This is a genomic window from Actinoplanes sp. DH11, from assembly GCF_020873875.1.
Taxonomy (GTDB): domain Bacteria; phylum Actinomycetota; class Actinomycetes; order Mycobacteriales; family Micromonosporaceae; genus Actinoplanes.
The window spans coordinates 1-115343 of record NZ_JAHWGU010000010.1; the positions used below are offsets into that span (position 1 = coordinate 1).

At 71.8% G+C, this 115343-nt stretch carries 96 protein-coding genes and 1 pseudogene (1 of these 97 running past the window's edge); 36 read left to right on the forward strand and 61 right to left on the reverse strand.

From position 1 onward, the window contains the following. Positions 1 to 206 precede the first annotated feature (206 nt). Together LPA41_RS16190 and LPA41_RS16195 are read right to left on the reverse strand one after the other, a co-directional pair. Positions 207 to 1304 (reverse strand): branched-chain amino acid aminotransferase, encoded by a 1098-nt coding sequence (locus LPA41_RS16190; protein ID WP_229071218.1) that lies wholly within the window; start codon positions 1302 to 1304, stop codon positions 207 to 209. Positions 1305 to 1458: 154 nt separating this feature from the next. Beyond that, positions 1459 to 2484 (reverse strand): 3-isopropylmalate dehydrogenase, encoded by a 1026-nt coding sequence (locus tag LPA41_RS16195; protein WP_229071552.1) that lies wholly within the window; start codon positions 2482 to 2484, stop codon positions 1459 to 1461. Between the two features lie 368 nt (positions 2485 to 2852). Between LPA41_RS16195 and LPA41_RS16200 the strand changes: the two genes are divergently transcribed. Further along, positions 2853 to 3191 (forward strand): hypothetical protein, encoded by a 339-nt coding sequence (locus tag LPA41_RS16200; RefSeq protein WP_255689808.1) that lies wholly within the window; start codon positions 2853 to 2855, stop codon positions 3189 to 3191. Between the two features lie 37 nt (positions 3192 to 3228). Here the strand turns inward: LPA41_RS16200 and serA are convergent, their stop codons facing one another. The 5 genes from serA to LPA41_RS16225 form a co-directional block, all read right to left on the reverse strand. Further along, the gene (gene serA, locus LPA41_RS16205) at positions 3229 to 4809 is read right to left on the reverse strand and encodes a phosphoglycerate dehydrogenase (protein ID WP_229071220.1); all 1581 of its coding nucleotides are present in this window, start codon (positions 4807 to 4809) and stop codon (positions 3229 to 3231) included. A 135-nt stretch (positions 4810 to 4944) separates the two neighbouring features. Further along, positions 4945 to 5958, reverse strand: a complete 1014-nt coding sequence (gene ilvC / locus LPA41_RS16210; RefSeq protein WP_229071221.1) for a ketol-acid reductoisomerase — start codon at positions 5956 to 5958, stop codon at positions 4945 to 4947. Positions 5959 to 6025: 67 nt separating this feature from the next. Beyond that, entirely contained in the window at positions 6026 to 6544 is a 519-nt protein-coding gene (gene ilvN / locus LPA41_RS16215) for an acetolactate synthase small subunit (RefSeq protein WP_229071222.1), read from the reverse strand. Next, complete coding sequence (locus LPA41_RS16220) at positions 6544 to 8373, reverse strand: acetolactate synthase large subunit (RefSeq protein WP_229071223.1); 1830 nt, start codon at positions 8371 to 8373, stop codon at positions 6544 to 6546. Before LPA41_RS16220 ends, ilvN begins: the two co-directional genes overlap by 1 nt. 139 nt (positions 8374 to 8512) lie before the next feature. Beyond that, positions 8513 to 10861, reverse strand: coding sequence for a bifunctional diguanylate cyclase/phosphodiesterase (locus LPA41_RS16225; protein ID WP_229071554.1), 2349 nt, complete (start codon positions 10859 to 10861; stop codon positions 8513 to 8515). A 120-nt stretch (positions 10862 to 10981) separates the two neighbouring features. Between LPA41_RS16225 and ilvD the strand changes: the two genes are divergently transcribed. Next, complete coding sequence (gene ilvD / locus LPA41_RS16230) at positions 10982 to 12829, forward strand: dihydroxy-acid dehydratase (protein WP_229071224.1); 1848 nt, start codon at positions 10982 to 10984, stop codon at positions 12827 to 12829. Between the two features lie 64 nt (positions 12830 to 12893). Here the strand turns inward: ilvD and LPA41_RS16235 are convergent, their stop codons facing one another. From LPA41_RS16235 to LPA41_RS16250, 4 genes are all read right to left on the reverse strand, one after another. Then, positions 12894 to 13364 (reverse strand): NUDIX domain-containing protein, encoded by a 471-nt coding sequence (locus LPA41_RS16235; RefSeq protein WP_229071225.1) that lies wholly within the window; start codon positions 13362 to 13364, stop codon positions 12894 to 12896. Between the two features lie 66 nt (positions 13365 to 13430). Then, on the reverse strand, positions 13431 to 14282 hold the full coding sequence (locus LPA41_RS16240) for a carbohydrate ABC transporter permease (RefSeq protein WP_229071226.1): 852 nt from the start codon (positions 14280 to 14282) through the stop codon (positions 13431 to 13433). Next, on the reverse strand, positions 14279 to 15262 hold the full coding sequence (locus tag LPA41_RS16245; RefSeq protein ID WP_229071227.1) for a carbohydrate ABC transporter permease: 984 nt from the start codon (positions 15260 to 15262) through the stop codon (positions 14279 to 14281). Before LPA41_RS16245 ends, LPA41_RS16240 begins: the two co-directional genes overlap by 4 nt. A gap of 61 nt (positions 15263 to 15323) precedes the next feature. Continuing rightward, positions 15324 to 16610: an ABC transporter substrate-binding protein gene (locus LPA41_RS16250; RefSeq protein ID WP_229071228.1), complete on the reverse strand. Its 1287-nt coding sequence runs from the start codon at positions 16608 to 16610 to the stop codon at positions 15324 to 15326. A 285-nt stretch (positions 16611 to 16895) separates the two neighbouring features. Between LPA41_RS16250 and LPA41_RS16255 the strand changes: the two genes are divergently transcribed. Further along, positions 16896 to 17909, forward strand: coding sequence for a LacI family DNA-binding transcriptional regulator (locus LPA41_RS16255; RefSeq protein WP_229071229.1), 1014 nt, complete (start codon positions 16896 to 16898; stop codon positions 17907 to 17909). A 6-nt stretch (positions 17910 to 17915) separates the two neighbouring features. Here the strand turns inward: LPA41_RS16255 and LPA41_RS16260 are convergent, their stop codons facing one another. Further along, positions 17916 to 20516, reverse strand: a complete 2601-nt coding sequence (locus tag LPA41_RS16260) for an EAL domain-containing protein (RefSeq protein ID WP_229071230.1) — start codon at positions 20514 to 20516, stop codon at positions 17916 to 17918. A 221-nt stretch (positions 20517 to 20737) separates the two neighbouring features. Here LPA41_RS16260 and LPA41_RS16265 point away from each other — a divergent pair, with 221 nt between their 5' ends. The 3 genes from LPA41_RS16265 (at position 20738) to LPA41_RS16275 (ending at position 24045) form a co-directional block, all read left to right on the forward strand. Then, positions 20738 to 21124: a PH domain-containing protein gene (locus LPA41_RS16265; RefSeq protein WP_229071231.1), complete on the forward strand. Its 387-nt coding sequence runs from the start codon at positions 20738 to 20740 to the stop codon at positions 21122 to 21124. Between the two features lie 65 nt (positions 21125 to 21189). Then, positions 21190 to 22350, forward strand: a complete 1161-nt coding sequence (locus LPA41_RS16270) for a sorbosone dehydrogenase family protein (RefSeq protein WP_229071232.1) — start codon at positions 21190 to 21192, stop codon at positions 22348 to 22350. Between the two features lie 51 nt (positions 22351 to 22401). Continuing rightward, a complete protein-coding gene (locus tag LPA41_RS16275; protein WP_229071233.1) occupies positions 22402 to 24045 on the forward strand; it encodes a metallophosphoesterase in 1644 nt (547 codons plus the stop codon). A gap of 397 nt (positions 24046 to 24442) precedes the next feature. Here LPA41_RS16275 and gatB read toward each other — a convergent pair whose 3' ends face one another. The 10 genes from gatB to LPA41_RS16325 form a co-directional block, all read right to left on the reverse strand. Beyond that, the gene (gatB, locus tag LPA41_RS16280) at positions 24443 to 25924 is read right to left on the reverse strand and encodes an Asp-tRNA(Asn)/Glu-tRNA(Gln) amidotransferase subunit GatB (RefSeq protein ID WP_229071234.1); all 1482 of its coding nucleotides are present in this window, start codon (positions 25922 to 25924) and stop codon (positions 24443 to 24445) included. Between the two features lies 1 nt (position 25925). Next, on the reverse strand, positions 25926 to 27389 hold the full coding sequence (gatA, locus tag LPA41_RS16285; protein WP_229071235.1) for an Asp-tRNA(Asn)/Glu-tRNA(Gln) amidotransferase subunit GatA: 1464 nt from the start codon (positions 27387 to 27389) through the stop codon (positions 25926 to 25928). Between the two features lie 3 nt (positions 27390 to 27392). Next, on the reverse strand, positions 27393 to 27692 hold the full coding sequence (gatC, locus tag LPA41_RS16290; RefSeq protein WP_229071236.1) for an Asp-tRNA(Asn)/Glu-tRNA(Gln) amidotransferase subunit GatC: 300 nt from the start codon (positions 27690 to 27692) through the stop codon (positions 27393 to 27395). Next, positions 27665 to 29683 (reverse strand): putative bifunctional diguanylate cyclase/phosphodiesterase, encoded by a 2019-nt coding sequence (locus tag LPA41_RS16295; RefSeq protein WP_374238169.1) that lies wholly within the window; start codon positions 29681 to 29683, stop codon positions 27665 to 27667. The genes gatC and LPA41_RS16295 overlap by 28 nt, the downstream gene beginning before the upstream one ends. 837 nt (positions 29684 to 30520) lie before the next feature. After that, a complete protein-coding gene (gene ligA / locus LPA41_RS16300) occupies positions 30521 to 33058 on the reverse strand; it encodes an NAD-dependent DNA ligase LigA (protein ID WP_229071238.1) in 2538 nt (845 codons plus the stop codon). A 61-nt stretch (positions 33059 to 33119) separates the two neighbouring features. Beyond that, complete coding sequence (locus LPA41_RS16305; RefSeq protein ID WP_229071239.1) at positions 33120 to 34109, reverse strand: methionine synthase; 990 nt, start codon at positions 34107 to 34109, stop codon at positions 33120 to 33122. A 35-nt stretch (positions 34110 to 34144) separates the two neighbouring features. After that, the gene (gene mnmA, locus LPA41_RS16310; protein ID WP_229071240.1) at positions 34145 to 35233 is read right to left on the reverse strand and encodes a tRNA 2-thiouridine(34) synthase MnmA; all 1089 of its coding nucleotides are present in this window, start codon (positions 35231 to 35233) and stop codon (positions 34145 to 34147) included. 9 nt (positions 35234 to 35242) lie between these two features. After that, complete coding sequence (locus tag LPA41_RS16315) at positions 35243 to 36418, reverse strand: cysteine desulfurase family protein (protein WP_229071241.1); 1176 nt, start codon at positions 36416 to 36418, stop codon at positions 35243 to 35245. 142 nt (positions 36419 to 36560) lie between these two features. After that, entirely contained in the window at positions 36561 to 37511 is a 951-nt protein-coding gene (locus tag LPA41_RS16320) for an electron transfer flavoprotein subunit alpha/FixB family protein (RefSeq protein ID WP_229071242.1), read from the reverse strand. Between the two features lie 14 nt (positions 37512 to 37525). Further along, a complete protein-coding gene (locus tag LPA41_RS16325) occupies positions 37526 to 38305 on the reverse strand; it encodes an electron transfer flavoprotein subunit beta/FixA family protein (protein ID WP_229071243.1) in 780 nt (259 codons plus the stop codon). A 404-nt stretch (positions 38306 to 38709) separates the two neighbouring features. Between LPA41_RS16325 and LPA41_RS16330 the strand changes: the two genes are divergently transcribed. The 3 genes from LPA41_RS16330 to LPA41_RS16340 are packed head-to-tail and all read left to right on the forward strand — an operon-like array spanning position 38710 to position 39934. Next, positions 38710 to 39093 carry a DUF202 domain-containing protein gene (locus LPA41_RS16330; RefSeq protein WP_229071244.1) on the forward strand — a complete coding sequence of 128 codons (384 nt, stop codon included), beginning with the start codon at positions 38710 to 38712 and terminating at the stop codon, positions 39091 to 39093. Then, complete coding sequence (locus LPA41_RS16335) at positions 39093 to 39461, forward strand: DUF202 domain-containing protein (protein ID WP_229071245.1); 369 nt, start codon at positions 39093 to 39095, stop codon at positions 39459 to 39461. Before LPA41_RS16330 ends, LPA41_RS16335 begins: the two co-directional genes overlap by 1 nt. Positions 39462 to 39499: 38 nt before the next feature. Continuing rightward, entirely contained in the window at positions 39500 to 39934 is a 435-nt protein-coding gene (locus LPA41_RS16340) for a PLD nuclease N-terminal domain-containing protein (protein ID WP_229071246.1), read from the forward strand. Here LPA41_RS16340 and LPA41_RS16345 read toward each other — a convergent pair. The 3 genes from LPA41_RS16345 to LPA41_RS16355 form a co-directional block, all read right to left on the reverse strand. Then, the gene (locus LPA41_RS16345) at positions 39931 to 41553 is read right to left on the reverse strand and encodes an acetolactate synthase (protein WP_229071247.1); all 1623 of its coding nucleotides are present in this window, start codon (positions 41551 to 41553) and stop codon (positions 39931 to 39933) included. The genes LPA41_RS16340 and LPA41_RS16345 overlap by 4 nt on opposite strands. 105 nt (positions 41554 to 41658) lie before the next feature. Next, the gene (locus LPA41_RS16350) at positions 41659 to 43734 is read right to left on the reverse strand and encodes an Hsp70 family protein (protein ID WP_229071248.1); all 2076 of its coding nucleotides are present in this window, start codon (positions 43732 to 43734) and stop codon (positions 41659 to 41661) included. 42 nt (positions 43735 to 43776) lie between these two features. Continuing rightward, positions 43777 to 44550, reverse strand: a complete 774-nt coding sequence (locus LPA41_RS16355; protein WP_229071249.1) for an enoyl-CoA hydratase/isomerase family protein — start codon at positions 44548 to 44550, stop codon at positions 43777 to 43779. A 78-nt stretch (positions 44551 to 44628) separates the two neighbouring features. Here LPA41_RS16355 and LPA41_RS16360 point away from each other — a divergent pair, with 78 nt between their 5' ends. The 4 genes from LPA41_RS16360 to LPA41_RS16375 are packed head-to-tail and all read left to right on the forward strand — an operon-like array spanning position 44629 to position 46952. Next, on the forward strand, positions 44629 to 45090 hold the full coding sequence (locus tag LPA41_RS16360) for a DUF6232 family protein (RefSeq protein WP_229071250.1): 462 nt from the start codon (positions 44629 to 44631) through the stop codon (positions 45088 to 45090). Beyond that, entirely contained in the window at positions 45087 to 45440 is a 354-nt protein-coding gene (locus tag LPA41_RS16365) for a hypothetical protein (protein ID WP_229071251.1), read from the forward strand. The genes LPA41_RS16360 and LPA41_RS16365 overlap by 4 nt, the downstream gene beginning before the upstream one ends. A gap of 55 nt (positions 45441 to 45495) precedes the next feature. After that, positions 45496 to 46410 (forward strand): methyl-accepting chemotaxis protein, encoded by a 915-nt coding sequence (locus LPA41_RS16370; protein ID WP_229071252.1) that lies wholly within the window; start codon positions 45496 to 45498, stop codon positions 46408 to 46410. An 8-nt stretch (positions 46411 to 46418) separates the two neighbouring features. Next, on the forward strand, positions 46419 to 46952 hold the full coding sequence (locus LPA41_RS16375) for a PAS domain-containing protein (RefSeq protein WP_229071253.1): 534 nt from the start codon (positions 46419 to 46421) through the stop codon (positions 46950 to 46952). 21 nt (positions 46953 to 46973) lie between these two features. On the opposite strand, the gene LPA41_RS16380 is transcribed toward LPA41_RS16375, so the two are convergent. The 3 genes from LPA41_RS16380 to LPA41_RS16390 are packed head-to-tail and all read right to left on the reverse strand — an operon-like array spanning position 46974 to position 49915. Further along, positions 46974 to 47867, reverse strand: a complete 894-nt coding sequence (locus LPA41_RS16380; protein WP_229071556.1) for a ribokinase — start codon at positions 47865 to 47867, stop codon at positions 46974 to 46976. Continuing rightward, positions 47864 to 48718, reverse strand: a complete 855-nt coding sequence (locus LPA41_RS16385) for an ABC transporter ATP-binding protein (RefSeq protein WP_374238165.1) — start codon at positions 48716 to 48718, stop codon at positions 47864 to 47866. Before LPA41_RS16385 ends, LPA41_RS16380 begins: the two co-directional genes overlap by 4 nt. 21 nt (positions 48719 to 48739) lie before the next feature. Next, positions 48740 to 49915 (reverse strand): ROK family transcriptional regulator, encoded by a 1176-nt coding sequence (locus tag LPA41_RS16390; protein WP_229071255.1) that lies wholly within the window; start codon positions 49913 to 49915, stop codon positions 48740 to 48742. A gap of 172 nt (positions 49916 to 50087) precedes the next feature. Between LPA41_RS16390 and LPA41_RS16395 the strand changes: the two genes are divergently transcribed. Beyond that, positions 50088 to 51539 carry a glycoside hydrolase family 3 N-terminal domain-containing protein gene (locus tag LPA41_RS16395; RefSeq protein WP_229071256.1) on the forward strand — a complete coding sequence of 484 codons (1452 nt, stop codon included), beginning with the start codon at positions 50088 to 50090 and terminating at the stop codon, positions 51537 to 51539. Positions 51540 to 51790: 251 nt separating this feature from the next. On the opposite strand, the gene LPA41_RS16400 is transcribed toward LPA41_RS16395, so the two are convergent. Then, the gene (locus tag LPA41_RS16400; RefSeq protein WP_229071257.1) at positions 51791 to 52969 is read right to left on the reverse strand and encodes a type IV toxin-antitoxin system AbiEi family antitoxin domain-containing protein; all 1179 of its coding nucleotides are present in this window, start codon (positions 52967 to 52969) and stop codon (positions 51791 to 51793) included. A gap of 423 nt (positions 52970 to 53392) precedes the next feature. Next, on the reverse strand, positions 53393 to 58330 hold the full coding sequence (locus LPA41_RS16405; protein ID WP_229071258.1) for an NAD-glutamate dehydrogenase: 4938 nt from the start codon (positions 58328 to 58330) through the stop codon (positions 53393 to 53395). Between the two features lie 200 nt (positions 58331 to 58530). Between LPA41_RS16405 and LPA41_RS16410 the strand changes: the two genes are divergently transcribed. Further along, positions 58531 to 60438 (forward strand): penicillin-binding transpeptidase domain-containing protein, encoded by a 1908-nt coding sequence (locus tag LPA41_RS16410; RefSeq protein WP_229071259.1) that lies wholly within the window; start codon positions 58531 to 58533, stop codon positions 60436 to 60438. Positions 60439 to 63422: 2984 nt separating this feature from the next. On the opposite strand, the pseudogene LPA41_RS43285 reads toward LPA41_RS16410, so the two are convergent. From LPA41_RS43285 to LPA41_RS16430, 4 genes and pseudogenes are all read right to left on the reverse strand, one after another. Beyond that, a pseudogene (locus LPA41_RS43285) lies at positions 63423 to 64326 on the reverse strand (arginase family protein); the annotation flags it as partial. Positions 64327 to 64358: 32 nt separating this feature from the next. Further along, a complete protein-coding gene (locus LPA41_RS16420; protein WP_229071261.1) occupies positions 64359 to 65300 on the reverse strand; it encodes a tetratricopeptide repeat protein in 942 nt (313 codons plus the stop codon). Between the two features lie 74 nt (positions 65301 to 65374). Further along, positions 65375 to 67048 (reverse strand): methylmalonyl-CoA mutase, encoded by a 1674-nt coding sequence (locus tag LPA41_RS16425; protein ID WP_229071262.1) that lies wholly within the window; start codon positions 67046 to 67048, stop codon positions 65375 to 65377. A 51-nt stretch (positions 67049 to 67099) separates the two neighbouring features. Beyond that, a complete protein-coding gene (locus LPA41_RS16430) occupies positions 67100 to 68338 on the reverse strand; it encodes an NAD(P)/FAD-dependent oxidoreductase (RefSeq protein WP_229071263.1) in 1239 nt (412 codons plus the stop codon). Between the two features lie 53 nt (positions 68339 to 68391). Here LPA41_RS16430 and LPA41_RS16435 point away from each other — a divergent pair, with 53 nt between their 5' ends. Further along, positions 68392 to 68985: a PadR family transcriptional regulator gene (locus LPA41_RS16435; RefSeq protein ID WP_229071264.1), complete on the forward strand. Its 594-nt coding sequence runs from the start codon at positions 68392 to 68394 to the stop codon at positions 68983 to 68985. A 103-nt stretch (positions 68986 to 69088) separates the two neighbouring features. Here the strand turns inward: LPA41_RS16435 and meaB are convergent, their stop codons facing one another. Together meaB and LPA41_RS16445 are read right to left on the reverse strand one after the other, a co-directional pair. Further along, positions 69089 to 70045, reverse strand: a complete 957-nt coding sequence (gene meaB / locus LPA41_RS16440) for a methylmalonyl Co-A mutase-associated GTPase MeaB (RefSeq protein WP_229071265.1) — start codon at positions 70043 to 70045, stop codon at positions 69089 to 69091. After that, positions 70042 to 71268 carry an acetyl-CoA C-acetyltransferase gene (locus tag LPA41_RS16445; RefSeq protein ID WP_308036565.1) on the reverse strand — a complete coding sequence of 409 codons (1227 nt, stop codon included), beginning with the start codon at positions 71266 to 71268 and terminating at the stop codon, positions 70042 to 70044. The genes meaB and LPA41_RS16445 overlap by 4 nt, the downstream gene beginning before the upstream one ends. A gap of 85 nt (positions 71269 to 71353) precedes the next feature. Between LPA41_RS16445 and mce the strand changes: the two genes are divergently transcribed. The 4 genes from mce (at position 71354) to LPA41_RS16465 (ending at position 76548) form a co-directional block, all read left to right on the forward strand. Beyond that, complete coding sequence (gene mce / locus LPA41_RS16450; protein ID WP_229071266.1) at positions 71354 to 71842, forward strand: methylmalonyl-CoA epimerase; 489 nt, start codon at positions 71354 to 71356, stop codon at positions 71840 to 71842. Between the two features lie 260 nt (positions 71843 to 72102). Further along, entirely contained in the window at positions 72103 to 73470 is a 1368-nt protein-coding gene (locus LPA41_RS16455; RefSeq protein ID WP_229071267.1) for a cell division protein DivIVA, read from the forward strand. A gap of 236 nt (positions 73471 to 73706) precedes the next feature. Beyond that, on the forward strand, positions 73707 to 75242 hold the full coding sequence (locus LPA41_RS16460) for a Laminin subunit beta-1 (RefSeq protein WP_229071560.1): 1536 nt from the start codon (positions 73707 to 73709) through the stop codon (positions 75240 to 75242). A gap of 151 nt (positions 75243 to 75393) precedes the next feature. Beyond that, entirely contained in the window at positions 75394 to 76548 is a 1155-nt protein-coding gene (locus LPA41_RS16465; RefSeq protein WP_229071268.1) for an AI-2E family transporter, read from the forward strand. Here the strand turns inward: LPA41_RS16465 and LPA41_RS16470 are convergent. Next, the gene (locus tag LPA41_RS16470; RefSeq protein ID WP_229071269.1) at positions 76545 to 77363 is read right to left on the reverse strand and encodes an alpha/beta hydrolase; all 819 of its coding nucleotides are present in this window, start codon (positions 77361 to 77363) and stop codon (positions 76545 to 76547) included. The genes LPA41_RS16465 and LPA41_RS16470 overlap by 4 nt on opposite strands. Positions 77364 to 77378: 15 nt before the next feature. Further along, positions 77379 to 77702, reverse strand: a complete 324-nt coding sequence (locus LPA41_RS16475; RefSeq protein ID WP_229071270.1) for a hypothetical protein — start codon at positions 77700 to 77702, stop codon at positions 77379 to 77381. 53 nt (positions 77703 to 77755) lie between these two features. On the opposite strand from LPA41_RS16475, the gene LPA41_RS16480 reads away from it, so the two are divergent. Genes LPA41_RS16480 through LPA41_RS16490 form a run of 3 tightly spaced genes read left to right on the forward strand, consistent with a single transcriptional unit; the run spans position 77756 to position 81398 of the window. Next, positions 77756 to 79249 (forward strand): aldehyde dehydrogenase family protein, encoded by a 1494-nt coding sequence (locus LPA41_RS16480; RefSeq protein WP_229071271.1) that lies wholly within the window; start codon positions 77756 to 77758, stop codon positions 79247 to 79249. 17 nt (positions 79250 to 79266) lie between these two features. Further along, on the forward strand, positions 79267 to 79908 hold the full coding sequence (locus LPA41_RS16485; RefSeq protein WP_229071272.1) for an ATP-binding cassette domain-containing protein: 642 nt from the start codon (positions 79267 to 79269) through the stop codon (positions 79906 to 79908). Continuing rightward, positions 79905 to 81398, forward strand: coding sequence for a DUF6297 family protein (locus LPA41_RS16490; RefSeq protein WP_229071273.1), 1494 nt, complete (start codon positions 79905 to 79907; stop codon positions 81396 to 81398). Before LPA41_RS16485 ends, LPA41_RS16490 begins: the two co-directional genes overlap by 4 nt. A gap of 62 nt (positions 81399 to 81460) precedes the next feature. Here the strand turns inward: LPA41_RS16490 and nucS are convergent, their stop codons facing one another. Then, positions 81461 to 82120: an endonuclease NucS gene (nucS, locus tag LPA41_RS16495; RefSeq protein WP_229071274.1), complete on the reverse strand. Its 660-nt coding sequence runs from the start codon at positions 82118 to 82120 to the stop codon at positions 81461 to 81463. A 102-nt stretch (positions 82121 to 82222) separates the two neighbouring features. Between nucS and LPA41_RS16500 the strand changes: the two genes are divergently transcribed. Genes LPA41_RS16500 through LPA41_RS16515 form a run of 4 tightly spaced genes read left to right on the forward strand, consistent with a single transcriptional unit; the run spans position 82223 to position 87513 of the window. Next, positions 82223 to 82837: a DUF4126 domain-containing protein gene (locus LPA41_RS16500; protein ID WP_229071275.1), complete on the forward strand. Its 615-nt coding sequence runs from the start codon at positions 82223 to 82225 to the stop codon at positions 82835 to 82837. An 8-nt stretch (positions 82838 to 82845) separates the two neighbouring features. Beyond that, positions 82846 to 84153: a hypothetical protein gene (locus tag LPA41_RS16505; RefSeq protein WP_229071276.1), complete on the forward strand. Its 1308-nt coding sequence runs from the start codon at positions 82846 to 82848 to the stop codon at positions 84151 to 84153. Between the two features lie 56 nt (positions 84154 to 84209). Beyond that, positions 84210 to 86759: an FtsK/SpoIIIE domain-containing protein gene (locus tag LPA41_RS16510; protein WP_229071562.1), complete on the forward strand. Its 2550-nt coding sequence runs from the start codon at positions 84210 to 84212 to the stop codon at positions 86757 to 86759. Further along, the gene (locus LPA41_RS16515; protein ID WP_229071277.1) at positions 86746 to 87513 is read left to right on the forward strand and encodes a hypothetical protein; all 768 of its coding nucleotides are present in this window, start codon (positions 86746 to 86748) and stop codon (positions 87511 to 87513) included. Before LPA41_RS16510 ends, LPA41_RS16515 begins: the two co-directional genes overlap by 14 nt. A 53-nt stretch (positions 87514 to 87566) precedes the next feature. Here LPA41_RS16515 and LPA41_RS16520 read toward each other — a convergent pair whose 3' ends face one another. Continuing rightward, positions 87567 to 88415 carry a 3-hydroxyacyl-CoA dehydrogenase family protein gene (locus LPA41_RS16520; protein ID WP_229071278.1) on the reverse strand — a complete coding sequence of 283 codons (849 nt, stop codon included), beginning with the start codon at positions 88413 to 88415 and terminating at the stop codon, positions 87567 to 87569. Between the two features lie 125 nt (positions 88416 to 88540). Between LPA41_RS16520 and LPA41_RS16525 the strand changes: the two genes are divergently transcribed. Beyond that, entirely contained in the window at positions 88541 to 88891 is a 351-nt protein-coding gene (locus tag LPA41_RS16525; RefSeq protein WP_229071279.1) for a hypothetical protein, read from the forward strand. Between the two features lie 20 nt (positions 88892 to 88911). Here LPA41_RS16525 and murA read toward each other — a convergent pair whose 3' ends face one another. Next, positions 88912 to 90201, reverse strand: coding sequence for a UDP-N-acetylglucosamine 1-carboxyvinyltransferase (gene murA, locus LPA41_RS16530; protein ID WP_229071280.1), 1290 nt, complete (start codon positions 90199 to 90201; stop codon positions 88912 to 88914). Positions 90202 to 90243: 42 nt separating this feature from the next. Here murA and LPA41_RS16535 point away from each other — a divergent pair, with 42 nt between their 5' ends. After that, on the forward strand, positions 90244 to 90822 hold the full coding sequence (locus tag LPA41_RS16535; protein WP_229071281.1) for a cob(I)yrinic acid a,c-diamide adenosyltransferase: 579 nt from the start codon (positions 90244 to 90246) through the stop codon (positions 90820 to 90822). Continuing rightward, the gene (locus tag LPA41_RS16540) at positions 90819 to 91208 is read left to right on the forward strand and encodes a VOC family protein (RefSeq protein WP_229071282.1); all 390 of its coding nucleotides are present in this window, start codon (positions 90819 to 90821) and stop codon (positions 91206 to 91208) included. Before LPA41_RS16535 ends, LPA41_RS16540 begins: the two co-directional genes overlap by 4 nt. A 7-nt stretch (positions 91209 to 91215) precedes the next feature. On the opposite strand, the gene LPA41_RS16545 is transcribed toward LPA41_RS16540, so the two are convergent. The 14 genes from LPA41_RS16545 to glyA all read right to left on the reverse strand — a co-directional run bounded on the left by LPA41_RS16545 (position 91216) and on the right by glyA (position 103103). After that, the gene (locus tag LPA41_RS16545) at positions 91216 to 92163 is read right to left on the reverse strand and encodes a PhzF family phenazine biosynthesis protein (RefSeq protein ID WP_229071283.1); all 948 of its coding nucleotides are present in this window, start codon (positions 92161 to 92163) and stop codon (positions 91216 to 91218) included. A gap of 28 nt (positions 92164 to 92191) precedes the next feature. After that, entirely contained in the window at positions 92192 to 92659 is a 468-nt protein-coding gene (locus tag LPA41_RS16550) for a DUF2550 domain-containing protein (RefSeq protein WP_229071284.1), read from the reverse strand. Between the two features lie 8 nt (positions 92660 to 92667). Continuing rightward, positions 92668 to 92949 (reverse strand): F0F1 ATP synthase subunit epsilon, encoded by a 282-nt coding sequence (locus LPA41_RS16555; protein ID WP_229071285.1) that lies wholly within the window; start codon positions 92947 to 92949, stop codon positions 92668 to 92670. 71 nt (positions 92950 to 93020) lie between these two features. Continuing rightward, on the reverse strand, positions 93021 to 94103 hold the full coding sequence (locus LPA41_RS16560) for an LCP family protein (protein WP_229071286.1): 1083 nt from the start codon (positions 94101 to 94103) through the stop codon (positions 93021 to 93023). 242 nt (positions 94104 to 94345) lie between these two features. Further along, positions 94346 to 95788 carry a F0F1 ATP synthase subunit beta gene (atpD, locus tag LPA41_RS16565; protein ID WP_229071287.1) on the reverse strand — a complete coding sequence of 481 codons (1443 nt, stop codon included), beginning with the start codon at positions 95786 to 95788 and terminating at the stop codon, positions 94346 to 94348. Beyond that, complete coding sequence (locus LPA41_RS16570) at positions 95788 to 96717, reverse strand: F0F1 ATP synthase subunit gamma (protein WP_229071288.1); 930 nt, start codon at positions 96715 to 96717, stop codon at positions 95788 to 95790. Before LPA41_RS16570 ends, atpD begins: the two co-directional genes overlap by 1 nt. A 2-nt stretch (positions 96718 to 96719) precedes the next feature. Continuing rightward, positions 96720 to 98288, reverse strand: a complete 1569-nt coding sequence (atpA, locus tag LPA41_RS16575) for a F0F1 ATP synthase subunit alpha (RefSeq protein WP_229071289.1) — start codon at positions 98286 to 98288, stop codon at positions 96720 to 96722. Positions 98289 to 98363: 75 nt separating this feature from the next. Beyond that, positions 98364 to 99185 carry a F0F1 ATP synthase subunit delta gene (locus LPA41_RS16580; RefSeq protein ID WP_229071290.1) on the reverse strand — a complete coding sequence of 274 codons (822 nt, stop codon included), beginning with the start codon at positions 99183 to 99185 and terminating at the stop codon, positions 98364 to 98366. Further along, the gene (locus tag LPA41_RS16585) at positions 99185 to 99736 is read right to left on the reverse strand and encodes a F0F1 ATP synthase subunit B (protein ID WP_229071291.1); all 552 of its coding nucleotides are present in this window, start codon (positions 99734 to 99736) and stop codon (positions 99185 to 99187) included. Before LPA41_RS16585 ends, LPA41_RS16580 begins: the two co-directional genes overlap by 1 nt. Positions 99737 to 99761: 25 nt before the next feature. Then, positions 99762 to 99998: an ATP synthase F0 subunit C gene (locus LPA41_RS16590; protein WP_111654357.1), complete on the reverse strand. Its 237-nt coding sequence runs from the start codon at positions 99996 to 99998 to the stop codon at positions 99762 to 99764. 74 nt (positions 99999 to 100072) lie between these two features. Next, positions 100073 to 100861, reverse strand: coding sequence for a F0F1 ATP synthase subunit A (gene atpB / locus LPA41_RS16595; RefSeq protein WP_229071563.1), 789 nt, complete (start codon positions 100859 to 100861; stop codon positions 100073 to 100075). A 15-nt stretch (positions 100862 to 100876) separates the two neighbouring features. Beyond that, positions 100877 to 101038 carry an AtpZ/AtpI family protein gene (locus LPA41_RS16600; protein WP_229071292.1) on the reverse strand — a complete coding sequence of 54 codons (162 nt, stop codon included), beginning with the start codon at positions 101036 to 101038 and terminating at the stop codon, positions 100877 to 100879. A 284-nt stretch (positions 101039 to 101322) separates the two neighbouring features. Further along, positions 101323 to 101817 carry a hypothetical protein gene (locus tag LPA41_RS16605; RefSeq protein ID WP_374238166.1) on the reverse strand — a complete coding sequence of 165 codons (495 nt, stop codon included), beginning with the start codon at positions 101815 to 101817 and terminating at the stop codon, positions 101323 to 101325. Next, on the reverse strand, positions 101814 to 103103 hold the full coding sequence (gene glyA / locus LPA41_RS16610; RefSeq protein ID WP_229071293.1) for a serine hydroxymethyltransferase: 1290 nt from the start codon (positions 103101 to 103103) through the stop codon (positions 101814 to 101816). Before glyA ends, LPA41_RS16605 begins: the two co-directional genes overlap by 4 nt. A 113-nt stretch (positions 103104 to 103216) precedes the next feature. On the opposite strand from glyA, the gene LPA41_RS16615 reads away from it, so the two are divergent. Beyond that, positions 103217 to 104701, forward strand: a complete 1485-nt coding sequence (locus LPA41_RS16615; RefSeq protein WP_229071294.1) for an SDR family oxidoreductase — start codon at positions 103217 to 103219, stop codon at positions 104699 to 104701. Between the two features lie 56 nt (positions 104702 to 104757). On the opposite strand, the gene LPA41_RS42990 is transcribed toward LPA41_RS16615, so the two are convergent. The 4 genes from LPA41_RS42990 to prmC are packed head-to-tail and all read right to left on the reverse strand — an operon-like array spanning position 104758 to position 107857. Continuing rightward, a complete protein-coding gene (locus LPA41_RS42990; RefSeq protein ID WP_229071295.1) occupies positions 104758 to 105723 on the reverse strand; it encodes an L-threonylcarbamoyladenylate synthase in 966 nt (321 codons plus the stop codon). Then, complete coding sequence (locus LPA41_RS16625; protein ID WP_308036569.1) at positions 105720 to 106313, reverse strand: phosphotyrosine protein phosphatase; 594 nt, start codon at positions 106311 to 106313, stop codon at positions 105720 to 105722. The genes LPA41_RS42990 and LPA41_RS16625 overlap by 4 nt, the downstream gene beginning before the upstream one ends. A gap of 1 nt (position 106314) precedes the next feature. Beyond that, positions 106315 to 106959 carry an L-threonylcarbamoyladenylate synthase gene (locus LPA41_RS16630; protein WP_229071569.1) on the reverse strand — a complete coding sequence of 215 codons (645 nt, stop codon included), beginning with the start codon at positions 106957 to 106959 and terminating at the stop codon, positions 106315 to 106317. Positions 106960 to 106984: 25 nt separating this feature from the next. Then, positions 106985 to 107857: a peptide chain release factor N(5)-glutamine methyltransferase gene (gene prmC / locus LPA41_RS16635; RefSeq protein WP_229071296.1), complete on the reverse strand. Its 873-nt coding sequence runs from the start codon at positions 107855 to 107857 to the stop codon at positions 106985 to 106987. 82 nt (positions 107858 to 107939) lie between these two features. On the opposite strand from prmC, the gene LPA41_RS16640 reads away from it, so the two are divergent. The 3 genes from LPA41_RS16640 to LPA41_RS16650 are packed head-to-tail and all read left to right on the forward strand — an operon-like array spanning position 107940 to position 112094. Beyond that, positions 107940 to 109436 carry a diguanylate cyclase gene (locus LPA41_RS16640; protein ID WP_229071297.1) on the forward strand — a complete coding sequence of 499 codons (1497 nt, stop codon included), beginning with the start codon at positions 107940 to 107942 and terminating at the stop codon, positions 109434 to 109436. Between the two features lies 1 nt (position 109437). Continuing rightward, complete coding sequence (locus LPA41_RS16645) at positions 109438 to 110733, forward strand: PQQ-binding-like beta-propeller repeat protein (RefSeq protein ID WP_229071298.1); 1296 nt, start codon at positions 109438 to 109440, stop codon at positions 110731 to 110733. Beyond that, positions 110733 to 112094: a PQQ-binding-like beta-propeller repeat protein gene (locus LPA41_RS16650; protein ID WP_229071299.1), complete on the forward strand. Its 1362-nt coding sequence runs from the start codon at positions 110733 to 110735 to the stop codon at positions 112092 to 112094. Before LPA41_RS16645 ends, LPA41_RS16650 begins: the two co-directional genes overlap by 1 nt. Here the strand turns inward: LPA41_RS16650 and prfA are convergent. Together prfA and rpmE are read right to left on the reverse strand one after the other, a co-directional pair. Continuing rightward, positions 112081 to 113169 (reverse strand): peptide chain release factor 1, encoded by a 1089-nt coding sequence (gene prfA, locus LPA41_RS16655; RefSeq protein WP_229071300.1) that lies wholly within the window; start codon positions 113167 to 113169, stop codon positions 112081 to 112083. The genes LPA41_RS16650 and prfA overlap by 14 nt on opposite strands. An 81-nt stretch (positions 113170 to 113250) precedes the next feature. Further along, complete coding sequence (gene rpmE / locus LPA41_RS16660; RefSeq protein ID WP_229071301.1) at positions 113251 to 113475, reverse strand: 50S ribosomal protein L31; 225 nt, start codon at positions 113473 to 113475, stop codon at positions 113251 to 113253. Between the two features lie 196 nt (positions 113476 to 113671). Between rpmE and LPA41_RS16665 the strand changes: the two genes are divergently transcribed. Next, the gene (locus LPA41_RS16665; RefSeq protein ID WP_229071302.1) at positions 113672 to 114712 is read left to right on the forward strand and encodes an RNA ligase; all 1041 of its coding nucleotides are present in this window, start codon (positions 113672 to 113674) and stop codon (positions 114710 to 114712) included. Between the two features lie 10 nt (positions 114713 to 114722). Beyond that, positions 114723 to 115343: the 5' portion of an AAA family ATPase gene (locus LPA41_RS16670; RefSeq protein WP_229071303.1), read on the forward strand. Its footprint extends 276 nt past the window's final position; only the first 621 of its 897 coding nucleotides appear in the window; it begins with the start codon at positions 114723 to 114725; the stop codon falls past the right edge of the window.

Here is a 115343-nt window from a genome sequence, read left to right on the forward strand (position 1 = left end):
TCGCGGTCGAACTCAACGGCCGCCCACGCAAAACGCTCGGCTGGGACACCCCAGCCGAGCGCTTCGCTAAACTCCTGGCCGAAACCAGTTAATCAACCTGTGTTGCAACGACCCCTGGAATCCGCCCCCTGCGGGGCCCGGGCCGGCTCGTGCGACGGCGACGCCGACTCGCCCGACGGCAACGCCGGCTCGTGCGACGGCAGCGATCAGAGGACGCGGTGGACCCAGCCGAACGGGTCCTCGGCGCGGCCCCGCTGGATGTCCACCAGCTGCTTGCGGATCGACATGGTGACCTCACCCGACCCGCCGTCGGCGACGGTGAACTCGCCGTCCTCGCTCTTGATCACTCCGATCGGGGTGATCACGGCCGCGGTGCCGCAGGCGAACGCCTCGCGGACCCGGCCGGACGCCGCGCCCTCGCGCCACTCGTCCAGGCTGATCGGCCGCTCCTCGACCCGGCGGCCGGCGCGCTCGGCCAGCTTGATCACCGAGTCGCGGGTGATGCCGGGCAGGATCGTGCCGGTCAGCGGCGGGGTGACCAGGCTGCCGTCGTCCAGCACGAGGAAGACGTTCATGCCGCCCAGCTCGTCGATGTACTTCCGCTCGACCGCGTCCAGGTAGACGACCTGGTCGCAACCGTGCTCGGCGGCCTCGGCCTGCGCGGAGAGGCCGGCGGCGTAGTTGCCACCGCACTTGGCGGCGCCGGTGCCACCGGGCGCCGCGCGGGTGTAGTCCGGCGAGACCCAGATCGTGACCGGCTTGACGCCACCGGAGAAGTACGGCCCGACGGGGGACGCGATGACCAGGTAGAGGTACTCGGTGGCGGGGCGAACGCCGAGGAAGACCTCACTGGCGTACGCGAACGGGCGCAGGTAGAGGCTGCCCTCCTCGCCGCCGGGGATCCACTGCCGGTCGATCGAAATGATCTCGTGCAGGGAGCGGAGGAACGTCTCCACCGGGAGCTGCGGCATCGCCATCCGCTGGGCGGACTGGTTGAACCGGGCCGCGTTCGCGTCCGGGCGGAACATGGCGACACCACCGTCGGGCAGCGTGTACGCCTTGAGACCCTCGAAGATCTCCTGGGCGTAGTGCAGCACCGCGCTGGCCGGGTCCATCGGGATGGGGGCGCGGGCCTCGACGCGAGGCTCGTACCACCCCTTGCCGTCCGCATACCGGATGGTGACCATGTGGTCGGTGAAGATGCGGCCGAATCCGGGGTTGGCCAGCAGGGCGGCGCGGTCGCCGTCTCCTACGGGTGCCGGGTTCGGACGGATCTCGAATTCGAGGTTGTCACCACCACTCATGACAAGAAGACCTGCTTTCGCTGAAAAAGATCAAGGCATGCGAGGGCACCCGTAGTGCCGCATGAAATCTACCCCGAACGGTCGTTAAAACAATGACCGCACGGGTGTGGAAGCCCGGCCGGCTCCGGGGAGCCGCGGGGCTGGGATCATGGCGTCAGACGGCTGCGGCGACCCGGTCGCCGACTTCGGCGGTACGCAGCGGCGCGCCCGGAGTCCGGGACGCGACCTCGGCCGCGACCGCCTCGGTTACTCGGCGGGCCTCGTCGGCAGATCCCAGGTGCTCCAGCAGCAGAGCCGCGGAGAGGATGGCGGCGGCCGGGTCGGCGATGCCCTGCCCGGCGATGTCGGGCGCGGAGCCGTGCACCGGCTCGAAGGTCGACGGGTACGCCCGCTCGGGGTTCACGGAGCCGCTGGCCGCCATGCCGATGCCGCCGGTCACCGCCGCGGCGATGTCGGTGAGGATGTCACCGAAGAGGTTGTCGGTCACGATCACGTCGTAGCGCTGCGGGTTCGACACCATGAACATGCTGGCGGCGTCGATGTGCTGGTACTCCGTGGTGACCTCGGGGAACTCCGCCGCGACGGCGGCGAAGGTGCGCGCCCACAGGCTGCCGGCCTTGGTCAGCACGTTGGTCTTGTGGACGAGCGTGAGGTGCCGGCGGTCGCGGCGCTGAGCGCGGTCGAACGCGTCCCGGACGACCCGCTCGACACCGTGCCGGGTGTTCAGGCTCTCCTCGGTGGCGATCTCGGCCGGGGTGTCCCGGTGCAGGACGCCACCGGCGCCGACGTAGAGGCCCTCGGTGCCCTCGCGGACCACCACCATGTCGATCTCGCCGGGCTTGACGCCGGCCAGCGGACTCGTGGTGCCGGGCCACAGCTTGGAGGGACGCAGGTTCACGTACTGATCGAAGTCGAAGCGGAGTTTCAGCAGCAGGCCGCGCTCGAGGATGCCGGGCGGGACGCTCGGGTCACCGACCGCGCCGAGCAGGATGCCGTCGTGGCCGGCCAGCTCGTCCTGGACCGACGAGGGCAGCACTTCGCCCGTGCGGTGGTAGAGGCGGGCGCCCAGGTCGTACTCGTTGTACTCCACGCCGGGGAGGACGGCGTCGATCACCTTGCGGGCCTGCGCGGTCACCTCGGTCCCGATGCCGTCGCCGGCGACCACCGCGATCCGCGCCACGCTCACGTCGAACTCCCCTATGTCGAGCAACCCTGACACCGTAACGCTCAGTCCCGAACAACGGAACGGCAGTCCCAGGAAATGAACACCCGCGGACAGCGAACAGCCCCCGCGCCGCGGCAAACGGCACGGGGGCTGATGCGACGAGTACACGTGGGTCGGTCCCGCCGGGAACACACACGGCCCTGCGGCGGACGTCGTCACCCGAAGACGGGCCCACCTTCACGGTCGTGCGGCAGGGACAACGCTAGCGATGCGGACCAAAAACGCGCAAGACGCCGCCCCGCGTGTCGGCCCGCGGTTTCCCGGTTCGTGGCCACTCGTGGTGGCACCATGCGCCGGTGAGTTTCGACCTAGTGGTGTGGGCCATGGCCCAGTCGGCCGCCCCGGAAGCGGTACGGGACGCCAATGCCCGCTGCGCCCGCGGCGAACACGCGCAGCGGCCCGCCGACCCGCGCGTCGTCGCGTTCTACGACGCCCTGACCAGCACGTACCCGGACCGCGGGCCGCGGGCCACGGCACCTGGATCGCCCTGGGCGAGCGCGCCGCTGCACGCCGCCGCCGACCACATCCAGATGCGGCTCGACGAGAACTGCCCGGACGTGGTGCTGGAGACCATCGAACGGCTGGCCGGCGAGCTCAATCTTGATCTGCTTGACCTCCAGGACGGAACCGTCTACCCACCACCCGCACGGGTTACCGTCTGACACCGGCACCGGCTCGGAAAAGCCGGCACGATCCGCCTCAGTCGGCGCGCAGGTCCACCATCGCGGCCCGCGCCGACCCGATCTCCGCGGCCACCTCGGCGAGCAGGTCCGGTGCGATCGGCGAGTCCACGGTGAGTGCCATCAGCGCCTCACCGCCGGCCGCACGCCGGGCCACCTGCATCGCGGCGATGTTCACCCCGGCCCGGCCCAGAGTGGTGCCGATCGTGCCGACCACACCGGGCCGGTCGCGGTACCTGACGAGGAGCAGCACGCCGTCGGGCGCGACGTCGAGTGCGAAGCCGTCCACCTCGACCAGCTTGGCGGCGCCGGCGTACGCACCGGCCACCGCGAGGGTGTCGCCGTCCGGCATCGCGCCACGCACGGTGATCAGGGTGGGCTCGGCGAGATCCTCCTCGGTCGTCAGCTCGACCTCGACCCCGCGGTCCGCGGCCACGTGCGGCGCGTTCACATAGGTGACCGCCTGAGCCGCCACCGGCGCGAACAGGCCTTTCATCGTGGCCAGCTCGAGCACCGAGACGTCGTGGGCGACGACGGCACCGCGCACCTCGACGGTCATCCGGGCGGCGACGCCACCGGCCACCGCGGTGAAGACCCGGCCGAGGCGTTCGGCGAGCGGCAGGAGCGGGCGTACGTCCTCGTCGACCGCGCCGCCGGCCCGGATGTTCACCGCGTCCGGCACGAACTCGCCGCGCAGCGCGAGCCGCACGCTGCGGGCCACCGCGAGACCCGCCTTGTCCTGCGCCTCCACGGTCGAGGCGCCCAGGTGCGGGGTGACCACCACGGTGTCGAACGCGAACAGCGGTGACGAGGTCAGCGGCTCGGTCTCGAAGACGTCCAGCCCGGCGCCGGCGACGCGTCCGTCGGCGAGCGCGTCGGCGAGCGCCCGCTCGTCGACGAGGCCACCGCGGGCGGCGTTGACGATGCGCACGCCGGGTTTCACCACGGCGAGCTCCTTCTCCCCGATCAGGCCCAGGGTCTCCGGCGTACGGGGCAGGTGCACCGAGACGAAGTCGCTCTGCCGGAGCAGTTCCTCCAGCGAGACCAGGTGCACACCGAGCTGGGCGGCCCGGGCGGGCTGCACATAGGGGTCGTACGCGATGAGCCGTACCCCGAAAGCCGCCATGCGCTGCGCGAAGAGGACGCCGATGCGGCCCAGCCCGACCACTCCCACGGTCTTGCCGTGCACCTCGACGCCGGTGAACGCGGAGCGCCGCCAGGCGCCCGCCCGCAGGGTCGCGCTGGCCACCGCGGTGTGCCGGGCCACCGCCAGCAGCAGGGCCACGGCCTGTTCGGCGGCGGAGATGATGTTGCTGGTCGGCGCGTTGACCACGAGGACGCCCCGGGCGGTGGCCGCCGGCACGTCGACGTTGTCCAGACCGACCCCGGCGCGGGCGACGACCCGCAGCCGGGTCGCGGCCGCCAGCGCCTCGGCGTCGATCCGGGTGACGCTGCGGACGATCACCGCGTCGGCCTCGGCCAGCGCGGCCAGCAGGGCCGGCCGATCGGCGCCGTCGACGGTGCGGACCTCGCAGTCGGCGGCGAGTACTTCGAGCGCGGCGGCCGCAAGTTCCTCGGTCACCAGGACCACAGAAGCCATGGTTCCTCCATCCGGACCTCGTCACATCGACGATGCCGAATGGTACGGAGGGGCGCCACCGGGGAGTTCAGTTCACTCACGAAACGGCGGATGCCCGGCCGGGGAGGGCCGGGCATCCGCCGCCGGTGCTGAAGATCAGGCGGTCTCGGTGATCGGCCGGTCCACCCAGCTCATCATGCCGCGCAGCTTCGCGCCGGTGACCTCGATCGGGTGCTGGGCGCCCTGCTCGCGGTACTTCTTGAGCTCCGGACCGCCGGCCTCGTCGTCCGCGATCAGGTGACGGGTGAACTCGCCGGACTGGATGTCGGCGAGGATCTTCTTCATTTCCTCCTTGACCGACGCGTTGATCACGCGCGGGCCGGAGACGTAGTCACCGAACTCGGCGGTGTCCGACACGCTGTAGCGCATCCGGGAGATGCCGCCCTCGTACATCAGGTCGACGATCAGCTTGAGCTCGTGCAGGCACTCGAAGTACGCGATCTCCGGGGCGTAGCCGGCCTCGGTGAGCACCTCGAAACCGGTCTGCACCAGCGCCGCCGTACCGCCGCAGAGGACGGCCTGCTCGCCGAAGAGGTCGGTCTCGGTCTCCTCCTTGAACGTCGTGCGGATGACGCCGGCGCGGCTGCCGCCGATCGCCTTCGCGTACGACAGGGCGAGCGCGAGGCCCTCACCGGTCGGGTCCTGCTCCACGGCGACCAGGGCCGGGACGCCCTTGCCGTCGACGTACTGGCGGCGCACCAGGTGGCCCGGGCCCTTCGGCGCGACCATCGCGACGGTGACGTCCGCCGGCGGCTTGATCAGCTCGAAGCGGATGTTCAGGCCGTGCCCGAAGAAGAGCGCCTTGCCCGCGGTCAGGTTCGGCTCGATCGACTCGGTGTAGATCTTGCGCTGGGCGGTGTCCGGCGCGAGCACCATGATCACATCGGCCCAGGCGGCCGCCTCGGCCGGAGCCTTGACCGTGAGACCCTGCTCCTCAGCCTTCGGGCGGCTCTTGGAGCCCTCCTTCAGGCCGACCACCACGTCGACGCCCGAGTCGCGCAGCGACAGCGAGTGCGCGTGACCCTGGCTGCCGTAACCGATCACGGCGACCTTCTTGCCCTGGATGATCGACAGGTCGGCGTCGTCGTCGTAGAAAACTTCCGCGGTCATGACTTCCTTCTTTGTTGGTGGAGCCTTCAGGCCGGTTCGAGGCGGCGGGTCGGGCGGTTGGACGGGGTCAGGCGGCGCGCAGTGCGGGGCCCGTGGTGATGGACCGGGATCCGCGGCCGATGGCCACGAGACCCGACTGGACCATCTCCTTGATGCCGTACGGCTCGAGGTCGCGCAGCAACGCATCCAGTTTGTCGGGGTTACCGGTGGCCTCGATCGTCAGGGTGTCCGGAGCGACGTCGATCACGCGCGCCCGGAACAGCTCGACGGTCTCGAGCACCTGGCTGCGCTGCGCCCGGTCGGCACGCACCTTGACCAGCAGGAGCTCACGCTGGACCGACTGCGCCGGGTCCAGCTCCACGATCTTCAGGACGTTTACCAGCTTGTTGAGCTGCTTCGTGACCTGCTCGAGCGGAGACGAGTCCGCGTTGACGACGATCGTGATGCGGGAGACGTCCGGGTTCTCCGTCTCGCCCACCGCAAGGGAGTCGATGTTGAAGCTGCGGCGGGAGAACAGGCCACTCACCCGGGCGAGCACACCGGGCTTGTTCTCGACCAGCACGCTCAGCGTGTGCTTGTTGCTCATCAGAGGTCGTCCTCTTCGAACGTCGGGCGGATGTCCCGGGCGAACATGATCTCGTCGTTGCTGGTGCCGGCCGCGACCATCGGCCAGACCATCGCGTCCTTGCCGACCGTGAAGTCGATGACCACCGGAGCGTCGTTGATCTCCATGGCCTGCTTGATCACCTTGTCGACGTCGTCCTTCGACTCGCAGCGCAGGCCGATGCAGCCGAGCGCCTCGGCCAGCTTCACGAAGTCCGGGATGCGGTGCTTGTGGGTGCCCAGCTCGGTGTTGGAGTACCGGCCGTCGTAGAAGAGGGTCTGCCACTGCCGGACCATGCCCAGGTTGCCGTTGTTGATCACGGCGATCTTGACCGGGATGCCCTCCAGGGCACAGGTGGCCAGCTCCTGGTTCGTCATCTGGAAGCAGCCGTCGCCGTCGATCGCCCAGACCTGGACATCCGGCCGGCCGACCTTGGCGCCCATCGCGGCCGGGACGGCGTAGCCCATCGTGCCGGCGCCGCCCGAGTTGAGCCAGGTGCCGGGCTTCTCGTACTTGATGAACTGCGACGCCCACATCTGGTGCTGGCCGACGCCCGCGCAGTAGACCGCGTCCGGGCCGACCAGCTCGCCGATCCGTTCGATCACGTACTGCGGGGAGAGGCTGCCGTCCGTCGGCTCGTCGTAGCCCAGCGGGTAACGCTCCCGGATGTCGTTCAGCGTGCGCCACCACGACTCGTACTGCGCGGTGCCGGCGGCGTTCGCCGAGACCGCCGCGATCAGCTCGTCGATGACGTGCCGGGCGTCGCCGACGATCGGGACGTCGGCGTGCCGGTTCTTGCCGATCTCGGCCGGGTCGATGTCGGCGTGGACCACCTTGGCGTCCGGGGCGAACGAGTCCAGGTTGCCGGTGACCCGGTCGTCGAAGCGGGCGCCCAGGGTGACCAGCAGGTCGGACTTCTGCATCGCGTAGACCGCGGGGACCGTGCCGTGCATGCCGGGCATGCCCAGGTGCTGCGGGTGCGAGTCGGGGAAGGCGCCGAGGCCCATCAGCGTGGTGACCACCGGGATGCCGGTCAGTTCGGCGAGCTTGCGCAGCCCGTCGGTGGCGCCGGCCTTGTGGACGCCGCCGCCCACGTACAGCACCGGGCGCTTGGCCGCCGCGATCAGCCGGGCCGCCTCGCGGATCTGCTTGCCGTGCGGGTGCAGGGTCGGCCGGTAACCGGGCAGGTCCAGGACCGGCGGCCACTGGAACGTGGTCTGCGCCTGCAGCACGTCCTTGGGGATGTCGACCAGGACCGGGCCGGGCCGGCCGGTGGCCGCCAGGTGGAACGCCTCGGCGACGATCCGGGGCAGCTCCTCCGGGCTCTGCACCAGGAAGTTGTGCTTGGTGATCGGCAGGGTGATGCCCTGGATGTCGGCCTCCTGGAAGGCGTCCGTCCCGATGTAGGGCCGGCCGACCTGCCCGGTGATGGCGACGATCGGCACCGAGTCCATGTAGGCGTCGGCGATCGGCGTGACCAGGTTGGTGGCGCCCGGCCCGCTCGTCGCGATGCAGACGCCGACCTTGCCGGTGGCCTGGGCGTAACCGGTCGCCGCGTGACCGGCGCCCTGCTCGTGACGGACCAGGATGTGCCGGACCTTGGAGTCGAACAGCGGGTCGTACGCCGGGAGGATCGCACCGCCCGGGATGCCGAACGCGACCTCGACCCCGAGCGCCTCGAGCGACCGGACGAGCGCGCCGGCGCCGGTGGTGGCTACCGGTGCCACGGCGGCGGGAGCGGTGTTCGCGGCCGCCGCCACGGTGGCCGGGGTGACTCGTTGGGCGAGGGATTCGGGAGTGGGTCTCGTCATGGCAATTCAGACCTTTACAAGTCGGCGTCCGGTACTTGAGCAACAAAAAAGGCCCTCGTGCCAATGCACGGGACCTAGCGCACCCTCCTGCTGTGGAGAGTGCGCTCAGATAAGTACTCGGGACGCGAAGCACATGCGGCTAACCTTGCCCCATCTCACGGCCTGAGTCAACTGATCCCACATTTTGATCACCGCGCGGGTCACCGTGGGCTCCGACGAAGTCCGGATCGCTCGGCAGCAACGCTCTGACCTGCCGCATTCCCGGTCCGAGGCGGACCACCTGGCTCCGCGCCGGCGCATCACTCGGCGGCGCGGAACGCGGCGCCGGGAGCGGTCGCCGGCCCACCGGGATGAGCGTCCGGAGGCGGGTCTCGAAGTGCTCCGCCGGCACGCCCCAGCCGAACAGCGAGCCCTGACCGAGCCGGCAGCCGGCCTCCTCCACCACCTCGCGCTGCGCGGTGGTGCCGATCCCCTCGGCCAGCACCTCCAGGCCCAGCCGGTGCCCGAGCCGGACCACCACGTCGACGAGCGGAGCCGCCGTGCCGGTCCGCGACTCCGGTTCCGCCACCAGCGCGTGGTCGATCTTCAGGATGTCGACCGGGAGGGTGCGCAGCTGGGTCAGTGAGGAGTAGCCGGCGCCGAAGTCGTCAAGCGCGATCCGGACCCCCGTCTCGCGCACCTCGGCCAGCCGCCGGACGAGTTCCTCCATGTCGGTGGCGACCGCGTGCTCGGTGACCTCCAGGACCAGCCGCTGCGGGGGCACGTCGTGCTCGGCGAGCACGTCGGCGACCTGGGCCGCGTAGTCGGCGGCGTGCAGTTCCTTGGGCGACAGGTTCACCGACACCCAGACGTCGTGTCCTTTCGCCAGCCACGCCGCGAGCTGCACGACGGCCTGCTCCAGGACCCAGGCGCCGATCCGGTTGATCAGGCCGGACTCCTCGGCGACGGGGATGAACTCGTCGGGGCGTACCGCACCCAGCTCCGGATGCGTCCAGCGCAGCAGCGCCTCCGCGCCCACCGGGCGCATCGACGGCAGCGCGACCACCGGCTGGAAGACCAGGCGAAGCTGGCCGCGGTCGATCGCGTGCCGCAACTCGCCCTGCAGGGTGCCGCGGCGGCGCAGCAACTCGTCGTACCCCGCCTGGTAGCGCTCCACCCGGTTCTTGCCGCGCTGCTTGGCGTACCGCAGGGCCAGGTCGGCATCGTGCAGCAGTTCACCGGTGTCGGCCACGCCGAGACTGGCGGACAGGAAGATCGAACCGCCGTCCACCTCGTACGGCTCGCCCAGCACCGCGAGCAGCCGGTGCGCCGCCAGCATCGCCTCGTCGGCGTCACCGTGCATCAGCACCGCGAACTCGTCGCCGCCGAGCCGGGCCGCCACGTCACCGGCCAGCAGGTTGCGCCGCAGCCGGGCGGCCACCTCGGTGAGCACGCTGTCGCCGATGTCGTGGCCGCGCATGTCGTTGACCGTCTTGAAGCCGTCCAGGTCGATCCCGATCAGCACCGCGTTGTCGGTCGAGTCCCGCAGGGCCCGCTGCAGGCCGCGCCGGTTGGCCAGCCCGGTCAGCGGGTCGGTGTGCGCCAGCTCGCGGAAGTGCGCCTCCCGGTGACGCAGCTGGGAGGTGTACCGCCGGACGTCGTCGAGCGCCAGGTACTGCCGGGCGACCAGGGCCAGCCCGACCACGCTGATCCCGAAGTAGCCGAGCGCGTCCACCGACCCGCCCCGGGTCAGGTGATAACCGAGCGCGCCGATCACGGCAAGCATCGGCACCACCGCGTACGCCCCGCCGCGTTCCAGCACGTCGCCGCTCACCTCGAACGGCCGGTCGGCGGCCTTCACCGCGAGCGCCACCGTGATCAGGCCGGCGGCGAGCAGCAGCACACCGGCCAGCGCCAGCGCGTTGCGGTCCCGGCAGATCGCGGAGGAGATCGCCGTCGCCGCGATCGCGACCACACTCACCCCGGCCGCCACCAGGATGCTGTTGCGCCGGGGCCGGTGCGCGTGCAGCGCCATCACCGCGGTCAGACCGAGCGCGACAGCGGCCAGGACCGCCGGGAGCAGCACGGCGACACAGCGGTACGGGGTGAGGTCGCCGAGGATCCGGGTCGGCCGCGAGATCAGCGCCCAGCCGACGAACCAGATGGCCGACGCGATCACCAGGCCGTCCAGCACGTGCCGCAGCGCGGCGGCCGGCCCGCGGGTGGCGCCGGGCAGCGCCACCGTCCCGGCCAGCAGCACGAGCGCGCCGACGCCCATGCCGATCGCGACCATCGTGGCCAGCGTCCGGGAGTGATCAGGGTCATGATGATGGCCGCCGAGCAGGGCGGTGGCCAGCCCGGCCAGGGCAGCGGCGGTGACCAGCGCGCCGCCGAGCGCGAGGAGAAGGTGCGCGCGCCTGGCCGCTCCGGTGTGCCGGCGCCCTGACTGACCGAGATAGGCGACCGCCGGCACCGCGGCGAGCAGGCCGGCGAGACCCGCCAGCTCCATACCGGACGGTGAGTGCACGGACACACTGTGCCCGATCTTTGTCGATTCGAACAGCCCCCGGCGTCCCGCGCTGTGGACGTCCTTGGCATTTCCCCGAGATGCCGGTGGCAGTATGGGGACATGCCTGAGCTGCGCTCCCGGACCTCGACCCACGGTCGCACCATGGCCGGCGCGCGCGCCCTGTGGCGCGCCACCGGCATGACCGACGACGACTTCGGCAAGCCGATCGTCGCGATCGCCAACAGTTACACCCAGTTCGTACCCGGGCATGTGCACCTGAAGGACCTCGGTGGTCTCGTGGCCGAGTCGATCGCCGCCGCCGGTGGCGTCGGGCGCGAGTTCAGCACGATCGCCGTCGACGACGGCATCGCGATGGGTCACGGCGGCATGCTCTACTCGCTGCCCAGCCGCGAGCTGATCGCCGACGCGGTGGAGTACATGGTGAACGCGCACTGCGCCGACGCCCTGGTCTGCATCTCGAACTGCGACAAGATCACGCCCGGCATGCTGATCGCCGCGCTGCGGCTCAACATCCCGACGGTCTTCGTCTCCGGCGGCCCGATGGAGGCCGGCAAGACGGTCGCCATCGAGGGCATCGTGCACGAGAAGCTCGACCTGGTCGACGCGATGAGCGCCGCCGCCAACGACAACGTCACCGACGCCCAGCTCGACACCATCGAGCGGTCCGCGTGCCCGACCTGCGGTTCCTGCTCCGGCATGTTCACCGCCAACTCGATGAACTGCCTGACCGAGGCGATCGGCCTGTCGCTGCCCGGCAACGGCTCGACGCTCGCCACGCACGCCTCCCGCAAGGCCCTCTTCACCGAGGCCGGCCGGTTGATCGTGGAGATCGCCAAGGACTACTACGAGAAGAACGACGAGTCGGTCCTGCCGCGCTCGATCGCCAACCGGAGCGCCTTCGAGAACGCGGTCGCCCTCGACGTGGCGATGGGCGGCTCGACCAACACGGTGCTGCACCTGCTGGCGGCGGCCCGCGAGGCCGGGCTCGACTTCAGCGTCTCGGACATCGACGCCATCTCGCGCCGAGTGCCCTGCCTGGCGAAGGTCGCGCCGAACAGCCCGAAATACCACATGGAGGACGTGCACCGCGCCGGTGGCATCCCGGCCCTGCTCGGCTCGCTCCACCGGGGCGGCCTGCTCAAGACCGACGTCCGCGCCGTGCACGCGCCCGACCTGCCGACCTGGTTGGACAAGTGGGACATCCGCGGCGGATCGGCCTCGCCGGAGGCTCTCGAGCTGTTCCACGCGGCACCCGGCGGCGTGCGCACCACCCAGCCGTTCAGCACCGAGAACCGCTGGGCGAAACTGGACACCGACGAGGTCGAGGGCTGCATCCGGTCAGTCGAGCACGCGTACACGGTCGACGGCGGCCTCGCGATCCTCTTCGGCAACCTCGCCCCGGACGGCTGCGTCGTCAAGACCGCCGGCGTCGACGAGTCGATCTGGAAGTTCACCGGCCCGGCCCGCGTCTACGAGTCGCAGGACGACGCGGTCACCGGCATCCTCGGCAAAGAGGTCGTCGAGGGCGACGTCGTGATCATCCGCTACGAGGGCCCGCGCGGCGGCCCCGGCATGCAGGAGATGCTCTACCCCACGTCGTTCCTCAAGGGCCGCGGCCTCGGCAAGGCGTGCGCCCTGATCACCGACGGCCGGTTCTCCGGCGGCACGTCCGGCCTGTCGATCGGGCACGTCTCGCCCGAGGCGGCCGGTGGTGGCCTGATCGCGCTCGTCGAGACCGGCGACGAGATCACCATCGACATCCCGGGCCGCAGCATCACGCTCAACGTCCACGACGACGTGCTGGCCCAGCGCCGGCACGAGCAGGAGCGGCGGCCGAAGCCGTACACCCCGGCCGACCGGCAGCGCCCGGTCTCGGCGGCGCTGCGCGCCTACGCCTCGATGGCGACGAGCGCGAGCGACGGCGCCTACCGCCGCGTGCCGGAATAGCTCGATCCGAGTGCCCGGTCACCCATCCCTGAAGGGGTACGGGTGACCGGGTCCCCGCCCGCGGTCAGCGGACGAAGTACGGCGGGGCGGATTCGTCGCGGGCCGCCTTGAGGTAACGGCTCTGCCGCTCGTTCAGCTCCGGCATCGCGTCCGGCTCGAACCAGGCCACGGCGAGCGACTCGTCGTCGTTGACCCGGGCCTCGCCGCCGACCGCCCGGCACGCGAGCACCACCTCGAACCAGTAGACCTGGTCCCCGTTGGCGATCACCCGCAACGGCAGCGCCTCGACCGCGACGATCCGCTCCACGACGATGTCGACAGCCGTCTCCTCCTGGACCTCGCGGATCGCGCCGGCGGCCGGCTGCTCCCCCGGTTCGAGCACGCCGGCGAGCAGGGACCAGCGCCCGTCGTCGCTCCGCTGGTTGAGAAGCACCCGCCCCTCGCCGTCGAAGACGATCGCGGTGACGCTGGGCAGCGGGAGCGGTGCGTGCCCGATCTGCTCGCGCAGTTCCAGGATGAAGTCCGGAGTAGCCACGAAACCCACTTTAAGGACGAAAGGCCCGCTCCGCGGCGAACGCGGGCGGGCCGATCGCTGCGGCGCCTACTTGACGGCGCCTTCCATGATCCCGCGGACGATCTGCCGTCCACCGAGGACGAGCAGCAGGAGCAGCGGCACGGTGGCCACGAACGCCCCTGCCAGCACCCGGCGGTAGATGACGAAGTTGCCGCTCGCCAGGTCGGAGAGCGCCACCATCGACGTCGGGTACTCGGTGCCGCCGAGCGTGATCAGCGGCCACTGGAACTCGTTCCAGGTCGCCACGAACGTCAGCAGGCCGAGGACCGCCAGCGCGGGCCGGATGGCCGGCAGCACGATGCTCCAGTAGACGCGCATCGTCGACGCGCCGTCGATCCGGGACGCCTCGACCAGTTCACCGGGGACCGCGTGGTCGATGAACTGCCGCATGTAGAAGACGCCGAACGCGCTGACCAGCCCGGGGGCGATGACCGCGATCAGGGTCCCGTTCCACTGCAGCTTGCCCATCAGGATGTAGAGCGCGACAACGCCGAGCTGGTTCGGCACGGTGAGCGTCAGGATCACCACGAACATCAGCGGGTTGCGGCCCTTGAACCGCAGCTTCGCGAACGCGAACCCGGCCAGCGAGCAGAAGAACAGCGTCGAGGCCGTGACCACCGTGGCGACGATGACGCTGTTGATCAGCGAGGCGGCGAAGTACACGTTCTGGAGGGTGAAGACCTCCCTGAGGTTGACCATGAACTGGTCCGACGGGATGAGCACCGGCGGATACTTGCCCAGCGCCGCGTCGGTGCTCGTGGCGATCACGAACATCCAGTAGAGCGGGAACGCCGACAGCAGCAGCGCCACCGAGAGGCTGAGATAGGTCTTCCAGGTGCCGCGGGTGTCCTGCGGCGCCCGTGAGGTCACGACACTCACCGGCCACCTCCGAAGCGCCGGGTGAGCAGGGCGTTGATCGCCGCTACCACCAGGATGATGAGGAACAGCGCCCACGACATCGCGGCCGCGTATCCGAGGTTGTAGTCACGCCAGCCGACCTGGTAGATGAGCTGGGCGATGGTCTGCCACTGGTGGTCCGAGCCACCGTTCGCCAGCGCCGGGTTCTCGTCGAAGAGCATCGGCTCGTTGAACAGCTGGAGGCCACCGATGGTGGACAGGACCACCGTGAAGATCACCACGGGCTGGATCATCGGGACGGTGATCTGCCAGAGCTGCCGCTGCGGGCCGGCGCCGTCCACCGCCGCCGCCTCGTAGACGTCGCGCGGGATGGCCTGCATGGCCGAGAGGTAGAGGAGCGCGTTGTAGCCGATCCACTTCCAGTTGACCATCGTGGCGATCGCGATCCACGAGCTCCACTTCTCGGCCCGCCAGTTCAGCGGGTTCTCCTCACCGAAGCCGACGAGCGACAGGAACCAGTTGGCCATGCCGCTGTCGGTCTGGAAGAACATCGCGAACAGCAGGGTGGAGGCGGCGACCGGGGTGACGTACGGCAGCAGCACGGCCACCCGCCAGAACGTGGTGCCCCGCAGCCGGTGGTTGAGCAGGTTGGCGATGAGCAGCGCCAGGACGAGCTGCGGCACGGTCGACAGGATGAAGATGCCGAACGTGTTGAACAGCGCGTTCCAGAAGTCCGCGTCGGTGAGGAGGCGGCTGTAGTTCTCCGCGCCGGCCCAGCCGGTCTTGTCGGCGTCGTCCAGCCGCCAGTGGCGCAGGGACACCACGGCGTTGAAGATGAGCGGGAACAGCCCGAAGATCGCGAAGAGCACGAAGAACGGCGCGATCAGCAGGTACGGGACGGTTCGGGTGTCGAAGCGGTGCCACCACAGTGTCGCCTTGCCGGCGGATGCCGTCGGGCGCTGCGGCGAGGGTGGCGCCGGGCGAAGCTGGGTCAGGGACACAAGGCACTCCTAAGACTCAGGCGGGGCGACTCGCGTCGCCCCGCCTGCGGCACGTCGCGGATCAGGAAGAGGCGGCCTTGCCGGCTTCCTCGACCGCCTTCGGCCAGGCGTCGGAGGTGGTCAGCTTGCCCTCCTGCACCTGGGTGATGACCCGCTCGACACTCTCCCGGGTCTTGCCGTTCTTCTTGCCGAGGTACTGCGGCTGCAGGCTCTCCGCGGTCTTCGCGAAGATCTGGCCGGTCGGCGCGTTGCTCATGAACTCGTGCTTGAAGTCCAGAACGGCCGGGTCCTTGTAGAGCGCCGGCTGCGAGGGCAGGTTGCCGACCGTCTTGAAGACCTCGATCTGCTGCTCGGGCTGGGTGGCGAAGTCGACGAACTTGGCCGCGGCCTCGGCGTGCTTGGTCTGCGCCGGGACGGTCCACCAGGAACCGCCCCAGTTACCGCCGCCACCGGGGATCGCGGCGATGTCCCACTTGCCCTTGGTGCCGGGCGCGGTCTGCTGGATGTGGCCGAGCATCCACGCCGGGCAGGCGAGCACGGCGAACTTGTCACCGGTGAAGCCCTGGTTCCAGCCGGGCTGGAAGCTGACCAGGTTGGCCGAGATGCCGGCGTCGATGGCCTTCATGCTGACGTCGAACGCGACCTTCGGCCCGCCCTCCATCTGCAACTGCTCCTGCTCGTTGTAGAAGCCCACCGGCTGCTGGGCCAGCACCGGGTTGAACAGGTTGGTGCCGGAGTCGATGAACTTCTTCTTCGAGGTCTCGGTGTACTTCTTGCCGGTCTCGATGAACGCGTCCCACGTCGGCCACAGGGCCGAGACCTGGTCGCGCTCGGTGGGCAGGCCGGCCGCCTTGAACAGGTCGGTGCGGTAGCACATGGCCAGGCCACCGACGTCGGTGCCGAGACCGATCTGCTTGCCGTCGGCGGACATCGAGCCCTTCCACTTCCACGGCAGGTAGCGCGACTCGGCGCTGCCCAGGCCGTGGTCCAGGAGGTTCACGAAGTTGTCGGCCTGGTTCTTGAGCCCGACCATGAAGCCCTCGTCGACCGCGGCGACGTCCGGGGCGCCGCTGCCGGCGACGAGCTTCTTCTGAAGGTCCTCGTGGTGCGCGTTGAACTCGGCGGAGTTCAGCGCGATCTTGATGTTCGGGTTGGCCTTCTCGAAGCGCTCTTTGATCATCTCCTGGCCCATGTCACCGAAGAAGTTGACCTTCAGGGTGATCTGACCCTCGCCGCCTTCGCTGTCACCGCCGCCCTCGAGCGCCTGGCCGCTGCAGCCGGCGATCACCAGGGTGGCCGCGACTCCCGCGGCGGCCGCGCGCAGGGCGCGACGTCCGACAAACTTCATAGTCTTCCTCCGATACGGAGAGCTAAGTCACTGAACCGTGTAAGTTGCGCCGACGCTATTGGCGAGTTTGGTGAATGTCAATACCTAGTTACAGCCGTGTTCCCCGTTGACGATCAAGTGGCCTTAAGTGGCCTTTATCGGACATGGGCGCGCTCCCATGCTTTACAGGACCGTCGGTGTGACGTAACACTTAACCGCTCAAGCGGTTTCGGAGCGTCAAGGGAGGCCGCCCAACGTTGTTCAGCGCCGGTTAAGCTCGGCAGCAGTGGGGACAGAGGAGATCGAGTGAAGCGGCCCACGATCGCCGACATCGCACGGCGGGCGGGTGTGTCGAAAGGCGCGGTTTCGTACGCGCTGAACGGACAGCCCGGCGTCTCCGAGGCGACCCGGAAACGGATCGTCGCGATCGCCCAGGAGATCGGGTTCAACGCGAACAGCGCTGCCCGCGCGCTCTCCGGTGCTCGTGCCAGAGCCGTCGGCCTGACCCTGTGCCGGCCCGCCCGGATCCTCGGCATCGAACCCTGGTTCATGGGTCTGATCAGCGGTTTCGAGGCCGAGCTCGGCGCCCGGTCCTACGCGTTGACCCTCCAGGTCGTGGCCACCCCGGAACAGGAGATCGAGGTTCACCGCCGCTGGTGGGGTGAGCGCCGCATCGACGGCGTGATCGTCACCGACATCCGGGAGAACGACGTCCGGATCCCCGTGCTGCAGGAGTTGCAGCTCCCCGCCGTGGTGATCGGCGGGCCCGGCGACACCGGCAGCATCGCCCAGATCTGGTCCGACGACGCCGGCGCGATCACCGAGGCGGTCCGCTACCTCGTCGCGCTCGGCCACCACCGGATCGCCCGGGTCAGCGGAGTGTCCGACCTGCTGCACACGCAGACCCGCACCAAGGCGTTCGACGAGATCTGCGCGTCCCTCGGCCTGACGAACACGATCACCGTGCCCGCCGACTACACCGGCGAGGAGGGCAGCCGGGCCACCCGGCGGCTGCTGATCGGTGGCGACCGGCCCACCGCGATCCTGTACGACAACGACGTGATGGCCGTCGCCGGGCTCGCCGTGGCACAGGAGATGGGGCTGTCCGTCCCCGGTGACCTGTCCATCGTGGCCTGGGACGACTCGCCGCTGTGCAGCCTGGTGCACCCGCCGCTCACGGCGCTGAGCCGGGACATCTCGGCCTACGGCGCGCAGGCCGCCCGGGAGCTGCTGAACGCGATCGACGGCAAACGGGTGGGCAACGTGGAGGCCAGCCGGTTCCACCTGACGCCACGGGGAAGCACCGCGCCGCCACGCTGAGGACCGTCAGGCGCGGTGCGTCTCCAGGTACGCCTCGATCCGCTCGGCCGGCGCCGGGTGGGCCAGCGCGAAACCCTGGCCGTACCGGCAGCCCGCGGCCGAGGCACGGTCGATCCCCTCGGGCGTCTCCAGGCCCTTCGCGACGATCTCGAGACCCAGCCGGCGACCGAGACTGACCACCACGTCCAGGACCGTGTCGGGGCCGCCGGTCAGCAGGGACTGGCTGAGCTTGAGCATGTCCACGGGCAGCCGGCGCAGGTGTGACAGCGAGGTCTGCCCGGAGCCGAAGTCGTCGAGCGCCGCCCGGACGCCCAGTTTGCGCAGCCCGGACAGCGCCGCGACGATGGCCGGCACGTCCTCCGCGATCCAGGTCTCGGCCACCTCTACGACCAGGCGTTCCGGGGTCAGGCCGTACCGTTTCAAGGTCGCCGCCACCCGCTCCGGGAAGCGCGCGGTGAGCAGTTCCCGGGGGCCCACGTTCACCGACAGCCAGAAGTCCGACTCACCGCCGGCCCAGGCGGTCAGGCTCCGGCAGGCCTCGTCGAGCACCCACTCGTCCAGTTCGGCGGTGATGCCGAGCGCGGCCGCGATCGGCAGGATCTCCTCTGGCAGGATCGTGCCGAGCGTCGGATGCCGCCAGCGCAGCAGCGCCTCAACCCCGACCGGCCGGCCGTCGCGCAGCCCGGTCACCGGCTGGAACACCAGGTCCAGCTCGCCGCGGCCGGCGGCGCCGAGCAGCTGCCTCTCCAGCTCCATCCGGCGGTGCAACTGGATCTCGACGTCCGGGTCGTACCACTCGACGCGATCCAGGCCGATCTGCCGCGACCGTTGCCGGGCCAGGTCGGCGTGCCGCAGCACCTCTTCCGAGTCGACGCCACCGGCCAGCTCGGCCAGGCCCACGCTGCAGTGCAACTCCACGGTGGCGCCGGGCAGCTGGTGCGGCTCGCCGAGGGCGGACACGATGCGGGTGGCCAGCGCGTACGCCGGGACCGCCGACTCCGTGGTCAGCACCGCGAACTCGTCGCCGCCGAGGCGGGCCGGCACGTCCTCCTCGCCGATCAGAGCCTTGAGCCGGCGGCTCACCTCGACCAGCACGGCGTCGCCGACCTCCCGCCCCCGGCTGTCGTTGACCTCGGCGACCCCGTGCAGGTCGATCACGATGAGGTTGCCCCGCCGGCCGGGCCGGCGGCGGTGCGCCAGCAGATCACGCATCAGCGCCCGGCGGTTGGCCAGCCCGGTGAGCTGGTCCAGGTAGGAGAGGCGATGAAGGGTACGTTCCAGGTGCACCCGCTCGCCGACATCGCGCACGTGCACGACCAGCGCCGCCACCTCGGGCACACCACGCTGGTCGGAGATCGTCGACTCGGTGTCCCGCCAGAGCCGGGCGCCGTCGCGCATCCGGGCGCTGACCAGCACCGGCGGGCCGCCCTCATGCTCACCGGCCAGCACCGAGCCGATCACCGCCTGGGCGTCCGCGACGTCCTCCGGGTGGATCAGGTCGGCGAACCGCCGGCCGATCACCTCGTCGTCACGCAGCCCGAAGAGGCGGGCCGCGGCCGGTGACTGCCAGCGGACCATGAGCTGCTCGTCGAGCACCAGGGTCAGGTCGGTGGCACCGGCGACGAGCGAGCGGAAGTGGGCCTCGGCGACCCGGAGCCGGCCGGCGTAATTGCGGATGTCGCGGACCACCAGCAACTCCCGCACGACGAGCACGCTCACCATGACGAGACCGAAGACGATCGCCTGGTTGTCGAACCGGCGCACCGCCAGCAGGTGCCAGACCGCCGCCACCACCCCGACCGCCGCCGGCACCGCGAGCAGCGGATAACTCGCCAGGTACTGATCCGGGCTGCGCGGCGTCGCCGGCGGGGGCGTCAGGTCGCGCCGCGTGCCCCCGACCGCCGCGGCGGTCATCCCGGCCACGATCAGCAGCCCCGCCGCCAGCAGGCCCGGACTGCCCGGCGGCAGCACGGCCAGGGCGCTCAGCGCCAGCATGACCAGGCCGGCGCCGGCGCCGCACCAGATCGACGGGCGCGGCCGGGGCCGGGCGCGCAGCACGATCACCGTGACGATCGCGACGCCACCGGTCGCGATCAGCAGCGCCGGCACCGCGGCCGGCCGCGCCGACACGCCCGGCACCAGGTAGGCCGCGAAGGCCAGGCTGACACCGAGACCGAGGCCGTCGAACGCCCGGCGCAACCGGACCGGCCAGCTGCTCGCCGCGCCCGGCAACAGGGAGATGCCGGCGACGTAGCAAGCGGCCGCGACAGACAATCCCGCGGTGAGCCAGCCAGCCCGCTGCGGCGGATCCCACCAGGGCACCAGGGCGGACGCCGTGGAAGCAAGCGTGCCCAGGCCGACGAGACCGGCGCCACGGCAGGAGACGAACGCACCGTTCTCGGCGCGGTGCAGCGCGATGGCCGTACGCATGAGGGAAGCCGTCGCGAACAATCCCGCGCAACCCACCGCGGCGGCGAGCGCGAGCGCCACCGGCAGCATGCCTGCCGCGCCCGCCGCGAGCAGGACGGCGGCCACGCCGGGCACAGCGAGCAGAGCCCCCCGCCCGATGCTCCGGGGCGGGGCCGGCACGGGGTGCGGCACAGCCACGATGTGTCCTCTGCGGTGTTCCCGCACGGGGGTCGGGTCGCCCCCGGCGAGGTCGGGGTGAAGCAGGAGGGAACTGCACCCGGTCAACGAGTGTCCCCGGATCGAGTTACGCCCATGGAGCGGCACGGTTCTCTGCCCGAGATCGTCTGCCACGCAGCGACGGCGGTCAAATCGAGACACGTGCCGGGACCGGCCTCCGGTGGTGGTGGGAGGATGGGTACGTGCGCAGTCGTCCCGCCCTTCGCGTCCGCAAATCCGGCGCCGTCCTGGTGGCGGCGCTCATCGCCGTCGTCGGCACGGTTCCGCTGGCCGGCGCATCCTGGGCACTCGCCCCGATCCTTCTGATCCCGCTCGCGGTGCTCATCTGGACCTATCGGGCAGGCACCGACGTCTACCCCGACGAGCTGCGGGTGCGTGCCCTGTTCGGCGGCAGCCGGGTGCCCTGGAGCCGGATCGCCGAGCTCGCCCCGGACGATCGGGGCCGTGTCTCCGCCCTGCTCGACAACGGCAACGTGATCCGGCTGACCGGTGTCACCCGGGACAACCTGCCGCTCGTGCTCGCCGCAGGCGGCCACCCGGTCGCCGCGGAGCCCGCCACGGATCAATGATCCCCGGGATCTGTCAGCCGGCACGGCTACCCTGGTCGGCAAGAGCCTGAGGGGGTGGTCTGGTCGTGCGTTCCCGCCGGGGCCGTGCCGCGGTCGCGCTGGTCGGTGCCGTTCTGGTCCTGACCTCCGGATGCAGTTTCGGACCGCCCGGCCCGGATCAGGCCGGGTCACCGCCCAACCTGTCCCGCCCGTCGGCCGCGCCCACCTCCGGCGAGGACTCGGGTGAGCGGGAGGTCGCGCTCACCGTGCTCGCCAAGAACCTCGAGGTCCCGTGGGGCATCGCCTTCCTGCCCGACGGGGCGGCGGTGGTCACCGAGCGGGACACCGCCCGCATCCTGAAGGTCGGCCCCGAGTCCGACGCCGACGGCCTCCAGGTCACCGAGTTGGAGCGCCTCGACGAGGTGCGGGCCTCCGGTGACGGCGGCCTGCTCGGCATCGCCGTCTCACCGGACTACGAGACCGACAAGACGTTGTACGTCTATTACTCCACCGACCGCGACAACCGGGTCGCCAAGCTCGTGGACGGCGGAAAGCTCCAGCCAATCCTCACCGGCATCCCGCGGTCCCCCGAGCAGAACGGCGGGGCCCTGGCCTTCGGGCCGGACGGTCAGCTCTACGTCGGCACCGGTGACGGCACGCCGACCGGCGCCCAGGCGCCCGACCCGAAAAATCTGGGCGGCAAGATCCTGCGGGTCACCACGGCCGGCAAGCCGGCCACCGGCAACCCGGTGAAGAACTCCACGGTCTGGTCCTCCGGCCACCGCAACGTCTCCGCCCTGGCCTGGGACTCCACCGGCCGGATGTTCGCCACCGACACCACGCAGCCGCGCACCAGCGAGCTGAACGTGGTGCGCAAGGGCGGCAACTACGGCTGGCCCAAGGCCGACGGCGACGGCACCGACCCGAAACTGATCAACCCGATGACGTCCTGGCCGGCCGCCGAGTCCGCCTGCGGCGGCGTGGCCGCGGCGGAGAGTCTGCTCGCCACCGCGTGCCTGCTCGGCAAGCGGCTCACCCTGCTCTCGGTCACCGAGAACGGCACGGTGCTCGGCACCCCGCAGGAACTGCTCACCGACGAGTTCGGCCGGCTGCGCACGGTGGTGACCGCGCCCGACGGCTCGTTCTGGCTCAGCACCTCCAACCAGGAGGACGCCGGCGACCCCGGTCCCGAGGACGACCGCCTCATCCGGCTCGTCTTCTCGGACGGCGGAGCCGGCAAGAGCTGACCGGGATGAGGACTGTTTCAGCTGGCGCAAATTCGGGCAGGTGAGCGCTCGATGACCACGGAACCCGCTCCGACGGCGCCGGCCTGGCGCCGCCGCCTGAGGTCCGCCGCCCGGCTCACCGGCCGGGCACTGCGCAGCCGGTGGACCCGCCGGATCCGGGTCGGCGCGGCAGTCGGCCTGGTCAGCATCGTCGGCGCCCTGATCGGCGTGATGCTCTTCGCGCACGCCGGCATCAACGTGGGCCCGTTCAGCGCCGAGATGTCGATCCGGCCCTCCGTGCACGGCGGCACCGAGGTCAACATCCCGCCGCTGGGCTCCCTGCACCTGGACAGTCACCGCGGCCCGCTGCACCTCAAGGTCGACCTCGGCTCCCTCGACCAGAGCCGCACCGAGGCGCTCATCGACAACCCGTCGGCCATCAGCTCCGCCGGTGACCGGGCGGTGGACGAAGTCGTCTCCGGGGTGACGCGACTCGGTCTGCGTACCCTCGGGCTCGCCGTTCTCAGCGCCCTGCTCTGCGCGGCCCTGGTCTTCCGCGACGTCCGCCGCACCGCGGCCGCCGGCGTCACCGCCCTGGTCGTCACCGCCGGCAGCTTCGCCGCGGCAGCCGGCACCCTGCGGCCCGACGCGATAAGCGAGCCGCGATATGAGGGCCTGCTCGTCAACGCCCCCGCGGTGGTCGGTGACGCGCGCCGCATCGCGGACAACTACGGCCGGTACGCGGAACAGCTCCAAGCCATCGTCGGCAACGTCAGCCGGGTCTACTCGACCATCTCGGCGCTACCCGTCTACGAGCCCGCCGGCAACACCACCCGCCTGCTGCACGTCTCCGACCTGCACCTCAACCCGTCCTCGTTCGGCCTGATCCGGACCGTCGTGGAAACCTTCGAGATCGACGCCGTGATCGACACCGGGGACATCGTCGACTGGGGCAGCGGTGCCGAGACGTCGTACGTCTCCGCCATCCCCTCCATCCAGGTCCCCTACATCTACGTGCGCGGCAACCACGACTCCGCCGCCATCCAGGCCGCCGTCGGCCGGCAACGCAACGCCGTCGTCCTCGACAACACCACCACCACCGTCGACGGGCTCACCATCGCCGGCATCGGCGACCCCCAGTTCACGCCGGACAAGAGCGAATCCAACGAAGCCGGCGACGACGCCGCACCCCAACTGCTCACCGCCGCCGGCGAAACCCTCGCCACCACGATCCGCGACGCCACCGCCCGCGGCACCATCGACAAGGCCGACATCGCGCTGGTCCACGACCCGGAAATGGCACAACCCCTGTCCGGCCTGGTCCCGCTCGTCCTCGCCGGGCACCGCCACCAGCGGTCCGTCTCCGTGCTGCCACCACCGGCAGCACCCGAACCGGACCCGTCCGCGTCCGCCTCCCCCGCGGCGTCACCGCCCGCCGCCACCGCACCCCCGATGACGACCCGGCTCATGATCGAAGGCTCCACGGGCGGGGCGGGGCTGCGCGGCCTCGAGAACGAAGAACCCACCCCGCTGACGTTGTCGGTCCTCTACTTCGACGAGCTGAACGAGCTGAAGGCGTACGACGACATCCAGCTCGGCGGCACCGGCCAGTCGAACGTCGAAATGCAGCGCAACGTGGTCGGCCTGTCCCCGGAGGACGAGGCGGCGCCGACACCCACCCCGTCCCGGCCGGCCGCCCCCCAGCCCAGCCGCTGACACGCGGGTGCGGGCCTGGCGGGTTCCCGCCCTTTGGGGCGGTCGGGCGGTCGGGCGCGACCGCGTCCGCGTTGCCGGCGTCGATCGGAGCGGTTCGGTTCGTGCTCACGGTCGTCGTAGGGCGGTCCTCCGCAACTCCAAGCGCGAGCCGCTCGGGTCGGGCTGTCACCCACGGTCGTTGGAGAGCGCTCCCCACAACCACCAGCGACAGCCGACCGTTGCTGGCCTGCACTTACGGTGGCTCGAGGCCGCTCGCGAAGGGCCTCATACACAAGCCCGGCTCGGTCGGCCCCGCCCGAGCCGAACGAAAGAGCCCGGCCCCGCACGTGGGGACCGGGCATCACTCGTACGACGGATCGGGAAGTTCGCCGACGGATCGGGAAGCTCGTACGACGGGTCAGGAGACGCCGAGGCGCTCCAGGAGCAACTCGCGGACGGCCTTGGCGTCCGCCTGGCCGCGTGTGGTCTTCATGACCGCACCCACCAGGGCACCCGCCGCCGCCACCTTGCCGTCGCGGATCTTCGCGGCGATCTCCGGGTTGGCGGCGATCGCGTCGTCGACCGCCTTGGTCAGCGCACCGGTGTCGTTGACGACCTCGAGCCCGCGGGCCGCCATCACGTCGGCCGGGTCGCCTTCGCCGGCCACCACGCCCTCCAGGACCTGACGGGCCAGCTTGTCGTTCAGCTTGCCGGCGTCGACGAGCTTCTGCAGCGCGGCGACCTGGGCCGGCGTGGCGCCGACCTCGGCGAGGTCCACGTCCAGCTCGTTGGCGCGTCGGGCCAGCTCGCCCATCCACCATTTGCGGGCACCGGCCGGGGACGCCCCCGCGGCGATGGTCTCCTCGATCAGTTCGACCGCGCCGGCGTTCGTCACCGACTGCATGTCGACCTCGGAGATGCCCCAGTCCTCGCGGAGCCGGGCGCGCTTCACGCTCGGCTTCTCCGGCAGCGACTCCCGCAGCGAGGCCACCCACGCCGGGTCCGGCGCGATCGGGACCAGGTCCGGCTCCGGGAAGTACCGGTAGTCGGTCGCGGTCTCCTTGGAACGGCCGGGACGGGTGTCGCCGGTGGTCTCCTGGAAGTGCCGCGTCTCCTGGAAGATTTTGCCGCCGTCGTCCAGGATGGCGGCCTGGCGGATGATCTCGGAACGGACCGCGCGCTCGACCGAGCGGAGCGAGTTGACGTTCTTCGTCTCGGTGCGCGTGCCCCACTCCTCGCCCGGCAGGTTCAGCGAGGTGTTGACGTCGCAGCGCATCGAGCCCTGCTCCATGCGCACGTCGGAGACGCCCAGCGAGCGGACGATGTCGCGCAGCTCGGCCACGTACGCCTTGGCGATCTCGGGGGCGAGCGCGCCCAGACCGGGAACCGGCTTCGTGACGATCTCGACGAGCGGGATGCCGGCCCGGTTGTAGTCGACGAGCGACTCGGTGGCGCCGTGGATCCGGCCGGTGGCGCCGCCGACGTGCAGCGTCTTGCCGGTGTCCTCCTCGAGGTGCACCCGCTCGATGCCGATCCGGTACTCCGTGCCGTTCACCGTCACGTCGACGTAGCCGTCGGTGCAGAGCGGCTCGTCGTACTGCGAGGTCTGGAAGTTCTTCGGCATGTCCGGGTAGAAGTAGTTCTTCCGGGCCATCCGGCACCATTCGGCGATGTCGCAGTTCAGCGCCAGGCCGATCCGGATGGTCGCCTCGATGCCGGCCCGGTTCGCCACCGGCAACGCGCCCGGCAGAGCCAGGCAGACCGGGCAGACCTGGGTGTTCGGCTCGGCGCCGAAGTCGGTCTTGCACCCGCAGAACATTTTGGTACGGGTACCGAGCTCGACGTGCGTCTCGAGCCCGATCACCGGCTCGTACTTGGTGAGGATCTCGTCGTATGTCATCTCACAGCTCCGGAGGAGTGAACGAGCCGACCGCGGACTCCAGCGCTGCCGCGACCCGGTACATCCGGTCGTCGGCCATCGTCGGGGCCATGATCTGGAAGCCGACCGGCAGGCCCTCGGAAAGCCCGCACGGCACCGAGATGGCCGGGCCACCGTACAGGTTCGTCGGGATCGTGAAGAGGTCGGCGAGATACATCTGGTACGGGTCACTGGTCCGCGAACCGAACGGGAACGCGACGAACGGGGTGGTCGGCGAGACCAGCACGTCGACCTGCTCGAAGGCGGACTGGAAGTCCCGCGTGATCAGGGTGCGGACCTTCTGCGCCTGACCGTAGTAGGCGTCGTAGTAACCGCTGGACAGCGCGTAGGTGCCCAGGATGATCCGGCGTTTCACCTCGGGACCGAAGCCGGCCTCACGGGTCAGCGACATGACCTCCTCGAGCGAGCGGCTGCCGTCGTCGCCGGTGCGCAGCCCGTACCGTACGCCGTCGAAGCGGGCCAGGTTGCTGGACGCCTCGCTGGGGGCGATCAGGTAGTAGGCGGGCAGCGCGTACTCGAAGTGCGGGCAGGACACCTCGACGATCTCGGCACCGAGCTTGACCAGGGCCTCCAAGGACTCCTTGAAGGAGTTGAGGACGCCCGGCTCGGAGCCGTCACCGGCGAACTCCTTGACGACGCCGAGCTTGACGCCCGACAGGTCCCCGTTCTTGCCGAGCCGCGCGGCGGCGACGACATCCGGCACCGGCTGGTTGATCGACGTCGAGTCCCGCGGGTCGTGACCGGCCATCACCGCGTGCAGCAGCGCGGTGTCCTCCACGGTCCGGCCGCACGGGCCCGGGGTGTCCAGCGAGGAGGAGAAGGCGATCAGGCCGTACCGCGAGGTGCCGCCGTAGGTGGGCTTCGCACCCACGGTCCCGGTGACCGCGCCCGGCTGGCGGATCGAACCGCCGGTGTCGGTGCCGATCGCGAGCGGCGCCTCGTAGGCGGCGATCGCGGCCGCCGAGCCACCACCCGAACCACCCGGGATGCGACCCAGGTCCCACGGGTTGTTGGTGGCGCCGTACGCGCTGTACTCCGTGGACGAGCCCATCGCGAACTCGTCCATGTTGGTCTTACCGAGGATCGGCATGCCGGCCTGCTTGAGACGCTCCACGATCGTCGCGTCGTACGGCGGCTTCCAGCCCTCGAGGATCTTGGAGGCGGCGGTGGTGGGCACGCCCTTGGTCGTCACCACGTCCTTCACCGCGATCGGCACACCCGCGAGCGGCCCGGTGATCTCCCCGGCGTCCACCCGGCGGGCGGCGTCCAGAGCGCCCTCCGCGTCCACGTGCAGGAACGCGTGCACCCGGTCCTCGACGGCGGCGATCCGGTCGAGGTGCGCGGTCGTCACCTCGACGGCGGACAACTCGCGCGACGAGATCATCTTGCTCAAGGAGGCCGCGCTGAGCCTGGTCAGGTCACTCATCGATCAGTCCTCTTCGTCCAGGATGCGCGGCACCCGGAACCGGCCCTCGAACGCGTCCGGCGCGCCGGACAGCGCCTCGTCCTGCGTGAGGCTCGGCGTAGGCACGTCGTCGCGGTACACGTTGGTCAGCGGAACCGAGTGCGAGGTCGGCGGGATGTCCTCCGCGGCCACCTCGCCGACCCGCGCGACCGATTGCAGGATCACATCGAGCTGCCCTGCGAACCGATCGAGCTCCTGCTCGGTCACGGCGAGCCGCGACAGGCGCGCCAGGTGCGCTACCTCTTCGCGGGAGATGGCGGCCATCCTGCCCCCTCATTGTTCGACGGTTTGCCCAAGTCTATTTTCCGGGGCTGAAGCGGCCGGTACCGGGCCAGCCACTTCCCGAGATCCGCAGCCGGCATCGGCCGCGCGTGGAACCAGCCCTGCGCGGTGTGACAACCGGCGGCGGCGAGCAACCGCCAGGTCGCCTCGTCCTCCACACCCTCCGCGACGGCGCGAAGACCCAGAGCCTCGGCCAGGCCGACCACCGAGCGTACGATCGCCGCGTCCCCCCGATCGGTGGCCATCCCCAGCACGAACGAGCGGTCGATCTTCACTTCGCTCAGCGGCAGCCGGCGCAGGTGCTGCAACGACGAGTACCCGGTGCCGAAGTCGTCCAGCGAGATCGCCACACCCATCCGGCTGAGCCGGGTCGTGGTTTCCAGCACCCGATGCGGGTCCACCATCAACGCGCTCTCGGTGATCTCCAGCTGGAGGAGTTCTGCGGGTACGGCGTACCGGTGGAGCAGCGCACCGACCCGGTCTGCGATGTCGCCGGCGTGCAGGTCCCGGGCGCTGACGTTGACGGCGGCCCGTAACGGCCGGTCCTGCGCGCACCACTCGGCCAGCTGGGCGACGACCTCCTCCAGGACGCGGGCGGTGAGCAGCCGCATCACCGGGGTCGGCTCGGCCACCCGCAGCAACTCCTCCGGGCCGACCGTGCCGCGCCGCGGATGCTGCCAGCGCAGCAGCGCCTCCACGCCGACGACCTCGCCGGTCGCGACCGCGATCTGCGGCTGGTAGTAGAGGACTATCCCGTCGCCGCTCTTCTTCAGCCCGCCGCCGTTGTTGTTCAGTCCGCCGCCGTTGCTGTTCGGCCCGTCGCCGTTCCCGTTCAGCCCTTCGCCGTTCCTGTTCAGCGCGTCGTTGTTCTTCAGCGCTGTCCGCAGGTCGGCGAGCAACGCCAGCCGGTCCGGCGAATGGTGTGCGGCATCCGGGCCGTGCACCGCGACCTGGTCGCCGCGCTGCTTCGCCTCGTACATCGCGGCCTCCGCCTCGCGCAGCAACGTTCCCGCGTCCCGGCGACCCGACTGGAGCGCTATCCCGATCGACGCGCTCAACTCCACCGGCGTGCCGTCCAGCGGGAACGGCCGGCTCAGCGCCTCGGACAGGTGCTGCGCGATCCGACGGGCCGCCGCCGGGCCGTCCACCCGGGTGGCGAGCACCGCGAACTCGTCGCCGCCGAGCCGGACCACCAGGTCGTGCGCCGGAACCACCGTGGCGAGACGGTCCGCCACCCGGGCCAGGAGACGATCGCCGGCGCCGTGGCCGAGGGCGTCGTTGACCGTGCGGAACCGGTCCAGATCGAGCAGCAGCAACGCCCGGCGCCGATCCGGGGAACGTTCGGCGATCGCCGACTGGAGCGCCCGCCGGTTGGGCAGACCCGTCAGCGCATCGAACCGGGCGGCCCGCTCCGACTCGCCGGCCCAGCGGACCATCCGGTGCACGGCGTGCAGCGCCAGCAGCGACAGCGGCAGCAGGGCGGGGCTCACCACGGCCGCGACCAGCACAATCGGGCCGAGCAGCAGCAGCGCCGCGGTGGCCAGCAGGTCGGCGTGCCCCCGCCGGCGGTGCGGACGAGGACGTCCGTCGGTGGTCCAGCGGCGGACGATCGCCGCCACCGCGTGCCGCGCACCGATCCAGGCGGCCGCGGCCGCGCACGTCACCGCCACCTCCAGCCAGCTCGGCCCGGCCTGCCCGGGACCGAGACGCAGCGACGTCAGACCGGCCACCGCCGCGGCCGCGCCGAGCGCGACCGCATGCTGAAGGGCAAGGTGCAGGGAGCGGCGTACGGAGTGACGCATCCGTACGCCGGCAACCGCCACCGCCGCCAGCTGCACCACCAGCGCCGGTGGGCCGCCCCACGCCAGCAGGATCGCGAACGTGAAACAGATCGACGGCAGAATGATCGAGCTGGCCCGCCGGCCCGGCACCAGGTAGGGCCGGGCGTCAGCGACAAGCGCGAGCACCGCCATCACCCAGAACGCTGCCGGCAGCCCCGCGAACGCGACCGGGTCGACAGCCCAGAGCACCAGACCACCCGCAAGCGACGCGACAGCGGTGACAACAATCGCCCGCCGCCGCCGCGGATCCATCCGCCCACGCCCACGATCGCCACGCCCCAGAACCGCACGCCCCAGCACGGCACGCCCCACCCCCACCGCCCGCTCCCGGCCGAAGCCCCCCAACCCGGCACGCCCCGATCCGGCACGCCCCAAGCCAGCGCGCCCGGAACGAGCACGCCCCAAGCCAGCGGCATCCGGATCAGCACGCCCGGAGTCAGCGGCCCCGGCGTCGGCGCGGCCCGGATCACAACGTCCGGAGCCGGCGTTAACCGAGCCACCGCCGACCGAATCGACGCCTGTCGAATCCATGCCCGTCGAGTCCGCGCGCGTCGAATCGGCGCGGGCCGGGGCGGCGCGCGTCGAATCGGCGCGGGCCGGGGCGGCGCGCGTCGAATCGGCGCGGGCCGGGGCGGCGCGCGTCGAATCGGCGCGGGCCGGGGCGGCGCGCGTCGAATCGGCGCGGGCCGGGGCGGCGCTGCCCGGAATGGCCTGGGTGCGGCCCGCGTCGGCGGCACGGGCACGGCTGGGGTCCGGGCACGGCCGTGCGGCGGATTCCGAGGCGGAGTCCGAGCCGGCCGTGCGCAGGCGAGCGGCATCCATGCGACCTCCATGATGGCTCGATCACCGATCGCCTACACCATAGATCCACATGGTGCCTTCCAGGCTAAACTACTTACCCGTTACTAAAACGACATAGGCTCCCACACGTGATAATCGGGCTGTTTCACTCCTGTGGGTGACGGTCGGTCAGCCTTCGGGCGCGAGCTCGGCGACCTCGCGGGCGGCGTCCGGGCCGTCGGCCAGGAGCACCCCGAAACCGGCCTCGTCGAGCACCGGCACCTTGAGAGAAAGCGCCTTGTCGTACTTGCTGCCGGGGTTGTCGCCGACCACCACGAAACCGGTCTTCTTCGAGACCGAGCCGCTCACCTTGCCGCCCCGGGAGGTGACCGCGTCGGCCGCCTGGTCGCGGGTGAACCCGGCGAGCGTGCCGGTGACGACCACGGTCAGCCCTTCGAGCGGGCGGGGGCCGCTCTCCACCCGTTCGTCGGCCATCTTCACCCCGGCCGCGCGCCACTTGCGGATGATCTCGCGGTGCCACGGCACGGTGAACCACTCGCGGAGGCTGTCCGCGATGATCGGTCCCACGCCTTCGACGGCAGCGAGCGGGTCGACGGCCTTGGCCTTGCGTTTCGCCTCCTCGGCGACGACCGCGCTGTCAGCTCCGGCGCCCTCGCCAGAAACGCCGGCAACGTCGGCAACGTCAGCCTCCGGTTCGCGAGCCGCACTCGAAGCGCCAGCATCGTCGGAAGCGCCAGCAGAGACAGGAGCGCCGGCCTCGTCAGAAGCCCCAGCCGTGGCGGCGGCAGCCTCACCGGAAGCGCCCACCGCGGCGGAAGCATCGGCCTCGTCCGAAGCACCAGCCGCGGCGGGGGCAGCGGCCACCTCCGAAGCCCCAGCGACGGCGGGGGCGGCGGCCACCTCCGAAGCCCCGCCGGCGCCGGGGTCGGCGGCCTCGGCGGCCAGGGCTGCGTCTGCGGCCTCGGCGGTCGCGGCCACGATGTCCGGCTGCGTCGCCGTCTTGGCGAGCAACTCCTCCAGCGCGGTCATCGAGCCGAACTCGCGGGCCAGCGCCTGCGCGGCGGTGGGGCCGACGTGGCGGATGGAGAGGGCGACCAGGATGCGGGCCAGGGGGCGGGATTTGGCCTCGGAGAGGCTTTGGAGCATCTTGCCGGCGTTGGTGCTGAGGTCGCCGTTCTGTTTGACGAAGAACGGGACCTGGCGCAGGTGTTCCCCGGTGAGGTCGAACAGGTCGCCCTCGTTGTGGAGCACGCCGGAGTCGAGGAGCGCGCGGGCCGCTTTCTCGCCCAGCACCTCGATGTCGAGCACGTCGCGGCTGCCGACGTGGCTCAGCCGCTCCCAGAGTTGCCCCGGGCAGGACTCCGAGTTGGGGCAGCGGATGTCGACGTCGCTCTCCTTGGCCGGGGCCAGCGGGGTGCCGCAGGCCGGGCACTCGGTCGGCATCACGAAGGCGCGGGCGTCGTCCGGCCGCAGGTCCATGACCGGGCCGAGAACCTCGGGGATGACGTCGCCGGCCTTGCGCAGCACCACGGTGTCGCCGATCAGCACACCCTTGCGGACGACTTCCTGGGCGTTGTGCAGGGTGGCCTGCGCGACCACCGAACCCGCCACCTTGACCGGTTCCAAGACCGCGTAGGGCGTGACGCGGCCGGTGCGTCCGACGTTCACCGCGATGTCGAGGAGCTTGGTGGTGACCTCCTCCGGCGGGTATTTGAAGGCGATGGCCCAGCGCGGCGCCCGGCTCGTCGAACCGAGGCGGCCCTGGATGGCGACGTCGTCGACCTTGACCACGACGCCGTCGATCTCGTGCTCGACGTCGTGCCGGTGCTTGCCGTAGTAGTCGATGTAGTCGCGGACACCGGCCATGTCGTCGACCAGTTTCCACCGCTCGCTGGTGGGCAGGCCCCAGGCCTTGAGCGCGGCGTAGGCCTCGGACTGTGACGCCGGGCTGAACCCGGCACGGGCGCCGATGCCGTGCACCACCATCCGCAGCTTGCGGGACGCGGTGATCCGCGGGTCCTTCTGCCGGAGGCTGCCGGCAGCCGCGTTGCGCGGATTCATGTACGGGTCTTTGCCGCGCTCCACCAGCCCCGCGTTGAGGTCGGCGAACGCCTCGGCCGGGAAGTAGATCTCGCCGCGCACCTCGATCAGGTCGGGCACGTCGTCACCGGTGAGCCGCTCCGGGATGCCCAGCACCGCCCGCACGTTGGGGGTGACGTCGTCGCCGGTCCGCCCGTCGCCCCGGGTCACGCCGCGGACCAGGCGGCCCTTCTCGTAGGTGAGGTTGATCGCCAGGCCGTCGACCTTGAGCTCGCAGAGGAACCGCACCGGGCCGCCGGCGTCGCGCACGGTCCGGTCGGCCCACGCACCGAGCTCGTCGGTGTTGAAGACGTTGTCCAGCGACATCATCCGCTCGATGTGGTCGACGGACGCGAAGTCGCTGGAGAAGGTGCCACCGACGTTCTGCGTCGGTGAGTCGGGGGTCTGCAGCGCCGGGAACTCCTCCTCGAGAGCCTCCAGCTCGCGCAGCAGCACGTCGAACTCGGCGTCGGAGATCGTCGGCGAGTCGAGCACGTAGTAGCGGTACTGATGACCGCGGATCTCGTCGGCCAGCTCGGCGTGCCGGGCACTCGCCTGCGGCGTCGGGTCCTTGCCCGCGGCCGCCTCCTGCTCCGAGGTGAGCTCCAGCGAGGACTCTTCTGACACCGCAACCTCCGTGTGAGTGAACCTAGAGGCACCGTAGCCCCACCCACCGACAATTTCGGTGTCACACCTCGGAGATGCGCCGACCTGCCTCGGTGATCGCCGTGAGGACCGCCCGGGCGGACGCCGGAGTGGCTCCGGCCAGGCCACACGCCGGCGTGATCACCACCTGTTCGGGCAGCCGGGCCGCCGGGAACCCGAGCCGCTGCCACAGCGTTGCCACCCGCTCCGCGATCCGCTTGGCATCGGGCCGGGAGGGGTCCGCCGACTCGACCGCGCCGGCGAAGACGCCGAGACCCGCCTCGATCGCCTCGCCCAGCGGGTCCAGCTCCTTGACCTGCGACAGGTCGAGGGCCACCGCGACGGCCTGCGCGTCCCGCACCACCTGCAACGGCAGGCCGGGCGCGCAGCAGTGCACCACCACCGGGGCGCCCGCGGCAGAGACCACGGTCCGCAGGTGGGTGGCGGCGGCCGGGCCGTCCACCTCGCGGTACGCGGAGAGGCCGCTCTCGGTCGGCACCCGCCCGGCCAGCACGGCCGGCAGTGACGGCTCGTCCAGCTGGAGGAGGACCGTCGCGCCGGGAAGCCGTTTGCGGACGTCGGCAACGTGCCGGCGGAGACCTTCGCCGAGCGAGTCGGTGAGGTCGCGGACCGCGCCGGGGTCGCGCAGGATGCGTCCGCCGATCGGCAGGTCCAGGTTGGCGGCCAGGGTCCACGGACCGGTCGCCTGCACCTTGACCGTCCCGGTGAACCCGTCGCCCTGGTCGGTGAGCTGGTCCAGGTCGCGTTCCAGCAGGTCGGCGGTGCGGCGCATGTCCTTGCCGGGGCGGGCGGCGATCTGCCAGCGGCCGGCGTAGAGCTGCACCGGCAGCTCGACCAGGAAACCGGCGCCCCGGCCGATCATGTCGGCGCCGGGACCGCGGGCCGGCAGCTCGGGCAGGTGCGGCAGGGCGGGCAGCTCACCGAGGACGATGCGCTGCGCCTCGGCGATGTCGGTGCCGGGCAGCGAGCCGATGCCGGTGGCCGAACCGGCCGGCCACGGGAACTCAGACATCGGCGCCACCCCAGCTGCCAGCGGTGAACGGGAACTCAGACATCGGCGCCGGCCCGGCTGCCCGCGGTGATCGTGGCTGAGCCGAGCACGATGTCGCCGCCCGGGTCGGGCCGGTAGGCGACGATGGCCTGACCGGCGGCGACCCCCCGGGCAGGGGTGGTCAGCCGGGCAGTCAGGGTGCCGTCGGCCACCGAGACGGTCGCCGGGACCACCTCGCCGTGCGCCCGGAGCTGGACCTCGCACGAGACGTCCGCCGACAGGTCGTGCCAGATCGGGCGCTCGGCGCTGACCACGTCGACCTCGAGGTCCTCGCGCGGGCCGACGGTCACCGTGTTCGACACCGGGGTGATGGACAGCACGTACCGCGGGCGGCCGTCCGCTGCCGGCACCCGCAGGTCGAGGCCCTTGCGCTGGCCGATCGTGAATCCGTACGCCCCGTTGTGGGTCCCCAGGGTCTCCCCGGTCCGGCCGTCGACGATGTCGCCCGGCGCGGCACCGAGCCGGCTCTCCAGGAATCCGCGGGTGTCGCCGTCGGAGATGAAGCAGATGTCGTGCGAGTCCGGCTTGTCGGCCACCGCGAGGCCACGCTCGGCGGCCTCGGCCCGCACCCGCTCCTTGGTGGAGTCGCCGAGCGGGAACATCGCCCGGTCCAGCTGGGCGCGGGTGAGGACGGCCAGCACGTACGACTGGTCCTTCGCGATGTCGACGCTGCGCCGCAGCAGCCCGTCGGCACCGAGCCGGGCGTGGTGCCCGGTCACCACGGCGTCGAAGCCGAGGGCGACCGCCCGGTCCAGCACCGCCGAGAACTTGATCTTCTCGTTGCAGCGCAGGCAGGGATTGGGGGTACGGCCGGCCGCGTACTCGTTGACGAAGTCGTCGACCACGCTGTCGTGGAACTCCTCCGCCATGTCCCAGACGTAGAACGGGATGCCGATCACATCGGCGGCGCGCCGCGCGTCCCGGGAGTCCTCCAGGGTGCAGCAGCCGCGCGCGCCGGTCCGGAACGTCTGAGGATTACGTGCCAGGGCCAGGTGCACCCCGGTGACGTCGTGTCCGGCATCGACGGCGCGGGCCGCGGCGACGGCCGAATCGACGCCACCCGACATGGCCGCAAGAACTCGCATGACCGAAGCCTATCTGGGAGTCTTCCACGCTCCGGCTCGGCGGGCGCGCTCCACGGCGCCGGGCAGGGCGGCGAGCAGGGCGTCGACGTCGGCGACGGTGCTGTCGTGACCGAGCGTGAACCGCAGGGACGAGCGGGCGCGGGCGTCGTCGGCACCCATCGCCAGCAGCACATGACTGGGCTGCGCCACCCCGGCCGAACACGCCGAGCCGGTCGAGCAGTAGACGCCCTGCGCGTCCAGGAGCAGCAGCAGCGCGTCGCCCTCGCACCCGGGGAAGGAAAAGTGCGCATTGCCGGGGAGCCGGTCCTCGGCAGCGCCGTTGAAGATCGCGTCCGGGATCACCGCCCGGACGCGGGCCACCAGGTCGTCGCGGAGAGCGGAGACGCGTACGGCGTATTCCTCCCGCGCCTTGACCGCGGCCTCGACCGCCGTCGCGAACGCCGCCACCCCCGCGGTGTCCAAGGTCCCGGAGCGCACGTCGCGCTCCTGGCCGCCGCCGTGCAGCAGCGGCGTGCACGCGACGTCGCGGCCCAGCAGCAGCGCACCCACCCCGACCGGCCCACCCAGCTTGTGCCCGGTGATGGTGAGCGCGGCGGCCCCGCTCGCCGCGAAGTCGACCGGAACCTGCCCGGCCGCCTGCACCGCGTCGGTGTGGAACGGGATGCCGGCGGCAGCCGCCAGCCCGGCCAGCTCGGCGATCGGCTGCAGCGTGCCGACCTCGTTGTTCGCCCACTGCACGCTCATCACGGCGACCCGCTCGCCCTGCTCGGCGATCAGCTCGGCCACGGCCTCCGGCGGCACCCGCCCGGCGTCGTCGACCGGCAGCGTGACGACCTCGGCGCCCTCCTGCACCCCGAGCCAGTCGGCCGCGTCGAGAACCGCGTGATGCTCGACGGCGGACACGACGACCAGGGTGCGTTCCGGGTCGGCCGCACGCCCGGCCCAGAAGATGCCCTTGACCGCCAGGTTGTCGCTCTCGGTGCCACCGCCGGTGAAGATCACCTCGGACGGGCGCGCACCGACCGCCGCGGCGATCCTCTCGCGCGACTCCTCGACCAGGCGCCGGGCGCCGCGACCGGCAGCATGCAGGGACGACGGGTTGCCGACCTCCCGCACCGCGGCGACATAGGCGTCGAGCGCGGCGGGAAGCATCGGCGTGGTCGCCGCGTGATCCAGGTAGGCCATCGTCTCCAAGCTTAGGCGCTTCCCCGGCAACCGCTCAGGGTCCGCCTCCGCCGACAACCGAGATCAACCCCACTCGAATCCCTCTGGCGGAAAAGCCGGACGGCCCGGCGGAAGATCGCCGGGCCGTCTCGTCAGGGTGTTGTCACTTGCGCTTGCGGACCTCGTCGGCCGCCTGCGGGACGACCTTGAACAGGTCGCCCACGACACCGAAGTCGGCGAGCTCGAAGATCGGCGCCTCGGCGTCCTTGTTGACCGCGACGATGGTCTTCGAGGTCTGCATGCCGGCACGGTGCTGGATCGCACCGGAGATGCCGAGCGCCACGTACAGCTGCGGCGACACGGTCTTGCCGGTCTGGCCGACCTGGAACTGGTGCGGGTAGTAGCCGCTGTCGACGGCCGCCCGGGACGCGCCGACCGCGCCGCCGAGCAGGTCGGCGAGTTCCTCGACCATCTTGAAGTTCTCGGCGTTGCCGACGCCGCGGCCGCCGGAGACGACGATCGAGGCCTCGGTGAGCTCGGGACGCGAGCCCTTCTGCTCGGTGACCCGCTCGACGACCTTGGTCAGCTTGTCCTTGTCGGACACCGCGACGGTCAGCTCCTCGACCGCCGGCGACGTGGCCTGCGCCTCGGGGGTGACCGAGTTCGGGCGGATCGTCACGATCGGCAGGCCCCGGGTGACCCGGGACTTGACGATCGTGGAGCCGGCGAAGACCACCTGCGTAGCGGTGCCGTCGGCGTCGACCGCTACCGCGTCGGTGAGCAGGCCGTTGTCCAGCTTGATCGCCAGGCGACCGGCGATCTCCTTGCCCTCCTGAGTCGAGCCGAGCAGCACGGCGGCCGGCTGCACCCGCTTGACCAGCTCGGCGACCACGGTGGCCTTCGGCGCCACCAGGTAGCCCTCCACGTCCTCGCCGGACGCGACGTAGATCTTCTCGGCGCCGTACTCGGCGAGCTTCTCGCTCACCGCGGCCACGTCACCGAAGACGACCGCGGACGGCGAACCCAGCCCACGGGCGATGGTCAGCATCTCGAGCGTGACCTTCTTGACGCCGGCGGCCTGCGAGGCCTCGACGACGACCAATACCTCAGCCATGACGAAACCCCTTCTCAGACGAACTTCTCGGTGGCGAGGTACGCGACCAGCTGCGCGCCGCCGTCGCCCTCATCCGTGACCTTGGTGCCGCCGGACCGCGCCGGCCGCTTCGAGAACTCCAGCACCTGGCTGGTGGCACCGGCGAAGCCGACCTCGTCACCGGCCACGCCCAGCTCACCCAGGGTAAGGCTCTGCACCGGCTTCTTCTTGGCGGCCATGATGCCCTTGAAGGACGGGTACCGCGGCTCGTTGATGGTGTCCCAGACGCTCACGATCGCCGGGGTGGCGGCCGTGACGACCTCGTAACCCTCGTCGGTCTGCCGCTCGACGGTCAGCTGCGAGCCGTCCACGGTCAGCTTGCGCGCGCCGGTCAGCGCGGCCACGCCGAGGCGCTCGGCCAGCATGTGGGGCACCACCTGGACACGACCGTCGGTGGACTCCGCGCCGCACAGGATCAGGTCGGCGTTCAGGGTCCCCAGGGCGGCCGCGAGGACCTTGGAGGTGGCGACCGCACACGAGCCGTGCAGCGCGTCGTCCTGCACGTGCACCGCCTTGTCGGGGCCCATCGAGAGCGCCTTGCGGATCGAGTCCGTCGCGCCACCGGGGCCGACCGTCAGGACTGTCACCTCGCCACCGTGCGCCTCTTTGATCTTCAGCGCTTCCTCGATGGCGTACTCGTCCATCTCGTTGATGACGTTGCTTGCCGAGCCTCGCTCGACGGTCTTGTCGTCAGCGCTCAGGGTGCGCTCGGCACCGGAGTCGGGTACCTGCTTGACCAGTACGACGATGTTCATCGCGCTCTTACGACCCTCCTGTATTGAACGCACCGTTGCGGTCGGCCCGTCCGCCGGCTCGAACGCCTCGCGGCGGACATGTCGGCAAGGTTACCCGCCAGTAGCTTTCCTGTTGCCGGCCACCCAGAGTGACACACCTCACCCACGGCGCGATCACGATCGCTACAGTGCGACGAGGAGGTGTCTGACATGTCCGGTCGAAACGTCTCGCTCGTGGACGAGACCAGCTCGCCCACGCCCCATACTTACGCATCCGAGAAGACAGTGAACCCGCAGACCCATGGTCTCGCGGGACCCGACTCACCGTGGTGCCGGTGCGGCCGCCTCCGGGAGGCCTGCGTCAGTGACGAAGTCCGCTCCCTGTGGCCCCGCCTTCTTGACCCGGCGGGTCGATAATCGGCCACGTGCTCGGTGACCTGACTCTTTGGTTCGACCCGGAGAAATCCACCAGGGTCGGCACCACCCCGGACTACCGGTTCTCGCTCGCCAACGAACGCACGTTCCTCGCCTGGATCCGTACCGCCCTGGCCCTCCTCGCCGGCGGTCTGGCCTGCGCCCAGTTCCTGCCACCCCTGCCCATCGAGCACCTGCGCGAGATCATCGCGATCCTCCTGCTGACGCTCGGCGGCCTGCTCGCGCTCCGGGCGGTGGACCACTGGGCGCGCACCGAACGGGCCATGCGGCTCGGCACCGACCTGCCCCGCTCCCGGTTCCCCGCGGTGCTCGCGATCGTGGTCGCCGTCGGCGCGGTCGCCCTGGTCGCCGCGGTTCTCGTGCAAGTCTTCTGATGATCGGCAAAGAGCCGGCCCGCGACGACCCCGCCCGGCCAGGCACCGGCGGCCGCGGCCTCGCCGGCCTCCGCGACCCGGGGGCCGCGCCGGAACGCACCCGGCTGGCCTGGCGGCGCACCGGCCTCTCCGCCGCCGTCGTCGGGCTGCTCGCCGTCCGGCCCGCCTTCGCGCCCGGCGCCGGGGCCGCGCAGTGGCTGGCCGCGGCCGGCGCGATGATCTGCTGGGCGGTCCTGGTGGCGCTCGCGCTGCGTCGCGCGCGGGGCCTCAACGACCCGGTTCCGGCGCCCGTTCCGGGCTGGATCCGGGCCTACGCGTTCGTCACGGTGGCCCTGAGCGTCCTCGCCGGATGGGTTGTCATGCTCTGATCGTCGCCGTCCTCGCTCGGGCGGGGCATCATTGCGGCATGGTCCGGTTGTTCATCGTCTTGGCCGCGGCGGCGCTCGTCCTGCTCATCCTGGCGCTCATCAGCGGTCTCTCGGCAGAGCGTGTCCGCAATATGCCCCGTGCGGCCTGGGTCCTGGTGATCCTTCTCATCCCGATCGCCGGCCCGGCGGCCTACTTCGTCTGGGGCCGGCCGGTCGCTGCCGGGTCGCGCCGGGCACCGTCCCGCCCGTCCTCGCCGGACGACGATCCGGAGTTCCTGCGATCGATGAACATCGAGAAGGCCCGCCGTGAGCGGGAGATGCTCGCCCGCTGGGAGCAGGAGCTGGGTCCGGGCGACAAGCCCGGACCGGTGGTCCCGGAGGACCGCGGCCGGGCCGAGCGGGAGATCGCCGACCGGGAGACCGAGGAGAACGGGCAACCGGATGGCGAACAAAAAGACGAAAAGAAGCCCTAGGCCAGATTCGAACTGCGGGGGTAGGCGTCGTCCGGGTCGGTGAGGACGTTCACGAGGTAGGGAACACCGGACTCGAAGGCCCGCCGCAGCGCCGGCCCGACCTCGGCCGGCTTCTCCACAGTCTCCCCCGCGCCGCCCAGCGCGCGCACCACGTCGTCGTACCGCAGGCCCGGCTGCAGATCGGCCGCCACGTCGTAGCCGTACAGCGCCCGCATCGGATGCTTCTCCAGGCCCCAGATGCCGTTGTTGCCGACCACGATGACCACCGGCAGGCCCTGCCGTACCAGCGACTCGGCGTCCATCAGCGAGAAACCGGCGGCGCCGTCACCCATCAGCACACAGATCTGCCGGTCCGGGTAGGTGACCCGCGCCCCCATCGCGTAACCGAGACCGGTGCCGAGACAGCCGTACGGGCCCGGGTCCAGCCACGTTCCCGGGCGGGCCGGTTCCAGATAGCGGCCGGCGTACGACACGAAGTCGCCGCCGTCCCCGATCGTCACCGCGTCCGGCTCCAGGATCTTCCGCAGCTCGCCGTAGACGCGGGCCGGCCGGATCGGATCGGTCCCGGCGGTCATCTCCTCGGCGTGCCGCGCCTTCGCCGCGTCCTCGGCGGCCCGCAGCCCGGCCACCCACTCCTCGTGACCGGTCCGGCCACCGGTCCACCCGGCCAGGGCGGTCAGGGTGCGGCGCAGGTCACCGGCGGGTGAGACGGCCGGTGTCACGTGGGTGGCCCGCTGCGACGGCGCGTCGACGATGTGCACGACCGTCGCCTCGCCGAACTCGCCGAAGCCGAGCCGGAAGTCGAGCGGCGTCCCGACGACCGCGACCACGTCCGCCCCGGCGAGGGCGGGACGGCGGGCCCGGGAGAACGCGAGCGGATGATCGGGGGGCAGTGCGCCCCGGCCCATTCCGTTGGTGAAGACCGGGACCCGCAGGGCTTCGGCGGCCTCCCGCAGCTCGTCCACCGCGTCACCGCCCCAGACGTCGGAGCCGGCCAGGATGACCGGGCGGTCCGCCGTCGCCAGCAGCTCGGCGGCGCGGGCCACGTCGTCCGGGTCGGCCTCGGCGACCGGGATCGCGGGGGCGCCGGGCCGGGCCGTCCGCGCGGTGGAGAAGATCACGTCGAGCGGCAGGTCGAGGAAGGCCGGGCCCCGGTGCGGGGTGAGCGCGGCGGTCAGTGCGGCGCCGATCTCCCCGGCGATCGACTCGGTGGCGGTGACCGTGGCGGCGTACCGGGTGACCGGCGCGACGAGCGGCACGTGGTCCAGTTCCTGGAGGCTGCCCGCGCCCCAGCGGAAGGCGGGCGCCCGGCCGCCGAGCACGAGCACCGGCGAGCCGTTGAAGTGCGCGCTGGTCAGCCCGGAGATGCCGTTCGTCACACCGGGGCCGGCGGTGAGCACGGCCAGCCCGGGACGACGCTGGAGTTTGGCGACCGCCTCGGCCGCGAACACCGCGGACTGCTCGTGACGGACGTCGTAGATGCCGAAGCCGGACTCGTGGGCGGCGGCGTACAGCGGGAAGACGTGCCCGCCGGAGAGCGTGAACATCTCGGTCACGCCGTACGCCCGCAGCGCCGCCAGCGCCAGCTCGCCGCCGTGCCCCTCGATCGCACCCGTCATGCCGCTCCCCTCATGTGCCAGGCCGCCGGCCCGCCGGGGCGGAGCGGACCGTCCGCCGGCCCGCCGGAGGCGGAGCGGACCTTCCGCCGAAGACGGACCCGGAGATCACCAGCCGATCAGCCTCGCGATGTCCTCGAAGACGTTCACCGCGTCCTGTTCGAGCGGGGCGCCGTTGGCGTACCCGTACGCCAGGACCAGCGCGACGAGCGGCACCACGATCATCGCCAGCATGCTGAGCAGGATCTGGACGCCGCGTAGGAAGCGCCCGCGCCGCTTCGGCTTCTTCTGCTTGGGCTGCTTGGCCGGCCGCTGCTTGCCCTTGCGCTGCCGCACCTCGGGCTGCGGATCGGGGCCGGGCGGCTGCGGCCGGGCCGGATGCCGCTGCGATGCGCGCGGTGCGGCGGCCACGGCACGCGCCGGCGGGACCGGGCGGGCCGAGCCCATCACCGGCGACGCCGGGCGCGCGGCGGCACCCGACGGGGAGATCGGCCGGGCGTGTGCCACCACCGGCGGCGTCTGCCGCGTCGCGCGCGGCGTGCCTGTGGCTTGCTTGGGGGGTACGCCCGGCGCGGGCCACCCGTCGTTGCGAGGCGGCGAGGTCGCGGCCGTGGCATCCGGATCGGAACGCCAGGTGGACGGGTCGGCGTGCGGCCACGGGTCCACCGGCGGCCGCAGGTGCGGCGGGGTGTCCGGGTCGAACGCGTCGGCCTCGAACGGCGCCGGCTCCCGACCGGCGTCGGCCTCCACCGGCTGCGGCGTGCGCCGGGGCAACGAATCCGCCGGCGCGGCGGCGCTCTCGCCCAGGCGCTCGGTCTTCAGCGGTTCCGGGTGCCCGGCGGACTCCGGCTCGGTCCCCGGCCGAGCGGCCAGGACCGTTGCCGCCTCCGCCTCGGCCGCCAGCTCCTCCGACGGCCGCACCGTGACCGGTGTGGTCACCGCGGGCCGTTCCTCGGTGGGACCGGCGACCCCGGAACCCGCGATCCCCGAACCCGCAGCCGCCGCGGCCCGGACCGCCACCTCGGTCTCCACGACGAGGTCGTGGGGCGGCAGGTGCCGTGACGGCAGCCGCATCTCCTCGGTGGGCCCGGGTGCGGCCGGTTCGCTGGTCAGCAGCGCGCCGTCGGCCAGGATGCTGCCCTCGGCCACGACCAGTTCGGGCTGCTCGATCACCACGGGCGGGTCGCCCAGCTCGCGGTGCAGCAGTGTGGCGACGAGCGGGATCCGGCTGGCGCCACCGACCAGGAAGACCCCGGCCAGCCGGCCCTCCGGCAGATCGGCCCAGCGCAGCAGGTTCCGGGTGATCTGCACGGTCTGCTCCAGCACCGGCCGGGCCACCGCCTCCAGCTCCTCGCGGGTCAGGTGGGCCTCGGTGTCGAGCAGCGGCACCATGAAGTCCGCGGCCTGCGCCCGGGACAGCCGTTCCTTGGCGATCCGCACGTCGTCCCAGAGCTGCCGGCGGGCCCGCCGCTCCTCGACCGTGGCCGGCGCCATCAGCCGCTGCCAGTCGTCGGTGCGCAGGTGCTCCACGATCGCGGCGTCCACGTCCAGACCGCCCAGGTCGTCCTGGCCGTCCACGGCGAGCACCTCGAAGCCGGTGGACGTGCGCGCCACCACGCTCGCGTCGAACGTGCCGGCGCCGAAGTCGTGCACCACCACGACCGAGCCGATCGGCACGTCGCGGCCGAGCACCTCGGCGAAGTAGGTCGCCGCCGCGACCGGTTCGGCGACCAGCCGGGCGCCTTCGAGCCCGGCCCGCGCAGCCGCCTCGGCGAGCAGGGTACGGCGGGCCGAACCCCAGCTCGCCGGGCAGGTGAGCGTGGTCTGCGGCCGGTACGGCCCGACCGCCCGGTGCCACTCCTCGACCACCCGGGCCAGCACCGCCGTGATCAGCTCGACGGTTTCGAACTCACGCTCGCCGAGCAGCACGGTGCCGTCGTCGACCCGGCGTTTCGGGTTGGGCTCGAACCGGGCCGGGTCGAGCCGGGCGCTGTGCACGGCGTCCCGGCCGACCAACAGGTTGCCCGCGGCGTCGGCGTAGACGGCGGACGGCAGCAACGGTGAGCCGTCGACCAGGATCGGCCGGGCGCGGCCGTCCGGCCATCGCGCCACGGCGACGGTGTTCGAGGTGCCGAAGTCGATGCCGAGGGCGTACCGCTTCGGACCACCCTGGTCGATGGACATGACCGCAGTCTAGGCAATGACGGACCCGTACCGGTCCCTCCACTACCTGCCGGTGAACTTCGGCTTGCGCTTCTCGACGAAAGCGGTGACTCCCTCCACCCGGTCGTCGGTGGCGAACAGCCCCGCGAACAGGTGCGACTCGAGCGCCAGACCGGATGCCAGGTCGGTGCTCAGGCCACCGTCGACGGCATGCTTGGCGGCGCGCAACGCGAGGGCCGGGCCGGTGGTGTACGCCCGGACGAGCTCCACCGCTGTCGCGTACACCTCGGCGGCCGGGGCGACCCGGTCGGCCAGCCCGATCCGCAACGCCTCCTCGGCGTCCACCATCCGGCCGGAGAAGATCAGATCTTTGGCCTTGGCCGGGCCGACGAGCCGGGCGAGCCGCTGGGTGCCGCCGGCACCCGGGATCAGACCGAGCTTGATCTCCGGCTGGCCGAGTTTGGCGTCGTCGGCCACCACCCGCCAGTCGCAGGCCAGGGCGAGCTCGCAGCCGCCGCCCAGCGCGTACCCGGTGATCGCGGCCACCACCGGTTTCGGGATCCGGGCGACCGCGTCGAACGCGCTGGAGAGCGCGCCGGCCCGGGCCACCATCCGCTGGTAGGTGACGGTGGTGAACTCGGTGATGTCGGCGCCCGCGGCGAACACCTTCTCGCCGCCGAAGACGATCACGGCACGGACCTGCTCGTCCTCGGTCGCGGCGTGCGCGGCGGCTCGCAGCTCCTCCTGGACCTGCGTGTTCAGCGCGTTCATCGGCGGCCGTTCCAGCCGGATCGTGCCGATGCCGTCCGCAACCTCGAGCCGTACGAATTCGCCCACCACGTGCCTCCTCGCGCATGCCGGTTTGGCCGCCAGCCTACGGCGGGTACGGGCTACATTGGGCCCCTGGGAGGAGACATGACCACGTACTACCGGGACCCGGAAGTGCTCATCACATCGGCCGGCGTGCGGATGAACGGCCAGAACTTCCGGTTACCCGAGCTGATCCAGGTGTGGTACGCGCGTGGCGCCCGCCGGTGGGGTGTCATCGCCTGGCGGGGTGCGCTCGGCCTCACCATCATGCTGCCCCTGCTCGTCGGGCTCCTCGCCGTCGGCGTCGCGCTGGTGATCGAGGCGTCGTTCACCACCACGCTCGCCCTGCTCGTCGGCGGTGTCCTGATCGGCCTCGCCGTCGTCCCCGCCGCCGATCTGCTGCTGGAGCGCGTCGACAGGTCCTACGACCGGGGCAGCCGGAACCTGGAGATCTGGGGCCGCGTGCCGGCCGGTGACGTGTTGCTGCTGCGGACCGACGACGCGCAGCGCTTCGGCCGGGTCTACCGGGCCCTGCAGCGCGCGCTGGAGCCAGCGGTGCGCCGGTGAGGCGGGACGCCGCCGGCCTGACCGCCCTGCTCGCCACCACCGGGGTTCTGCACCTGGTGGCCCCGAAACCCTTCGACCGGATCATGCCGCGGTCGCTGCCGGGTTCGCCGCGCACGTGGACGTACGTCAGCGGCGTCGCCGAACTGGCCGTGGCCGCCGCCGTGGCGCATCCGCGCACCCGCCGTGCCGGTGGTCTGGCCGCCGCGGTCCTCTTCGCCGCCGTCTTCCCGGCGAACGTGCGGATGGCGGCCGACTGGCGGCACGCGTCCCCGGCCCGCCGGGCGATCGCCTACGGCCGGCTCCCGCTCCAGGCACCGCTGATCGCCTGGGCGTGGCGCGTCTCGCGCTGACCGCTTCCGCCGTTTCGCGGTCCGGATGGTCCGTCTTGGGGACGATGAAGACATCATGAGCAACCGAGACATCCGTCCCGAGCCCCTGGACGACGCGGTCCGCGTCGTCACCGACGTCTGCGAGCGCGCCCGGGCCGGCGATCTGGAGGCCCGTGTGCCGCGGCTCGGCGAATCACCCCAGGTGGCGGGCCTGCGCGCCGCCGTGAACGGTCTGCTGGACCAGACCGACGCGTTCGTCCGGGAAGCCGGCGCCGCCTCGGCCGCGGCTGCCGACGGCCGGTTCCATCGGCACTTCCTCGATCAGGGACTGAACGGGGCGTACCGGGCGGCGGCTCGGCAGATCACCCACTCGAACCAGGTGATGAGCCGCACCGCCGCCGAGTTCGCGGAAGCCGCCCGGGGCCGGCAGCGGCTCGCCGACCAGCTCGAGTCCGCGGTGCTCACGGTCTCCCAGCAGGTCGCCACGGCGGCCACCGAGATGGGTGCCTCGGCGAACGGGCTCGCCGACTTCGCGCGGGAGGCGGTCACCGACGCCGAGCGCGGCCTCGGCACGGTCTCCTCGCTGCGCAGCTCCTCCGACGAGATCCGGCACGCCGTCGACCTGATCAACAAGGTGTCGGCGCAGACCCGGTTGCTGGCCCTCAACGCGACGATCGAGGCGGCCCGCGCCGGCACCGCCGGTCTCGGCTTCGGCGTGGTCGCCAACGAGGTGAAGACCCTGGCGAACGAGACGAGCGCGTCCAGCGAGGAGATCATGCGGCAGGTGGACGGCGTGCAGCAGGCCGCAGCCGACGCGATCGGCGTGCTGGAGGCGGTCACCGCGCGGATCCGGGAGATGAGCGGCCTGGTCGACGGGATCGCCCGCGCGGTGGACGGCGGCCAGGAACTCTCGTCCGGCGGCTTGTCCCAGCTCGCCGAGGTGTTGCAGGGCGAGGTCTCCCGGTTCGTCACGATGATCCGGGAGGCGTGAGACCCGACATGCGACTGGCACAGACCCGGCCTACCGGGACGGAACGGACGTTCGGCGACGGCGAACTGATCGTCAGCAAGACCGACCCGCGCGGCGTCATCACGTACGCCAACGATGTCTTCCTGCGGGTCTCCGCACTCGCCGAGGAGGACGCGGTCGGGCAGCCGCACAACATCATCCGCCACCCGGACATGCCGCGGGCCGTCTTCAAGCTCCTCTGGGACACCCTCAAGCAGGAACAAGAGATCTTCGCGTACGTGCTGAACCTCGCCGCCGACGGTGCCCACTACTGGGTGTTCGCGCACGTCACACCGTCGTACGACACGGCCGGCCGGCTGGTCGGTTACCACTCCAACCGCCGGGTGCCGTCGCGTACCGCGGTGGCCGCGGCCGACGAGCTCTACGCCGTGCTGCGTGCCGCCGAACGCCGGCACGATCACACGCCCGACGCCGTCGCCGCCGGTGTAGCGGCCCTGCAAGCGGTGCTCGCCGAGCGTGGCAGCACCTACGACGAGCTGATCTGGGAGATCGCGGCCCGCTAGAAGCCGCGCCGCCAGAGGTCGCTAGGAGTTGTAGAGCTCGTCGATCTCGGCGCGCTCGGGCAGGGCGCCGCTGGCACCGACCCGGCGCACGCACGCCGCACCCGCCGCGTTCGCCCAGCGGACCGCGTCCAGCAGGTCGCGCCCCTCGCCCCAGGCCACCGCGAGCGCACCGGTGAAGGCGTCACCGGCGGCCGTGGTGTCGGCGGCCTGCACCGGGAACGCCGGGACGTGCTCGTCGCGGCCGTCGCGGTCCGCGTACCGCGCGCCGGCACCACTGAGCGTCAGCACCACCCGGGGCACCACGGCCAGCAGCGTGCCCATGTCGGACGCCTCGCCACCGGTGATCGCCCGGGCCTCGATCTCGTTGACCACCAGCAGGTCGACCTCGTCGAGCAGGCCGGGGGGCAGGTCCCGGGCCGGCGCCGCGTTCAGGATGGTCCGGGTCCCACCGGCGCGGCCGGCCCGGAGCGCGGCGTGCACCGTCTCCATCGGGATCTCCTGCTGGCAGAGCAGCACGTCGGCGCCGGCGATCACCGCCTGCTCCTCGTCGCTGAGCCCGGTGAAGGTCCGGTTGGCGCCGGGGCTGACCAGGATGGAGTTCTCCCCGGCCCGATCCACCATGATCACCGCGACGCCCGAGGCGCCGTAGCTGGTGCGGACCCGGCTCGTGTCGACGCCGGCAGCGGACAGCCGGGCACCGAGCGTGACGCCGAACGCGTCCGAGCCGATGGCACCGAGGAAGGTGGTCGCGCCACCGGCCCGGGCGGCCGCGATCGCCTGGTTCGACCCCTTGCCACCGGGCGCCATCACGAAGTCGTCGCCGAGGACCGTTTCACCCGGCCGGGGCAGCGTCGGCGCCAGCCCGACCAGGTCCATGTTGGCGCTGCCCACGACGACGACGCGCGGCGCCATCAGCCGGCCCGTGCGGTGTAACGGTCGCCGATCCGGTCCACGACCAGCGGCAGCCCGAACGTCTTCGTCAAGTTCTCCGCGGTCATCACCTCGCCGAGCAGGCCCGCCGCGACCACGGTGCCCTCGCGCAGCAGCAGGCCGTGGGTGAAGCCCGGCGGGATCTCCTCGACGTGGTGCGTGACGAGCACCATGGCCGGGGCGTCCGGGTCCATCGCGAGCTCGCTCAGGTGACCGATCAGGATCTCCCGGCCACCCAGGTCGAGCCCGGCGGTCGGCTCGTCGAGCAGCATCAGCTCGGGGTCGGTCATCAGCGCGCGGGCGATCTGGGTCCGCTTGCGCTCACCCTCGGAAAGAGTCCCGAACGCCCGGTCGGCGAAACCGGCGATGCCCAGCTGGTCAAGCAGCTGGCGGGCGCGGGCCTCGTCCTGCGGGTCGTAGCTCTCCCGCCAGCGGCCGACCACCGACCACGCGGCGGTGACGACCACGTCCAGCACCTTCTCGTCCGGTGGGACCTGGTCGGCGAACCGGCCGGTGGTGATGCCCACCCGGGTACGCAATTCGTTGACGTCGGTCCGGCCCAGCCGCTCGGCCAGCACATAGGCCTGGCCTCGGGTCGGGTGCATCCGGGCGGACGCGAGGTTGAGAAGGGTGGTCTTGCCGGCACCGTTCGGGCCCAGCACCACCCAGCGCTCGTCGAGCTCGACCTGCCAGGACAGGTCTCGGATCAGGAAGTTACCCGCGCGGACCACGCTGACGCGGTCGAAGGCGATGACGGTGTCCTCGTCGGGCGGAATGGATACGGCAGCCTCCAGCACGCGTCCATCCAACCACGTGTCCGGACACGGAACCGCCACGGCCGTACGGGTACCCCCTACTCAGTCGGTCGTCGACCCGAACACCTCGTCGCGGACCGCGTCCAGGGCGGTCCGCAGGGCGCCGTGCAGCACCGGCTCGGACGTCACCCGGGTCACCACCACCTTGGGCGACACCAGCGTGATCGCGGCGACCTCGCGCTCGACCCGCTCGGCCAGCGCGCTGTCACCGGCCCGGCCCACCTCACCGGCGAGCACGACAAGCGGCGGGTCCAGGACCACGCAGGTGGCCGCCACGCCGAGCGCCAGGCGCCGGGCCAGCTCGTCGAGCACCGGCTCACCGGCCGGACCGGCCGCGACGGCGGCCCGCACCACGTCGGCCGCCTCGTTGCCCCGGAAACCGAACTGCTTGCCGATCGCCTTCACCGCGTCGGCGCCGGCGATCGCCTGGAACGCGCCTTTCACTCCACGGCGGGACGCGTTGTGCGGCACCTCGGCACCGGCCACCGGCAGGTAACCGATCTCACCGGCCGCGCCGGTGGCGCCCTGGTGCAGGCGACCCGCGATGACCGTGGCGAGGCCGACGCCCCGGCCGATCCAGACGAGCGCGAAGTCGCTGACCCCGGCGGCCGCACCGGAGACGGACTCGGCGACCGCGGCGAGGTTCACGTCGTTGCCGAAGAAGACCGGGGTGCTGAGGTCGCGCCGCAGCTCGGCGAGCAGGCCGCGGTGCCAGCGGGGCAGGTCGTGGGCGAAGGAGATCTCGCCGGACTCGGGGTCGACCAGGCCGGGGGTGCCGAGCACCACCCGGCGCACCGAGGACATGCTGGTGCCGGCCTCGGCGGCGGCCTGGACCACCGCGTTGTGCACCACGCCGACCGGGTCGTCGGTGTCCTTGGTGCTCTGCTCGACCCGGCTGGTGATGGCGCCGGTGATGTCCGCGCAGGCGGCGACGACGCAGTCCGGCCCGACGTCGACGCCGATCACGTGGGCGCTGCCCGGGGTGACGGCGTAGAGCTGCGCGTTCGGCCCGCGGCCGCCGGCCTGCTCGCCGACCCGGCGCACCAGGCCGCGCTCCTCGAGCCGTTCGACCAGCTGGGAGGCGGTGACCTTGCTGAGGCCGGTCATCTCACCGAGCTGCGCGCGGGTCAGCGGCCCTCGGGTGAGGAGCAGGTCCAGCGCCGCACGGTCGTTGAGGGCGCGCAGCAGCCGGGGCGTGCCCGGGAGACGGGTGGCCATAGGTTGTCCCCTAATACTAAAGGTTCTTTCCTGTTACAGTGTCGACGCTCGACACGCAGCCGCAGCGTAACGGTAGGCGACGTTGCCCAACCGGAGGGTTGCCCATCGACTCCGAGCGATCATGGCAGGTCGCGGGTATCCCGGACCACCTTCGCTCCACCGGAAGGACAACATGTCTCACGACCCGGGCCTCCGACGGCTGGCCCTGCGCACCCTTCTCGCCGCCTTCCCCGGCACCACAGCACCGGACTGGGCGCTCGAACTGGTCGCCGACGGGCTCGCCGGGCACACCCTGTTCGGCACCAATGTGGCCGGGGCCGAGCAGCTCGCGCGCCTGACCGGCACCCTGCGCTCGGCCCGCCCCGACGTGCTGCTCGCGATCGACGAGGAGGGTGGCGACGTCACCCGGCTCGGCCACCTGACCGGCAGCCCGTACCCCGGTAATGCCGCACTCGGCGCCGTCGACGACCCGGATCTCACCCGCCGGGTCTACGCCGCCGTCGGCGGCGACCTGGCTGCCGCGGGCGTGAACCTCAACCTGGCGCCCACCGTCGACGTCAACACCGCCGACGACAACCCGATCATCGGAACCCGCTCGTTCGGCGCCGACCCCGCCCTGGTCGCCCGGCACGCCGCCGCGGCCGTGACCGGACTCGAGTCGGCCGGCGTGGCGGCCTGCGCCAAACACTTCCCCGGCCACGGCGCGACCGTCTCCGACTCGCACCTCGAACTGCCCACCGTCGACGTCACACCGGACGTGCTGCACCGGCGTGACCTGCCGCCGTTCGCCGCTGCCGTGGCCGCCGGATCGCAGGCCGTGATGAGCGCCCACATCCGGGTTCCGGCGCTGACCGGCGACCTGCCGGCCACCTTCAGCCGGGCCGTACTGACCGGGCTGCTCCGCGACGAACTCGGCTTCCGCGGCGCGATCGTCACCGACGCCCTGGAGATGCGCGGCGCCGCGGGTGCCGCCGGCAGCGTCCCGCTCGCCGCGGTGGCCGCCCTCGCCGCCGGCGCGGACCTGCTCTGCATCGGCGCCGTGGTGGACCGGGACCTGGTCGAGGCCGTCGCCGCCGAGATCGCCGGCGCGGTCACCGACGGCCGGCTCGCCGCCTCCCGGCTGGAAGGCGCGGCCGCGCGCACCGCGGCCCTCGCCGCCTGGACGGCGACACCCCGACCGGCGGCGGCTGAGGACCATGCGCTGGGGCTCGCCGCGGCACGACGGGCGGTACGGGTGGAGGGCGCCCCCCGCGAACTCGCCGCACCCCTGATCGTGCAGCTGACATCCGGTTCCTCGATCGCCGAGGGTTCGGTGCCGTGGGGACTGCGGCCGCACCTGGACGGTACCGAGCTGCTGGAGGTCGCCGCGGTGTCGACCACCCCGGAGCAGGTGGCCGCGGCGGCGGGCGACCGGCCGGTCGTGGTGGTCGGCCGGCGGATCCACAGCTCGCCCGAGGCGCGGGCCCTGGTGGAGAAGCTGGCACAGGGCCGCCCGGTCGGCGTGGTCGAGATGGGGTGGCCGTCGAGCTGGCGGCCGGCGGGCGTGCGCGCCTTCGTGGTCACCTACGGGGCGAGCCGGGCCAACGGACAGGCCGCAGCCGAAGTTCTCGGTGTCGCGGTCTGACTACGTACAGTTATTCGTTTCGAGGCTATTGAGCGCCGTGTCGGATAAAGTCCGAACCTTCCGCCCGAAGCGGGCCAACCGAACGGACAATCCGGTTACGCAGCGGTTCCGGGACAGGACGGGCATCACGTAGCGTCATGACCATAGGTGGGTCTGGGGACGTCGCGGCTCGACTCGGGACCAGTGGAGAACCGCGGCGCAGACGGTGAGCCGGGCGAGGGTCGACTTCGGGAGCAGTCCCCACGCCCGGTTCACCACCTGACCGCCCGGCAGCCCGGGCCGCAGCGGCGAGCAGAGCCAACCCATCCCCGGGTACGCAGCACGGCAGCCACCTGCACCGCCACCGCACACGGGTCGCCACCCACCTCGGCCGCGCCGTACCGCAGCACCACCTCCCCGGACTCGGCCGCCGCGTTGTCACGCCGGAAATCCCGCCAGCGGTGCTCGGCCGGGTGCGCCGCCCGGCCGTCGAGTTCCACCCGGACACCGTGGTCCCGATAGAAGACATCGTCGTACCAGGCACCACCCACCCCCGGGCCGTGCCGCCCGTCCTGCCCGCCGCCGTCCTGCCGGCCGACGTGACCGCTGGCTCGGCCGTCTTGCTGGATGCCGTCACGCCGGTCGTCCTGCCGGCTGCCACTTCGCCCACCATCTGGCTGGACGCGGTCCTGCCCGCTGCCGTCCTGCCGGCTGCCGCCCTGACTGCCGCTTTGGCCGTCCTTCTGCTCGCTTATCGGGTCGCTGGGCCGGCTGCTGCTCGGGCGTGGGCGCCGGGCCTGGCGCTGAGCCGTGGGCAAGCCGTGCGCGCGCTCGACATTCCGCAGGTAGCGCCACTCGAGCACCGAGGCGCAGCCGGCACCGGCATCGGCGAGCAGCACCCCCAGCCGCCCCCGCCCGAGCAGGCGCGGACGGCGGTCCAACGCCCGGGTGATCCGTTCCGGCGTCGTCAGCCGCCGGCCGCAGGCAGCAGTGATCCAGCCCATCGCCTCGTCGTCCGACACGGCCGCCGACGCGAGATCGAGAACCGTCTGCTCCACCCGCGTCTGAGGTGGCAGCCGGCTCGGATGCCGCCGCTCGGCCGGTCGCCGCGCCCGGTGCACCACGATGCCGGGGGCCGCGTGGATACGGCGCTCGGCGGGCACCAGCACGTGAATCGCGCCGGCCTCTTCCTCGACCAGTCCGAGTTCCTCGGCCGCGGAGCGGTGCGACAGCAGGGCGCCCCTACCAGCCGAAAGCACCGCCGCCCAGCGCATCACCGGCCGCGGCACCTCACCGGTGAAGGTGGCGTAGACGCCCCGGTACAGCCGAGGCCACCGCCCCGACCGATGCAGGTTACGGATGGTGTCGGCACTCAGACCGGCCTCCCGCGCCTGCGCTGTGGTGATCACGCCACGCTGACGGCGCTTGATGTCTTCGAGGTTTGCTGCCATGCGAGCGAGGTTCCGCCCCGGTAACCGAGATCGCCACGTGGTCTGTGGAGAGGCGGGGAATGTGGACAACGCTTACGTGGAGTCTGGTGGGTGTTACAGGCCCCACTACCAACCACAAACCCCTTCCTGCCCTCCCCACCGCACTCCAAGATCGCAGCGCGAGGTGGGTGAGGCGGCGCGCGCTGGGAGGCGGCCCACGTTTGGGGGCGGCCCACGCGGGGGGCGGCGCAACTGAGAAGCGACGCCCTGGGAGCCACGCGCGCTGAAACCGGCGCACGCTGGGCCCCGCACTGAGCGCAAGGCCCACCCTGGCGCGACGCACTGAAACCGGCACACGCGGAGACCCGCGCGCGCTGGGCCCCGCACTGAGCGCAAGGCCCACCCTGGGATGGGCCGCCCGGCAGCGCCGGGCGGCCCGCTGGTTCAGGCCGCTGAGGTCTTCACCAGGGTTCGGATCTGGCGCAGCAGCACCGACAACGCCGCCAGGTCCGCCGGCGAGTCCTCGACGTTGCCCATCGCGTTCGACGCCCGCGCGATCGACGCCGCGTTCGTCTGCTCCCACTCCGACACCCGGTCCTCGGGCGCGGACCCGGCCGGCGTCGACTGCAGGACTTCGGCGGTGAGGGCGGCCAACGCCGCGTACAGGTCGTAGCGCAGCGCCATCCGGGCCAGGGTCTGCCAGCGGTCGCCGCGCGGCAGCCGGGAGATGTGGGACAGCAGGGTGTCGACGCCGAAGCGTTCGGAGAGCACGAAGTAGACCGAGGCCACCTCGTGCGGGTCCCGGTCGACGGCGGCCGCGGTCTCCAGGATGTCGAGGAGTCCGAAGCCGTAGAAGACCCGGCTCACCGCCTCGGCGAGGGGCTGCGGCACGTCCTTGCCGACGAGGGTGGCGGCGCGCTGTTCCAGGTTGCGGCGTTCGGCACCGACGATCACCTGGGGCAGTTCGGGCAGCAGGGCGGCGACGCCGGGCCGGAGCTTGGAGATTTCCGCGGCCACGTCGATCGGCGAGCGCCGGGTGCTGACCAGCCAGCGGACGGCCCGGTCGAGCAGCCGCCGCGTCTCCAGCATGACGGCGGTCTGCGCGGCCGTCGGCACCTGGTTGTCGAGCGCCTCCGCGGCCGCCCAGATGTCCTTGAGGCCGTAGACGTCACGGATCACCACGTACGCCCGGATCACGTCGGCCGCGGAAGCGCCGCTCTCCTCCATCGCCCGGTGCACGAAGGAGGTGCCGCCGCGGTTGACCACCTCGTTGACGAGCGACGTCGAGATGATCTCGCGGCGCAGCCGGTGGCCGGTCATCCGGCCGGCGAACCGTTCCCGCAGCGGGGTCGGGAAGTACCTGGTGAGCACGTCGGCGGTCCAGCTCTCGTCGACCAGTTCGTCGGCGAGCACCTCACGCTCCAGACTGATCTTGACGTACGCGAGGAGCACCGCGAACTCGGGTGCGGCGAGACCTTCGCCCGTCTCGTACCGGGCCGCCAGTTCCTTGTCCGTCGGCAGCGCCTCGAGGTCGCGGTTGAGCACACCGCGCTGTTCCAGCGACTTCAGCATCCGCCGGTGCACCGGGAGCAGCGAGTGCGCCTGGGCCCGGGCGTTGGCGAGCGCCATCGCCTGCTCGTAGTTGTCCCGCAGCACCAGCGCGCCGACCTCGTCGGTCATCGCGGCCAGCAGTTCGTCGCGTTCCGGCACGGTCAGTTCGCCGTCGACGACCGCCCCGCCGAGCAGGATCTTGATGTTGACCTCGTGGTCGGAGCAGTCCACCCCGGCCGAGTTGTCGATGAAGTCGGTGAACACCCGGCCGCCGGAACGGGCGAACTCGATGCGGCCACGCTGGGTCAGACCCAGGTTGCCACCTTCGCCGACCACCCGTACCCGAAGATCTGCGCCGTTGACCCGGATCGCGTCGTTGCCCTTGTCGCCGACCTCGGCGTGCGACTCGGAGGCCGCTTTCACATAGGTGCCGATGCCGCCGTTGAAGAGCAGGTCGACCGGGGCCTTGAGGATGGCCCGCATCAGGTCGGCCGGGCTGATCACGGTCGCCTCGCCGAGCCCCAGCACCTCGCGCACCTGCGGCGAGACCGGGATCGACTTGGCGCCGCGCGGGTAGATGCCGCCACCGTCGCTGAGCAGCTTGGTGTCGTAGTCCGCCCAGGACGAGCGGGGCAGCTCGAACAGGCGGCGGCGTTCCGCCCAGGAGACCGCCGGGTCCGGGTCGGGGTCGAGGAAGATGTGCCGGTGGTCGAAGGCGGCCACCAGCTTGATGTGCTCGGACAGCAGCATCCCGTTGCCGAAGACGTCGCCGGACATGTCGCCGACACCGACCACGGTGAAGTCCTGTGTCTGGGTGTCCAGGCCGAGGTCACGGAAGTGCTTCTTGACCGATTCCCATGCGCCGCGGGCGGTGATGCCCATCTTCTTGTGGTCGTACCCGGCCGAGCCGCCGCTGGCGAACGCGTCGCCGAGCCAGAAGTCGCGTCCGTCGGAGATCTCGTTGGCGATGTCGCTGAACGTGGCGGTGCCCTTGTCCGCGGCCACCACCAGGTACGGGTCGTCGCCGTCGTGGCGCACCACGTCCCGCGGCGGCACGATCTTGCCGCCCAGGATGTTGTCGGTGACGTCCAGCAGCGCGGTGATGAAGCCCTTGTAGCACTCCACCGCCTCGTCCCGGTCGCCCGGCTTCTGCTTGAGCACGAAGCCGCCCTTGGCGCCCACCGGCACGATCACCGCGTTCTTCACCATCTGCGCCTTCACCAGGCCGAGCACCTCGGTCCGGAAGTCTTCGCGCCGGTCCGACCAACGCAGACCACCCCGGGCGACGGCACCGAACCGCAGGTGTACGCCCTCGAAGCGAGGCGAGTAGACGAAGATCTCGTACTTCGGGCGGGGCTGCGGCAGATCCGGGATGGCCTGCGGGTCCAGCTTGAACGCCACGTACGGCTTCGGCCGCCCCTCGGCACCCCGCTGGAAGAAGCTGGTCCGCAGGGTGGCCTCGATGAGCGTCAGGTAGGCGCGCAGGATCCGGTCCTGGTCCAGGCTGTCCACCTGGTCGAGCAGCTCGGTGATCCGGTCGCGCAGGGCGGTGGCGCGGCGGGACCGTTCGGCCTCACCGGCCACCAGCGACGGCGAGAACCGGGCGTCGAAGAGCTGCACCAGCAGTCCGGCGATCTCCGGGTACGCCGTGAAGGTGGACTCCACGTACCGCTGGGAGAAGACGTTCCCGGTCTGGCGCAGGTATTTCGCGTAGGCCCGCAGCACCACGACCTGACGCCACGTCAGGCCGGCCCGCAGCACCAGCTCGTTGAAGCCGTCCACCTCGGCCTCGCCCCGCCAGGCCGCCGCGAACGCGTTCTCCACGTGCGGGCGGACCTCGGACAGCTCACGGTGGCCCTCGGGCGGGAGCAGCCCGAAGTCGTACAGGTAGATGACTCCGTCGTCACGGCGGATCTCGTACGGCCGCTCGTCGGTCACCCGGACGCCGAGCGAGTGCAGCACCGGGAGCACCGCGGAGAGCATCATCGGCTCGCCGTACCGGTACACCTTGAACCGGATGTCACGCTCGTCCGGCTCGGGCTGCCCGTCCGCGCCCAGCCGGCGCCGCCGGAACAGGTGCAGGGCGAGCTGACCGGGTTCCTCGAGCAGTTCCAGCTTCGCCAGATCCTGCATGCCCTCGTACGGCGTGTGCCCGTTCTTGTAGCTCTCCGGGTAGGCCGACGAGTACCTGTTGATCAGCGTCCGGGCCTGCTCGTCGCCGAGTTTGCGCTCCAGGACCAGGGAGAAGTCGTCGTCCCACATCCGGGTGGCGTCGGCGAGCAGCTCGGCCAGGTCGTTGGGGTCGATGTGACCGGGCGGGTCGGCCGGGTCGGTCCGCACGATGAAGTGCACCCGCGCCAGCATCCGCTCGGTCACCCGGGTGGTGTAGTCGACGCCGATCCCGTTCAGCTCGCGGAGCAGGATCTCCTGCATGCGCAGCCGGTTGCCGGTGGTGAACCGGTCCCGGGGCAGATAGATCAGGCAGGAGATGAAGCGCCCGTACCCGTCGCGGCGCAGGAAGAGGCGCAACTGACGACGGCCGGCCATCCGCAGCACGCCGATGACGGCCTCGTACAGGTCATCGGTCTTGATCTGGAAGAGCTCGTCGCGGGGGTAGGTCTCCAGGATCTGGAGCAGGTCCTTGCCGGAGTGCCCGCGCGGCGACAGACCGGAGCGGTCCATCACCTCCATCACCTTGCGCCGGACCACCGGCAGCTCGCGGACGCTCGTCCGGTACGCCGAGGAGGAGAAGAGGCCCAGGAAGCGCCGCTCCCCCACCACCTCGCCGCCGGCGTCGAAGACCTTCACGCCGATGTAGTCGAGGTAGGCCGACCGGTGCACGGTGGCCCGCGAGTTCGCCTTGGTGATCACCAGGAGCCGCTTCTCCAGGGCCCGCTGGTACGCCTCCGGCGCCATCGTGGAGAGCTGCCGCGGCTTGCTGTCCCCGCGCATGATGCCGAGCCCGGTGCCCGGCACCGCGGTCAGGGTGCCGCCCTCGAGCCGGTACTCCCGGTAGCCGAGGAAGGTGAAGTGGTCGTGCGCCAGCCACTTGAGCAGCTCGATCGTGTCGGTGACGTCCTTGTCCGGCACCGGCGGGCTGCTGCCCTCCTCGTGCGCGGCGGCCAGCTCGTCGGAGATGACCAGGGCGCGCTGCCGCATCCGGGGCCAGTCCTCGACCGCGTCACGGACGTCGGTGAGCACCCGGCGCACATCGTTGACCAGCTGCTCGCGGGCGTCCGGCCGGCGGACCGGGTCGATCTCGATCCGGATCCAGCTCTCCACCAGGTCGCCGTCGATCGCGTCGTCCGGCTCGACCTCGGGTTCCACCTGCGCGAGCGCGCCGAGCGGTTCCCGGCGCAGCACGATCAGCGGGTGCACCAGCAGGTGGACCTGCAGGTTGTGCGCGGTGAGCAGGGCTATCACCGAGTCGACGAGGAACGGCATGTCGTCGGTGACGATCCGCAGCACGCTGTGGCCCTGCGTCCCGGCCGGCTCGGAGACCGAGAGCTTCAGCTCACCTGGCAGGCGGTTGCGGGCCAGTTCGCGGTGCTCGACCGCGGCCGCGTACATCTCGTCCGGTGTGTAGCCGACCAGCTCCTCGTCCGGCGCGAACCGCCAGAAACGGTCGACGAGTGATGCTGTGGTGGTGTCCTCGCCCGCCTTCTGGACGGCCTGCGCGACAAGCCTCTCGGCGTCCGGCATCGGCTCGTCGAGCTCACCCGCATCGGTCGACGCACCGAGCCGCCCGGTGAGGGCGAGTCCCGGCTGCGGCACCGAAGGATCGGGCACAGTCTGATCAGAATCGGTCGCTGCCTCATCGGCGACAGCCATGGCTCCGGCGCTCCCCTCACCCACGGCACTGTGGGTTCGAACGTTTCGAGCACAGCCTAGAACGACCGGCCCGACACTCCGCACACCCCGGGTGTGCCAGTGCTGTGATGTGGGCTTTTGCACCGAATCACCCACTGCGGGACACCGTGACGGGCGGAGGCCTACTACCGTTCGATCAGCTACCCAGGGAAAGGAACGTCATGCGCCGCACCACCGCCGGGCTCGCCGCGCTGCTCATCCTCACCGCGAGCGGTTTGACCGGCTGCTCCGCCGACCCGCCGGAGGACACCGTCTCGGCGTTCCTCGACGGCTGGCAGAAGGGCAACCTCGACGACGTCGGATTCGTCACCGAGGACGGCAGCCGGATCGCCGCGCCCGAGGTGCTGACCGGGATCCGCGAACTCTACGGCGACCTCACCACCCAGCCGCTCGCCGTTACCGTCGCCGGGGACACCACCACCAGCGGGGAGAACGCCAGCACCCCGATCGACGTGAAATGGACACTTCCGGGTGGCGTCGAATGGGCATACAAGAGCACCGTGCGCGCCACCAAGGCCGGCCGGGACAGCTGGCAGGTGGTCTGGGAACCGGCCCTGCTCCAGCCCGGCCTCGCGCCCGGCGACAAACTGCGGCTGCGCCGGGTCGCCTCGCAGCGCGCCAGCATCCAGGACGCCGGCGGCAAAGCCCTCATCGGCCCGCAAAAAGTGGTCGTGGTCGGCGTCAGCCCCGAGAAGATCACCGACTTCAAGAAGCTGAGCACCGGGCTCACCACCGCGCTCCGGAAGATCAGCGTGGACGTCGACGTCAAAGCGCTGCAGGACCGGGTCGGCACCTCCGACCCCGGGGCCTTCATCGACGTGGTGACGCTGCGGCGGCCCGACTACGACAAGATCCGCGACGCCGTACGCCCCTTGCCCGGCACCGTCTTCCGCGAGGAGACCCGGCAGCTCGCACCCACCCGCGCCTTCGCCCGGGCCCTGCTCGGGACCGTCGACCCCGCCACCAAGGAGGACATCGACGCCCGGCCGGGCATCGTCGCCGCCGGCGAACAGGCCGGGCACGGCGGCCTGCAGGAGAAGTACGACGACACCCTGCGCGGCACCGCCGGCCTCTCCGTGGTGATCGCCCGCGAAGCCGCCGACGGCGACGTCGAGGACACCGAGGTGTTCCAGTCCCAGCCCGTCGCCGGCAAACCGGTGAAAGTGACCCTGGACACCCCCACCCAGAACGCCGCCGACCGGGCCGTGGCCGCCGAGAAGCAGCCCAGCTCGATGGTGGCGATCCGGGTCAGCGACGGCGCCGTCCTCGCGGTCGCGAACGGGCCCGACGCCGGCGGCGTCAACACCGCGCTGACCGGCCAGGTCCCACCCGGATCGACCTTCAAGATGATCTCGGCGTACGGGCTGCTCGCCCGCGACGTGATCACCGCCGACACCGTCGTCGACTGCCCGAAAACGTTCAGCGTGGACGGCCGCGAGTTCAAGAACTCCCACGACGAGGCGCTCGGCAAGGTCCCGTTCCACGTCGACTTCGCCAAATCCTGCAACACCGCGTTCGCAAGCCTGGCACCGAAACTCACCTCGGCCGGCCTCCAGGAAGCCTCCACCGCCCTCGGCCTCGGCGGCACCTGGGACCTGGGCATCGACGCGTACTCCGGCCAGGTCTCCGACGGCGGCACCGCCACCGAACTCGCCGCCGCGATCTTCGGCCAGGGCAGCACCGTGGTCAGCCCGCTGACCATGGCGGCAGCCACCGCGGCCGTCGCAAAAGGCCAGTTCCAGCCGCCGAAACTGGTGCTCGACCCGGCGCCGGCCAACGCCGGCACCCCCGGGCCGCAACTCGACCAGGACGCCGTCACGGCCCTGCGCTCAATGATGCGAGAGGTCGTCACGGCCGGTACGGCCACCACGCTCAAGAGCGTCCCCGGCAAGCCGGTGCACGGCAAGACCGGAACGGCGGAGTTCCAGACCGGCTCCGAGGAGACCCACTCCTGGTTCATCGGCTACCAGGACGACGTAGCTTTCGCCGTGATGGTCGAGAAGGGCGGCGCCGGCTCCGAGGCCGCCGTGCCGGTCGCCAAACGCTTCCTGACCGAACTGAACAAGTAACCCACCGGCCCCCGGCCGCCCACGACGGGCGGCTGGGCCCGCCGCAGGTGAGTGAGCCGCCGCAGGTGAGTGAGCCGCCGCAGGTGGGTGAGCCGCCGCAGGTGGGCGGGCCGCCGCAGGTGGGCGGGCCGCCGCAGGTGGGCGGGCCGCCGCAGGTGGGCGGGCCGCCGCAGGTGGGCGGGCCGCCGCAGGTGGGCGGGCCGCCGCAGTCGGGCGCGGCCTCGTCTGCGTCGCTGTCACCGGCGGGGTGTCCCCACGGTCAAGTAGCCAGGCAAGTTCTTCCGCCGTTTTGCGCCAGTTTGCGGCCGATATGCGCTGGTAGAAAGCCCTGGGACGGCGAACGGCGCACAGGGTGGCGACCTGGCGGCGGACGAGGCAGAGGGGTGCGGCGTGGCGTTGCTTGACCTCGCCTCACCCGGAACAAGTGCCGCAATCGGCTGCGTCGGGTTCGCGCGGCGTTGTTGATCTGCTAGCGATGCGAAATCGCGGTTTCAACCCCATGATCACAGCGATTTCGTACCGCTAGCAGATCAACATCTCGACAGCGCGGCGCCGCCGCAGGGACCCCGGCCGCAAGCACAAGCCCCGCACACAACCCGCGGAGCCCCGGGCCGCCGGACTGGTAGCGAGTAGCGGAAGCCGCGCGATCGAATACGGACAGAACCTGCTGCTGCCCGAACACGCAGCCCGGCACTGAGCCAAACGGCCCGGCACTGAGCCAAGCGGCCCGGGACCGGGTCAGGCGGCTCCAGGACCGGGTCACGCGGCTCCGGGACCGGGTCAGGTCGGCTCCGGGACCGGGACCGGGTCGGCTCCGGGACCGGGTCGGCTCCGGGACCGGGACCGGGTCGGCTCCGGGACCGGGTCGGCTCCGGGACCGGGTCAGGCGGCTCCGCCGCCGGGGCCGGGGTCACCTGGGCCGTACCGGGATGACCAGCGGGCTCCGGCGGCCGGCGGATCCACCGGTGGCCGGGGCCGCAACATCCCGGGCCGGGTGGCCGGAAGCGGCTCCGAGTCCAGCAGCGGCGCGGAACCGAGCGGACGGGGCGCCAGGCGCACGCCCGGCCGCACCGCCTCGTTGACGCGGGACATCTCGTCGTCCGTACCGGTTTCTTCCTCGGCGGAATCGTCAGCCGGGGCGTCCGCTGAGTTCTGAGACTGACCGACATCGGTCAACGAGTCCCGCTCTGCGGCCGCGGAGGACTCCCTGTCGTCCGCCGGGTAGTGCTCCCGATCTTCGACCCTGGAGAAATCCTCCATCGAAGAGTCCCGGTCACCCTCGGCTACGGAGCCGCGGTTGTCGGCGGCCGGGGACTCCCACCCGTTCTTCCAGTCGGGGCGGTCGTCGACCCGAGAAGCATCCCTGTCGTTCTCCCAGGACGCATCCTGATCGTCCTCCTGAAAGGCGTCCCGGTCGTCCTCCCACGAGGTACTCCGGTCCCCCTCCTCAGAGGTAGACCCGGCACCCCGGTTCCCCTCCTCGGAGGCGAACCGATAATCCTCCTCAGCGGCATCCGGGGAGGCAATCCGGCTGTCCTCCGAAGAAGTAGCCCGGTGACCCTCCCCAGGGGTAGCCCCGTCGCCTTCCAGGGGTACATCGCGGACGCTTTCCGGGAACACATCGCGGTCGTCCTCAGGGGAGACATCGCGATCCGCCTCAACGGAGAGGTCGCGGTCCCCCTCAAGGGACACGTCGCGATCGCCCTCAAGGGACACGTCGCGGTCCCCCTCAAGGGAGACGTCGCGATCGCCCTCAAGGGAGACGCCTCCGAAGGAGACCTCCCGGGTGCCCTCAAGGGAGGACTCCCGGTCGCCTCCGAGGGACCCATCGAGGTAGACCTTCCGGTCGCCGCGCTCACGAGGAACGCCCTGGTCCCCCTCAGGAGAGACATCCCGGCCGCTGTGCTGGAAGGCATCCGCGGCGTCTTCGAAGGAGTAGCCGTGGTCATCCTCCCGACGGCGGTAGCGGTCCTCTCCGGAAGAAGACGTCTGATCGCTGCGCCACCCCGACTCGGGACCGCCCTCCAGCGAGGAGCCGGCCTCCGCCGCTGAGCCGGCCTCCGCCGCTGAGCCGGCCTCCGCCGCTGAGCCGGCCTCCGCCGCTGAGCCGGCCTCCGCCGCTGAGCCGGCCTCCGCCGCTGAGCCGGCCTCCGTCGCTGAGCCGCCCTCCGTCGCTGAGCCGGGGCCGGTCTCCGGCGAGTCGGCTCCGGCAGCGAACCACACCGACTGCGGGGTCGCCTCGGGCAACAGAGCGTCGCCTGCCTCCGGCGAGACGGCGTGGTGGCTGTCCCACGCCGACGCGGCGTCCTCATCGGTCGAGGAGTCCGCGTCGGCCTGCGATGAAAGGTGGCTTCCGGCCTCCGGCGACGAGTGACGGTCCGCCGACTGCGAGGGGTAGTCGTCGACATCGGGCGACGAGCGTCCGTCCGCCTCCGGCGAGGGATCAAAGTCGGACTCCGGCGACGGGCCGCGGCCGTTCTCCGAGGGCGACGGGGTGTCGTCGTCCGACGCCGGGTGAGCATCCGCCTCCGACGACTCGCCGGGCTCTGGCGACGAGTTCTGGCCCGGTGCGTCCGAGAGCGGAGGCACCGGGAAGGCCGGCGCATCTGGAGATGCGGCGGAAGTCAAGGAAGCGGGGGAGGAAGAACCAGACGCCGAGGAATCGGAGGCCGGGGAATCGAAGGCCGAGGAATCAGAGGCCGAAGAACCGGACGCCGGGGAACCGGATGCTGAGGAATTGGAGGCCCGGTAATCAGACGCCGAAGGATGGGCGGCTGAGGAAGCAGACGCCGAGGAATCGGAGGCCTGGGAAGCAGAAGCCGGGGAGGCGGCGGGGGCCGGGGAAGTGGGGGTCTGGCCGGCGGCTGAGGCGATGACCGGGTCCTGCTCGGTGGTCTCGTCCACCGTGGCCGGCGCCGGCGACGGTTGCTGGCCGGCCAGGTCGCGGCGGGCGGCGACCAGGTCGGGGCGGGGGCTGGTGGTTTTGACGGGGGCCAGGCCGGAGACCACGGCTGAGGTGATTTCGGCGGCGTAGCGGCCGTCGGGGTCGTAGTCGGGGTCGAAGACGGTTACTTCGACGCCGAGGCAGTGGGGGGATTCGACCAGGCCGGCCAGGAGCAGTTCCAGCTCGGGGAAGGCGATGCCGCCCGGGTCGGGTGCGTCGACGGCCGGCATCACCGCCGGGTCCAGGACGTCGACGTCGATGTGCACCCAGTAGCCGGCGCAGTCGACCAGTTGGTCGCGTGCCCATTGGGCGCTGCGGGCGGCGCCCTCGGCGCGCAGGGCCGGGACGGGGCGGGTCACGATGCCGGCGGCTTGGAGGTCGAGGCGGTATTCGTCCTGGGCGCGGATGCCGAGGACGACCACGTCGACGTCGCGGAAGTAGGGCCGGCGGCGTTCGATGGCGGCCAGGTCGGCCTGGCCGCGGCCGGTCACCAGGGCCAGGTCCTCGCCGGCGGCCGCGCCCACGTAGGAGGCGTTGCCGGGGTGCCGGAAGTCGGAGTGCCCGTCCACGAAGACGAGGCCGATCCGGCCGCCGACCGCTTCGCCGAGGCGGTGCATGGCCAGACCGGATCCGATCAGGATGGAGCAGTCCCCGCCGAGGACCACCGGGAACTCGCCGCCGTCGATGATGGCGCCGATCCGGTCGGCGAGTGCCCGGGAGTAGGCGGCGATCTCGGCGGCGTGGGCGACGCCGTCGCCGGGGCGCCAGTCGCCCGGGTCGTACCGTGGCGGGGTGAGGCAGCCGGCGTCGCGGGCGCCGAGCCGGGTCACCAGGCCGTGGTCGCGGAGGGCGCCGGGTGCCTTGGCGCAGCCCGGCACCGACGTCGCGGTCGGCGGGCGCAGGCCGAGATTGGACGGCGCGTCCAGAACGGCGATGCGGCGCACGACGCCCTCCCCTTCGTTTTGTGAGACGCGGCCTAGAAGAGCGCGCTGGCGAGCGCGCGCCGCGCACCGGCCACCGCGGGGTCCTCAGGACCGGCCACGCTGAACAGCGACAGCAGGTGCTTGCGTACGGCCTCGCGCTCCTCACCGCTGGTGCGGCGCACCAGGCGGACCAGTCGCGCGTACGCCTGCTCGGCCTGCCCGCTCAGCACTTCGATGTCCGCGGCGAGGCGCTGGGCCTCGGCGTCGTCGGGGTCGGCCTCGGCTTTGGCGAGCACCGCCGCCGGGTCGGCGCCGCTGATCCGGCGGTAGAGCTCGACCTGGGCGAGGCCGGCCTCGGCGGCCGCGTCGGCGGGCGACTCGGCCAGGATCTTGCGGTACGCCGCCTCGGCCGCGTCGAGGTCGCCGGTCATCAGGGCGTCGTCGGCCGCGTCCAGGCGCGGGTCTTCCGGGGTGGCCACGCTCACGCCGGCGGCTTTGAGGACGGCGTCGATGTACTGCCGGATCTGGGACTCGGGCAGCACACCCGTGAAGCCTTCGACCGGCTGGCCGCCGATGACCGCGGTCACCATCGGGATGCCCTGCACCCGGAAGACCTGAGCGAGTCGCGGGTTGGCGTCCACATCGACCTTGCCGAGCAGCCAGACGCCGTCGTACTCCCCGGCGAGGCGCTCCAGCACCGGCGAGAGCTGCTTGCAGGGCTCGCACCAGTCGGCCCAGAAGTCGAGCAGGATCGGCGTCTGCAAGGACCGTTCCAGGACGGACTGGAAGTTGGCCTCGGTCACCTCGATGATGGTGTCCGGTGTGACGCCGGGGACCGCACCGGGCAGGCCGCCGGTGGGTGCACCGGCGGGCGCGCCGGTGGTGGGCGCGGGAGTGCTCGGCGCGGCCGGCTTGGCCGGCGCCGAGGGGCGCAGCGTGCTGAGATCGACCGCGCCGCGGGTGAAGATCGACGGAGTGGTCCGTGGGTCGCTCATGGTTGTTTAGTCTCGCACGCAGTCGCGCCTGTCCGCGCCGCCACCAGCCCGCCGATATCGGACGTCACAGGCGTTCAGAAGCGGGCGGGCTCTCGGTAGATGCCCCACTCGTCCTTGAGGACACCACAGATCTCGCCCAGAGTGGCCTCGGCACGGGCCGCGTCGAGCATCGCGGGGATCATGTTCTCCCCCGTCCGGGCGACGGCCACGAGCTTTTCCAGGGCGGCCTTGACGCGTACGCCGTCGCGGTTGGTCTTGCGAACGCCCAGCTCACGCTTCTGTTCCACCTCGACCTCGTGGGAGACGCGCAGGATCTCCAGGTCCTTGGCGACGGTGCCGGTGTGCGCGTTGACGCCCACCACCCGTTTGGCGCCCTTCTCCAGCGCCTGCTGGTAGACGAATGCGGCTTCGGCGATGTTGGCGGTGAACCAGCCGTCCTCGATGCCGCGCAGGATGCCCTGGGTGACGCTGCCGTCGTGGCCGAGCTCACGGATCCGGGCGAAGATCTCCTCCGCCTCGGCCTCGATGCGGTCGGTGAGCGCCTCCACGTACCACGAGCCGCCGAGCGGGTCGGCCACGTTGACGACGCCGGTCTCCTCCATCAGCACCTGCTGGGTGCGCAGGGCGATCTCGGCGGACTCGTCGGTGGGCAGCGCGAGGGTTTCGTCGAGGGCGTTGGTGTGCAGCGAGTTGGTGCCGCCGAGGACGGCCGCGAGGGCTTCGACAGCGGTACGCACCACGTTGTTGACCGGCTGCTGGGCGGTGAGTGAGACACCGGCGGTCTGGGTGTGGAACTTCAGCCACAGCGCTTTCTCGCTTGTCGCGCCGTAGTCGTCGCGCAGGTGCCGGGCCCAGATCCGGCGGGCGGCCCGGAACTTGGCGATCTCCTCGAAGAAGTCGACGTGGGCGTCGAAGAAGAAGCTCAGGCCGGGTGCGAACTGGTTCACGTCGAGGCCCCGGGACAGACCCAGTTCGACGTAGCCGAAGCCGTCGGCGAGCGTGTAGGCCAGTTCCTGCGCGGCGGTCGCCCCGGCCTCGCGGATGTGGTAACCGCTGACCGAGAGCGGCTTGTACTTCGGGATCTCGGCCGCGCAGTACTCCATCAGGTCGCCGATCAGGCGCAGGTGCGGTTCCGGCTCGAAGAGCCATTCCTTCTGCGCGATGTACTCCTTGAAGATGTCGGTCTGCAGCGTGCCGTCCAGGCGGGAGAGGTCGGCGCCCTGGCGTTCGGCGGCCACCAGGTACATGCAGAAGACCGGCACCGCCGGACCGGAGATGGTCATGCTGGTGGTGACGTCCTGGAGCGGGATGCCGTCGAAGAGCACGTCCATGTCGGCGGCCGAGTCGATCGCGACGCCGCAGTGGCCGACCTCGCCGAGCGCCTGCGGCTCGTCGGAGTCGCGGCCCATCAGGGTGGGCATGTCGAAGGCGACGCTGAGCCCGCCGCCACCGGCCGCGAGGATCATCTTGTAGCGCTCGTTCGTCTGCTTCGCGTTGCCGAACCCCGCGAACTGGCGGATGGTCCAGGTCCTGCCGCGATAGCCGGTGGGATAGAGACCCCTGGTGTACGGGAACTCGCCCGGCCACCCGATCCGCTCGAACCCGGGCACGACAGCGCCCTCGGCCGGCCCGTAGACCGGGTCGACGGTCGAGCCGGAAAGCGTCGTGAAGTCGGCGTCACGTTTGCGGGCGGCGTCGTAGCGTCGTTGCCAGCGCTCCCGGCCGGCGGCGATCTCGGCAGCGTTCATCCCGTCATCCTAGTGCAGGACTGAACGTTCATTAAGGCCGCGAACCCTTTGTCATGTTCCGCCCGGACCGTCCTCGCGGGACGCCGCCTGCCGCCACTCGCCGACCCGGGGGACGCGGTGGTCCAGCAACCAGCCGTCCGGGTTACGCCGGCTCGACATCACCTTCGCCACCAGCGGGAACATCGCGTCCCGGACGACCGCCCCGATCGGCCCGGCGGTCTTGCCGCTGCCGTTGCGGCGCCCGTACGCCACCACCCGCTCGACCCGCGCCCGGCGCAACCGCTCGTACTCCGCCAGCGCCGCCGGCACCTCGGCGCGCGCGGCCAGGCAGCGGCCGAGCGTGACCGCGTCCTCCATCGCCATCGATGCGCCCTGCTCCGAGGAGGGCGACACGGCGTGCGCGGCGTCGCCGATCAGCACCGCCCGCCCGGACCGCCAAACCGGCACCGACGGCAGGTCCTCGGTGTTCCACGGGCCGAGCACCTCGCCGGTCGCCCGGACGATCTCGGCAGCCGGCAGGTCGTCGCCGGCGAACAGGCCGATCAGGTGGGCCCGCCACGACTGCGGGGTGAAGTCGCCGGGACGCACCGGCTCCCGGCTCGGCGGGTTGGCGAACCACCACACCGTGCCGTCCGGCGCGACCGACCAGCCGAAGAAGCTCCGGCGCCCGAAGGCCATCCGGGTCACGCCCGGCGTCATGTCCAGGGCGGCCGCGACCGGCCGGCTGGTGAAGCCACCCGCGTTGAGCAACCCCAGGTAGGCCGGCCGGGGTCCACCCGGGTTCAGCCCGGCGCGGATCGCCGAGCGCAGGCCGTCGGCGCCGACGAGCAACTCCCCCTCGGCCGTGCCGCCGTCGTCGAAACTCACCGTCACCCCGGCCGGGGTCTCGGTGAAGCCGGTGGCGCGCCGCCCGTACCCGATCGGGATGCCGAGGGCCGAGGCCTCGGCGCGCAGGGCGGCGTAGAGGTCGGCGCGGCGGATCGTCGTGGTGGCGGTGCCGCCGGCGGCCGACCCGCCCAGCGCGAACTCGGCGAGCCGGCGGCCCCGGCCGTTGCTCAGCACCAGGGTGGGCGTGGCGAAACCGGCGGCGAGCACGCGCGCCGGGTCGAGGCCGAGGTCGCGCAGCGCGTTCAGGCCGTTGACCGCGACGGTCAGGAACGCGCCCTGCTCGGCGGCGCCGGGACGGCGGGATTCGTAAAGGTGCGGCTGCCGGCCCGCACGGTGCAGGGCGATGGCGGCGACGGCCCCTGCCACGCCACCGCCGACGATTACTGCTCGTTCTTTGGTCATAGAATGACTATTGATGGAATGACTAACAACCGTCAAGGCCTATTCTGAACGCCATGAGGCGGTCCCCACTCGCGATGGTTCTGCTCGCCCTGCTGGTGGAGGCGCCGACGCACCCGTACCGGATGCAGCAGATGATCAAGGAGCGCGGGCAGGACCAGCTGGTCAACGTCGCGCAGCGCAACAGCGTCTACCAGACGCTGGAGCGCCTGGTCCGGGACGGACTGGTCCGGCCGGGCAGCACCAGCCGGGAACCCGGCCGGCCGGAACGAACCGTCTACGAGGTCACCGACGAGGGCGCGGCCACGCTGCGCCGATGGTTGCGGGAGATGCTTCCGGAGCCGGCGCGCGAGTTCCCGGAGTTCCCGGTGGCGCTCGCGTTCCTGGCGCTGCTCGAACCGGCGGAGGCCGGCGAGCTGCTGCGGCGGCGGCTCACGACCATTGCCGGCCGGGCCGCCGCGATCGAGGCGCAGGCTCCCCCCGGACTGCCGCGGCTCTTCCTGATCGAGGACGAGTTCCGGGCGGCGATGCTGCGCGCCGAGACGGAGTGGCTGCGCGGCCTCGTCGCCGACCTGGACGCGGGGCGGCTCACCTGGGACCGGGCCCTGATCGAGGAGACGCTGGCCCGGTTCGGCCGGACGGAGACCTGACCGCCGCGCCCGGCGGCGCGGCGGCCGCTGCGGAAGGCCGCGCAGGAAGAACCCGGCCGGCGGGCCGTCAAAAACCGGCGGGCCGCCAGAAACCGGCGGGCCGTCAGGAGATGGCGGCGACCAGTTCGTCGGCCGCGGCGTACGGGTCGAGTTCGCCGGCCGCGACCCGGGCCGCCAGCTCACCCAGCGTCGGGCCCTGGCTCGGGTCGACCATCCGGGCCCGCAGCATGCCGAGCGCCAGCGCCGACACCTCGGCCGCCGCCCGCCGCTCGCGGCGGTCCTTGAGGGTCCCGCTGCTCTCCAGCCACTCCCGGTGCTTGCCGATCGCGGCGACCACGTCGTCCAGGCCCTCGCCCTTGACCGCGACCGCCCGGGTGACCTGCGGCCGCCACTCGCCGGCGGCGCGCTCACCGAGCGCGAGCATCCCCTGGATGTCGCGGTACGTCGCGTCGGCGCCCGGCCGGTCCGCCTTGTTGATCACGAAGACGTCGGCGATCTCCAGGACGCCGGCCTTCACCGCCTGGATCGCGTCGCCCATGCCCGGGGCGAGCAGCACCAGCGTGGTGTCGGCGAGCGAGGCGATCTCCACCTCGGCCTGGCCGACGCCGACCGTCTCGACGAGCACCACGTCGCAGCCGGCGCCCTCCAGGACCCGGACCGCCTGCGGTGTCGCGGCCGACAGCCCGCCCAGCTGGCCGCGGCTGGACATGGACCGGATGTAGACGCCGCGGTCGGCGCTGTGGTCCTGCATCCGGATCCGGTCGCCGAGGATCGCCCCGCCGGTGAACGGGCTGGACGGGTCGACGGCGAGCACACCGACCCGGGCGCCGGTCTCGCGCAGCGCCCGGACCAGCTCGTTCGTGGTGGTGGACTTGCCGACGCCGGGGGCGCCGGTCAGGCCGATCACCTGGGCCCGGCCGGCCCACGGCGCCATCGCGGCGGCCACCTGGGGCAGGGCCGGATCGCCGTTCTCCACCAGGCTGATCAGCCGGGCCACCGACCGCGGGTCACCCTCCCGCGCCTTGGCGACGAGGGAGGGCACATCGCGGGACCGGGTCACGCCGCCGAGACCTCCGCGGCGGGCGCCTCGGTGACCGGCGAACCCGCCGGCACCCGGACGATCAGGGCGTCGCCCTGGCCGCCGCCACCGCAGAGGCCGGCCGCACCGAGCCCGCCGCCGCGCCGCTTCAGCTCCAGCGCGAGGGCCAGCACCAGGCGGGCGCCGGACATGCCGATCGGGTGGCCCAGCGCGATGGCGCCGCCGTTCACGTTGACGATCTCCTCGCTGACCTTGAGCTCCCGCACCGACTGGATCACCACCTGGGCGAACGCCTCGTTGATCTCGATCAGGTCCAGCTCGTCCACGCCGAGGCCGGCCTTGTCCAGGGCGTGCCTGATCGCGTTGGCCGGCTGGGACTGCAGCGAGCTGTCCGGCCCGGCCACGTTGCCGTGCGCGACGATCTCGGCGATCCAGGTCAGCCCGAGCTCCTCGGCCTTGGCCCGGCTCATCACCACGACCGCGGCGGCGCCGTCCGAGATCGGCGAGGCGGAAGCCGCCGTGATCGTGCCGTCCGGCGTGAACGCGGGACGCAGCTTGGCCAGCGACTCGGCGGTGGTGTCCGGCCGGACACCCTCGTCGGTGGCGACCGGACCGGTGGCGCCGCGGCCGCCGGCCGGGACCTCGACGATCTCCTCGGCGAACCGGCCCTCACGCTGCGCGGCGGCGGCGCGCTGGTGACTGCGCGCGGCGAACGCGTCCTGCTCGGCCCGGGTGATGCCCAGACCGGACCCGCTGGTCTCGGTCGCCTCGCCCATCGAGATGCCGGCCCACGGGTCGGTGAGGCCGTCGAGCGCCATGTGGTCACGGGCGGTCACGTCACCGAACTTACGCCCCTGGCGCTGGTCGGTGAGCAGATGCGGCGCGTTGGTCATCGACTCCATGCCGCCGGCCACCACGATGTCGAACTCACCGGCCCGGATCAGCTGGTCGGCGAGGGCGATCGCGTCCATGCCGGAGAGGCACACCTTGTTGACGGTGAGCGCCGGGGTGGTCATCGGGATGCCGGCCGCGACCGCGGCCTGCCGTGCGGTGATCTGGCCGGCGCCGGCCTGCAGGACCTGGCCCATGATCACGTACTGCACCGCGTCGGGCCGGACGCCGCCGCGCTCGAGGGCGGCGGCGATCGCGTGGCCGCCCAGGGCGGTCGCGGACAGATGCTTGAGGTTACCCAGCAGGCGCCCCATCGGGGTCCGGGCGCCGCTGACGATGACGGAGCTGGTCACGGTCACGATCCGATCTGCGTCGATCGAGTGTTCACAACAACACACCCGGTGGCCTTAACGATGGGTCAGGAACGAGAATATCCGCATGACCGACGTCTCATCGAGCGGCGCCGGGCCCGAGAATGTCACATTCGCCGGCGTCGGCCTGCTCCGCATCGACCACGTCGGGATCGCTGTGCCCGATCTGGACGAGGCCCTCCGTTTCTACCGGGAAAATCTGGGTTTGCGCTGTGTGCACCTGGAGACCAACGAGGAACAGGGTGTCCACGAGGCGATGCTGGCGGTCGGCGACGACAGCGGGCCACGGCTGCAACTGCTGGCGCCGGCCCGGCCCGACTCGGCGATCGTCAAGTTCCTCGGGCGCAGCGGGCCGGGCCTGCAGCAACTCGCCTACACGGTGGCCGACGTGGAGGCGGCCTCGGCCGCGCTACGGGCCAGAGGGTTGCGCCTTCTCTACGACGAGCCGCGCCGCGGCACCGCCGGCTCGCGGATCAACTTCGTCCACCCGAAGGACGCGGGCGGTGTCCTGGTCGAGCTGGTCGAGCCGGCTGCCGGGCGTACGCCGGTCGGGTGATTTGACCTGACTCGTGCCCGGCGGGCTGGCAGTATCGGGGCCATTGAGCAGGGCCGACGACGTCCGCGGTGGAGCCGGGGTCACCCGAAGCCTCGAGTGAGCAGGTGGCGACGGGACGACAGCGGATTGACCGGTGGGCCGGCGGGCCGCGTCCATTCGGCCCGGGACCCGACTGCGGTCCAGGTCAAAGCTGATCTACGATGCGGTTCGGATGCCCGTCCGCTCTTGCATGTCCGTTCCCTTCTCGCCAGGATGGCGCAATGCCCCAGCAGCAGGATCAGAACCTGGCCTTCTTCGAGACCGCCAACTCGCAGCACGACTTCACCGTGGTGCTGCGTGGTTACGACCGTCACCAGGTCGACGGTCACATCGGCCGGTTGCTCGCCGCGCTGAACCAGTCCGAGCAGGCCCGTGGTGAGGCCGAGCAGCGGATGAACGACGCTCAGCGCCGGCTGCGCCAGGCCGAGCAGCGGCTCAGCGCGCTGGAGCAGAAGCTTGCCGACTCCACCAAGCTGCTGGAGGAGAACAACCGGCCGACGCTCTCCGGGCTGGGCACCCGGGTGGAGCAGATCCTGCGGCTCGCCGAGGAACAGGCCAACGATCACCGCAACGAGGCGAAACGGGAGTCCGAGGGCATCCTCTCCGCGGCCCGCCTCGAGGCACGTGAGATCACCGACAAGGCCCGCGCCGAGGCAGCCGCGATGAAGGCCACCGCCGAGCGCGAGGCCGGGCAGCTGCGCACGCACGCCGAGCGCGAGGCCGCGGAGGCCCGGGTGCAGGCCCGGCGCGAGGCCGACACGCTGCGGTCCGACGCCGACCGCGAGACCAAGCAGCTGCGCACGGTCACCGCGCACGAGGTCGCCGAGCTCAAGTCGACCGTCGAGCGGGAGGTCGCGTCGCACCGCGCCACCGCCGAGCGGGAGATCACACAGGCCCGCGCCAAGGCCGCCCGTGAGGCGGAGGAGAAGCGCGCCGAGGCGACCAAGCTGCTCGCCGAGGCCCGTGACAAGCGTGACAAGGAACTCCAGGCGCTGGCGCTGGAGACCGCCGAGCGGCGGGAGAAGGCGGAGCGCGAGGAGTCCGAGCGGCACGCCGCGCAGGTCGCCGCCACGCAGAAGATGGTGTCCGAGGCCGAGGAGCGGGCCCGCGCCGCCGAGGACCGCGCCAAGGAGATCGAGCAGCGCGCCGAGAGCCGCCGGGTCGAGTCGGAGCGCAGCGCCGCCGAGGCCGTCGAGAAGGCCCGTGCCCTGGCCGAGAAGACCGTCACCGAAGCCCGCGCCGAGGCCAACCGCCTGCTCAGCGAGGCCCGCACGGAAGCCGAGCTGACCACTCAGGCCGCCCGCCGCGAGGTGGAGGACCTGACCCGGCAGAAGGACGCGGTCACCAACCAGCTCGGCCAGATGCTCTCCGGCCTTTCCGGCCTGGTGCCAGGTGTGGGTGGTGGCGCGGCCGTGAAGGCGGTGGCCGAGGCCGTCGCGCCGCGGCCGGCCGAGGCCCCGAAGCAGGCCGAGGCGCCCGCTCAGCGAGCCCCTGAGCAGCCTGCGGAGCAGGTTGCCGAGCCGTCCGAGGCCGCCGCGGAGGCGGCCGGGACCGGCGACGAGCCGGTTACCGCCAAGACCAATTCCTGAGACTTTCGCCGCGCCCCTTCCGGGTTGCGGAGCCGCCGTGAGTACGCGACGGTGGACCCGCCGGGAGGTCGCGTCGAAACGTGGCCGTATCGGAGTTTCTCCGGTACGGCCTCACTCGTTTTCGCCGCGTAGCCTTGGGTCTCTGGCGAGCCGGGGTCAGACAAATCGCAACTACCCGCATAGTCCCTGCCAGCCCGGTGTGTATGCACACGCCTCGGGACGATGCGTATGTGAGGATGGACAGCATGTCGCACGGCGGTGAAATCTTCGGTCTCAACGGAGACTCGGCCACCGAGCCCAGCTTCGAGACGGCCCTGCGGGGCTACGAGAAGAAGCAGGTCGAGCGATACGTTGCTCGCGCCGAGAACGAGATCGCCGCGCTGGCCGCCGAGCGGGAACAGGCGTATTCGCAGATACAGGCCATGAGCGCGCAGATCGAGCGGCTCCAGCAGGAGATCACCCAGGTCCGCCGGCAGTCCGGCGCGGTCGGTGAGGTCTCCTTCCGGCACCTCGGGCCGCGCGTCGAGCAGATCCTCGCGCTGGCCGAGGAACAGGCCGAGGCGATCAAGGCGTCCGCCACGGACGACATCGCGAGCCGGCTGGCCGAGGCGGAGCGGATCCGCGCCGAGGCCGAGGCGCACGCCCACGACGGCATCCGGGACTTCGAGATCGCCCTGGCCGCGCGCCGGGCCGAGGAGGAGAAGGTGGACGCGGCCAAGCGTGCCGCCACCGAGAAGCACGTGGCCGCCGCCCGGCAGAACGCCGAGCAGATGCGGACCGAGGCCGAGGCCGTCCTGGTCCGGGCCCGCACCGAGGCGCAGAAGCTCACCGACACCGCGGTGCAGGAGGCCCAGCGCACCAAGGCCGAGGTGGACGGTTACGTGCAGTCCACCCGGGTCCAGGCGGAGCAGGAGCTCAAGGCGCTGCGCGAGAAGGCGCAGCAGGAGATCAACGCCAAGCGCTCCGCTGCCGAGCGGGAGCAGGCCGGGACCAAGGCCGCCGCCGAGCAGGAGCTGGCGACGCGCCGCGCCTCGGTGCTCGAGGAGCTCAACCAGATGCGGACCGGCGTCGAGAAGCAGTGCGCCGACCTGCGCAGCGAGGCCGACAAGTACGCGGAAGAGGTGCTCCGGCGCTCGGACGAGCAGGCCACCGCCGTCCGCAAGGAGATCGCCGCCCAGCAGGAGAAGATCGCTCAGGCCGGCCGGGACCTGGAGATCGCGCACACCAAGATCTCCGAGGCGGAGGCGCGTCAGGCCGCTGCCGAGCAGCTGGCCCGGGATGCCGAGCAGGAGACCGAGCGGGTGCAGCAGAACCTCTCCGACACCCAGCAGCAGCTGGAGGCAGGACTCAAACGCCTCGCCGAGGCGGAGCGGGCCGGCGAGGCCGCCGAGCGGCGGGCCGCCGAGGTTCGCCGGCAGGTGCAGAAAGAGGCGAAGCGGGTGGCCGAGCTGGCCGCCGCCGCGGTGCTCGCGGCGGCCGCGTCGCCCGAGGACCAGGAGGGGTACACGGAAACCGACGGCAAGCCCGCCGCCGCGCCCACCGTCACCGGCTCCGCACCCGTCGTCCCGCCGGCCGCGGCGGAGAAGCCGGCCCAGGCCACCCAGCCGATGCCGACGGGCGGGGCACAGCCGCAGACCACACAGCCGATGCCGGTGGGCGGGGCACAGCAGCCGCAGACCACGCAGCCGATGCCGGCCGCGCCCGGCAAGGTCACCGCGTCGGCGAAGGTCACCGTCCCGCAGCCCAGCCGGGTTCCCGCGGACGCCGAATAAGCGACCCGGCGCCGGGACAGGCAACACCGTCGGCGGCGAGTCGGCCCGGGTGCCGGGAAAGCGTCCCGGCACCGGGCAGCACCGCGCACGCCGTCTTCGCCACACCGTTCCCGGGTGGCGGAGGCGGTCCGCGCGGCGATAGCTTCTCGGCATGTCGTCCGAGCCACCCGCAGATCAGCCCCCGGCCGATCAGCCCCTGGAGGAACCACCCGCCGGAGGGCCACTCCCGGACGATGACCTCCCGGACGATGACGAGGGCCGGTTCGGTGAGCCCGGCCGCCCGCTCAACCGGCGCAGCCCGTTCCTCTTCGGCTTCCTCTTCGGACTCGGCGTCATCCTGGCGTACGCCCTCTTCCTGGGCCTCCGCAACGCCGCCTCCATCCTCATCCTGATCTTCATCGCGCTCTTCCTGGCGATCGGGCTGAACCCGGCCGTGGACCGGTTGCGCCGCTGGGGCCTGCGTCGCGGCCTGGCCGTCGCGATCGTGGCGCTCAGCGTGGTGGGTCTGCTCGTCGGCGGCCTCATCGCGCTGATACCGCCGCTCGTCACGCAGACCACCGAACTGGTCAACAACGCGCCGGACGTGATCGAGAGCCTGCGTCGTTCCGAGACGGTGAACGACCTGGTGCAGCGCTACGACATCGCCAACAAGGTGCAGGGTGCGATAAACGCGGGCACGGTCGGCAACGCGGTGGGTGGCGTGGTCGGCGGCGCGCGCCTGCTGTTCGGGACGGTCTTCAACATCCTGACCGTGCTGGTGCTGACGATCTACTTCATGGCCGCGTTCGAGCGGATCAAGGAGACCGGTTACTCCCTGGTGCCGTCGACCCGGCGGGACCGGGTGCGGCTGCTCACCGACGAGATCCTGACGAAGGTCGGCGCCTACATGGTGGGTGCGCTGGCGATCGCGATCCTGGCCGGGCTGAGCACCTTCGCGCTGGCTCTGGCGCTCGGTCTCGCGTACCCCTTCGCGCTCGCCGTGGTGGTCGCGATCTGTGACCTGATCCCGCAGATCGGCGCCACCCTCGGCGCCGTGGTGGTCAGCCTCGTCGGGCTGGCGTCGTCGATCACCGACGGTGTCGTCTGCATCGTGTTCTTCATCGTCTACCAGCAGGTGGAGAACTACCTGATCTATCCGAACGTGATGCGCCGCTCGGTGAAGGTCAGTGACGTGGCGGCACTGGTGGCGGCCCTGGTCGGGGTCGGTCTCTTCGGTGTGATCGGCGCCCTGGTCGCGATCCCGATGGTGGCCGCCATCCAGCTGATCATGCGGGAGGTGCTGGTCCCGAGCCTGGACGAACGCTAGTCCTGGGACGGGCGCTGGTCGCGGAGCGGCTTGGGCACCTCGACCTCGGAGAAGGCGGCGACCGTGCGGTCCGCGTACGCGTTCATGTCGCCCGTCTCGATCGGACCGTCCCAGGTCCGCGGCAGCGGGGTCGGCACGTCCGGCGCGACCCGGCGCACGATCTCGTCCAGGATGGTCTCGGCGTCACCCACCCAGAGGTGCTTGCCGCCGTCGACCGGCACCACCTCGCACTGCGGGATCGCGGCGAACCGCTCCTTCGCCTCGGCCGGGCGCAGGTAGTCGTCGAACTCCGGGATGATCGCGGTGACCGGTTTGCCGGCCGCGGCCCAGGCGTCCAGGTGCTCCGGCTTCGAGAAACGCAGCGGCGGGGAGAGCAGGATCGCGCCGCTCACCGCCGGGTCCAGGCCGTACATCAGGGTCAGGTCGGTGCCGAACGACCAGCCCACCAGCCAGATGTTCGGCAGGTCGGCGAACTCGGCGTACTCGATCGCGGCGGCCACGTCGTACTTCTCGTCCACCGCCGCGGAGAAGCTGCCGCCGCTCGTGCCACGCACCGAAGAAGTTCCCCGCGTGTTGAACCGCAGGACCGCGACCCCCGCCAGAGCCGGCAGCCGCCAGGCCGCCTTGCGGTAGATGTGACTGTCCATCATCCCGCCGTGGGTGGGCAGCGGGTGCAGGCAGACGAGAGTGGCCACCGGCTCGCGGTCGAGCGGGCGGGCCAGCTCACCGACGAGGGTGACGCCGTCCGCGGTGTGCAGCTCGATGTCCTCGCGGTGCGCCGGGAGGATCGAGTTGGCCCGGATGTGGTTGCTCATACCCCTGATCCTCGCTCACCCGTACCGGGGCGCGTTGCGCGACCGCTCCACACCCGGGCCGCGCCTGTCCCGGGCCCGCCAGCAGCCGGTGTGCCAGTGCCGCCGGTCGCTCTCGTCGCCGTAACCGTCCGCCGGCCAGGCCACGATGTGCGCGACGCCGGGCCGGATCTCCTGCACGCAGCCGGGGCACCGGTACGTCTTCACGGCCGCCTGACCGAAGATGTTGCGAACCATCCACTCGCCGTCCTGGTGCTGCTGGACGCGGTCCTCGGTGATGCCGGGACGGTCGTAGCGGGGCTCGTCCTTTTTCTTCTGCGGACGGTTGCGGCGGGGGCTCACCACTCAAGAGTACGTAGTGACTGTTCAGTAACTATCGCCCTACACTCCCGTACATGACGGCGACTCGCGTTCCCGGCCTGCCCGTGATCGAAGATGGCTGGCTGATCTCCACCAACCCCGCTACGGGCGAGGAGGCCGGGCGTGTCCCGGTCGCCGACGAGAAGGCGGTCGTGGCCGCCGTCGAGTGCGCCCGGGAGGCCTCCGCCTGGTGGCAGAGCCTTGGTTTCGAGGGCCGCAAGCTGCGGCTGCTGCGCTGGCGAACCCTGCTCGTGGAACGCATCGAAGAACTGGCCGCCCTCGCCCATCGGGAAGCCGGCAAGCCGATCACCGACGGCCTCATCGAGGTCACCGCCGCCGTCGAACACCTCGACTGGGCGGCCCGGAACGCCAAGCGGGTGCTCGGTCCGCGCCGGGTACGCACCCGGCTGCTCGTCGCCGAGCACTCCGGTCACCTGGAGTACCAGCCGTTCGGCGTGGTCGGCGTGATCGGCCCGTGGAACTACCCGATCGTCACGCCGATCGGCCCGATCAGCGGCGCCCTGGCCGCCGGCAACGCGATCGTCCTCAAGCCCAGCGAGTACACGCCGGTCGTCGGTCAATGGCTGGCCGACACGTTCGCCGAGATCGTCCCGGAGCACCCGGTGCTCCAGGTCGTGCACGGCTTCGGTGACGTCGGTGGTGCGCTCTGCCGCGCCGGCGTCGGCAAGGTCGCGTTCACCGGTTCCACCGCCACCGCGAAGAAGGTGATGGCGGCCTGCGCGGAGAACCTGGTCCCGGTGGTGATCGAGGCCGGCGGCAAGGACGCGCTGATCGTGGACGCCGACGCGGACGTCCCGGCCGCCGCCGAGGCCGCGGTCTGGGGCGCCATGACCAACGCCGGGCAGACCTGCATCGGCATCGAGCGGGTGTACGCGGTCGCCCCCGTCTACGACAGGTTCGTCGAGGCCGTCGTGGAGAAGGCCGGCAAGCTGCGTACCGGCGAGGAGATCGGGCCGATCACCATGCCGAAACAGCTCGACATCATCCGCGACCACATCGAGGACGCGCTCGCCAAGGGCGGCCGGGCCGTGCTCGGCGGCGCGTCGTCGGTGCGGGCGCCCTACGTCGCGCCGACCGTGCTGGTCGACGTCCCCGAGACTTCGTCGGAGATCCGGGAGGAGACCTTCGGGCCGACGCTGACGATCACCAAGGTGCGCGACGCGGACGAGGCGGTGGCGAAGGCCAACGACACGCCGTACGGGCTGGGCGGCTCCGTCTTCGGCAAGAAGAACGCCATCCGCATCGCCCGCCGCCTGCGCTCCGGCATGGTCGCCGTGAACGGCACGCTCACCTTCGTCGGGATGGGCAACCTGCCGTTCGGCGGCGTCGGCGAGTCCGGGTTCGGCCGGATCCACGGCGAGGACGGGCTGCGCGAGTTCGCCCGGGCCAAGGCGATCACCGTCCGGCGGGCGAAGTCCCTGCTCCCCGCGATGACGTTCGAGCGGACGCCGGCCCAGGTCGCGCAGATCGTCAAGGCCCTGCGGCTGCTCTACGGACGCAAGCCGTAAGGCCCTACGCTGTCCGGGTGGTGGATCATCCGGCGGTCGAGGTCAGTGGTCTTTCGGTCAGCTACGGATCGACGCCGGTGCTGGTGGACGTCGACCTGGTCGTGCCCGCCGGTGCCGGCGTCTGCGTGACCGGCGAGAACGGCATCGGCAAGTCCACCCTGCTGCGCTGCGTGAGCAGCCTTCAGCAGCCGGACGCCGGCACGATCCGGGTGTTCGGGGGTGAGCCCGGCGACACCCCCGAGTTCTGGCGGGCCGTGGTCACCACCGTGGAACCGACGACCTGGTACCCCGGCCTCACCGCCCGGGAACACGCCGAACTGGTCTGCCGGGCGCACGGCCAGGATCCGTCCGTCGTCGACGAGGCCCTGGAACGATTCGGGCTGGCCACGCACGCCGACGCCATCCCGCCGTCGCTCTCCTCCGGTCAGAAACAGCGCCTCACGCTGGCCTTGGCCCTGGTCCGGCCCAGCTCGCTGCTGATCCTCGACGAGCCGGAGCAGCGCCTCGACCCGGACGGCAGGGCCGCCGTCGCCGAGATGCTCGCCGAGTACCTCACCACCGGCGGCGCCCTGTTGATGGCCAGCCACGACGACGTGTTCGCGGCCGCCTCCGGCGCGACCGTGACCACCATGGACGCGCTCGCCCCGGCCGCGCCGTGACCGCCACCGTCGCGCTGCGCCCGGTCCGCCGCTGGATCCACGCGCGACAGGCCGCCCACCGGGAACGCGGTGCCGTCCTCACCAACCTCTACGTCGGCGCCCTCTCCCTGGCGATCATCGGCGGCGTTCTCCAGCGGCAGCTCACCGCGATCTTCTGGCCGGCCGATCCGGCCCTCTCCGGCGTCGCCGGACTGGCCCTCGCCCTGGTCTACGGCGCGCTGCTGCTGCTCGCCCTGCGCCGGCTCGGCCCGGTCGCGCTGAGTCGCCCTGCCACATACTTCCTGCTCACCGCCCCGGTCAGCCGCCGTGGCCTGCTTCTGCCCGGACTGCGCCTGGCCGCGGTGGCCACCGCTCTGACCGGCGCGGCCGGCGCCGTATCCGTCCTCGGCCAGGTCGGCACCCGCGACGCGCTGCCCCCGATGACCGTCGCCCTCGGGGCTCTGGCGGCTCTGCTCGTCCTCCTGATCGCCGCGCTGGCGCAGACCGATCGGCGCGGCGGGACCACGGTCGACCGCCTCGCCTCGCTGGCGCTCGCCATCGGTCTGGCCGGGCTGGTCGCCGATGCGGCCGGGTGGACGCCACCGGCCCTGCCGGGCCCACCCGCTGCCGCGTCGCTGGTCCTGCTCGCGGGTGCCCTCGCGCTTGTCGTCCTGCTGGGCTTCACCGTGGTGGTACGGGGACTCGCGCGCACACCCAACGACCGCGTCCTGGAATCCGCGCAGACCGCCGGCACCCTGTTCGACGCGGCCTTCGGCATGGACCCTTCCTGGGTCACCGACATGGTGGAACGCCGCTACTGGGCCACCCGCCGGCTCCGCTCCACCCGACCACCGGCACGGCTGCCGCTGCTCACCGGGCAGGACCTGCTGCTGACCGCCCGGCGGCTGCCCCGGCTGGTCTGGCTGACCGGCGCCACCGCCCTGCCCCTGCTGCTCACCACGTCGCCGCGCTGGCTGCTGGCCGGCGCCCTGCTGGCCGGCGCGCTCACCGCCGCACGCACCTGCACCGCGACCGTCCAGACCGACGCCGGAAACCCGGTCCTCGCCCGGCTGCTCGGCCTCAGCTCCCGGCAGGCCCTCTACCAGCGGTTCTGGGTGCCCACCGCGCTCGCCGCCGCCTGGACCACCCTGGCTCTGGCCCTGCTCCAGCTCACCGGCGCGCTCCCGCCCGGCCCGTGGTGGGCGCTCGGCCTCGCGGTGGCACCCGCGGCCGGCGCAGCAGCGCTCCGGCGCGCGCGTGTCGGGTTCGTCCGCAACGACCTGCTGCCCCTGGAGACCCCGATGGGCACGGTCTCCACCGGCCCGCTGGTCAACTCGGTGGCCGGGCCCGATCTGCTGCTCCTGGGGCTGCCCATGGTGCTGGCGCTCGCGCAGGGCCAGTCGCTGCCGTGGACGTCAGTCCTGCTGCAGGCGGCGGCAGCGGTGCTCGGAGCCCGCGCCTACCTGAACGCGTCGACAGCACCCACCCGGACCGAACTGGCCGCGCGCTGACCGTCACCCGCGCACGCGGCGCCCGCTGACCCGCGCCCGCGCGGCTGGAGTCGCCGGCGCGGTCAGAAGAGCGTCAGCTCGTTGCGCTCCATGCCGCGCAGCTTGTCGTAGTCGACCACGACGCACCGGATCCCCCGGTCGGTGGCCAGCACCCGGGCCTGCGGCTTGATCTCCTGCGCCGCGAAGATGCCCTTGACCGGGGCGAGCAGCGGGTCACGGTTCATCAGTTCGAGGTAGCGGGTCAGCTGTTCGACGCCGTCGATCTCACCGCGCCGTTTGACCTCCACGGCGACGGAGCCGCCCTGGTCGTCCTTGCAGAGCAGGTCGACCGGGCCGATCGCGGTCATGAACTCGCGGCGCACCAGGGTCCAGCCCTCACCGAACGTCTCCGGGTGGGCGGCCAGCAGCTCCTGCAGGTGCGCTTCCACACCGTCCTTGACGAGACCCGGGTCGACGCCGAGATCGTACGAATAGTCCTGGAAGATTTCCTCCAGGGTGATCCGCAGTTCCTCCCCGGCCTTGTTCACCACCTTCCAGACGCCCTCCGACTCCTGCAGCTTGCAGGGTGGACTCATCCAGTTGAGCGGCTTGTAGGCACGGTCGTCGGCGTGGATCGACACCGAGCCGTCGGCCTTCACCATCAGCAGCCGCACGGCGGGCGGGAGGTGGGCGGACAACCGGCCGACGTAGTCGACCGAGCACTTCGCGATGACCAGACGCACCGCACGACAGTAGCCGACGCCCGGACCACCCGGCCGGACAGGGAACCCGGCGGCGAGGCGCACCGCCGGGCGCGACGAGCGCGCTGATGCCATGCTGGACGCGTGTTCGAAGTATTGACCGGCACCGGGCTCGCGGCATCCGCCGGCCTCAATGCCTACATCCCGCTGCTGACCATGGGGCTGCTGGCCCGGTTCACCACGGCGATCGACCTGCCCGCGGGCTGGGCCTGGCTGTCGAACGGCTGGACGCTGACGATCCTGGCGATCCTGCTGGCGATCGAGGTGGTGGCCGACAAGGTGCCGGTCGTCGACCACTTCAACGACGTGGTGCAGACGTTCGTGCGGCCGACGGCGGGTGGTCTGGCGTTCGGTGCGGGTTCGACGTCGGAGACGGTCACGGTGGCCGACCCGGGCTCGTTCTTCAGTTCGCACCAGTGGGTGCCGATCGTGGCCGGTGCGGTGATCGCGCTCGGCGTGCACGGGGTCAAGGCCGCGAGCCGGCCGGTGGTGAACGCGACGACGGCCGGGGTGGGCGCGCCGGTGGCGAGCACCGCGGAGGACGTGAGCAGCGTCGTGATGTCGATCCTGGCGATCGTGCTGCCGATCCTGGTGCTGATCGGCCTGGCAGTGATGCTGTGTGCCGGGTTCTGGGTGTTCCGGCGGCGCCGGCAGCGGCGCCGGACTGCGGGTGTCGACACCCGGCGACTCTCTGTTTGACTGCTCGGGTGCCCGCTCTCGCCGTTCCCGCGTTCACGCTCGCCGCGTGGCTGGCCTGTTATCTGATCGGCCGGGATCCACGTCGGACGGTGCTGCGGTGGGCATCGGCGGCGCTCTGGGCGTACGCCGTCGGGGTGGTGCTGTGGACCGTCGCGCCCGGTGGCGCGCTCGCCCAGATCTGGTTGTGCGTGCCGGCGCTGGGGTGGGCGGGCGCGGTGGTGTCGCTGCTGCCGCTGACGCCGCCGGAGCGCCGCCCGGTCGATCGAGGCGCGCTTGTCCTCGGCGTGTTGTTCCTGGTCATGGTGATCGCGTTGCCGCCGGTGGGCCGGCTGGTGGCACTGACCCCGCTGGCCGGGGCGCTGACGCTGCTGTGGCGGCTGCGCGGGCAGGTGCTGCCGCTGCGGCTGCCGCTGGCGATGACGGTTCTGGCGGGGCTCTACGCGGCGGGGCTGGCTCTGCTGCTGGTCACGGAGAGCGTTGTCGCGATTCCGGCGCTCGGGGTGAACCTGCTGGCCGCCGGCTACCTGGTGGCCGTGGCGCACGCGGTGGAGACCGGTGAGCGGCTGCGGCCGGACCTGCGCCGTTCGGTGACCGGCGCGATCGCGGTGACCGTGCTGGCCGGGGTGCCGGTGGGGACGACCATGCTGCTGACGCGCGGCGACGAGGTGGTGGCCGTCCTGCAGTTCCTGATCCTGGCGGTGGCGGCGGCCGCGGCGGGGCTGGGCAGCCGGATCCGCCGCCTGCTGGACCGGGTGGCGCTTACCGACGAGGGCCCGTTGCGTACGGATCGGGCCGCCCTCTTCTCCAACGCGGACGCGCTGTTGCGGCGCCGGGAGCGGCGGCGGCTGGAGGGCATCGGCGAGCCGGAGTTTCTGCGGCTGACCCGGCGCGCGCTCGCCGACTTCGGTGACCTGGACCGGCTGACCCGGAGCCCGCTGACGGATCTGCCGGTGGTGGAGCGGCGACTGGCCGGGCGGGAGGATCAGCCGCGGGCGCGGGCCCGGGAGTTGCGGGCGGTGCTGCGGGAGTGTGTGTCGGCGTTGCGGCCGGCGGGTCCGTTCGGGACGACCGAGGAGTGGCGCCACTACAACGCGCTCCAGTTCTGCTGCGTGCTCGGGATCGATCCGTACGCGCGACGCCCGCGCACGGACGGCATGAGCCGCGAGGCGCGCCTGGCGGCGGACTGGTTCCGGCGGTACGTGCCGCGTGACGTCACCCGTCAATGGCAGCAGGAAGGGGCCATGATCGTCGCCGGCCGGCTGTGGGACGAACTGAGCGGCCGTCCGCTGCCCGAGATGACGACACGCAACGGTTGACCCCCAATTCGGGCGTATATGGCTAAACTCCCCCAACATGGACTCCGGGGGTGCGCGTGGGTAGTCACCGCAACGCGTTGGTCGCCGCCGTCCGGCAGGACCTCGCCGAAGCTCGAGGCACCGCACGGGCGGTGCTCGCCGCGGCCGAATCGGCACGAGGCGAGGCCCAGCACCGCAAACGGATGGTGCGGGAGGCGTACGCCACCTGCCTCAACCAGCTGGCGGCGGCACGCGAGGACACACGCGACGACATCCAGCGCCGGTACCGCAGCGAAGCCGTCCGGCTCGCCGGGCACCTGCGCGGACTGGCCACGGTCACCGCCACCGGCGCGGCCGGCGCACCGTGGCGGGTGTGGGCGCCGAGCGAACCCGAACCCGGCGGCCGGCCCGGCCTGCTGCGGATCGGCACGATCGCGTTCGACGAGACCGCCGCCCTGCCCGGGCTGGTCCCGCTGCTCGACGCGGCCCACCTGCACCTGAGCGGGCCGAGCGCGGTCCTCGACCAGGTGATCACCGGCCTGCTGCTGCGCGCGCTCGGCAGCACCCGGCCCGGCGACGTGCGGCTCACCGTCTACGACCCGGAACAGCTGGGCGGCACTCTCGCGCCGTTCGCGCCGCTGAGCCCGGCACTCGTCGGGCCCGGTGCGCTCGGGTCCCTGCTGGACGACCTGGTCGAGCACATCTGCCGGATCAACGAGACGCCCGGTCCGCGTACCGAGCCGTGGCGACTCGTCGTCCTGCTCGCCGACCGGGCCACCGCCGCCGAGATGACGCCGGCACAGCGGGCCCAGCTCGACCGGATCGTGCGTACCGGGGTGGCCTGCGGCGTGCACCTGGTGGTGCGCGGCCTCGAACTCGAGGACCACCCCAGCGTCGAGCGGATCGTGGTGCACGACCAGGCCGCGTTCTGCGACTCGCTCGGCCGGCTGGAGATCAAACTGGATCCGCCGCCGCCCGCCGACCGGGTCACCGCGTTCTGCCGAAGCGCCGCCGAACGGATGCGGGCCGGGCCGGCGCCCGCCCGGCTCAGCGACCTGGAACCGCCCCGGTTCTGGGCCGAGTCGTCGCTGACCGGCCTGACCGCGCCCATCGGGGACGGCACCGACGGCACGCTCATCGAGGTGCCGCTCGGCGACGACCTGCCGCACGCCCTGATCGGCGGACCCGCCGGCTCCGGCCGGACCAACCTGCTGCACGTCTGGCTGGGGTCGCTCGCCACCCGGTACGGCCCCGAAGAACTCGCCCTCTACCTGCTGGACTTCGCGGCCGGGATGTCGTTCGCCAGGTACGCCGCCGGCTCCCGCGACCCCAGCTGGCTCCCCCAGGTGCGCCTCGCCGGCATCAACATCGACTCCGACCGGGAGTTCGGGCTCGCCACCCTGCGCCACCTCGGCGACGAACTGCGGACCCGGTCGCAGGCCGCGAAACGGCACGGCGCCGACACCCTGGCCGGGCTCCGGACCGCCGACCCCGGCGGGTACTGGCCCCGGATCGTGGCCGTCGTCGACGAGTTCCCGGCCATGCTGACCGGCCGGGACGCGTCCGCCGAGGAAGCCCTGCACCTGCTCGAAGACCTGGCCCGGCGCGGCGGCTCGCACGGCATCCACCTGATCCTGGCCGCCACCGACCTGGCCGGCTACCGCCCGCTGCTCGCCCACCTGCCGCTGCGGATCGCGCTGCCCAAAGCCCGCCGCGTCCTGGCCGACGACAACCTCGGCGCCGCGGTCATCCCGCGCTACCACGCCGTGGTGAACACCGACTCCGGCCAGTCCGGCGCCAACCGCATCGTCCGGCTGCCCGACGCCGGCGACCGGACCGTGTGGCGGACCCTGCAACGCCGGCTCTGGCGGTCCCGGCCCGTCGGCTGTGAGGAACCGCGGCTGTTCAACGGGACAGCGGTGCCGCGGCTGCCCGCCGGCTACCGGCCGGCCGGGCGGATGCCGTCCGCGGACGCGCCGGTCGGGTCGTCGCCGGGCGCGGTGCTCGGCGAACGGATCGACGTGGCGGCCCAGCCGGCCCGGCTGCGGCTCGGCCGGATGCCGGGACGGAACCTGGCCGTGCTCGGCGCCCGCACCGACGAGGCGGGAGACGTGCTCGCCGCGGCCGCCCTGTCGCTCGCCGCGCAGGGCCCGGCCCAGTTCAGCGTGATCTGCCTGGTGCCTGAGGCCGAACGGGCGGCGGCCCGGCTGGTCGCCGAACTGCCGGCGGCCGGGTGGTACGACTCCGCGGACGTCACCTTCGACCTGCCCGGTTCGGACGTGCCGCACTACGTGATCGGGTACGCGCTTGACGCTGCCGGACCCGTACACCGGCCGGCGCTGCGTGCCCTGCTCGACGACGGTCCGGAACGGCGCATCCACGTGCTCGGCTGGTGGCGCACCGTGCCCCGGCTCCGCGACGACCTCGGCGGGATGGGCGCCGGATTCGACGCCATCGGCGCGTGGGTGGCCCTCGACGTGCCCGGCGCCGACCTGGCCCCGCTCTACCCGCAACCCGGCGGCCCGCTCTGGCACCCGCGGCCGCGGCGGGCGCTCTTCTTCGACCGCTCGGTCCACCGCACGCCCGAAGTGATCATCCCGTACGAGGTGAACAGTGACCACACGTGACCGGCAACCTCTGGGCCGCGACTACCAGCTGATGGTGAGCGCCCTCGCCGACGTGACCCGGCGGCGCGACAACGAACTGGACGACGCGGAACAGGCCTACCAGGACACCGCGGCCCGGGCCGCCGGCGAACTGGCCCGGGCCGAGCACGACGCGCTCACCGCCGACCGCTGGGCGGGTGCGGCAGCCGCCCAAGTGCTCGACGTGGACCGGGAGGCGGCCCGGCTCTGGGATCAGCTGCGCCGGGCGCGCGGGCTGCGGGTACGCGCCCTCGGCGAAGTGCCGGAGCCGGCCTCCATCGAGGCGATGCCGCGGGTCGCCCTGCAACGCCGGCCGGAACCGGCACCGAACGGCCCGGACGACACGGTGGTCCTGACCCCGGGCCGGCAGTCGCCGCAGGTGCTGCTGGCGCGCGCCGCCGACCGGATCGACGTCACCGCCCGGCCGGGACGCCACCCGAGGCGCTGGATGCTGCCGCTGCTGCCACTGGTGGGCGCGCTGTGTGCGGCGCTCGCCGCACTGGTGGCCGCAGGCCTGGTGACCTTCGGGGGTACCGGCGTGTGGGGCGGCGTGGCCATCCGCGGAATGGGATGGCTGGGATTCCTGGTGGCGCCGTCCACCGGGGTGCCGGTCGCGGCCTGGCTCGCGCATCGGCGGCTGCACGCCCGGCTGGAGATCGGCGGGATCGGCCTGACCCTGCTCGGCGGCATGGTGGCCGCGACGGCGATCTCGCTGGCGTTCGCCGCCCAGCGCTGAACGGCCGCGCGGACAGGCCGGCGCGGCCGTTCGCCGCACCGGCGCGCCCGGCTCTAGTACGTGTAGAAGCCCTTGCCGGTCTTGCGGCCCAGGTCGCCCGCGGTGACCATGCGCTGCAGCAGCTCCGGCGGGAAGAACTTCTCGTCGGCCGTGTCGCGGTAGATGTTGCCGGCCGCGTTCAGCATCACGTCGAGGCCGGTCAGGTCGACGGTGGCGAGCGGACCCATGGCGTGACCGAAGCCCAGCTTCATCACCGTGTCCAAATCCTCCGCGCTGACCACGCCCGACTCGACCAGCTTGATGGCCTCGACCAGGATGGCGGAGAAAAGGCGGTTCGAGACGAAGCCGGCCACGTCGCGCTTGACCTCGACGCAGGTCTTGCCGACACCCTCGGCGTAGGAGCGGGCGGCGGCCAGGGTCTCGTCGGAGGTCTGGTAACCGCGGACCAGCTCGACCAGCTTCATCATCGGGACCGGCGAGAAGAAGTGGATGCCGACGACCGACTCGGGGCGTTCGGTGACCGTGGCGATCTGGGTGATCGGGATGGCCGACGTGTTGGTGCCGAGGACCGCACCCGCCTTGCAGATCTTGTCGAGCTGCTTGAAGACGTCGTGCTTCGCCTCGATCTTCTCGAAGATCGCCTCGACCACGACGTCGGCCTCGGCCACGGCGTCCAGATCGGTGGTGGTGGTGATCCGGGAAAGGGTGGCGTCGACGTCCGACTCGGCGATCCGGCCCTTGACCGCGAACCGGGTCAGGGACTCCTCGATCGCGGCCATGCCGCGGTTGAGTGAGGCGTCGTTGACGTCCCGCATGGTGACCTGCCAGCCGGCCTGCGCCGAGACCTGGGCGATGCCGGAACCCATCAAACCGGAACCGATGACCGCGAGGCGACCCGCCATGTTCCACTCCTTCGTCCGCGAACGTTGACCCACCCTAACCGGGCTACTTAACGGAGATTCAGCACGGCCTCCCCGATCGGGGCAAACCCCGGGAAAACCGCGGTCGGCGATGCCAGACTGTGCCCATGGCCACGAGCGACGGCTGGTACCTCATCGGCCCGTTGATCGCCGTCGGTCTGGTCGGCTTTCTCGGCGCCGTCTTCTGGCGCATGGGTCTGCAACCCACCGGTACGCCCGGCGGGGAACCGGCGCGGGACGGGTACCCGGACGGCCTCGCGATCTTCGGCGATCGCGAGGACTACGGTCTGCTCTGGCCTGCGGCCGTCACGGAGGACCCCGAGGTGGCCGACGAGATCAGGCGGCTGCTCGCCGATGCGGGCATCCGAGCGACAAGTGCGACCCGCCGCGACGGACGCGTCGTCGTCCTCGTCTTCGCCGAGGAGGTGGAGGAGGCGCGGCGCCTGGCGCAGTCCTAGAGCTCTCAAGCCTGGAGCTCTCAGAACTCGAAGGTGGGCTCCGGCACGTCCGTACGCTCCACGTCCACACCCAGGTTCGCCAGGTCCGCCACGAAGTCCGGGTAGCCGCGGTCGATGTGGTGCACCTCGCCCACCTCGGTCACGCCGTCGGCGCAGAGACCCGCGATGACCAGGCCCGCGCCGGCTCGGATGTCGGTGGCGCGCACCGGGGCGCCGGAGAGCCGGTCCCGGCCGTTCACCACGGCGTGGTGCCCGTCGGTACGGATGTCGGCACCCAGCCGCACCATCTCGTTCACGAACATGAACCGGCCGTCGAAGATGTTCTCGGTGATCAGCGACGAGCCCTCGGCGACCGCGGCCAGGCCCAGCGCCATCGGCAGCAGGTCGGTCGCGAAACCCGGGTAGGGCAGCGTCACGATGTCGACGCTGCGGGGCCGGTCGTCCATGCGCACCCGGAACAGGTTGTCGCCCGGCTCCACCACGGCACCCGCCGTGACCAGCTTGTCCAGGGCGATGTCGAGGAACTCCGGCCGGACACCGCGCACCGTGACGTCGCCACGGGTCATCGCGGCGGCGTACGCCCACGTGCCGCCGACGATCCGGTCACCGACGGTGGTGTGCCGCACCGGCTTCAGCGGCCCCTCCACCCCTTCGACGATCAGGGTCGACGTGCCGGCGCCCTCGATGCGCGCGCCCATCGCGGTGAGCATCTCGCAGATGTCGACGATCTCCGGCTCCCGCGCCGCGTTGTCGATCTCCGTGACGCCGCGGGCCAGGACCGCCGCCATCAGCAGGTTCTCGGTGGCGCCGACGCTCGGGAAGTCCAGCCAGATCTTGGAGCCGCGCAGCCCCCGCGGCGCCGACGCGATCACGAAGCCGTGCTCGTTGGAGATCTCCGCGCCCATCCGGGCCAGCCCGGAGACGTGCATGTCCAGACCCCGGGAGCCGATCATGTCGCCGCCGGGCAGCGCCACCCGCACGAAGCCGCGCCGGGCCAGCAGCGGCCCCAGCACGCAGATCGACGCGCGCAGCCGCCGGACCAGGTCGTAGTCGGCCTCCGCACCCGGCTCGGCCGGCACGTCGATCACCGCTTCGTCGCCGTTCAGCTCCACATCACAGCCGAGTCGCCGCAGCACCTCGGCCATGATCGCGATGTCGGTGATGCGCGGGACGTTGCTCACCACGCTGCGACCCTCGGCGAGCAGTGCGACCGCCATCAGCTTCAACGCCGAGTTCTTCGCCCCGCCGACCGCGACCTCACCGGCAAGCCGGGCGCCGCCCTTCACCCTGATCACATCCACGCGGGCCATCGTAGGGTTCGCGCGCCCGCTCCGCCTCGTAGGGTGGGGCGCATGGCAGTCCATCTCACCCGTATCTACACGCGCACCGGTGACGCCGGCGAGACCCGTCTCGTCAACAACGAGGTCGCGCCGAAGACGGATCCACGCATCGCCGCCTATGCCGACACCGACGAGTGCAACGCCGCGATCGGGGTCGCGATCGCGCTCGGCGCGCTCCCCGACGACGTACGCACGGTGCTCTCCACCATCCAGAACGACCTCTTCGACCTGGGGGCCGACCTGGGCAACCCGCTCTCCGACGAGCCCCCGGCCTATCCCCCGCTGCGGATCACCGAGGAGTACGTGACACGCCTCGAGTCCTGGTGCGACGACTTCAACGACCGGCTCACCCCGCTGGACAGCTTCGTGCTGCCCGGTGGCACGCCGGGCGCGGCGCTGCTGCACGTGGCACGGACCGTCGCCCGCCGGGCCGAACGCTCCGCCTGGGCCCTCGTCGCGGCCGACCCGGACCGGACCGCCCTGCTGCCCGCCAAATACCTGAACCGCCTCTCCGACCTGCTCTTCATCCTCTCCCGGGTGGCGAACCCGGACGGCGACGTCACCTGGGTGCCGGGCGGCCGGCGCCAGTGACCGGCGGCCTCCACCACGTCGAGCTCTGGGTCCCGGACGTGGCCGGCGCCGCCGGCCCGTGGGGCTGGCTGCTCGGTGAACTCGGCTGGGTGGAGTTCCAGGAGTGGCCGGCGGGCCGCTCCTGGCGGCACGACGGCGTCTACCTGGTCCTGGAACAGTCCCCGGCCCTCTCCGGCCCGGTACACGACCGGACGGCGCCCGGGCTCAACCACCTGGCGTTCACCGTGCCGGACACGGCCGAGGTCGACAGGTTGTGGGCGGCCGCCCCCGGGCACGGCTGGACCCACCTGTTCGCCGACCGCTACCCGCACGCCGGCGGCCCGGACAACTACGCCGCCCACCTGAGCGACCCGTGGGGTTACGAGGCCGAGCTGACGACCCCCTGAGGCGGGCTCAGGCGCTCCGCGAGGCACCCGGGCTGCCGGCGGCAGCGTTCAGGGTGCCGTCGATGACGGTCACCGCCTGGCCGCTCAGATGGGTGCGGTCGCCGTGCAACGCCACCCGGACCGAGCCGCCGCGCCGGGAGGCCTGGTATCCGACCAGCTCGGTGCGGCCCAGCCGGGCGGCCCAGAACGGCGCCAGCGCGGTGTGCGCGCTACCGGTCACCGGGTCCTCGTCGACGCCGACCGCGGGGCCGAAGAAGCGGGACACGAAGTCGTACCCGCCCCCGGCACCGTCCGGCCCGGAGCCGGAATCACGCGCCGGCGCAGTGGCCGGCGAACCGGAATCACGCGCCGGCGCAGTGGCCGTGGCGACGGAGTCTCGCGTGGCGGCCGGGCCGGTGGCGGCTGATGCGGCCGCCGCGGTGACGATCACGCCGCGCCGGGAGAGGGGGACCAGGGCGCGCAGATCCGGCGTCAGGGAGCGAACCGCTGCCTCGTCGGCGAGCTCCACCAGCAGGTCGTCGGTGTCCGGGCCGGTGTGGTGCACGGACACCGGTTCCGCGCCGAGGGCGGCGGCCAGCGCCGGGTCGGCGGGCACCGGGCTGAGCGGGGCGGTCGGGAAGTCGAGGGTGAGCCGCCCGCCCGGGCCGGCGGTCGCGGTGAGCACGCCGCTGCGGGTGGCGAAGCGGACCGGCGCGGCCGGGGCCAGGACGTGTGCGGCGGCGAGGGTGGCGTGGCCGCAGAGGGCCACCTCGACGGCCGGGGTGAACCAGCGCAGCGCCCAGTCGGCGTCCCCGCCTGGCGGCAGCGGGTGCAGGAAGGCCGTCTCGGCGTGGTTGACCTCCGCGGCGACCTGCTGCATCCAGGCGTCCGGCGGGAACTCGTCGAGCAGCAGCACACCGGCGGGAGCACCGGAGAAGGGCCGGTCGGTGAAGGCGTCGACGATCCTGATCCGCATGTGCCAGACGTTACGGCAGCAGGGTGGCTCAGGGCTCGATCGGCCGGGGGCCGAAGACGGGCCGGCTGCGCAGCGCGCCCGGGTCGAGCGGCGGGCCGGCCTCCAGCCACGACAGGAAACCGGTGACGGTGGTCTCGGCCATCGCGATCTCGATCTGGGTGCCGCCGCTCGCGCAGCGCAGCACCACCCAGTGGCCGGGCATGGTGAGCCGTTCCGGGCCGGTCGGCAGGCGTTGCTCCTCGACCGTCAGGAACCGCCGGTCGAGGACCCGCTTGGGACGGATCGCCAGGCTGAACATGCGGTGGAAGCGGAGTTCGTCGCCGACGAACTGGCCGAGGCCGGGCGACCAGCCGCGGCCGGGCACCAGGGTGCTGATCCGGACCTGGAGCCGAATGGTTCCGCCGCCGGCTTTCAGCAGCCGGCGGCGGAAAAAGATCGCGAAGAGAAGCGCGAGCAGCGCGACGACGCAGATTCCGACGATTTCCAGAACCCGCATCGCCGGCGTCAGTGGGACTCGGGGGTGGACGGGGTGGCGCTCTCGGCGAGCACCGTCACGCCGTTCGCGTCGATCGAGAGGAAGCCACCGGCCACGTCGTAGGTGAGCTGCTCACCACCGGCGAGCTTCACCCGGACCTGGGACGGCTCCTTGAGCAGGCCGAGCAGCGGCGAGTGGCCGGGGAGCACACCGATCTCACCCTCGGTGGTACGCGCGACGAGCATTTCCGCCTCGCCGACCCACACCTTCTCCTCGACGGCGACGACCTCGACGTGCAGCTGGTTGGCCACCTGGTCTCCTCTGACTGCAGAACCTGAACGGGTGAAGTCTAAACGGCTGCCCGCGTCGTCGTGGTACGGGGTCAGCTGTTGACGTTGACGTACTCCGGGTGGTCGAGCAGGAAGGGACCGATCCGGTCCTCCCGCACGGCCGTGAAGAACTCCTCGACGGACGGGTCGAGCTGCTCGCCGAGGTACCGCGACCCGTCGAACAGGCCGCCGCCGGGCAGCTTGATCGACGTCATGTCGTCGGTGTTGACGCCGCGCAGCGCCATCGCCCAGTCGATCACGCTGTTGCCGCCGCCGTCGAAGGTCAGCGAGTCACCGGCCGCGTCGAGGATCTGGAGCAGTTTCGTCGGGTTGGTCACGACGTCCTTGCTCATCGCCTGCTTCGCCATGGCCTTGATGAACTGCTGCTGGTGCCGCTGCCGGTCGTAGTCGCCCTTGGGCAGGGTGTAGCGCTGCCGCACGTAGTCGAGCGCCTCCCACGCCTCCAGATGGTAGGTGCCCTTCTTGTAGGTCTTCTGCGGCCCGGTGTAGGGGTGGGCGCACTTGGTGCAACCCTGGATCCGCGGCCGGGGCTTGCCGTTGGGCTGCAGGTGCTCGGACTTCACGTTCTGGTCGATCGTCATGGTGACGCCGCCCATCGCCTCGACGATCTGCTTGAAGCCGCCGAAGTTGATGATCGCGCCGGCGTCGAACGTCTTGATGCCGGTGAGCTTCGTGACCGTCTTGGCGAGCAGCTGGAAGCCCTGCTTCACGTCGTGCTCGCCGTTGCCGACCGAACTGCCGAACGACATCGCCGCGTTGATCTTCGACTTGCCGCCGTCGAACCCGGTCGCCGAGAAGGCCGGGATCTCGACGTAGAGGTCGCGCGGGATGGAGAAGAGGTAGACCTGGTCCATCGACTCGGGGATGTGGGCCACGATGATCGAGTCGGAGAGCGGCGCCGTCTTCGTGTCGCGCGGGTCGATGCCGGCGAGCAGGATGTTGATCGGGCCCTTGATCTCGGACTTCTGCGTCGCCGCCGCCGGGTCGCCGATCAGGGTGCCGCCCGCGTCGACGGCACCGGTGTACTTGGAGATGAGCGCCTGACCGGTCACCAGGACACCACCGCTGACGACCATGAGCACGCAGCCGAACGCGGCGCACAGCCGTGCCCACATCGGTGCACGGAGCTTGAAAGACTTGGCCACCCGATCCCCAAACCCTCGCCGGAGGCGTCCCGACAACCCCCGGATGGTGGCAGGGCCGTGCGAACGCGCGGCCAAGCATACCCAAGCTCCGGGCGAACTCCGGCAGCTCCGATTTCCCGGCCCGCGGCCCAGGAAGGCCGGGATCCGGCGGGTACGCGAAAGCCGCGCCGGCGTGCTGCCGGCGCGGCTTCGTGTCGAGCGAGGGGGCTGGCTCAGCCCTTCATCAGCTCGTGCGCGTTCTTCTCGAGGTCCTCGAGGCCACCGCACATGAAGAAGGCCTGCTCCGGGTAGTTGTCGTACTCACCCTCGGAGATCTTCTTGAACGCCTCGATGGTCTCCTTCAGCGGGACCGTCGAGCCGGGGACACCGGTGAACTGCTCCGCCGCGTAGGTGTTCTGCGACAGGAACCGCTCGATGCGGCGGGCACGGGCAACCGTGACCTTGTCCTCCTCGGAGAGCTCGTCCATACCGAGGATCGCGATGATGTCCTGCAGGTCCTTGTACTTCTGCAGGATCCGCTGCACCTCACGGGCGACCGCGTAGTGCTCGGCGCCCACGTATTCCGGCGCCAGGATCCGCGAGCTGGAGGCCAGCGGGTCCACGGCCGGGTAGATGCCCTTGTCGGAGATCGACCGCTCGAGGTTCGTGGTCGCGTCCAGGTGGGCGAACGTGGTGGCCGGCGCCGGGTCGGTGTAGTCGTCGGCGGGCACGTAGATCGCCTGCAGCGAGGTGATCGCCTTGCCACGGACCGAGGTGATCCGCTCCTGGAGCTCGCCCATCTCGTCCGCCAGGGTGGGCTGGTAACCCACGGCGGACGGCATGCGACCGAGCAGGGTGGAGACCTCGGAACCGGCCTGGGTGAACCGGAAGATGTTGTCGATGAAGAGCAGCACCTCCTGGTTCTGGACGTCACGGAAGTACTCCGCCATGGTCAGAGCGGTCAGGGCGACCCGCAGGCGGGTGCCCGGCGGCTCGTCCATCTGGCCGAAGACCAGCGCGGTCTTGTCCAGAACGCCACCCTCGTCCATCTCCAGGATGAGGTCGTTGCCCTCACGGGTGCGCTCGCCGACACCGGCGAACACCGAGGTACCGCCGAAGTTACGGGCAACCCGGATGATCATCTCCTGGATGAGCACCGTCTTGCCCACGCCCGCGCCACCGAACAGGCCGATCTTGCCACCACGCACGTACGGCGCGAGCAGGTCGAGCACCTTGATGCCGGTCTCCAGCATCTCGGTCTTCGGCTCGAGGTCCGCGAACGCCGGCGGCTTGCGGTGGATCGACCAGCGCTCCTGGATGTCCAGCGTCGACGGGTCGACGTTGAGCACCTCGCCGAGGGCGTTGAAGACGTGGCCCTTGGTCACGTCACCGACCGGCACCGAGATCGGCGCGCCGGTGTCGGTGACCTCGGCGCCGCGGACCATGCCGTCGGTCGGCTGCATCGAGATCGCGCGGAGCAGGTTGTCACCCAGGTGCTGGGCGACCTCCATGGTCAGCTTCTTGGTGCCCTCGGAGAGGGTGACCTCAACGTGCAGCGCGTTGAAGATCGCGGGCATGGCGTCACGGGGAAACTCGACGTCGACGACCGGGCCGATGACCCGGACGACGCGGCCGACAGCGGTCTCCGCCTTGGTGGGCTCAGCTACAGCAGTCATCACACATCACTTCCCGCCGCGGCAAGCGCGTTGGCGCCGCCGACGATTTCACTGATTTCCTGGGTGATCGCAGCCTGCCGCGCGGAGTTCATCTCGCGCGTGTACCGCTTGAGCAGGTCGTCCGCGTTGTCCGACGCGCTCTTCATCGCCCGCCGGCGCGAGGCCGACTCACTGGCCGCCGAGTCCAGCAACGCCGCGTAAAGGCGGGTGTTGAGGTACTTCGGCAGCAGCGCGTCGAGCAACTCGTCGGCGTCCGGCTCGAACTCGTACGCCGGGCGCAGGCCCTCGGACTCCGAGGCCTGCTCGTCGACCTGGACCGGGGCGAGCGGCTTCGCACCGGCGGTCTGCGTCATCAGAGACTTGAACTCGGTGCTCACGATGTGGAGCTCGTCCACGCCCGCGATGCCCTCCGGCCCGAAGGTGCCCTCGCCCGCCGACCCGGCCGCGAAGGCCTCGATCAGCGCGTCGCCGATGCGCTTGGCGTCGGCGAACGACGGACGCTCGGAGAATCCGGTCCAGCTGGCGGCGATGTCCCGGTTACGGAACCGGTAGTAGCCGACGCCCTTGCGGCCGACGATGTACAGCGCCACCTCCTTGCCCTCCGACTTCAGCCGAGCGATCAGCTGCTCGGCGGTTCGGATGGCGTTGGCGTTGTAGGCGCCGGCCAGGCCCCGGTCACTGGTGATCAGCAGGACACCCGCCCGCTGGACGCGCTCACGCGCGACCAGCAGCGGGTTGTCGACCGAAGCGTTGCTCGCCAGAGCGCCCAGGACCTTGGCGATCGCCTCCGAGTACGGCCGGGAGGACTGCACCCGCTCCTGAGCCTTGGCGATGCGGCTGGTCGCGACCAGCTCCTGCGCCTTGGCGATCTTCTTGGTCGACTTGACGGTGCGGATACGCCGCCGCAGCGCCTGTACCTGACCGGCCATGCCTAGTTACCGCTCTCGGTGGCCTGAGCCGAGCCCTGGAAGGACTTCTTGAACTCGACGACCGCGCCCTCGAGAGCCGCGATGTTGTCGTCGGTCAGGTTGTTCGTCGACTCGACCGAGGTGTAAACGTCGCTCAGGTTGCGCTTGATGTGCTCGAGCAGCTCCTGCTCGAACTTGCGCACGTCGCCGACCGGGACGTCGTCGAGCTGGCCGGTGGTGCCGGCCCAGATGACGATGGTCTGGTCGGTCACCGAGTACGGCGAGTACTGCGGCTGCTTGAGCAGCTCGACCAGGCGGATGCCCTTCTCGAGCTGAGCGCGCGACGCCTTGTCCAGGTCGGAGGCGAAGGCCGAGAAGGCCTCCAGCTCACGGAACTGGGCCAGGTCGAGGCGAAGCCGGCCGGAGACCCGCTTCATGCCCTTGACCTGAGCCGAACCACCGACGCGGGACACCGAGGTGCCGACGTTGATCGCCGGGCGGACACCCGAGGCGAACAGGTCGGACTCCAGGAAGATCTGGCCGTCGGTGATCGAGATGACGTTGGTCGGGATGTAGGCCGAGATGTCGTTGGCCTTGGTCTCGATGATCGGCAGACCGGTCATCGAACCGCCACCCAGCTCGTTGGAGAGCTTGGCGCAGCGCTCCAGCAGGCGGGAGTGCAGGTAGAAGACGTCACCCGGGTACGCCTCGCGGCCCGGCGGGCGGCGCAGCAGCAGCGACACGGCACGGTACGCCTCGGCCTGCTTCGTCAGGTCGTCGAAGACGATCAGGACGTGCTTGCCGTTGTACATCCAGTGCTGTCCGATGGACGAGCCGGTGTACGGCGCGATGTACTTGAAGCCGGCCGGGTCGGACGCCGGAGCCGCGACGATCGTCGTGTACTCCAGTGCGCCCTGCTCCTCGAGGGTGCCCCGGATGCTGGCGATGGTGGACGCCTTCTGGCCGATGGCGACGTAGATGCAGCGGACCTGCTTCTCCGGGTCGCCGGACTGCCAGTTGGCCTTCTGGTTGATGATCGTGTCGATCGCGACCGTGGTCTTGCCGGTCTTGCGGTCGCCGATGATCAGCTGACGCTGGCCGCGGCCGATCGGCGTCATGGCGTCGATCGCCTTGATGCCGGTCTGCAGCGGCTGCTTCACGGGCTGGCGGGCCATGACGTTCGGCGCCTGCAGCTCGAGCTCGCGGAAGCCCTCGTTGGCGATCTCACCCCGGTCGTCGATCGGGTTGCCCAGCGCGTCGACCACGCGACCCAGGAAGGCGTCGCCCACCGGGACGGAGAGGACGCGGCCGGTGCGCTTGACCGGCTGGCCCTCCTCGATCTTCGCGAAGTCACCCAGAACCACGGCGCCGATTTCACGGACGTCGAGGTTCAGCGCGACGCCCAGCGTGCCGTCGGCGAATTCGAGCAGTTCGTTCGCCATCGTCGAGGGCAGGCCCTCGACGTGTGCGATGCCGTCGCCCGCATCGGAGACGATGCCGACCTCCTCGCGGGAGACCTCGGGCGTGTAGGACGAGACGTAGCGCTCTAGCGCCCCCCGGATCTCGTCCGAGGAGATGGTCAGCTCGGCCATCCTCTGCCTTCTCTGTCTAGCTCGGGACGTCGCCGCCGCCGAGGGGCCTTCTCGATTGGAATCGAGGGGAAATGTCTATTTAGCGAACGCCTGCTTGGCGGCGTTCAGCCGGCGCAGGATCGTGCCGTCGTAAAGGTCGGAGCCGACGCGGACGCTGACCCCGCCGATCACCGCGGGATCCACGCCGATCTTCAGCGAGACCGCACGGCCGTAGAGCGCGGACAACTTCGCGGACAGAGCCTGCTCCTCAGCGTCGGTGAGCGGCTTGGCCACCGTCACATACGCCACCTCGCGGTCGCGCTTCGCCGCGGTCAGCTCGACCATGCGGGTCAGCGAGGCCTCGAAACCGCGGCCACCGAAGCCCTCGAGTGCGACCTCGATGAGCCGGCCGGAGGCCACGTGGACCTTGCCCTTCAGCAAGTCCTGAACAAGCTTAACCCGACGCTCGACAGCCGCACCGGGGTCACTCAGCGTGACCGCCAGCGTGGAGTCGCCCGCCACGATCTGACTGAACCGGAACAGTTCGTCCTCGACGTCGGCCAGCTTGCTGTCACGCTCGGCCGAGGCCAGCAGGGTTTCCACCCCGAGGCGCTCGGTGGCGTCCAGCAGCTCGGCCGGCCGGGAGAAGCGGCCGGACACCAGAGTGCCCAGCACGTTCACCGTGGTCTCGGCGACCTTGCCGGCCAGCAGCGACCGGAGCAGCGCGGCCCGGTCGGCCGCCGGCCGGGACGGGTCGGTCAGCGCCCGGCGCAGCCGGGGCTGGGCCCGCAGCAGGCCGGCCACCGACAGGATCTCGTCGGCGACCGACGCCAGCTGCGCGGCCGTGGCGGACGCGGTCTCCGCGCCCAGCCGTTCCGACGCCTCGCCGTAGGCCTCGCGGCTTACGCTCGACGTCATCAGCGCCGCCCGGTCGCGGTGGTGTCGAGGTCCGCGATGAAACGCTCGACGGTGCCACGGGTACGGGCCTCGTCGGCCAGAGCCTCACCAACGATCTTGCTGGCCAGGTCGACCGCGAGCGTGCCGACCTCGGCACGCAGATCCCGCACGATGGACTCACGCTGGGCGGCGAGCTGCTCGTTGCCGGCCGCGATGATGCGGTCCGACTCCTCGCGAGCCTTGCCCAGCACGTCCTGACGGATGCCCTCGGCGTCGGCCCGGGCCTCGTCGCGGATGCGCGCGGCCTCGGTACGAGCCTCGGCGAGCTGAGTGCGGTACTGCTCGAGGAGCTCGTTGGCCTCGGCCTGGGCGGCCTCGGCACGCTTGATGCCACCCTCGATGGCCTCGACCCGTGCCCGGAACGTCTTCTCCATCTGCGGGAAGACGAACTTGATCAGCACGAAGCAGAGCACCGCGAAGGCAACCGAGCCGACCACGATCTCCTGCCAGATCGGGATGATCGGGTTGTGCTCGGTGGCGCCTTCTTCAGCGGCCAGATAAAGGTTGATCATGGGCACCTCCCAACGAGGCAGAAAGTCAGGAGATCGGGCCCTGCCAGATGAAGCCGAACGCGATGCCCAGCAGCGCGAGCGCCTCGATGACGGCGAAGCCGATCCAGACGTACGGCAGGGTCAGGCGGGACGACTCCGGCTGGCGGGCGGTGGACTGGATGTAGGCCGAGAAGACCAGACCAACACCGATGCCGGGGCCGATGGCAGCGAGACCGTAACCGATGGCGGCGGTGCTGCCCTCAACGGCGGCGAGAAGGTCCATTGCTAATTCCTCCTGGTATCTCGCGTGACGATCACGCGGGACGACAACGGGGTGTTACTCGTTCCGGTTAATGCTCAGTGCTCGTCGGCGAGCGAACCCTGGACGTAGCTCGCGGTGAGCACCGTGAAGACGTAGGCCTGGAGGCAGATCACCAGGAACTCGAGCAGGGTAAGCGCGATGGTGAGCACCCAGGACAGGACCGAGACCGGCGCCAGCAGCACGTTCGCGTTGAGCATCGCGAAACCGCCCAGCGTGAACACGAGCAGCAGCATGTGGCCCGCGAACATGTTGGCGAACAGACGGACCGCCAGCGAGAAGGGGCGGACCAGGAAGTTCGAGAAGAACTCGATCGGGATCAGCAGCGGCAGGATGAACCACGGCGCCGGCGGGATCAGGGCGTGCTTGAAGTACTTCAGCGGACCGTGGTGCCGCATGCCGACCCAGATGAACATCACGTAGCTGATCACGGCCAGGACAGCCGGGAACGCGATGTGCGACATCGGCGACATCTGGATCAGCGGCACGATGCCGAAGAAGTTGTTCACCAGGACGAACAGGAACAGCGTCGTCAGGTACGGCGCGAAGCGCACACCCGCCGGGCCGATCATGTCGACCGCGATGTTGTTCCGCACGAAGCCGTAGGCGCTCTCCGCCATCCACTGCTTCTTGGTCGGAACGAGCTGGGGCTTCCGGTACGCCCAGAGGAAGAAGATGATGATCGCCGCGACCGCGACCCACACCAGCAGCGTGACCTTGGTGAACCAGTAGTTGTCGTGGGCGCCCCACGGCAGGATGCTGGGCAGGTAGAAGTCCTCGACGCTGGGCGGGAACGCCGCCGCGAGGACCGTCGACTGACCGATCACCATGGCCCTTTCCTGTCAGGCGCCGAGCCGGCGCACGATGAGGTAAACACCACCGGCGACCCCGAGGACGGCGCCGAGGCCGGCGAAGATGCCCTTGGTTCCGACGAAGTGGTCGACCAACCAGCCGATCCCGCCCCAGACGATGATGCCCGCGATGAGGTAGGAGACCGCTGTCATGCCCCCTCCCGTGTCGGGAGGCGGGGTCTGACCCTGGTCACCGCGAGGATTGTGGGGAGGTTCTTGGCCGGTCATGACGGCCCGAACGATATCAGCAGGAAACACGAAGCTAAGCGGGACCCCCCGCACAACCGCAGTTGTCCAGGCGTCGAGGGTCTCGCAACTGGAAGGACACGGTACTCCTGTCGCGCCAGATCGGAGCACGACGCGAGCGAGGAGGTCACCGGATCGTGGCTGCGTGACCGAGATGAGTAGTACGTCCAGCTACCTTACCGTGCCCTAGATCACTTTCGACGCGTTCTGGAGTACATCCACCAGGCCTGCACGCCGGTCCACACCACGATGCCCGAGACGATGCCGAGCCCGAGAGCGGTCTTGCCGGACCAGTCCGACGCGACGCCGAACGCCAGGATGACGCCGAGAAGCGCGTACTTCACCGTGTAGGTGAGCAGGCCGAGCGGCATCAGCAGAGCCGGGCGGACCGTGTCGGCCCAGGCGATCACCAGGGTGGTCATCGTGTAGCTGACCGTCACGATCAGCACGCCGGCCGCCGCGCCGACCGCCGACTGCCGGCCGCCGGTGAGGAAACCGGCGGACGCCGCGAAGAGCAGCAGGGCCATGCTGACCGCGGAGAGGAACGGCAGGTGTTCCACCCGCCAGCGCGGGTCGGCCGGGAGCGGGGGCAGCTCCGGCAGCGGAGTCTCCGGCTCGTCGTCCGGCACGTAGGGCACCACGTCCACCGGGTCCCGCTCAGCTGCCGCCGGGCCTGACCGACTCACGCCATCGCCTCCTGCTCCGCATAGATCGGGAAGCGCCGGACCAGCTCCGACACCTCCTCGGCCACCTCGTCCAGACGGCCCGCGCCACCGGCCGCCGCCGGGTCGCTGCGTGCCGCCGCACCGATCAGGCCGGCGATCCGCCGCATCTCATCCTCCCGCATGCCCTGGGAGGTGACGCCCGGTGTGCCGACCCGGACCCCCGATGCCACGGCCGGCTTCTCCGGGTCGTACGGAATCGCGTTCTTGTTCAGGGCGATCCGCGCCCGGGCGCAGCGCGCCTCGACATCCCGCCCGCAGACGCCCAGCTCGCGCACGTCGAGCAGGGCGAGATGGGTGTCCGTGCCGCCGGTGACCGGGCGCATCCCCTCGGCGGCCAGCCCGGCAGCGAGGGCCCGCGCGTTGCGGACGGTCTGCTGAGCGTACTCCCGGAAGGCCGCGGTGCCCGCCTCGCGCAGCGCGACCGCCTTCGCCGCGACCGAGTGCATCATCGGGCCGCCCTGCGCGAACGGGAAGACCGCCTTGTCGACGCGCCGCCCCAGGTCCGCACGGCAGAGGATCATGCCACCTCGGGGACCGCGCAGCGCCTTGTGGGTGGTGCAGGTGACCACGTCGGCGTGCGGCACCGGCGACGGGACGGCCCGGCCGGCCACCAGGCCGATGACGTGTGCGGCGTCCACCATCAGATAGGCGCCCACCTCGTCGGCGATCTCCCGGAACCGGGCGAAATCGATCAGCCGGGAGTACGACGCCGAGCCACAGATGATCAGTTTCGGCCGGTGTGCCAGGGCGAGGTCGCGTACCTCGTCGTAGTCGATCTCCTCGGTCCGCGGGTCCACCCGGTAGGCGATGGGGTGGAACCACTTGCCGGAGAAGTTCGCCCGGCTCCCGTGGGTCAGATGGCCGCCGTGCGGCAGGCCCAGAGCCAGCACCGGGTCGCCCGGCTCGGCCAGGGCGGCGTAGACGGCCAGGTTCGCCGAGGCGCCGGAGTGCGGCTGCACGTTCGCGTGCTCGGCACCGAACAACTCCCGGGCCCGCGCGACGGCGAGTTCCTCGGCCCGGTCCACCTGCGCGCAGCCGCCGTAGTACCGGCTGCCCGGGTAGCCCTCGGCGTACTTGTTCGCCAGCGTGGAACCGAGTGCGGTCAGCACGGCCGGCGAGGCGAAGCTCTCGCTGGCGACCAGTTGCAGGGTCTGCCGCTGCCGGGCCAGTTCGTCCAGGAGCACGGCCGCGATCTCCGGATCGTCGCGCTCCAGGGCAGCGAAGTCCGGACCCCAGAAGGTGCCCATCTGGCCTCCCGTCGCCGACCCCTGCGTTTCGCAGCATATGGCTTCGAACCCCGGTCCCGTGGGCACAGTCTTTTATGAGGTTCCTTTCGGTTCCTCCCGCGGGAAGGATGAGCATGCGTTGTCTGGTCACGGGCGCCACCGGCTACATCGGCGGCCGTCTCGCCCCACGGCTGCTGGAGGCCGGCCACACAGTCCGCTGCCTGTCCCGCAGCGCCGCCCGCCTGCGTGACGTCCCGTGGGCCGCTCAGGTGGAGATCGTCGAGGCCGACCTCTCCGACCCGGCCACCCTGCCGGCCGCGTTCGACGGCGTCGAGGTCGCCTACTTCCTGATGCACTCGCTCGGCGTCAGCGACTTCGAGCAGCGGGACCGCGAGGCCGCCCGCAACTTCGCCACCGCGGCCCGCGCCGCCGGGGTCCGGCGGATCATCTACCTCGGCGGTCCCGAGCCGCCGGCCGGCGACCGGCCCTCGGCACACCTGCGCTCCCGCGCCGAGGTCGCCGAGATCCTGCTGGGCAGCGGCGTGCCGACGGCCGTGCTGCGGGCGCCGGTGATCATCGGTTCCGGGTCGGCCTCGTTCGAGATGCTGCGCTACCTCAGCGAGCGGCTGCCGGTGATGGTCACGCCGCGCTGGGTGCACAACCGGATCCAGCCGATCGCGGTCCGCGACGTGCTGCGCTACCTGGTCGGTGCGGCCGGGCTGCCGCCCGAGGTCAACCGGGGCTTCGACATCGGCGGGGCGGACGTGCTGACGTACGCCGAGATGATGCGCCGATACGCCCGGGTGGCCGGCCTGTCCCGGCGGATCATCCTGCCCACCCGGGTGCTCAGCCCGTGGCTGTCCGCGCACTGGGTCGGCGTCGTCACCCCGGTGCCGAACGCGATCGCCCGCCCGCTCGTCGCCAGCCTGGTGCACGAGGCGGTGGCCCACGAGAACGACCTGGCCGAGCTGCTGCCCGGCCCGGCCCCGATCGGGTTCGACGAGGCCGTCGGGCTGGCCCTCAGCAAGATCCGCGACGCCGACGTGGAGACCCGCTGGACGAGCGCCTCCGGCCGGGACGCCGACGCGGAGCCGCTGCCCAGCGACCCGGACTGGTCCGGTGGCAGCGTCTACGTCGACGAGCGGTGCAGCCCGGTACGCGCCCCCGCCGGCCAGCTGTGGCGCGTCATCGAAGGCGTCGGCGGTGACAACGGCTGGTACTCGTTCCCGCTGGCCTGGTCGGTGCGCGGCTGGCTGGACCGGCTCGCCGGCGGGGTCGGTCTGCGGCGTGGCCGGCGCGACCGGCACCGGCTGCGGGTCGGGGAGGCGCTGGACTGGTGGCGTGTCGAAGAACTCGAGCCGGGCTCGCTGCTGCGGCTGCGCGCCGAGATGCGGGTGCCGGGCCGGGCCTGGCTGGAGATGCGCGCCGAGCCGGACGGCAACGGCGGCAGCGTCTACCGGCAGCGGGCGGTGTTCCTGCCGCGCGGGCTGGTCGGGCACCTCTACTGGGCGTCGGTGGTGCCCTTCCACGGCATCGTCTTCAGTGGCATGGCCCGCAACATCACAGCCACCGCCGAGTCACTGGGCAGCAGCGCCGGAGAGCCGGTCGCGTACCGGTAGCCGGCTGGGCCTCGGCGCGGAGGAGCCTGGCGGCGGCGCGGGGCAGCCGCGGCGCGTCACTTGGCGGCGGCGCGGGAGAGCCGGTCGCGAACCGCCAGCCAGTCCTCGGTCCGCGGCGGCTCCTGGACCAGGATCGTCGCGACACCGGCGTCGTCGAGGCGGTGCAGCGCGGCGTAGAGGTCGGCGGCGTACTCCCGGGGGTCCGCCGAGAGGACCTCGGTGCCCTCGAAGCCCTCGAAGCTCAGCACCCCCACCGGCTCGGCCAGCCCGGAGCGGTCCGCGTCCCGGACGTCGGTGCAGAGCACGACCCGGGCCCGCGGCGCGTAGTGGCGCCGGCTCATCCCGGGCGACGGGCGGGCCGTGCCGTCCTCGGTCTCCGACTCGGGCAGCGCGATCGGGCCGGCCACGTCCCGCAGCTCCCGCAGGCCGAGCGCGCCGGGACGCAGCAGCCGGGGCACCGCGCCGGTCAGGTCCAGCACGGTCGACTCGATGCCCCACGAGCTCGGACCGCCGTCCAGCACCATCGGCACGTCCGGCAGGCTGCGCACCACGTGCTCGGCGGTGGTCGGCGAGATGCTCTCCGACCGGTTCGCGCTCGGTGCGGCAAGCGGCAGGCCGGTCGCCTCCAGCAGCCGCAGCGCCACGTCGTGCGCCGGCACCCGGACCGCGACGGTGTCGTTCGCCGCGCCGATGCCGGGCAGGTGCGGCGCCCGCCGCAGGACCAGCGTGAGGGGGCCGGGCCAGAACCGGGCGGCCAGCTCGTCGGCGTGCGCCGGCCACTCGGCGGCCAGCTCCCGGGCCGCGGCCACGCCCGGCACGTGCACGATGAGCGGGTTCCAGGAGGGCCGGTTCTTCAGCCGGTAGATCTCGCCGACCGCCTTCGCCGAGAACGCGTCGGCGCCCAGGCCGTAGACGGTCTCGGTGGGGAACGCGACGACCGAACCGGCACGCAGCAGCTCCGCCGCCCGGCGCAACCCGTCGGCGTCCGGGCGGACGATCCGGCCGACCGCCGCGGTGGTCACGGTACGAGCAGGGTGGCGAGCGGGACGGTGGTGTCCTCGATCTCGTCACCGATGCGCTGGAACGTCTGGTCGCCGCGGCCCCACGGGTCGTCCAGGTCGTCGCCGGGCTGCGGGGCGTCGTCCCCGCGCAGCCGCGCCACGGCCTCGACGATCGCCGTTCCCCGGCTGTGCACCTCGTCGGGTTTGGGCGCGGCCGCCGGCAGCGCCGCCGCGTCGATCCCGGCCAGCAGCCGGCCGAACTCGCCGAGCACGAAGGTGCGGTCCGCCGCGTCCGGGCGCAGCGCGACCACGTAGTCGTACTGATCGGCGGTGGCGGTCAGGATCAGGTCGGCCTCGTCGATGAACTCGCCCCGCAGCTTGCGCGCGAGGAAGCCGTCCGGCGAGCCGCGCCGGGACCGGACCTGGCGTGCCGCCGGCGGGTTCATCTCCTCGCCCTCGTGCCAGCCACCGGTGCCCGCGCTGACGCTGCGGACCAGCGGTTCCCCGGCGTCGGCGGCGCGCTCGCGCACCGCACGCTCGAGCAGTCGCTCCGCCATCGGCGAGCGGCAGATGTTTCCCATGCAGACGTGCAGGACGGTGAAGGGCGCCACGTCAGGCCTGCCCGTCGACGAGCTCGGGCACCACGTCACGCAGTTTCTCGAACGGGATGGCGCCGGCGCGCAGCACGCGCGGCACCTCACCTGTCACATCCACGATCGTGGACGGCGCCGGGTCGGTGGCGGGACCGGCCTCGAGGTAGACGCGCACCGCGTACTCCAGCTGGTCGCGGGCTTCCTCGGCGGTGAGCGGCGGTGCGGAGCCGAGCTTGTTGGCGGTGGTGACGGCCATCGGGCCGATCTCGCGCAGCACCTCGAGGGCGACCGGGTGCAGCGGCATCCGGACGGCGACCGTGCCGCCGGTGTCACCGAGGTCCCACTGGAGGCTCGGCGAGTGCTCCACGATGATGGTCAGCGCGCCCGGCCAGAACGCGTCGGCCAGCTCCCGGGCCGCCCGGGGCAGCGAGTAGACCAGGCCGTCCAGGGTGTGCCGGGAACCGACGAGCACCGGCGGCGGCACCCGCCGGTCGGAGCCGCGGGCATGGTGCAGCTGGGTCACCGCGTGCGAGGTGAAGGCGTCCGCGCCGACGCCGTAGACGGTGTCGGTGGGCATCACCACGAGCTCCCCGCTCTTGACGGCCTCGACGGCCGCCGCGATGCCACGGTCCCGGTCGGCGACGGTGGCGCAGTCGTAGAGCATCACGACGTGCAGTCTGCCATGGCTGTCACCTGCGGCAAGCGGTGGCATATCGCGGCCGCCCGGTGAGGTCCTCGTGTGCCGTCACGTCGATGAACCGGCCGTCCGCGTCGAGCAACCCGGGCACGGCCGCGCCGTGCACGTCGTCGTGCTCGATGCCGAGCTTCCCGCCGGGCCGCAGCAACCGGGCGGCGAGGGCGATCACCGGCCGGATCACGGCAAGGCCGTCGCCGCCGCCGAAGACCGCCTCGGCAGGGTCGTGATCGGACACTTCGGGCGGGACCGGAGTGCCGTCCGGGACATAGGGCGGGTTGCAGAGCACCACATCCACCTGTCCGTGCAGATCGGACAGGAGATCAGAATCGGTCACGTCGCCTTCGATGACGCGTACCGCAGGGAAGTTCTCGGCATTGCGCCGCAGCCACCGCAGGGCAGCCGGTGAGCGTTCCACCGCGAACACCCGGGACGCCGCGGACTCGTCGGCCACCGAGAGCGCGATCGCACCGCTGCCGCTGCACAGGTCGACGACCGTCGCGCCGGGCGCGGTCCGCTCGATCCCCCACCCGGCCAGCAGCTCGGTCTCCGGCCGGGGCACGAAGACGCCGTCACCGACGGCCAGCTCCAGGTGCCGGAACGCCGCCGTGCCGAGCAGATGCTGCAACGGGATGCGCCGGGCCCGCTCCGCGACGAGCGCGCGGAATCGTGCCAACTCGCCGGCCCGCATCGTGTCGATGATCAGCAGCCGGCCGCGGGACACCCCGAGCGCGTGCGCGGCGAGCAGTTCCGCATCGACCCGCGGCGATGCGAGCCCGGCGTCGGCGAGAACGGCGGTGGCGGCGGCCAGCTCGGGGGCCAGGCGGGTGCGATCCGCGGTTTCGCGGGGGTGTTCGTCACGCGGCATCACGGCATAATCATGAGACGTCGCGCACGCAGGGGGTCGGCCGGGTCACCCGGCGGCGCGCCGAGGCCGTGGGAGGCGCCTGGTGGGTTGGTTGGACCAGCTCGCGGAACACGACGAGGATCTGCGCCGGGCCGGGCAATTGCAGCAGAACGGCCAGTCGGCACGGGCGCTTCCGATCCTCGACACGGTCCTGTCCGTCACCGCCGACCCGCTCACCCGGGCCTACGTGCTGGTGCAACGCTTCGGTGCGCTGATCAACCTGGGCCGGGTCGCCGAGCTCTCCCCCGCCATGGCCGCCGCCACCGAGGCGGTGCGCGAGGTCCCCGACCCCTACCTGCGCGGGCAGATGCACGCGTTCGCGGCCCTCGGCGCCCACCTGCAGAGCAACCTGGACCGCGGTGTCACGCATCTGGTGCAGGCCGCCCGTGCGCTGGCCGCCGTGCCGGAACGCGACTCGGAAACCGCGTGGGGCTGGCACGACCTCGCCATGGCGTACTCCTATCTCGGTTTCCACGGCCAGGCCCTGACCGCCATCGAGCAGGCCCGCGAGGTCGGCGCCGGCGCCGGTCTGGCGCCGGAGGTGTTCGCCGCGCCCGGCATCCGGCTGCGCAACGCCGTCGCGCTCGACCACCAGGGCGACACCGACGGCTGCCTGCGCGTGCTGCGCGACATCGAGGCGGAGCTCTCCCGCTACATCGCCACCGACCAGCTGCGCCCCGGCAGCCGCACGGTGTACGGGTACGCCCTGGCCCGCCGCGCCGCGCTGGGTGAGCCGACCGGTGGCGACGCCGCGCCGTGGCTGATCGGCGGCGGCGACAGTGTGCGCACCCGCGACCTGCGGCACCTCGGCACGGTCTGCCTCACCATCGCCGACGGCAAACCGGAGCGGGCACTGTCCATGCTGGAGGCGGTGCCGGTCTCGGCCGAGGTGCTCGGCGCGCCCGAGCCGGCCCGGCTGCGCAGCATCTGCCACGCCACCGCCGGGGACCACGCGGCCGCGCACGCCGCCGACCGGTACGCGTTCCGCCTCGCCGCCCAGCGCATCGACCAGCTCCGCGACGGATATCTGGACGGGGTGGCCGCCCGCCTCGACGCGCAGGAGACCCACCGCGATCCCACCCGCTACGGCGACGAGATGCTCGTCGACCCGCTCACCGGCCTGCCCAACCGCCGCCAGCTGGAGCGCTACGTGGAGACCCTGCTGGCCCGGGGCGAGCGGGCCGCGGTCGGTGTCTGCGACATCGTCGGGTTCACCGCGGTCAACTCCCGGCACGGCCGGCATCGTGGCGACCTGGTCCTGCAGCGGATCGCCGGGGTGCTGCACCGGGTGATGCGCCGCGGCGACTTCGTGGCCCGGTTCGCCGGTGACGAGTTCGTGCTGGTCCTGCCGGGCGCCGGGCCGAACCAGGCGGCCGAGGTGGCGCGCCGCATCGGTGCCGCGGCGGACGCCGAGAACTGGCAGGCGCTGGTTCCCGGCACCACGATCGGGCTGGCGGCCGGCTGGTCCGAGGTGGGTCGCCACGGCCGCGGCCTGAGCGCGGCGCTGGCGGCCGCGGCGGCGAGCCGGAAACCGACCTGAGATGGCCGTGATCGAGCTCGGCGAGATGACCGGCCGGCCGCCCGACCCGCTCGGGGACCGGATCGGCGCCGGGCTCGACCGCCGCCGGCTGCGGCCGGCCGCCCTGGTCGCCGCCGCGCTCGCCGTGCTGGCCGTGCTGGCGGGCGGTGCCGCCGTCCCGCCACCGGCGCCCGCGGTGCGATTGCTGTGGACGGCCTCGTACTCCGTGGAGCAGAGCGTCGTGGTCGCCGACGACGCGGTGTTCGTGGTGAGCGGCGGCACCCGCGCCGAGGTGGTGGCGTACTCGATCACCAGCGGTGAACGCCTGTGGCGCTGGGGCACCGACGCCCACCTGATCACCGTCCATCCGGCGCCGGGCGGTGGCCCGGTGCTCGTCACACTCGACCCGGCGTCGGCGGGTTCACCGGACGGGCCGGCCGCGCAGGCCTCCCGGACCACCGTCGCGTTGCGGGCCCGGTCCGGCGCCGAACTGTGGCGGCGACCCGGCCAGCCGCATTGGCAGGCGGTCGAGCGGGACACCGCGCTGATCACCGAATTCGACATACGGGGTGGCGTGGGCGCGCTGGCCCGGGTCCGGCTCGAGGACGGCGTCCCGCTGTGGCGCACCCCGGGAACACCGGCCCAGCAGGTCGGTGTCGACGTCCGGGACGGGCGGCCGGGCCGGGTCGTGACGATCACCGCGGCCGGCGACGTGACGGTCCTGGACCCCGCCGGTGGGACGCGCCTGGCCGCCCGCCGGCTACCCGCCCCGAACGCGGAGATGAGCGTGTCCGGTGGCCGGCTCCTGATGGCCCGTTACGGCGCGGGCGGCCCGGTCACCGACGTCTACCGCCTGGACACCCTGGACCTGGTGCACAGCGGCCCGGTCACCGACTGCGGCGACGTGCTGTGCTCCGCCGGCCCGGCCGGATTCGCCGCCCTCGACCCGGGAACCGGCCGCGCGCTGTGGCACGGTCCTGAGATCATCAGTTCCGTCATGACCGGCGACCGGATACTCACCGACGAACGTGAGGGCTCCGAGCACACCCTGCTCGACAGCCGCACCGGGCGGCGGCTCGCCTCCGGTCTGCGCGGCTGGGTGGCGTGGGCCGACCACTGGCGGGACGAGGTCCTGCTGCTGCGCCCGTCCGCCGAGCCGATCGGCCGGACCACCGTCACCCGGGTGGACCTGCGGACCGGGCGCACCCGCCTGCTCGGCTCGCTGGCGCCGCTGCCCGACCAGCAGGGCTGCCGGGCCGTGCCGGGTCACCTGGTCTGCACCGGGTGGGACCGGGTCCTCGTCGCCGCGGTGCCCTGATGAACGTCATCGAACTCGGCGAGTTGAGCGCATCGGACGAACCCGAACCCGATGAACCCGGCACCGAGTTCGGCCCGCGGACGCTGCGCCGGCTGGTCGTGGCCGCCGTGGTGCTGCTCTGCGCGTTCGGGCTCGGCGCGGCGGCACCGCCCGGCGCGCACCCGCCGCTGGTCCGCGACCTCTGGTCCGCCCCGATGACCGCCCAGGACACGATGACGCTGCGCTCCGACGGCCTCTTCGTCTTCCGTAACAGCGGCACCGGCGAGGTGGAGCTGACCGCCTACGAGCCGGCGAGCGGCGCGGTCCGCTGGGTGCGGGAGTACTCGGGCAACGTCAACTGGATGTACCAGGGCGAGGAGGCCGGGCTGCTGCTGATCCCCGGCGACGAGAAATACGCCGACATCGAGTTCGAGGACGGGAGCAACGGCCAGATCGGGTACGGGGGAAGTACCACCGCCATCGACGTGTGGACCGGCCGGCAGCTCTGGAAGATGACCGGCGAGGTGCAGGCGGTGGCCGCCGCGTCGGTGCTGCTGGCCGAGCGGGACAGCGCCGGTGACTACGTGTCGGTGCGGCTCGTGGACGCGCGCACCGGCGCCCAGATCTGGCGGCACCCGGCCGGGCGGGCCCTGCACGTCATCGTCAAGAACGAAGGACCGGCGCCGGCCCTGATCGTGATGGCGCGCGCCGACGGCCGGATCGCGGTGCTGCGCTGGTCCGACGGCGTGCTGCTGCGCGACCGGCGGCTGCCGTGGTCGGCGCCGGACCCGCAGGCGGGTGTCGACACCTACCTGTCGACCGCCGGCGACCTGCTGCTGGTCAGTCGCAACAACCCGGGCCGGACGCTGCTCACCGCCTACCGCACGGCCACCCTGGACAAGGTCTGGGAGATCGAGACGTACGCCTACCCGTACGTCCAGGACTGCGGTCCGGTGCTCTGTCTGGTCGACAGCAGCGCCCTGCAGGGCCTCGACCCGCGCACCGGGCGGCCCGTCTGGACGCGGCCCGGTGACAGCGGTGGCGCGACGGTGGCCGGCGAGCACCTGATCACCTCGGACGGCACCGAACCGCCGGCGCAGCGCCTGGTGGATCCGGCGACCGGTGCGCAGATCGGCTCCGGCGGCACCGGCTGGCCGTTGCGCCAGGAGCCGTACGCCGGTTCGCTGATCCTGCTGCACCGCGTCTACGGCAAGGAGATGCGCGACGCGGTCGACCACCTGAACCTGACCACCGGTGAGGTCACCCGGGTCGGCCTGCTCGCGGCGCCGGCCGAGCGGATGGAGGGTTCCCAGTGCGACTCGGCCGGCCCGCACCTGGTCTGCCAGCGCACCGGCACCCTGGTCGTGACTAACGTCGGCTGAAGTCGGCCCCGCCGGCCAGCCGGGCCGCCCGGTCCGCCTCGGCCAGCGCGTCAAGCACCCCGTCCAGCTCGCCGCCGAGCACCAGGTCGAGGTTGTAGGCGGTGTAGCCGATCCGGTGGTCGGTGATCCGGTTCTGCGGGAAGTTGTAGGTGCGGACCCGCTCGGAGCGGTCGACCGTACGCACCTGGGCCTTGCGCGCGTCACCGGCCGCCGCGTCCGCCGCCTCCTGGGCCTGCGCGAGCAGCCGGGACCGCAGGATCCGCATCGCGGACTCCTTGTTCTGCAGCTGGCTCTTCTCGTTCTGGCAGCTCACCACGGTGCCGGTGGGCAGGTGCGTGATCCGCACCGCGGAGTCGGTGGTGTTGACCGACTGCCCACCCGGACCGGACGAGCGGTAGACGTCGATCCGCAGGTCACCGGGCTCGATCTGGACCTCGACGTCCTCCGCCTCGGGCAGCACCAGCACGCCGGCCGCGGAGGTGTGGATCCGGCCCTGCGACTCGGTGACGGGCACCCGCTGCACGCGGTGCACGCCGCCCTCCCACTTCATCCGGGACCAGACGCCGTGGCCGCCCGCCGGCACGCCCCGGGTCTTCACCGCGACCGAGATGTCCTTGACACCGCCGAGGTCCGACTCCTGCGAGTCGATCACCTCGACCACCCAGCCGTGCCGCTCGGCGTACCGGGTGTACATGCGCAGCAGATCGCCGGCGAACAGCGCGGACTCCTGGCCGCCCTCGCCCGCCTTGATCTCGATGATCACGTCCTTGGCGTCGCTCGGGTCACGCGGGATGAGCATCTCGCCGAGCTTCTCCTCGAGCGCCGGAAGCACCGCGGCGACCGCCTCGACCTCGGACGCGAACGCCGGGTCCTCGGCGGCCAGCTCCTTCGCGGCGGCCAGGTCGGCGCGGGCCGCCTCCAGCTCGTTGTGGGCGGCCTGCAGCGGCGCGAGCTCGGCGAAACGACGGCCGACCCGCCGGACCAGCGCCTGGTCGGCGTGGATCGAGGGGTCCTCCATCTGCCTCTCGAGACTGGCGTACTCGGCGAGAAGCAGGGTCAGGCGGTCGGTGCTCATCGGGCGCTCCAAATCACATGGACAAGCGGCACACGCGAACGGCGCCCGCCCCGGAATCCGGGACGGGCGCCGTTGAAGCAGTTACTTCTTCTTCGCGGCGTTGACCTTGGCGTACTTCGCCTGGAACTTCGCGACCCGGCCCGCGGTGTCGAGGACGCGCTGCTTGCCGGTGTAGAACGGGTGGCAGGCGCTGCAGGTCTCGACGCGGATCTCGCCGCCCTTGGCGGTGCTGCGGGTGGTGAAGGTGCTGCCGCAGGAGCAGATGACGTTGGTCGCCGTGTACTCCGGGTGAATGCCGCTCTTCATGTCTCTCGGTCCCTCTCGATGATCGGGTCGCCGGGTCGCCCGTCCTGCTGGATCAGACGTGAACCGGAACCCCTACTGGCCGATGTACCAGTCTGCCATGCCTGCCCTACCGCGCGGAAATCAGGAGGTGCAACTGAATACGTCCTGGTTAACGTGAGCGCCCCGCCCGGCATTCCCGCTCACGAAAGGCACCGCCATGACCCTGCTCGACGACGTCCTGGACCCGGTCGAACTGGCCGCCGCGGTCGAAACCGGACTGGTTCGCACGCAGCGTCACCCCAGCCGGCCGTTCACCATCTACAACTACACCGAGTCCTGCCAGTACAGCGCGGCCTGGACGCCGGTGACCCTCGCCTGCCGTGGCCTGATCGTCGACGCGGACGGCCGGATCGCGGCGCGTCCCCTCCAGAAATTCTTCAACCACCTCGAGCAGCGCGCGCCGGTCCTGCGCCCGGACGCGCCGGTCACGGTGACCGACAAGGCGGACGGCAGCCTCGGCGTGATCTACCACGACGGCTCCGGCTGGGCCGTCGCCACCCGGGGGTCCTTCGCGTCCGACCAGGCCCTGCACGCGACGGACCTCTTGCGTACGCGGTACGCGTCATTCGTCCCGCCCACCGGTCTCACCGTGCTCGTCGAGATCATTTACCCGGACAACCGGATCGTCGTGGATTACCAGGGTCTGGACGACCTCGTGCTGCTCGGGGCGGTCGACATCGCCACCGGGCGCACGTTCGGCCCGGCCGCGGTGCCGGAGTGGCCCGGTCCGGTGGTGGAGACGTTCGGCTGGACCACTCTGGCCGAGGCGCTTGCCGCACCGCCCCGGCCCGGGCGCGAGGGTCTGGTGGTGCACCTCACCGACACGGACGAGCGTGTGAAGATCAAATACGCGGAGTACGTCAGGTTGCACCGCCTGGTCACCGGGCTCACTCCCCGTACCGTCTGGGAGATCGTCGCCGCGGGCGGCGACCTGGACGCCCTGGTCGCGCCGCTCCCCGACGAGTTCCACGTCTGGGCCCGCGGGGTGGCCGCGGAACTCACCGCGGCCGTCGACGCACGCGCGGCTGCCGTGGAGGCGGCCTACGCCGGGATCCTCGCGTCGCTCCCGGCGGGCTGGGGCCGCAAGGAGTTCGCGGCGGCCGCGTTGCGCACCGAGTTCCGGGGAGAGCTGTTCCTGCGACTCGACGGAAAGGATTACCGTCCCGGCCTGTGGCAGCGCGTGCGGCCGGCCGGCTGAGGAGGACGAGATGGCACGACTGTTGATCACCCGGGGGCTGCCGGCGTCCGGCAAGACGACGTTCGCCCGCAAGCTGCAGCCGGGCGTGGTCCGGGTCAACCGGGACGGTCTGCGCCGCATGCTGCACGGCAGCCGGCTCTACACGCAGCGCGCCGAGGCGCAGGTCACGCAGGCACAGCGGGCCGCCGTCGAGGCGCTGCTGCGGGCCCGCGGCAGCGTGATCGTCGACGACACCAACCTGCGGGCCAAGACCGTGCGCGAGTGGGCCGAGCTGGCCGCCCGGTTCGGCGCGTCGTTCGAGGTGCACGACTTCACCGACGTCCCGCTCGACGAGTGCCTGCGGCGCGACGCCGGCCGCCCCGAGGACGAACGCGTCGGCGAGGCCGGCATCCGCCGCATGCACGAGCGGTACCTGGCCGGCAAGAACCTGCCGCTGCCGGTGCCGTTCGTGGACCGCGGCGGGCCCGGCGTGGTCTACCGGCCCGACCCGGAGCTGCCGGAGGCGGTGCTCGTCGACATCGACGGCACGGTCGCGCTGATGAACGGCCGGAGCCCGTACGACTGGCACCGGGTCGGTGAAGACGCGCCGAATCCCGCGGTCGTCACGGCGGTGCGCGCGATGCACGCGGCC

What these genes read in the sequence shown, in the direction of transcription:
- LPA41_RS16190 (WP_229071218.1), bottom strand. Translation starts at nt 1,304, where the DNA reads ATGAGTGGTGGTGACAACCTCGAATTCGAGATCCGTCCGAACCCGGCA.
- LPA41_RS16200 (WP_255689808.1), top strand. Translation starts at nt 2,853, where the DNA reads ATGGCCCAGTCGGCCGCCCCGGAAGCGGTACGGGACGCCAATGCCCGC.
- serA (WP_229071220.1), bottom strand. Translation starts at nt 4,809, where the DNA reads ATGGCTTCTGTGGTCCTGGTGACCGAGGAACTTGCGGCCGCCGCGCTC.
- ilvC (WP_229071221.1), bottom strand. Translation starts at nt 5,958, where the DNA reads ATGACCGCGGAAGTTTTCTACGACGACGACGCCGACCTGTCGATCATC.
- ilvN (WP_229071222.1), bottom strand. Translation starts at nt 6,544, where the DNA reads ATGAGCAACAAGCACACGCTGAGCGTGCTGGTCGAGAACAAGCCCGGT.
- LPA41_RS16220 (WP_229071223.1), bottom strand. Translation starts at nt 8,373, where the DNA reads ATGACGAGACCCACTCCCGAATCCCTCGCCCAACGAGTCACCCCGGCC.
- LPA41_RS16225 (WP_229071554.1), bottom strand. Translation starts at nt 10,861, where the DNA reads ATGGAGCTGGCGGGTCTCGCCGGCCTGCTCGCCGCGGTGCCGGCGGTC.
- ilvD (WP_229071224.1), top strand. Translation starts at nt 10,982, where the DNA reads ATGCCTGAGCTGCGCTCCCGGACCTCGACCCACGGTCGCACCATGGCC.
- LPA41_RS16250 (WP_229071228.1), bottom strand. Translation starts at nt 16,610, where the DNA reads ATGAAGTTTGTCGGACGTCGCGCCCTGCGCGCGGCCGCCGCGGGAGTC.
- LPA41_RS16275 (WP_229071233.1), top strand. Translation starts at nt 22,402, where the DNA reads ATGACCACGGAACCCGCTCCGACGGCGCCGGCCTGGCGCCGCCGCCTG.
- gatB (WP_229071234.1), bottom strand. Translation starts at nt 25,924, where the DNA reads ATGACATACGACGAGATCCTCACCAAGTACGAGCCGGTGATCGGGCTC.
- gatA (WP_229071235.1), bottom strand. Translation starts at nt 27,389, where the DNA reads ATGAGTGACCTGACCAGGCTCAGCGCGGCCTCCTTGAGCAAGATGATC.
- gatC (WP_229071236.1), bottom strand. Translation starts at nt 27,692, where the DNA reads ATGGCCGCCATCTCCCGCGAAGAGGTAGCGCACCTGGCGCGCCTGTCG.
- LPA41_RS16295 (WP_374238169.1), bottom strand. Translation starts at nt 29,683, where the DNA reads ATGGCGGTGCTCGCGCTTGTCGCTGACGCCCGGCCCTACCTGGTGCCG.
- LPA41_RS16305 (WP_229071239.1), bottom strand. Translation starts at nt 34,109, where the DNA reads ATGTCTGAGTTCCCGTGGCCGGCCGGTTCGGCCACCGGCATCGGCTCG.
- mnmA (WP_229071240.1), bottom strand. Translation starts at nt 35,233, where the DNA reads ATGCGAGTTCTTGCGGCCATGTCGGGTGGCGTCGATTCGGCCGTCGCC.
- LPA41_RS16315 (WP_229071241.1), bottom strand. Translation starts at nt 36,418, where the DNA reads ATGGCCTACCTGGATCACGCGGCGACCACGCCGATGCTTCCCGCCGCG.
- LPA41_RS16320 (WP_229071242.1), bottom strand. Translation starts at nt 37,511, where the DNA reads ATGGCTGAGGTATTGGTCGTCGTCGAGGCCTCGCAGGCCGCCGGCGTC.
- LPA41_RS16325 (WP_229071243.1), bottom strand. Translation starts at nt 38,305, where the DNA reads ATGAACATCGTCGTACTGGTCAAGCAGGTACCCGACTCCGGTGCCGAG.
- LPA41_RS16335 (WP_229071245.1), top strand. Translation starts at nt 39,093, where the DNA reads ATGATCGGCAAAGAGCCGGCCCGCGACGACCCCGCCCGGCCAGGCACC.
- LPA41_RS16340 (WP_229071246.1), top strand. Translation starts at nt 39,500, where the DNA reads ATGGTCCGGTTGTTCATCGTCTTGGCCGCGGCGGCGCTCGTCCTGCTC.
- LPA41_RS16345 (WP_229071247.1), bottom strand. Translation starts at nt 41,553, where the DNA reads ATGACGGGTGCGATCGAGGGGCACGGCGGCGAGCTGGCGCTGGCGGCG.
- LPA41_RS16350 (WP_229071248.1), bottom strand. Translation starts at nt 43,734, where the DNA reads ATGTCCATCGACCAGGGTGGTCCGAAGCGGTACGCCCTCGGCATCGAC.
- LPA41_RS16360 (WP_229071250.1), top strand. Translation starts at nt 44,629, where the DNA reads ATGACCACGTACTACCGGGACCCGGAAGTGCTCATCACATCGGCCGGC.
- LPA41_RS16370 (WP_229071252.1), top strand. Translation starts at nt 45,496, where the DNA reads ATGAGCAACCGAGACATCCGTCCCGAGCCCCTGGACGACGCGGTCCGC.
- LPA41_RS16375 (WP_229071253.1), top strand. Translation starts at nt 46,419, where the DNA reads ATGCGACTGGCACAGACCCGGCCTACCGGGACGGAACGGACGTTCGGC.
- LPA41_RS16390 (WP_229071255.1), bottom strand. Translation starts at nt 49,915, where the DNA reads ATGGCCACCCGTCTCCCGGGCACGCCCCGGCTGCTGCGCGCCCTCAAC.
- LPA41_RS16395 (WP_229071256.1), top strand. Translation starts at nt 50,088, where the DNA reads ATGTCTCACGACCCGGGCCTCCGACGGCTGGCCCTGCGCACCCTTCTC.
- LPA41_RS16400 (WP_229071257.1), bottom strand. Translation starts at nt 52,969, where the DNA reads ATGGCAGCAAACCTCGAAGACATCAAGCGCCGTCAGCGTGGCGTGATC.
- LPA41_RS16405 (WP_229071258.1), bottom strand. Translation starts at nt 58,330, where the DNA reads ATGGCTGTCGCCGATGAGGCAGCGACCGATTCTGATCAGACTGTGCCC.
- LPA41_RS16410 (WP_229071259.1), top strand. Translation starts at nt 58,531, where the DNA reads ATGCGCCGCACCACCGCCGGGCTCGCCGCGCTGCTCATCCTCACCGCG.
- LPA41_RS16420 (WP_229071261.1), bottom strand. Translation starts at nt 65,300, where the DNA reads ATGAGCGACCCACGGACCACTCCGTCGATCTTCACCCGCGGCGCGGTC.
- LPA41_RS16425 (WP_229071262.1), bottom strand. Translation starts at nt 67,048, where the DNA reads ATGAACGCTGCCGAGATCGCCGCCGGCCGGGAGCGCTGGCAACGACGC.
- LPA41_RS16430 (WP_229071263.1), bottom strand. Translation starts at nt 68,338, where the DNA reads ATGACCAAAGAACGAGCAGTAATCGTCGGCGGTGGCGTGGCAGGGGCC.
- LPA41_RS16435 (WP_229071264.1), top strand. Translation starts at nt 68,392, where the DNA reads ATGAGGCGGTCCCCACTCGCGATGGTTCTGCTCGCCCTGCTGGTGGAG.
- mce (WP_229071266.1), top strand. Translation starts at nt 71,354, where the DNA reads ATGACCGACGTCTCATCGAGCGGCGCCGGGCCCGAGAATGTCACATTC.
- LPA41_RS16455 (WP_229071267.1), top strand. Translation starts at nt 72,103, where the DNA reads ATGCCCCAGCAGCAGGATCAGAACCTGGCCTTCTTCGAGACCGCCAAC.
- LPA41_RS16460 (WP_229071560.1), top strand. Translation starts at nt 73,707, where the DNA reads ATGGACAGCATGTCGCACGGCGGTGAAATCTTCGGTCTCAACGGAGAC.
- LPA41_RS16465 (WP_229071268.1), top strand. Translation starts at nt 75,394, where the DNA reads ATGTCGTCCGAGCCACCCGCAGATCAGCCCCCGGCCGATCAGCCCCTG.
- LPA41_RS16470 (WP_229071269.1), bottom strand. Translation starts at nt 77,363, where the DNA reads ATGAGCAACCACATCCGGGCCAACTCGATCCTCCCGGCGCACCGCGAG.
- LPA41_RS16480 (WP_229071271.1), top strand. Translation starts at nt 77,756, where the DNA reads ATGACGGCGACTCGCGTTCCCGGCCTGCCCGTGATCGAAGATGGCTGG.
- LPA41_RS16520 (WP_229071278.1), bottom strand. Translation starts at nt 88,415, where the DNA reads ATGGCGGGTCGCCTCGCGGTCATCGGTTCCGGTTTGATGGGTTCCGGC.
- LPA41_RS16525 (WP_229071279.1), top strand. Translation starts at nt 88,541, where the DNA reads ATGGCCACGAGCGACGGCTGGTACCTCATCGGCCCGTTGATCGCCGTC.
- murA (WP_229071280.1), bottom strand. Translation starts at nt 90,201, where the DNA reads ATGGCCCGCGTGGATGTGATCAGGGTGAAGGGCGGCGCCCGGCTTGCC.
- LPA41_RS16535 (WP_229071281.1), top strand. Translation starts at nt 90,244, where the DNA reads ATGGCAGTCCATCTCACCCGTATCTACACGCGCACCGGTGACGCCGGC.
- LPA41_RS16545 (WP_229071283.1), bottom strand. Translation starts at nt 92,163, where the DNA reads ATGCGGATCAGGATCGTCGACGCCTTCACCGACCGGCCCTTCTCCGGT.
- LPA41_RS16550 (WP_229071284.1), bottom strand. Translation starts at nt 92,659, where the DNA reads ATGCGGGTTCTGGAAATCGTCGGAATCTGCGTCGTCGCGCTGCTCGCG.
- LPA41_RS16560 (WP_229071286.1), bottom strand. Translation starts at nt 94,103, where the DNA reads ATGTGGGCACGGCTGTGCGCCGCGTTCGGCTGCGTGCTCATGGTCGTC.
- atpD (WP_229071287.1), bottom strand. Translation starts at nt 95,788, where the DNA reads ATGACTGCTGTAGCTGAGCCCACCAAGGCGGAGACCGCTGTCGGCCGC.
- LPA41_RS16570 (WP_229071288.1), bottom strand. Translation starts at nt 96,717, where the DNA reads ATGGCCGGTCAGGTACAGGCGCTGCGGCGGCGTATCCGCACCGTCAAG.
- atpA (WP_229071289.1), bottom strand. Translation starts at nt 98,288, where the DNA reads ATGGCCGAGCTGACCATCTCCTCGGACGAGATCCGGGGGGCGCTAGAG.
- LPA41_RS16580 (WP_229071290.1), bottom strand. Translation starts at nt 99,185, where the DNA reads ATGACGTCGAGCGTAAGCCGCGAGGCCTACGGCGAGGCGTCGGAACGG.
- LPA41_RS16585 (WP_229071291.1), bottom strand. Translation starts at nt 99,736, where the DNA reads ATGATCAACCTTTATCTGGCCGCTGAAGAAGGCGCCACCGAGCACAAC.
- LPA41_RS16590 (WP_111654357.1), bottom strand. Translation starts at nt 99,998, where the DNA reads ATGGACCTTCTCGCCGCCGTTGAGGGCAGCACCGCCGCCATCGGTTAC.
- LPA41_RS16600 (WP_229071292.1), bottom strand. Translation starts at nt 101,038, where the DNA reads ATGACAGCGGTCTCCTACCTCATCGCGGGCATCATCGTCTGGGGCGGG.
- glyA (WP_229071293.1), bottom strand. Translation starts at nt 103,103, where the DNA reads ATGGGCACCTTCTGGGGTCCGGACTTCGCTGCCCTGGAGCGCGACGAT.
- LPA41_RS16615 (WP_229071294.1), top strand. Translation starts at nt 103,217, where the DNA reads ATGCGTTGTCTGGTCACGGGCGCCACCGGCTACATCGGCGGCCGTCTC.
- LPA41_RS16630 (WP_229071569.1), bottom strand. Translation starts at nt 106,959, where the DNA reads ATGCTCTACGACTGCGCCACCGTCGCCGACCGGGACCGTGGCATCGCG.
- prmC (WP_229071296.1), bottom strand. Translation starts at nt 107,857, where the DNA reads ATGCCGCGTGACGAACACCCCCGCGAAACCGCGGATCGCACCCGCCTG.
- LPA41_RS16645 (WP_229071298.1), top strand. Translation starts at nt 109,438, where the DNA reads ATGGCCGTGATCGAGCTCGGCGAGATGACCGGCCGGCCGCCCGACCCG.
- LPA41_RS16650 (WP_229071299.1), top strand. Translation starts at nt 110,733, where the DNA reads ATGAACGTCATCGAACTCGGCGAGTTGAGCGCATCGGACGAACCCGAA.
- prfA (WP_229071300.1), bottom strand. Translation starts at nt 113,169, where the DNA reads ATGAGCACCGACCGCCTGACCCTGCTTCTCGCCGAGTACGCCAGTCTC.
- rpmE (WP_229071301.1), bottom strand. Translation starts at nt 113,475, where the DNA reads ATGAAGAGCGGCATTCACCCGGAGTACACGGCGACCAACGTCATCTGC.
- LPA41_RS16665 (WP_229071302.1), top strand. Translation starts at nt 113,672, where the DNA reads ATGACCCTGCTCGACGACGTCCTGGACCCGGTCGAACTGGCCGCCGCG.